The organism is Streptomyces sp. NPDC037288 (assembly GCF_055603265.1).
Genome location: NZ_JBVJVY010000001.1, coordinates 53,576 through 163,986, shown reverse-complemented (window position 1 = coordinate 163,986; position 110,411 = coordinate 53,576). Strand labels below are relative to the sequence as shown.

The 110,411-nt window shown below is 71.5% G+C and carries 109 protein-coding genes and 1 tRNA gene (2 of these 110 running past the window's edge); 50 read left to right on the top strand and 60 right to left on the bottom strand.

Features of this window, described 5'->3' with window-relative positions:
• Window positions 1-505 carry the 3' portion of a DUF4097 family beta strand repeat-containing protein gene (locus ACZ7GZ_RS00840; protein ID WP_471019473.1) on the top strand. 161 nt of this gene lie to the left of the window's left edge, so 505 of the gene's 666 nt are visible here — the last part of the coding sequence; the start codon falls outside the window, past its left edge; the stop codon is at window positions 503-505.
• Between the two features lie 88 nt (window positions 506-593).
• Here the strand turns inward: ACZ7GZ_RS00840 and ACZ7GZ_RS00835 are convergent, their stop codons facing one another.
• From ACZ7GZ_RS00835 to ACZ7GZ_RS00800, 8 genes are all read right to left on the bottom strand, one after another.
• Window positions 594-2,222 carry a pyridoxal phosphate-dependent aminotransferase gene (locus ACZ7GZ_RS00835; protein ID WP_471019470.1) on the bottom strand — a complete coding sequence of 543 codons (1,629 nt, stop codon included), beginning with the start codon at window positions 2,220-2,222 and terminating at the stop codon, window positions 594-596.
• Between the two features lie 80 nt (window positions 2,223-2,302).
• A complete protein-coding gene (locus ACZ7GZ_RS00830) occupies window positions 2,303-3,457 on the bottom strand; it encodes an aldose epimerase family protein (protein ID WP_471019468.1) in 1,155 nt (384 codons plus the stop codon).
• Between the two features lie 55 nt (window positions 3,458-3,512).
• The gene (mmsB, locus tag ACZ7GZ_RS00825) at window positions 3,513-4,757 is read right to left on the bottom strand and encodes a multiple monosaccharide ABC transporter permease (RefSeq protein ID WP_471019467.1); all 1,245 of its coding nucleotides are present in this window, start codon (window positions 4,755-4,757) and stop codon (window positions 3,513-3,515) included.
• Window positions 4,754-6,304, bottom strand: a complete 1,551-nt coding sequence (gene mmsA, locus ACZ7GZ_RS00820) for a multiple monosaccharide ABC transporter ATP-binding protein (protein ID WP_471019464.1) — start codon at window positions 6,302-6,304, stop codon at window positions 4,754-4,756. Before mmsA ends, mmsB begins: the two co-directional genes overlap by 4 nt.
• Before the next feature lie 36 nt (window positions 6,305-6,340).
• The gene (gene chvE, locus ACZ7GZ_RS00815) at window positions 6,341-7,450 is read right to left on the bottom strand and encodes a multiple monosaccharide ABC transporter substrate-binding protein (RefSeq protein ID WP_471019462.1); all 1,110 of its coding nucleotides are present in this window, start codon (window positions 7,448-7,450) and stop codon (window positions 6,341-6,343) included.
• Between the two features lie 37 nt (window positions 7,451-7,487).
• Entirely contained in the window at window positions 7,488-8,456 is a 969-nt protein-coding gene (locus tag ACZ7GZ_RS00810; RefSeq protein WP_471019461.1) for a hypothetical protein, read from the bottom strand.
• A gap of 152 nt (window positions 8,457-8,608) precedes the next feature.
• Entirely contained in the window at window positions 8,609-9,622 is a 1,014-nt protein-coding gene (locus ACZ7GZ_RS00805; protein ID WP_471019460.1) for a zinc-dependent alcohol dehydrogenase, read from the bottom strand.
• Window positions 9,619-10,776: a mandelate racemase/muconate lactonizing enzyme family protein gene (locus tag ACZ7GZ_RS00800; RefSeq protein WP_471019457.1), complete on the bottom strand. Its 1,158-nt coding sequence runs from the start codon at window positions 10,774-10,776 to the stop codon at window positions 9,619-9,621. Before ACZ7GZ_RS00800 ends, ACZ7GZ_RS00805 begins: the two co-directional genes overlap by 4 nt.
• Before the next feature lie 200 nt (window positions 10,777-10,976).
• Here ACZ7GZ_RS00800 and ACZ7GZ_RS00795 point away from each other — a divergent pair, with 200 nt between their 5' ends.
• Window positions 10,977-12,002 (top strand): SCO2400 family protein, encoded by a 1,026-nt coding sequence (locus ACZ7GZ_RS00795; protein WP_471019455.1) that lies wholly within the window; start codon window positions 10,977-10,979, stop codon window positions 12,000-12,002.
• A 187-nt stretch (window positions 12,003-12,189) separates the two neighbouring features.
• Window positions 12,190-13,344 carry a serine hydrolase domain-containing protein gene (locus tag ACZ7GZ_RS00790; RefSeq protein ID WP_471019453.1) on the top strand — a complete coding sequence of 385 codons (1,155 nt, stop codon included), beginning with the start codon at window positions 12,190-12,192 and terminating at the stop codon, window positions 13,342-13,344.
• Window positions 13,345-13,519: 175 nt separating this feature from the next.
• Here ACZ7GZ_RS00790 and ACZ7GZ_RS00785 read toward each other — a convergent pair whose 3' ends face one another.
• Window positions 13,520-13,939 (bottom strand): organic hydroperoxide resistance protein, encoded by a 420-nt coding sequence (locus ACZ7GZ_RS00785; protein WP_471019451.1) that lies wholly within the window; start codon window positions 13,937-13,939, stop codon window positions 13,520-13,522.
• A 98-nt stretch (window positions 13,940-14,037) separates the two neighbouring features.
• Complete coding sequence (locus ACZ7GZ_RS00780) at window positions 14,038-15,036, bottom strand: NADP-dependent oxidoreductase (protein WP_471019449.1); 999 nt, start codon at window positions 15,034-15,036, stop codon at window positions 14,038-14,040.
• Between the two features lie 89 nt (window positions 15,037-15,125).
• Here ACZ7GZ_RS00780 and ACZ7GZ_RS00775 point away from each other — a divergent pair, with 89 nt between their 5' ends.
• From ACZ7GZ_RS00775 to ACZ7GZ_RS00765, 3 genes are read left to right on the top strand one after another with little or no spacing between them, the layout of a single operon-like run.
• Window positions 15,126-15,563: a MarR family winged helix-turn-helix transcriptional regulator gene (locus ACZ7GZ_RS00775; protein ID WP_471019447.1), complete on the top strand. Its 438-nt coding sequence runs from the start codon at window positions 15,126-15,128 to the stop codon at window positions 15,561-15,563.
• Between the two features lie 20 nt (window positions 15,564-15,583).
• Window positions 15,584-16,387: an EI24 domain-containing protein gene (locus ACZ7GZ_RS00770; protein ID WP_471019444.1), complete on the top strand. Its 804-nt coding sequence runs from the start codon at window positions 15,584-15,586 to the stop codon at window positions 16,385-16,387.
• Window positions 16,384-16,998, top strand: a complete 615-nt coding sequence (locus ACZ7GZ_RS00765; protein ID WP_471019442.1) for a LysE family translocator — start codon at window positions 16,384-16,386, stop codon at window positions 16,996-16,998. Before ACZ7GZ_RS00770 ends, ACZ7GZ_RS00765 begins: the two co-directional genes overlap by 4 nt.
• A gap of 16 nt (window positions 16,999-17,014) precedes the next feature.
• Here the strand turns inward: ACZ7GZ_RS00765 and ACZ7GZ_RS00760 are convergent, their stop codons facing one another.
• Window positions 17,015-17,950, bottom strand: coding sequence for a LysR family transcriptional regulator (locus tag ACZ7GZ_RS00760; protein ID WP_471019440.1), 936 nt, complete (start codon window positions 17,948-17,950; stop codon window positions 17,015-17,017).
• Between the two features lie 58 nt (window positions 17,951-18,008).
• Between ACZ7GZ_RS00760 and ACZ7GZ_RS00755 the strand changes: the two genes are divergently transcribed.
• Complete coding sequence (locus tag ACZ7GZ_RS00755; protein ID WP_471019437.1) at window positions 18,009-18,833, top strand: NAD(P)-dependent oxidoreductase; 825 nt, start codon at window positions 18,009-18,011, stop codon at window positions 18,831-18,833.
• Between the two features lie 10 nt (window positions 18,834-18,843).
• Entirely contained in the window at window positions 18,844-19,233 is a 390-nt protein-coding gene (locus tag ACZ7GZ_RS00750; protein WP_471019432.1) for a RidA family protein, read from the top strand.
• Between the two features lie 74 nt (window positions 19,234-19,307).
• Here the strand turns inward: ACZ7GZ_RS00750 and ACZ7GZ_RS00745 are convergent, their stop codons facing one another.
• Window positions 19,308-19,871, bottom strand: coding sequence for a TetR/AcrR family transcriptional regulator (locus ACZ7GZ_RS00745; RefSeq protein ID WP_471019427.1), 564 nt, complete (start codon window positions 19,869-19,871; stop codon window positions 19,308-19,310).
• 123 nt (window positions 19,872-19,994) lie between these two features.
• On the opposite strand from ACZ7GZ_RS00745, the gene ACZ7GZ_RS00740 reads away from it, so the two are divergent.
• A complete protein-coding gene (locus ACZ7GZ_RS00740) occupies window positions 19,995-22,436 on the top strand; it encodes a glycoside hydrolase family 3 protein (RefSeq protein ID WP_471019425.1) in 2,442 nt (813 codons plus the stop codon).
• A gap of 164 nt (window positions 22,437-22,600) precedes the next feature.
• Window positions 22,601-23,287, top strand: a complete 687-nt coding sequence (locus ACZ7GZ_RS00735) for a hypothetical protein (protein WP_471019419.1) — start codon at window positions 22,601-22,603, stop codon at window positions 23,285-23,287.
• Here ACZ7GZ_RS00735 and ACZ7GZ_RS00730 read toward each other — a convergent pair.
• Together ACZ7GZ_RS00730 and ACZ7GZ_RS00725 are read right to left on the bottom strand one after the other, a co-directional pair.
• On the bottom strand, window positions 23,284-24,255 hold the full coding sequence (locus ACZ7GZ_RS00730) for an aldose epimerase family protein (RefSeq protein ID WP_471019414.1): 972 nt from the start codon (window positions 24,253-24,255) through the stop codon (window positions 23,284-23,286). The two genes, ACZ7GZ_RS00735 and ACZ7GZ_RS00730, sit on opposite strands and share 4 nt — an antisense overlap.
• Before the next feature lie 25 nt (window positions 24,256-24,280).
• On the bottom strand, window positions 24,281-25,174 hold the full coding sequence (locus ACZ7GZ_RS00725; protein ID WP_471019411.1) for an SGNH/GDSL hydrolase family protein: 894 nt from the start codon (window positions 25,172-25,174) through the stop codon (window positions 24,281-24,283).
• Window positions 25,175-25,438: 264 nt separating this feature from the next.
• Between ACZ7GZ_RS00725 and ACZ7GZ_RS00720 the strand changes: the two genes are divergently transcribed.
• Window positions 25,439-25,933: a DUF3145 domain-containing protein gene (locus ACZ7GZ_RS00720; RefSeq protein ID WP_471019408.1), complete on the top strand. Its 495-nt coding sequence runs from the start codon at window positions 25,439-25,441 to the stop codon at window positions 25,931-25,933.
• Window positions 25,934-25,995: 62 nt separating this feature from the next.
• Here the strand turns inward: ACZ7GZ_RS00720 and fabF are convergent, their stop codons facing one another.
• From fabF to fasR, 5 genes are all read right to left on the bottom strand, one after another.
• Window positions 25,996-27,267, bottom strand: coding sequence for a beta-ketoacyl-ACP synthase II (gene fabF / locus ACZ7GZ_RS00715; RefSeq protein ID WP_471019405.1), 1,272 nt, complete (start codon window positions 27,265-27,267; stop codon window positions 25,996-25,998).
• Between the two features lie 86 nt (window positions 27,268-27,353).
• Complete coding sequence (locus ACZ7GZ_RS00710) at window positions 27,354-27,602, bottom strand: acyl carrier protein (RefSeq protein ID WP_018545314.1); 249 nt, start codon at window positions 27,600-27,602, stop codon at window positions 27,354-27,356.
• Window positions 27,603-27,683: 81 nt separating this feature from the next.
• Window positions 27,684-28,715: a beta-ketoacyl-ACP synthase 3 gene (locus ACZ7GZ_RS00705; protein WP_471019403.1), complete on the bottom strand. Its 1,032-nt coding sequence runs from the start codon at window positions 28,713-28,715 to the stop codon at window positions 27,684-27,686.
• 11 nt (window positions 28,716-28,726) lie between these two features.
• Window positions 28,727-29,653, bottom strand: a complete 927-nt coding sequence (locus ACZ7GZ_RS00700; RefSeq protein ID WP_471019401.1) for an ACP S-malonyltransferase — start codon at window positions 29,651-29,653, stop codon at window positions 28,727-28,729.
• 89 nt (window positions 29,654-29,742) lie between these two features.
• On the bottom strand, window positions 29,743-30,948 hold the full coding sequence (gene fasR / locus ACZ7GZ_RS00695; protein WP_471019400.1) for a fatty acid biosynthesis transcriptional regulator FasR: 1,206 nt from the start codon (window positions 30,946-30,948) through the stop codon (window positions 29,743-29,745).
• 96 nt (window positions 30,949-31,044) lie between these two features.
• On the opposite strand from fasR, the gene ACZ7GZ_RS00690 reads away from it, so the two are divergent.
• Complete coding sequence (locus tag ACZ7GZ_RS00690; RefSeq protein WP_471020169.1) at window positions 31,045-31,701, top strand: pirin family protein; 657 nt, start codon at window positions 31,045-31,047, stop codon at window positions 31,699-31,701.
• Between the two features lie 21 nt (window positions 31,702-31,722).
• On the opposite strand, the gene ACZ7GZ_RS00685 is transcribed toward ACZ7GZ_RS00690, so the two are convergent.
• Together ACZ7GZ_RS00685 and ACZ7GZ_RS00680 are read right to left on the bottom strand one after the other, a co-directional pair.
• Window positions 31,723-32,541 carry a serine hydrolase domain-containing protein gene (locus ACZ7GZ_RS00685; RefSeq protein WP_471019397.1) on the bottom strand — a complete coding sequence of 273 codons (819 nt, stop codon included), beginning with the start codon at window positions 32,539-32,541 and terminating at the stop codon, window positions 31,723-31,725.
• A gap of 19 nt (window positions 32,542-32,560) precedes the next feature.
• Window positions 32,561-33,034 carry a GNAT family N-acetyltransferase gene (locus ACZ7GZ_RS00680; protein ID WP_471019394.1) on the bottom strand — a complete coding sequence of 158 codons (474 nt, stop codon included), beginning with the start codon at window positions 33,032-33,034 and terminating at the stop codon, window positions 32,561-32,563.
• A 98-nt stretch (window positions 33,035-33,132) separates the two neighbouring features.
• Between ACZ7GZ_RS00680 and ACZ7GZ_RS00675 the strand changes: the two genes are divergently transcribed.
• Complete coding sequence (locus tag ACZ7GZ_RS00675; RefSeq protein WP_471019392.1) at window positions 33,133-33,615, top strand: MerR family transcriptional regulator; 483 nt, start codon at window positions 33,133-33,135, stop codon at window positions 33,613-33,615.
• Window positions 33,616-33,692: 77 nt separating this feature from the next.
• Here the strand turns inward: ACZ7GZ_RS00675 and ACZ7GZ_RS00670 are convergent, their stop codons facing one another.
• The 3 genes from ACZ7GZ_RS00670 to ACZ7GZ_RS00660 form a co-directional block, all read right to left on the bottom strand.
• The gene (locus ACZ7GZ_RS00670) at window positions 33,693-34,538 is read right to left on the bottom strand and encodes a DUF4429 domain-containing protein (protein WP_471019390.1); all 846 of its coding nucleotides are present in this window, start codon (window positions 34,536-34,538) and stop codon (window positions 33,693-33,695) included.
• 66 nt (window positions 34,539-34,604) lie between these two features.
• Window positions 34,605-35,822, bottom strand: a complete 1,218-nt coding sequence (locus ACZ7GZ_RS00665; protein WP_471019388.1) for an alpha/beta hydrolase — start codon at window positions 35,820-35,822, stop codon at window positions 34,605-34,607.
• A gap of 83 nt (window positions 35,823-35,905) precedes the next feature.
• Window positions 35,906-36,541: a TetR family transcriptional regulator gene (locus ACZ7GZ_RS00660; protein ID WP_471019386.1), complete on the bottom strand. Its 636-nt coding sequence runs from the start codon at window positions 36,539-36,541 to the stop codon at window positions 35,906-35,908.
• Window positions 36,542-36,606: 65 nt separating this feature from the next.
• Between ACZ7GZ_RS00660 and ACZ7GZ_RS00655 the strand changes: the two genes are divergently transcribed.
• Entirely contained in the window at window positions 36,607-38,226 is a 1,620-nt protein-coding gene (locus ACZ7GZ_RS00655; protein WP_471019383.1) for an MFS transporter, read from the top strand.
• Window positions 38,227-38,447: 221 nt separating this feature from the next.
• Entirely contained in the window at window positions 38,448-38,747 is a 300-nt protein-coding gene (locus ACZ7GZ_RS00650) for a small hydrophobic protein (RefSeq protein ID WP_471020166.1), read from the top strand.
• 236 nt (window positions 38,748-38,983) lie between these two features.
• On the opposite strand, the gene ACZ7GZ_RS00645 is transcribed toward ACZ7GZ_RS00650, so the two are convergent.
• A complete protein-coding gene (locus ACZ7GZ_RS00645) occupies window positions 38,984-39,727 on the bottom strand; it encodes a potassium channel family protein (protein WP_471019382.1) in 744 nt (247 codons plus the stop codon).
• 89 nt (window positions 39,728-39,816) lie between these two features.
• Window positions 39,817-42,564: a pyruvate dehydrogenase (acetyl-transferring), homodimeric type gene (aceE, locus tag ACZ7GZ_RS00640; RefSeq protein WP_471019379.1), complete on the bottom strand. Its 2,748-nt coding sequence runs from the start codon at window positions 42,562-42,564 to the stop codon at window positions 39,817-39,819.
• A 404-nt stretch (window positions 42,565-42,968) separates the two neighbouring features.
• Here aceE and ACZ7GZ_RS00635 point away from each other — a divergent pair, with 404 nt between their 5' ends.
• From ACZ7GZ_RS00635 to ACZ7GZ_RS00610, 6 genes are all read left to right on the top strand, one after another.
• A complete protein-coding gene (locus ACZ7GZ_RS00635; RefSeq protein ID WP_471019376.1) occupies window positions 42,969-43,406 on the top strand; it encodes a DUF3052 domain-containing protein in 438 nt (145 codons plus the stop codon).
• Window positions 43,407-43,538: 132 nt separating this feature from the next.
• Window positions 43,539-43,997 carry a peroxiredoxin gene (locus ACZ7GZ_RS00630; RefSeq protein WP_471019371.1) on the top strand — a complete coding sequence of 153 codons (459 nt, stop codon included), beginning with the start codon at window positions 43,539-43,541 and terminating at the stop codon, window positions 43,995-43,997.
• Window positions 43,998-44,135: 138 nt separating this feature from the next.
• The gene (locus tag ACZ7GZ_RS00625; RefSeq protein WP_061920108.1) at window positions 44,136-44,711 is read left to right on the top strand and encodes a calcium homeostasis/redox stress adaptation protein; all 576 of its coding nucleotides are present in this window, start codon (window positions 44,136-44,138) and stop codon (window positions 44,709-44,711) included.
• A gap of 95 nt (window positions 44,712-44,806) precedes the next feature.
• Window positions 44,807-45,385 (top strand): TerD family protein, encoded by a 579-nt coding sequence (locus ACZ7GZ_RS00620; protein WP_471019368.1) that lies wholly within the window; start codon window positions 44,807-44,809, stop codon window positions 45,383-45,385.
• A 140-nt stretch (window positions 45,386-45,525) separates the two neighbouring features.
• A complete protein-coding gene (locus ACZ7GZ_RS00615) occupies window positions 45,526-46,665 on the top strand; it encodes a DUF475 domain-containing protein (RefSeq protein ID WP_471019366.1) in 1,140 nt (379 codons plus the stop codon).
• Window positions 46,666-46,754: 89 nt separating this feature from the next.
• A complete protein-coding gene (locus ACZ7GZ_RS00610; protein ID WP_471020164.1) occupies window positions 46,755-47,492 on the top strand; it encodes a TerD family protein in 738 nt (245 codons plus the stop codon).
• Window positions 47,493-47,547: 55 nt separating this feature from the next.
• On the opposite strand, the gene ACZ7GZ_RS00605 is transcribed toward ACZ7GZ_RS00610, so the two are convergent.
• The gene (locus ACZ7GZ_RS00605) at window positions 47,548-48,264 is read right to left on the bottom strand and encodes a TerD family protein (RefSeq protein WP_471019364.1); all 717 of its coding nucleotides are present in this window, start codon (window positions 48,262-48,264) and stop codon (window positions 47,548-47,550) included.
• Between the two features lie 188 nt (window positions 48,265-48,452).
• Between ACZ7GZ_RS00605 and ACZ7GZ_RS00600 the strand changes: the two genes are divergently transcribed.
• The 3 genes from ACZ7GZ_RS00600 to ACZ7GZ_RS00590 are packed head-to-tail and all read left to right on the top strand — an operon-like array spanning window position 48,453 to window position 52,931.
• Window positions 48,453-49,619, top strand: coding sequence for an HpcH/HpaI aldolase/citrate lyase family protein (locus tag ACZ7GZ_RS00600; RefSeq protein ID WP_471019362.1), 1,167 nt, complete (start codon window positions 48,453-48,455; stop codon window positions 49,617-49,619).
• Between the two features lie 25 nt (window positions 49,620-49,644).
• The gene (locus ACZ7GZ_RS00595; protein WP_471019360.1) at window positions 49,645-52,113 is read left to right on the top strand and encodes a phosphoribosyltransferase; all 2,469 of its coding nucleotides are present in this window, start codon (window positions 49,645-49,647) and stop codon (window positions 52,111-52,113) included.
• A complete protein-coding gene (locus tag ACZ7GZ_RS00590; RefSeq protein WP_471019357.1) occupies window positions 52,113-52,931 on the top strand; it encodes an HAD family hydrolase in 819 nt (272 codons plus the stop codon). The genes ACZ7GZ_RS00595 and ACZ7GZ_RS00590 overlap by 1 nt, the downstream gene beginning before the upstream one ends.
• Window positions 52,932-52,981: 50 nt before the next feature.
• Here the strand turns inward: ACZ7GZ_RS00590 and ACZ7GZ_RS00585 are convergent, their stop codons facing one another.
• Complete coding sequence (locus ACZ7GZ_RS00585; RefSeq protein ID WP_471019354.1) at window positions 52,982-53,191, bottom strand: FmdB family zinc ribbon protein; 210 nt, start codon at window positions 53,189-53,191, stop codon at window positions 52,982-52,984.
• 387 nt (window positions 53,192-53,578) lie between these two features.
• On the opposite strand from ACZ7GZ_RS00585, the gene ACZ7GZ_RS00580 reads away from it, so the two are divergent.
• From ACZ7GZ_RS00580 to ACZ7GZ_RS00570, 3 genes are all read left to right on the top strand, one after another.
• Window positions 53,579-55,594, top strand: a complete 2,016-nt coding sequence (locus ACZ7GZ_RS00580) for a transglycosylase domain-containing protein (protein WP_471020161.1) — start codon at window positions 53,579-53,581, stop codon at window positions 55,592-55,594.
• A 49-nt stretch (window positions 55,595-55,643) separates the two neighbouring features.
• A complete protein-coding gene (locus ACZ7GZ_RS00575; RefSeq protein ID WP_471019352.1) occupies window positions 55,644-56,939 on the top strand; it encodes a polysaccharide deacetylase family protein in 1,296 nt (431 codons plus the stop codon).
• Window positions 56,940-57,113: 174 nt separating this feature from the next.
• Window positions 57,114-58,226 (top strand): amidase domain-containing protein, encoded by a 1,113-nt coding sequence (locus ACZ7GZ_RS00570; protein WP_471020158.1) that lies wholly within the window; start codon window positions 57,114-57,116, stop codon window positions 58,224-58,226.
• Between the two features lie 31 nt (window positions 58,227-58,257).
• Here the strand turns inward: ACZ7GZ_RS00570 and ACZ7GZ_RS00565 are convergent, their stop codons facing one another.
• The 3 genes from ACZ7GZ_RS00565 to ACZ7GZ_RS00555 all read right to left on the bottom strand — a co-directional run bounded on the left by ACZ7GZ_RS00565 (window position 58,258) and on the right by ACZ7GZ_RS00555 (window position 61,108).
• Window positions 58,258-58,773, bottom strand: coding sequence for a DUF4383 domain-containing protein (locus ACZ7GZ_RS00565; RefSeq protein WP_471019350.1), 516 nt, complete (start codon window positions 58,771-58,773; stop codon window positions 58,258-58,260).
• Between the two features lie 104 nt (window positions 58,774-58,877).
• On the bottom strand, window positions 58,878-60,263 hold the full coding sequence (locus tag ACZ7GZ_RS00560; RefSeq protein ID WP_471019349.1) for a hypothetical protein: 1,386 nt from the start codon (window positions 60,261-60,263) through the stop codon (window positions 58,878-58,880).
• Between the two features lie 74 nt (window positions 60,264-60,337).
• Entirely contained in the window at window positions 60,338-61,108 is a 771-nt protein-coding gene (locus ACZ7GZ_RS00555; protein ID WP_471019347.1) for a DUF4097 family beta strand repeat-containing protein, read from the bottom strand.
• Between the two features lie 196 nt (window positions 61,109-61,304).
• Here ACZ7GZ_RS00555 and ACZ7GZ_RS00550 point away from each other — a divergent pair.
• Window positions 61,305-61,379 (top strand) — tRNA-Val (locus tag ACZ7GZ_RS00550).
• A 54-nt stretch (window positions 61,380-61,433) separates the two neighbouring features.
• Here ACZ7GZ_RS00550 and ACZ7GZ_RS00545 read toward each other — a convergent pair.
• Together ACZ7GZ_RS00545 and ACZ7GZ_RS00540 are read right to left on the bottom strand one after the other, a co-directional pair.
• A complete protein-coding gene (locus tag ACZ7GZ_RS00545) occupies window positions 61,434-61,775 on the bottom strand; it encodes a hypothetical protein (RefSeq protein ID WP_471019344.1) in 342 nt (113 codons plus the stop codon).
• A gap of 62 nt (window positions 61,776-61,837) precedes the next feature.
• Entirely contained in the window at window positions 61,838-62,746 is a 909-nt protein-coding gene (locus ACZ7GZ_RS00540; protein ID WP_471019343.1) for a ketopantoate reductase family protein, read from the bottom strand.
• 93 nt (window positions 62,747-62,839) lie between these two features.
• Between ACZ7GZ_RS00540 and ACZ7GZ_RS00535 the strand changes: the two genes are divergently transcribed.
• The 3 genes from ACZ7GZ_RS00535 (at window position 62,840) to ACZ7GZ_RS00525 (ending at window position 64,842) form a co-directional block, all read left to right on the top strand.
• Window positions 62,840-63,070 (top strand): DUF2277 domain-containing protein, encoded by a 231-nt coding sequence (locus ACZ7GZ_RS00535; RefSeq protein ID WP_471019341.1) that lies wholly within the window; start codon window positions 62,840-62,842, stop codon window positions 63,068-63,070.
• Between the two features lie 505 nt (window positions 63,071-63,575).
• Window positions 63,576-64,031, top strand: coding sequence for a DoxX family protein (locus ACZ7GZ_RS00530; RefSeq protein WP_471019338.1), 456 nt, complete (start codon window positions 63,576-63,578; stop codon window positions 64,029-64,031).
• Window positions 64,032-64,194: 163 nt separating this feature from the next.
• Complete coding sequence (locus tag ACZ7GZ_RS00525; RefSeq protein ID WP_471019336.1) at window positions 64,195-64,842, top strand: DedA family protein; 648 nt, start codon at window positions 64,195-64,197, stop codon at window positions 64,840-64,842.
• 15 nt (window positions 64,843-64,857) lie between these two features.
• On the opposite strand, the gene ACZ7GZ_RS00520 is transcribed toward ACZ7GZ_RS00525, so the two are convergent.
• Window positions 64,858-65,502, bottom strand: a complete 645-nt coding sequence (locus ACZ7GZ_RS00520; RefSeq protein WP_471019335.1) for an HNH endonuclease family protein — start codon at window positions 65,500-65,502, stop codon at window positions 64,858-64,860.
• A 387-nt stretch (window positions 65,503-65,889) separates the two neighbouring features.
• Here ACZ7GZ_RS00520 and ACZ7GZ_RS00515 point away from each other — a divergent pair, with 387 nt between their 5' ends.
• Together ACZ7GZ_RS00515 and ACZ7GZ_RS00510 are read left to right on the top strand one after the other, a co-directional pair.
• Complete coding sequence (locus ACZ7GZ_RS00515) at window positions 65,890-66,471, top strand: TMEM165/GDT1 family protein (RefSeq protein WP_471019332.1); 582 nt, start codon at window positions 65,890-65,892, stop codon at window positions 66,469-66,471.
• A gap of 215 nt (window positions 66,472-66,686) precedes the next feature.
• On the top strand, window positions 66,687-67,355 hold the full coding sequence (locus ACZ7GZ_RS00510) for an HAD family hydrolase (protein WP_471019330.1): 669 nt from the start codon (window positions 66,687-66,689) through the stop codon (window positions 67,353-67,355).
• Window positions 67,356-68,322: 967 nt separating this feature from the next.
• Here the strand turns inward: ACZ7GZ_RS00510 and ACZ7GZ_RS00505 are convergent.
• Entirely contained in the window at window positions 68,323-69,594 is a 1,272-nt protein-coding gene (locus ACZ7GZ_RS00505) for a peptidoglycan-binding domain-containing protein (protein ID WP_471019329.1), read from the bottom strand.
• 140 nt (window positions 69,595-69,734) lie between these two features.
• On the opposite strand from ACZ7GZ_RS00505, the gene ACZ7GZ_RS00500 reads away from it, so the two are divergent.
• Window positions 69,735-71,774, top strand: coding sequence for a DHA2 family efflux MFS transporter permease subunit (locus ACZ7GZ_RS00500; protein ID WP_471019327.1), 2,040 nt, complete (start codon window positions 69,735-69,737; stop codon window positions 71,772-71,774).
• On the opposite strand, the gene ACZ7GZ_RS00495 is transcribed toward ACZ7GZ_RS00500, so the two are convergent.
• Window positions 71,767-72,273 carry a GNAT family N-acetyltransferase gene (locus tag ACZ7GZ_RS00495; protein ID WP_471019325.1) on the bottom strand — a complete coding sequence of 169 codons (507 nt, stop codon included), beginning with the start codon at window positions 72,271-72,273 and terminating at the stop codon, window positions 71,767-71,769. The two genes, ACZ7GZ_RS00500 and ACZ7GZ_RS00495, sit on opposite strands and share 8 nt — an antisense overlap.
• Window positions 72,274-72,324: 51 nt before the next feature.
• Between ACZ7GZ_RS00495 and ACZ7GZ_RS00490 the strand changes: the two genes are divergently transcribed.
• The 4 genes from ACZ7GZ_RS00490 to ACZ7GZ_RS00475 all read left to right on the top strand — a co-directional run bounded on the left by ACZ7GZ_RS00490 (window position 72,325) and on the right by ACZ7GZ_RS00475 (window position 75,069).
• Window positions 72,325-73,047 (top strand): helix-turn-helix transcriptional regulator, encoded by a 723-nt coding sequence (locus ACZ7GZ_RS00490; protein ID WP_471019322.1) that lies wholly within the window; start codon window positions 72,325-72,327, stop codon window positions 73,045-73,047.
• 50 nt (window positions 73,048-73,097) lie between these two features.
• Window positions 73,098-73,511, top strand: coding sequence for a nuclear transport factor 2 family protein (locus tag ACZ7GZ_RS00485; protein ID WP_471019321.1), 414 nt, complete (start codon window positions 73,098-73,100; stop codon window positions 73,509-73,511).
• A gap of 77 nt (window positions 73,512-73,588) precedes the next feature.
• Window positions 73,589-74,239: a hypothetical protein gene (locus ACZ7GZ_RS00480; protein ID WP_471019319.1), complete on the top strand. Its 651-nt coding sequence runs from the start codon at window positions 73,589-73,591 to the stop codon at window positions 74,237-74,239.
• Between the two features lie 5 nt (window positions 74,240-74,244).
• Window positions 74,245-75,069 (top strand): hypothetical protein, encoded by an 825-nt coding sequence (locus tag ACZ7GZ_RS00475; protein WP_471019317.1) that lies wholly within the window; start codon window positions 74,245-74,247, stop codon window positions 75,067-75,069.
• On the opposite strand, the gene ACZ7GZ_RS00470 is transcribed toward ACZ7GZ_RS00475, so the two are convergent.
• Window positions 75,058-75,495, bottom strand: a complete 438-nt coding sequence (locus tag ACZ7GZ_RS00470; RefSeq protein ID WP_471019316.1) for a DnaJ family domain-containing protein — start codon at window positions 75,493-75,495, stop codon at window positions 75,058-75,060. The genes ACZ7GZ_RS00475 and ACZ7GZ_RS00470 overlap by 12 nt on opposite strands.
• 99 nt (window positions 75,496-75,594) lie before the next feature.
• On the opposite strand from ACZ7GZ_RS00470, the gene ACZ7GZ_RS00465 reads away from it, so the two are divergent.
• The gene (locus ACZ7GZ_RS00465; protein WP_471019314.1) at window positions 75,595-75,987 is read left to right on the top strand and encodes an FHA domain-containing protein; all 393 of its coding nucleotides are present in this window, start codon (window positions 75,595-75,597) and stop codon (window positions 75,985-75,987) included.
• A gap of 18 nt (window positions 75,988-76,005) precedes the next feature.
• On the opposite strand, the gene ACZ7GZ_RS00460 is transcribed toward ACZ7GZ_RS00465, so the two are convergent.
• From ACZ7GZ_RS00460 to ACZ7GZ_RS00445, 4 genes are all read right to left on the bottom strand, one after another.
• Entirely contained in the window at window positions 76,006-76,677 is a 672-nt protein-coding gene (locus ACZ7GZ_RS00460; RefSeq protein WP_471019311.1) for an O-methyltransferase, read from the bottom strand.
• 46 nt (window positions 76,678-76,723) lie between these two features.
• On the bottom strand, window positions 76,724-77,845 hold the full coding sequence (locus ACZ7GZ_RS00455; RefSeq protein WP_471019308.1) for a DUF2330 domain-containing protein: 1,122 nt from the start codon (window positions 77,843-77,845) through the stop codon (window positions 76,724-76,726).
• Between the two features lie 45 nt (window positions 77,846-77,890).
• Window positions 77,891-79,270, bottom strand: coding sequence for a glycine betaine/L-proline transporter ProP (gene proP, locus ACZ7GZ_RS00450; RefSeq protein WP_471019307.1), 1,380 nt, complete (start codon window positions 79,268-79,270; stop codon window positions 77,891-77,893).
• Between the two features lie 358 nt (window positions 79,271-79,628).
• A complete protein-coding gene (locus tag ACZ7GZ_RS00445) occupies window positions 79,629-80,798 on the bottom strand; it encodes a steroid 3-ketoacyl-CoA thiolase (protein ID WP_471019302.1) in 1,170 nt (389 codons plus the stop codon).
• A 205-nt stretch (window positions 80,799-81,003) separates the two neighbouring features.
• Between ACZ7GZ_RS00445 and ACZ7GZ_RS00440 the strand changes: the two genes are divergently transcribed.
• Window positions 81,004-82,239 carry a cytochrome P450 gene (locus ACZ7GZ_RS00440; RefSeq protein WP_471019299.1) on the top strand — a complete coding sequence of 412 codons (1,236 nt, stop codon included), beginning with the start codon at window positions 81,004-81,006 and terminating at the stop codon, window positions 82,237-82,239.
• A gap of 9 nt (window positions 82,240-82,248) precedes the next feature.
• Here ACZ7GZ_RS00440 and ACZ7GZ_RS00435 read toward each other — a convergent pair whose 3' ends face one another.
• The 8 genes from ACZ7GZ_RS00435 to ACZ7GZ_RS00400 all read right to left on the bottom strand — a co-directional run bounded on the left by ACZ7GZ_RS00435 (window position 82,249) and on the right by ACZ7GZ_RS00400 (window position 90,550).
• A complete protein-coding gene (locus tag ACZ7GZ_RS00435; protein WP_471019295.1) occupies window positions 82,249-82,950 on the bottom strand; it encodes a YoaK family protein in 702 nt (233 codons plus the stop codon).
• An 88-nt stretch (window positions 82,951-83,038) separates the two neighbouring features.
• Entirely contained in the window at window positions 83,039-83,452 is a 414-nt protein-coding gene (locus ACZ7GZ_RS00430; RefSeq protein ID WP_471019290.1) for an aggregation-promoting factor C-terminal-like domain-containing protein, read from the bottom strand.
• A gap of 332 nt (window positions 83,453-83,784) precedes the next feature.
• Entirely contained in the window at window positions 83,785-84,621 is an 837-nt protein-coding gene (locus tag ACZ7GZ_RS00425) for an ECF transporter S component (protein WP_471019288.1), read from the bottom strand.
• A complete protein-coding gene (locus tag ACZ7GZ_RS00420; protein ID WP_471019285.1) occupies window positions 84,618-86,354 on the bottom strand; it encodes an ABC transporter ATP-binding protein in 1,737 nt (578 codons plus the stop codon). Before ACZ7GZ_RS00420 ends, ACZ7GZ_RS00425 begins: the two co-directional genes overlap by 4 nt.
• The gene (locus tag ACZ7GZ_RS00415; protein WP_471019282.1) at window positions 86,351-87,523 is read right to left on the bottom strand and encodes a CbiQ family ECF transporter T component; all 1,173 of its coding nucleotides are present in this window, start codon (window positions 87,521-87,523) and stop codon (window positions 86,351-86,353) included. The genes ACZ7GZ_RS00420 and ACZ7GZ_RS00415 overlap by 4 nt, the downstream gene beginning before the upstream one ends.
• Window positions 87,510-88,151, bottom strand: a complete 642-nt coding sequence (locus ACZ7GZ_RS00410) for an SCO2322 family protein (RefSeq protein ID WP_471019279.1) — start codon at window positions 88,149-88,151, stop codon at window positions 87,510-87,512. Before ACZ7GZ_RS00410 ends, ACZ7GZ_RS00415 begins: the two co-directional genes overlap by 14 nt.
• The gene (locus ACZ7GZ_RS00405; RefSeq protein ID WP_471019276.1) at window positions 88,148-89,365 is read right to left on the bottom strand and encodes a prenyltransferase/squalene oxidase repeat-containing protein; all 1,218 of its coding nucleotides are present in this window, start codon (window positions 89,363-89,365) and stop codon (window positions 88,148-88,150) included. The genes ACZ7GZ_RS00410 and ACZ7GZ_RS00405 overlap by 4 nt, the downstream gene beginning before the upstream one ends.
• Before the next feature lie 333 nt (window positions 89,366-89,698).
• A complete protein-coding gene (locus ACZ7GZ_RS00400; RefSeq protein WP_471019274.1) occupies window positions 89,699-90,550 on the bottom strand; it encodes a hypothetical protein in 852 nt (283 codons plus the stop codon).
• 269 nt (window positions 90,551-90,819) lie between these two features.
• Here ACZ7GZ_RS00400 and ACZ7GZ_RS00395 point away from each other — a divergent pair, with 269 nt between their 5' ends.
• A complete protein-coding gene (locus ACZ7GZ_RS00395; RefSeq protein ID WP_471019272.1) occupies window positions 90,820-91,401 on the top strand; it encodes an XRE family transcriptional regulator in 582 nt (193 codons plus the stop codon).
• Window positions 91,402-91,424: 23 nt separating this feature from the next.
• Here ACZ7GZ_RS00395 and ACZ7GZ_RS00390 read toward each other — a convergent pair whose 3' ends face one another.
• Together ACZ7GZ_RS00390 and ACZ7GZ_RS00385 are read right to left on the bottom strand one after the other, a co-directional pair.
• Window positions 91,425-91,874 carry a nuclear transport factor 2 family protein gene (locus tag ACZ7GZ_RS00390; RefSeq protein WP_471019270.1) on the bottom strand — a complete coding sequence of 150 codons (450 nt, stop codon included), beginning with the start codon at window positions 91,872-91,874 and terminating at the stop codon, window positions 91,425-91,427.
• 65 nt (window positions 91,875-91,939) lie between these two features.
• Complete coding sequence (locus ACZ7GZ_RS00385) at window positions 91,940-92,968, bottom strand: MBL fold metallo-hydrolase (protein ID WP_471019268.1); 1,029 nt, start codon at window positions 92,966-92,968, stop codon at window positions 91,940-91,942.
• 130 nt (window positions 92,969-93,098) lie between these two features.
• Here ACZ7GZ_RS00385 and ACZ7GZ_RS00380 point away from each other — a divergent pair, with 130 nt between their 5' ends.
• Entirely contained in the window at window positions 93,099-94,550 is a 1,452-nt protein-coding gene (locus ACZ7GZ_RS00380) for an aldehyde dehydrogenase (RefSeq protein ID WP_471019266.1), read from the top strand.
• Window positions 94,551-94,552: 2 nt separating this feature from the next.
• Window positions 94,553-94,786: a ferredoxin gene (locus ACZ7GZ_RS00375; RefSeq protein ID WP_471019263.1), complete on the top strand. Its 234-nt coding sequence runs from the start codon at window positions 94,553-94,555 to the stop codon at window positions 94,784-94,786.
• A 54-nt stretch (window positions 94,787-94,840) separates the two neighbouring features.
• Here the strand turns inward: ACZ7GZ_RS00375 and ACZ7GZ_RS00370 are convergent, their stop codons facing one another.
• Complete coding sequence (locus ACZ7GZ_RS00370) at window positions 94,841-95,305, bottom strand: hypothetical protein (RefSeq protein ID WP_471019261.1); 465 nt, start codon at window positions 95,303-95,305, stop codon at window positions 94,841-94,843.
• Between the two features lie 228 nt (window positions 95,306-95,533).
• The gene (locus ACZ7GZ_RS00365; RefSeq protein ID WP_471019258.1) at window positions 95,534-96,163 is read right to left on the bottom strand and encodes a TetR family transcriptional regulator; all 630 of its coding nucleotides are present in this window, start codon (window positions 96,161-96,163) and stop codon (window positions 95,534-95,536) included.
• A gap of 232 nt (window positions 96,164-96,395) precedes the next feature.
• On the opposite strand from ACZ7GZ_RS00365, the gene ACZ7GZ_RS00360 reads away from it, so the two are divergent.
• From ACZ7GZ_RS00360 to ACZ7GZ_RS00350, 3 genes are read left to right on the top strand one after another with little or no spacing between them, the layout of a single operon-like run.
• Window positions 96,396-97,916 (top strand): glycosyltransferase family 4 protein, encoded by a 1,521-nt coding sequence (locus ACZ7GZ_RS00360; protein ID WP_471019256.1) that lies wholly within the window; start codon window positions 96,396-96,398, stop codon window positions 97,914-97,916.
• Complete coding sequence (locus ACZ7GZ_RS00355; RefSeq protein ID WP_471019253.1) at window positions 97,910-98,656, top strand: class I SAM-dependent methyltransferase; 747 nt, start codon at window positions 97,910-97,912, stop codon at window positions 98,654-98,656. Before ACZ7GZ_RS00360 ends, ACZ7GZ_RS00355 begins: the two co-directional genes overlap by 7 nt.
• Window positions 98,653-99,723: a prenyltransferase/squalene oxidase repeat-containing protein gene (locus ACZ7GZ_RS00350; protein WP_471019251.1), complete on the top strand. Its 1,071-nt coding sequence runs from the start codon at window positions 98,653-98,655 to the stop codon at window positions 99,721-99,723. Before ACZ7GZ_RS00355 ends, ACZ7GZ_RS00350 begins: the two co-directional genes overlap by 4 nt.
• 24 nt (window positions 99,724-99,747) lie before the next feature.
• Here the strand turns inward: ACZ7GZ_RS00350 and ACZ7GZ_RS00345 are convergent, their stop codons facing one another.
• Window positions 99,748-100,041 carry a hypothetical protein gene (locus ACZ7GZ_RS00345; protein WP_360090458.1) on the bottom strand — a complete coding sequence of 98 codons (294 nt, stop codon included), beginning with the start codon at window positions 100,039-100,041 and terminating at the stop codon, window positions 99,748-99,750.
• Window positions 100,042-100,169: 128 nt separating this feature from the next.
• On the opposite strand from ACZ7GZ_RS00345, the gene ACZ7GZ_RS00340 reads away from it, so the two are divergent.
• Window positions 100,170-100,742: a hypothetical protein gene (locus ACZ7GZ_RS00340; protein ID WP_471019247.1), complete on the top strand. Its 573-nt coding sequence runs from the start codon at window positions 100,170-100,172 to the stop codon at window positions 100,740-100,742.
• On the opposite strand, the gene ACZ7GZ_RS00335 is transcribed toward ACZ7GZ_RS00340, so the two are convergent.
• The 5 genes from ACZ7GZ_RS00335 to ACZ7GZ_RS00315 all read right to left on the bottom strand — a co-directional run bounded on the left by ACZ7GZ_RS00335 (window position 100,739) and on the right by ACZ7GZ_RS00315 (window position 106,255).
• Window positions 100,739-101,749 (bottom strand): LLM class F420-dependent oxidoreductase, encoded by a 1,011-nt coding sequence (locus ACZ7GZ_RS00335; protein ID WP_471019245.1) that lies wholly within the window; start codon window positions 101,747-101,749, stop codon window positions 100,739-100,741. The two genes, ACZ7GZ_RS00340 and ACZ7GZ_RS00335, sit on opposite strands and share 4 nt — an antisense overlap.
• A gap of 110 nt (window positions 101,750-101,859) precedes the next feature.
• A complete protein-coding gene (locus tag ACZ7GZ_RS00330) occupies window positions 101,860-102,654 on the bottom strand; it encodes a hypothetical protein (RefSeq protein WP_471019242.1) in 795 nt (264 codons plus the stop codon).
• Between the two features lie 85 nt (window positions 102,655-102,739).
• Complete coding sequence (locus ACZ7GZ_RS00325; protein WP_471019239.1) at window positions 102,740-103,684, bottom strand: N-acetylmuramoyl-L-alanine amidase; 945 nt, start codon at window positions 103,682-103,684, stop codon at window positions 102,740-102,742.
• Between the two features lie 22 nt (window positions 103,685-103,706).
• The gene (locus ACZ7GZ_RS00320; protein WP_471019237.1) at window positions 103,707-104,360 is read right to left on the bottom strand and encodes a class I SAM-dependent methyltransferase; all 654 of its coding nucleotides are present in this window, start codon (window positions 104,358-104,360) and stop codon (window positions 103,707-103,709) included.
• Window positions 104,361-104,512: 152 nt separating this feature from the next.
• A complete protein-coding gene (locus tag ACZ7GZ_RS00315; protein WP_471019234.1) occupies window positions 104,513-106,255 on the bottom strand; it encodes an MFS transporter in 1,743 nt (580 codons plus the stop codon).
• Window positions 106,256-106,415: 160 nt separating this feature from the next.
• On the opposite strand from ACZ7GZ_RS00315, the gene ACZ7GZ_RS00310 reads away from it, so the two are divergent.
• Both ACZ7GZ_RS00310 and ACZ7GZ_RS00305 read left to right on the top strand, forming a co-directional pair.
• A complete protein-coding gene (locus ACZ7GZ_RS00310; protein WP_471019232.1) occupies window positions 106,416-107,603 on the top strand; it encodes a thiolase C-terminal domain-containing protein in 1,188 nt (395 codons plus the stop codon).
• Between the two features lie 75 nt (window positions 107,604-107,678).
• Window positions 107,679-109,118, top strand: a complete 1,440-nt coding sequence (locus ACZ7GZ_RS00305; protein WP_471019229.1) for an MFS transporter — start codon at window positions 107,679-107,681, stop codon at window positions 109,116-109,118.
• A gap of 67 nt (window positions 109,119-109,185) precedes the next feature.
• Here the strand turns inward: ACZ7GZ_RS00305 and ACZ7GZ_RS00300 are convergent, their stop codons facing one another.
• Window positions 109,186-109,827 (bottom strand): response regulator, encoded by a 642-nt coding sequence (locus ACZ7GZ_RS00300; RefSeq protein ID WP_471019226.1) that lies wholly within the window; start codon window positions 109,825-109,827, stop codon window positions 109,186-109,188.
• Between the two features lie 242 nt (window positions 109,828-110,069).
• Between ACZ7GZ_RS00300 and ACZ7GZ_RS00295 the strand changes: the two genes are divergently transcribed.
• Window positions 110,070-110,411: the 5' portion of an AbfB domain-containing protein gene (locus tag ACZ7GZ_RS00295; RefSeq protein WP_471020155.1), read on the top strand. 327 nt of this gene lie beyond the right edge of the window; the window shows 342 of its 669 coding nt (coding positions 1-342); the start codon lies at window positions 110,070-110,072; its stop codon lies off the right edge, out of view.

Genomic DNA, 110,411 nt, shown 5'->3' with positions numbered 1-110,411 from the left:
CGCCTACGCCGACGGCGTCCTGGAGATCCGCACCGCCGAGCCCAGGAGCCAGGTCTTCGGCCCTTCCGGAGCCCTGGAGATCACCGTCAAGCTGCCCGCCGGCTCCCGCGTCGAGGCCAGGACCGGCAGCTGCGAGCTCCGCGGCGTCGGCCGCCTCGGCGACGTCGTCTTCGAAGGCGCGTACCGCCAGATCAAGGTCGACGAGGCCGCGAGCCTCCGCCTCACCGCGGTCGACGGCGACGTCGAGGTGGGCCGGCTGGGCGGCCCCGCGGAGATCAGCACCGCTCGGGGCGACATCCGGATCACCGAGGCCGTGCGCGGCACGGTCGTGCTCAGCACCCAGTCCGGCGACATCACGGTCGGTGCCGCCGCGGGCGTCTCGGCCACCCTGGACGCGGGCACCTCCTACGGCCGCGTCAGCAACGCCCTCAAGAACGACGGCACCGCCGAACTCGAGATCCGCGCCACCACCTCGCACGGCGACATCACCGCCCGCGGCCTCTGAACGGGCAGAAGCCAGGCCGTTCTCCGGGATCTTCCCGGAGAACCTACGCCGACCGCATCTCCTTCACGGCCGCGTACGACGACGGCGATCAGGCCCCCGCCGCGTTCGGCCAGCTCTGCGCATTGGGCCACCCCGTGGCCGGCGCGGGGGTCAGGCCCGTCGCGGGGGCCGTCATCCCCCGCACCTGGGCCGCGGTGAGCCCACCCCGAGCGGGCACCCCGGGCGGCGTGGGCGCGACAGAGGCAGCCGGCGCAGGCACCGGTGTCGGCTGAGGCGCCGCAGGCATGGGCTGGGCCGGAGCTGCCATCGGCTGAGGCACCGCGGGCAGGGGTGCAGGCACCGGTGCCGGCTGAGGTACTGCGGGCAGGGGCTGGGGCGCCGCCGGCATGGGTTGGGGCGCCGCCGGCATCGGCATCCCGCCGGGCTGCGCGGCGGCGGGGAGCGGCATGCCGGTGCCGGCGGCCGGGGCGGGGCCGGAAGCGGCGGCGGCCTGCGCCAGCGCCGGCATTCCGCGCCCGTTGGTCTCGCTCATCAGCCGGTCCACCGCCGCCGTACCCGAGCTGTAGCTGGTCCCGGTGCCCAGCTCGGGTACGGCGGCTCCCCTCCTGGACCCGTAGAGCACCTGCTCCAGGCCGGACACCAGGCGACGCACGTCGACCTGGGGGCGCACCACGAGTCTCAGGAAGCGGCTGGACGAACCGATCTTGTTGCCGCACTCGCGGACCAGGATCCGGTGCTCGGTGAGCATCCGGTCCCGGACCACCGTGCCCTCGGCTCCGACGGGCAGCCGTACGAAGATGAAGTTCCCTTGGGAGGGGTACACCGTCAGCCCCGGCAGTGCGGAGAGGTGACTGGCCATCTCCAGGCGGTCCCTGCGTACCTGCTGAAGGCTCTGCGCGTACTCGGCGCCGTGCTCCTTCAGCATGAACACCACGTGCTCGGCGAAGGAGTTGAGGTTCCACTTCGGGAGCATCCCCCGCACCTTCCCGGCGAGCGCCGGGTTGGCGACCAGGTAGCCGAAGCGTATGCCGTGCAGGCCGAAGTTCTTGCCGAGGCTGCGCAGCACGATCACGTTGGGGCGGAGCATGGCCTCCTGGACGACGCTGGGCTCGGCCTCCGCGTCGGCGAACTCCAGGAAGGACTCGTCGACCACGATCAGGTCCAGGTCCGCCATCGCGTCCATGAACTGCACCACCGACTGCTTGCGCACATAGCCGCCGTCGGGGTTGTTGGGGTTGCAGATCACCGCCACCCGGGTCCTGCGGGCCCGGATGAACTCGGCGTACTGCGCCAGGTCCAGCGCGAACCCGCTCGCCTCCTGGAGCGGGAACATGTCGACCCGTTTGCCGGTCTCCATCGGCTGGTCGGTCCAGCGGCCGAAGGTGGGCACCGGGACGGCGAGGGACTCGCGCACCAGCAGGTGGTCGATCCAGGTGATCAGTTCCGTGGAGCCGTTGCCCATGGCCACGCACTGCGGCGGCAGCTGGAGCAGGGAGCACAGCTCGCCGGTGATGGTGTCGGCGCCGCTCGGGTAGTACGTGATGATCTCGCGCAACCGGGCCGACAGTTCGTCGTACATGGCCGGAGTCGGGAAGTACGGGTTGCACGGGATGCAGAAGTCCACCGGGCCGGTCCCGTCGCCCTCGCGCGTCAGCGCCGCCATCGAGGGGCTGTGCGCGGTGCCGCCGCTGAACAACGAGGTGACGTTGCCGGCCAAGGGATCCTCCGTTCTGGGTGGCCCGTGCGGGGGAGCACGGGCCGCCCTTCAGTACGGAGGCGGGGGTGGTGCCGTTCAACTCATGCGCTGAACCGGTGGATTGTCGTCGTCCGGTACGCCCGGCCGGGCCGCAGCACGGTGGAGGGGAACGACGGCTCGTTCGGCGAGTCCGGGAAGTGCTGGGTCTCCAGGCACAGTCCGTCGCCCTGCCGGTAGGTGTGCCCGGACGGGCCGACGAGGGTGCCGTCGAGGAAGTTGCCGGAGTAGAACTGCACACCCGGCTGGTCGGTGAAGATCTTCAGGGTGCGGCCGGACCCGGGGTCGCGCAGTGTCGCCACGTGTTCCGGTCGCGCGGTCACCCCCTTGTCGAGCACGAAGTTGTGGTCGTAGCCCTTGGCGGTGACCAGCTGCGGGTGGCCGGTGCGGATGTCCCGGCCGATCGGCTTGGAGTGGGTGAAGTCGAAGGGGCCGCCCTTGACCTCGGCCAGCTCGCCGGTGGGTATCAGACCCGTGTCGGTGGGGGTGAACCGGCTCGCGGCCAGCCAGAGTTCGTGGTCGTGGATGCTGCCGCTGCCCTCGCCCGCGAGGTTGTAGTACGTGTGGTTGGTGAGGTTGACGATCGTCGGCTTGTCGGTGGTCGCCGCGTAGTCGATCCGCCAGTCGCCGTGCCGGTCCAGCGTGAAGGTGACCTTCGTCTTCAGTGTGCCGGGGTAGCCCATCTCGCCGTCGACGCTCGTGTAGTACAGGTGCAGGCCGACGTCGGAGCCGGAGGTGAAGGGCTCGATGTCCCACACCTTGGTGTTGAAGCCCTGCTTGCCGCCGTGCAGGCTGTTCGCGCCGTCGTTGACGGACAGCTGGTACTTCCGGCCGTCCAGGGTGAACCGGCCCTTGGCGATGCGGTTGCCGTAGCGGCCGATGGTGGCGCCGAAGAAGGTGGTCCCGGCGACGTACGCGGCGAGGTTGTCGTAGCCGAGCGAGACGTTCGAGTACCGGCCGTGCCGGTCGGGGATCTCCAGGGACTGGACGATGCCGCCGTAGGAGAGGACCTTCAGCCGGGTGCCGCCGTTCTCCAGCGACCAGCGGTGGACCTTGGTGCCGTCGGCCAGCGTGCCGAAGAGTTCCTTCACCGGCCTACGGCCCGCGGACGCGGCCTGGGCCGTGCCCGAGCCCAGGGTGGTGGCGGCGATGCCCGCCGCGGCTGCTCCAGCGATGACCGTGCGTCTGTTCAGTTCCATGTGCGGCTCCTGCGCGAAGGAGGGCCCCGCCTCGGGCGGCGGGGCCCGATCTGACTTACGAACCGGACTTGCGCTTGTTCCACACGTCGAACCCGACCGCCACCAGCAGGGCCAGGCCCTTGATGACCTGCTGCCAGTCGGTGCCGACGCTGAGGAGGTTCATGCCGTTGTTCAGCACGCCGAGGACGAGACCGCCGATGATGGCGCCGAGGACGGTGCCGACACCGCCGCTCATGGACGCGCCGCCGATGAACGACGAGGCGATCGCCTCCAGCTCGAAGTTGACGCCCGCCTTCGGCGAGGCCGCGTTCAGCCGGGCGGCGACCACCAGACCGGCCAGGGCCGCGAGCACGCCCATGTTCAGGAAGACGTAGAAGGTGACCTTCTTGTCCTTCACACCGGACAGCTTGGCCGCCGGCAGGTTGCCGCCGATCGCGTAGATGTGCCGGCCGAAGACCGCGTTGCGCATGACGTAGCCGTAGCCGACGACCAGCACACCGAGGATGATCAGCACGATCGGGGCACCCTTGTAGCTGGCGAGCAGCAGGGTGAGGACGAGGATCGCCGCCACCAGTGCCGTCAGCTTGAGCAGGAAGAGGCGGGTGGGGACCACGTCCAGGGAGAACTCCTGCTGGCGGCGGCGGTCGCGGAACTCCTGCCGGACCACGGCCGCGATCAGGACGAGCCCGAGCAGCAGGGTGAGGTTGTGGTAGTCGGTGTTCGGGCCGGCCTCGGGCAGGAAGCCGTTGCCGATCTTCTGCAGGCCGTCGGGGAAGGGGCCGAGGGTCTGGCCCTTCAGGAGGATCTCCGTCAGGCCGCGGAAGAGCAGCATGCCGGCGAGCGTGACGATGAACGACGGTATGCCGAGACAGGCGATCAGGAAGCCCTGGACCGAGCCGGCCGCCGCGCCCACCAGCAGGCACAGCACCAGCGCGATCGGCCAGGAGAGTCCGTGTTGCACGGTCAGGACGGCCGCGAAGGCGCCCACGAACGCCGTCAGCGAGCCGACCGACAGGTCGATGTGCCCGGCGATGATCACCAGCATCATGCCGATCGCGAGGATCAGGATGTAGCTGTTCTGCAGCACCAGGTTGGAGACGTTGCGCGGCAGCAGCAGATCGCCGCCGGTCCAGATCTGGAAGAGGACGACGATCAGGCCCAGCGCGATCAGCATGCCGTACTGGCGCATGTTGCGGCGCAGACCGCCGAGCACCAGCTGCACCAGGCCGGCGCCGTCGCCCGGTCCGCCCTTGCCCGGCGGTGCCGCCGCCGGGACCCTGTCGGTGACGTCCGTGCTCATCGCGTTACCTCTTTGTCCTTCGTCATATGGCGCATCAGCACTTCCTGCGTGGCCTCGGCCCGCGGGACCTCACCCGTCAGCCGCCCGGCGGCCATGGTGTAGATGCGGTCGCACATGCCGAGCAGCTCGGGCAGTTCGGAGGAGATGAAGACGACCGCCCTGCCCTGGGCGGCCAGCTGGTCGATGACCGTGTAGATCTCGTACTTGGCGCCCACGTCGATACCGCGCGTGGGCTCGTCCAGGATCAGCACGTCCGGACCCGCGAAGATCCACTTGCTGAGGACGACCTTCTGCTGGTTGCCGCCGGACAGCTTGCCCACCGGCTCGAACACGGTCGGCGCCTTGATGTTCATGGACGTGCGGAAGCCCTCGGCGACCTGCCGCTCCTCGTGCTCGTCCACCACACCCCGCTCGGCGACCTTGTCCAGCGCGGTCAGCGAGATGTTGCGGTTGATGGTGTCGATGAGGTTCAGGCCGTAGCGCTTGCGGTCCTCGGTGACGTACGCGATGCCGTGCCGGACCGCCTCCGCGACGGTCTTGGTACGGATCTCCGTGCCGTCCTTGAGTACCGTGCCGCCCGCGTACCGGCCGTACGCCCGCCCGAAGACGCTCATCGCCAGTTCGGTGCGGCCGGCGCCCATCAGGCCCGCGATGCCGACGATCTCACCGCGCCGCACACTGATCGACACGTCGTCGACGACCTTGCGCTGCTGGTCGACCGGGTGGAACACGGTCCAGCCGCGGATCTCCAGCGCCGGTGCCGCGCCCTCCTCGGGCTGGTGCGGGGTGCGCTCGGGGAAGCGGTGGTCGAGGTCGCGGCCGACCATGCCGGCGATGATCCGCTCCTCGGTGGTCTCCGGCGCCTTCACATCGAGGGTCTCGATGGACCGGCCGTCCCGGATGATCGTCACCGCGTCGGCGACCCTGCGGATCTCGCCCAGTTTGTGGGAGATGATGATCGAGGTGATGCCCTGGTTCTTCAGCTCCAGGATGAGATCGAGGAGTTTGCCGCTGTCCTCGTCGTTCAGGGCCGCCGTCGGCTCGTCGAGGATCAGCAGCTTCACCTTCTTCGACAGCGCCTTGGCGATCTCCACCAGCTGCTGCTTGCCGACGCCGATGTCGGCGACGCGGGTCTCCGGGTGCTCGTGCAGACCGACCCGGCGCAGCAGCTCGGTGGCGTGGCGCAGGGTCTCGCGCCAGTTGATCAGGCCGCCGCGGGCGTGTTCGTTGCCGAGGAAGAGGTTCTCCGCGAGGGACAGTTGCGGCACCAGCGCCAGTTCCTGGTGGATGATGACGATGCCGCGCTGCTCGCTCGCCCGGATGTCCTTGAAGGCGCAGACCTCCCCCTCGAAGAGGATGTCGCCCTCGTAACTGCCGTGCGGGTGGACGCCGGAGAGCACCCTCATGAGGGTGGACTTGCCGGCGCCGTTCTCCCCGCAGACGGCGTGGACCTCGCCCCGCCGGACGGTCAGGGTGACGTCCGACAGCGCCTTGACACCGGGAAAGGTCTTGACGATCGAGCGCATTTCCAGGACGGGTCCCGCCATGGTCGTGCCTTCCAATCCGTAGGGAGTCAGGGCGGGTTACTTCAGCTCGGACTCGGTGTAGTAGCCGCCGTCGACCAGGACCTGCCTGTAGTTGGACTTGTCGACGCTGACCGGCTGGAGCAGGTAGGCCGGGACGACCTTGGTCCCGTTGTCGTAGGTCCTGGTGTCGTTGACCTGCGGTTTCTTGCCCTTCAGGGAGTCGTCGACCATCGTCGCGGCGACCTCGGCGAGTTTGCGCAGGTCCTTGTAGACGGTCTGCCTCTGCTCACCGGCGATGATCGACTTCACCGAGGCGATCTCGGCGTCCTGGCCGGTGATGACCGGCAGCGGCTTGCTGCCCGAGCCGTAGCCGTCCGACTTCAGGGCGGACAGGACTCCGATGGAGATGCCGTCGTAGGGCGAGAGCACCGCGTCGACCCGGTCGCTCCTGTAGGAGCCGGTGAGGATGTCCTCCATGCGCTTCTGCGCGGTGGCGCCGTCCCAGCGCAGGGTGGTGACCTGGGTGAGCTTGGTCTGCCCGGACCTGACCACCAGCTGCTTCCTGTCGATGTACGGCTGCAGCACGCTCATCGCGCCACCGAAGAAGTACCTGGTGTTGTTGTCGTCGTTGGAGCCGGCGAACAGCTCGATGTTGAACGGGCCCTTCCTGCCCTTGCCCAGCCCGAGCTGGTCCACGATGTACCGGCCCTGCAGCCTGCCGACCTTCTCGTTGTCGAACGAGGCGTAGTAGTCGACGTTCTTGGTGCCGAGGATCAGCCGGTCGTAGGAGATGACCGGGATGTGCGCGTCCGCGGCCTCCTGGAGCACGTTCTTCAGCGACTTGTTGTCGATCGCCGCGACGATCAGGCCCTTCACGCCCTGCGTGATGAGGTTCTCGATCTGCGAGACCTGGGTTTCCGGGTCGTCCTCGCCGTAGACGAGCTTGGCCTTGTAGCCCTTGGCCTCCAGGTCCTTGACGACGTTCTTGCCGTCGGAGATCCAGCGCTCGGAGGACTTGGTGGGCATGGCGATGCCGATGGTGGCGCCCTTGACGTCGCCCGTCCTCTCCTTGCTGCCGCCCTCGCCGCTCTGGCCGCAGGCGGTCAGGGTGAGGGCGAGCGAGGCGGCTGCGGCTGTCGCGGCGAGTGCGGCTCTGCGGTTGCGCATGGTGGTCCGTCCTTGTTCTTCTCGTCGTTGAGAGGGGTCACGCGGTGATGGCGAAGCGGTTGAGCGGGCCGGGCAGCCGGGAGCCGAGCGGCGCCATGCCGCCGTCCGCGCCGTGCCGGGCGAGCAGGTCCAGGGCGAGCCGGCCGCGCCGCACCCGCTCCCGGGCGGTGTCCAGGGTCACGTCCCGCAGATGGGTGCCCCACGGGTAGATGCCGGGCGCCCTGGACAGGCCGAACTTCAGGTAGAGCGGGGCGCCGCGCCGGATCAGCTCGGCGACCTCGTACATCCGCACATAGCCGCCCAGGTCGTCGGGGGCCTCGATGTACATGTCCATCGGGGCGCCGGACACCCGGCGGATCTCGGTGAGGTGGTCCAGCGTCAGATCGCTGGGCACGTTGACGGAGTCGGCGCCGAGCCGCTCGTAGACGGCGTACGAGGCCGGGTTGACGGGGCCGATGAGCGCCGAGACCTTCAGCGTGGTGTCGGCCGGGATGATGCCGTTCTCCCGGGCCCGGTGCAGGGTCCACAGCACGCCCTCGTCGGCGACCAGCAGACACTTGACGCCCAACTCCGCCGCCCGTACGGCGTCTTCGACGCATCCGGCGACGGCGTCGTGGCCCCGTGCGCGCGGTCCGGCCCCCCGCGAGTCGGACCGTACGGAGCCGCCGATGTCCCACGTGCCGCGCGGGCCGGTGAACAGGCAGAGTTCGATGTCGCGTGCGGCGGTGGCCTCGACCATCTCGGTGATCTCGGCGTCGGTGAGCATCCACACGCCGCTGCCCTGGCTGATCCGGTGGATCGGCACGTCGAGGCGCGAGGCCTCCTTGAGGACGACCGCCAGCGCTTCGGGACCCTCGCACGAGGGGACCTCGGTGCGCCAGCGACCGCCGCCCGGGAAGCTGTGGGCGGAGGCGTCGGCGGGGTCGAGGGCGGGCGCGTCCAGGCCGAGGGTGGCGAGCACCTGCTCGCCGGGCCTGCGGGCTGCCGGAGCGGAAGCGTCGGTCACAAGCTGTCCTTAGGGTCCAGTGTCCTGCATGTTCGAAATCTCGGACGAGGTTCGCAGGTGTGGGCGGGGAGCGGCCCGGGCGGCTCCGCGAAAAAACGAGGTGGTACGCCGGTCGGGGCGCCGTCAGGTCACGCCCTGGCCGGCGTACGTCTCTAGGGGCGGAGCAGGACCTTGCCCACCTTCGGATCACCGGCCCCGACCAGCTCGATCGCCTGCGGGAAGTCGGTCAGCGGCAGCTCGTGCGTGACCAGCGGCAGCGGGTCCAGCAGCCCGGCGCCGAACACCCGCACGGCGTGCGCCCAGGCGTCCGGCGGCGCCCCGAAGACGCTGAGCACCTCCAGCTGCCGTACGACCAGGTCGGTCGGGTCGAGCCCGTCCGCGCCCGGCGCCGGGATCCCGGTCAGCACCAGCCGTCCACCGCGCCGGAGCAGCGAGGCGGCGGTCCGCGCGGCGGACGCGGACCCGGCGGTCTCGATCACCACGTCGACGTCGTCGGGCAGCTCCTGGTCCTTCAGCCGGAAGTCGGTGGCCCCGAACCGCCGGGACAGTGCCTCCCGGTCGTCGCGTGTGCCCACCACCAGCAGCTCGGCCGGGGAGACCGCCTTCAGGAACTGCACGGCGAACATTCCGAGCGTGCCCGTGCCGACCACCGCGACGCGCTCGCCCGGCCGGGCGCCCGCCCTGAGCGCGGCGGCCGCGATGCAGGCGGCCGGCTCCAGCAGGGCGGCGGCGGTGAGGTCGGCGTGGTCCGGCAGGGCGTGCAGCAGCCGGGCCGGCAGGGTGAGCGTGCCGGCCATGGCACCCGGCTGGGTGAACCCGGTCTCCTCGTACCCGGCCGTGCACAGCGTGGTCTCGCCCGCGTGACAGCGGTCGCACACCTGGCAGTTGCGGAAGCCCTCCCCGACGACCTTGCGGCCGACGAGGGACGCGGGGACGCCCGGCCCCACCTTCGAGACCGTCCCCGACCACTCGTGCCCGGGGGTGAGCGGATACCGCACGTACCCCTCGGGCCGGTTGCCCTGGTACACCTCGCGGTCACTGCCGCAGATGCCCACCGCGTGCACGGCCACGAGCGCCTCACCGGGACCGGGGTCACGAGGAGTGTGGCCCTCGACCCGGTGGGCGCCCGGCGCCTCGACGACGACCTGGGAATCCCGTGAACTCACTTCGTACCCTTCGGCTTGCGCTGCTCCCAGCCCTCGGCCCACAGGTCGAACCGGGCCTGCTGCTGCGGGAACTCGGCGGCGGCGTCGACGTCCAGCTCGACGCCGAGGCCCGGCGCGTTTGACAGGTGGAAGTACCCGTCCACGACCTGCGGCGCCCCTTTGACCACCTTCTTGATCTCCGCGTCCGCGAAGTCGTTGAAGTGCTCAAGGACCTTGAAGTTCGGCGAGGTGAAGCCGACTTGGAGGCTCGCGGCGGTGAGGACGGACCCACCCACGTTGTGCGGGGCGACCAGCATGTAGTGCGTCTCGGCGGTCGCCGCGAGCTTGCGGGTCTCCCAGATGCCGCCGATGTGGCCGACGTCGGGCTGGAGGATGTCCGCAGCCTGGCTGTCGAACAGCTCGCGGAACTCGATCCGGTCGTGGATCCGCTCCCCGGTGGCGACCGGGATGTCCACCTTGGCCGCGACCTTCTCCAGCGCCTTCAGGTTCTCCGGCGGGACCGGCTCCTCCAGCCAGGCCGGCTCGAAGGGGGCCATCTCCTTGGCCAGCCGGACGGCGGTCGCGGGGGAGAAGCGGCCGTGCATCTCCAGCATCAGTTCGGCGTCCGGGCCGATGGCGTCCCGTACGGCCTCGATGAGCGAGACGGCGTACAGGGTCTGCTCGTGGTCCAGCTCGAAGTGCCCGGTGCCGAACGGATCGATCTTCAGCGCCCTGTACCCGCGCTCCATCACCCCCTGGGCGGCCTTGTGATACGCCTCCGGCGTTCGCTCGGTCGTGTACCACCCGTTGGCGTACGCCTTGACCCTGTCGGTCACCTTGCCGCCGAGCAGCTGCCACACCGGCACGCCCAGCGCCTTGCCCTTGATGTCCCAGCAGGCCATCTCGACGACCGCGATGCCGGACATGACGATCTCACCCGCACGGCCGTAGTCGCTGTACTTCATCCGGCGGACGAGGTCCTCGACCGCGAACGGATCCGAGCCGAGAACGTGATTGGCCTCGGCCTCCCGCAAGTAGCCGATCAGCGCGTCGGTGTGACCGAGCATCCGGGTCTCGCCGACTCCCGTGATCCCCTCGTCGGTGTGCACCCGGACGTAGGTCAGGTTGCGCCACGGCGTGCCGACCACGTGCGTGCTGATTCCGGTGATGCGCACGTCAGTTGCCCCTCAGCTGTTCGAGATTTCGTCACACGTTCGAAATGCTGGCGTGACAGTAAGGACGGGGCGGTCGGGGTGTCAATGGGGCGACCGGGTAACGGTTTCGGCAAGCCTTTCGAGAATTATTTCGCTTTCTACGAAACATTCACAGAGGTGCCTAGGAACGTGACCCATGAGGAATCTAGTCTTCCGGCGTCATGGACTACTGTCACCCGTGCCAACGGCACCTCAACGGCGCCCTGGCCTGCCCCGGGTGCGGAGCACCGGCACGCCCCGCCGCGGAAGCGACGGTCGCGTACGCCCACGCGGGCACGGGTGAGGCACCGGGGTACGGCGGTCACGTCCCCGCCCAGGGCGCGTACCCCTCCCCCGAGGGACACGACGCACGCATCCCTTCCCAGAGGCACGCCCCTCTGGAGTACGACCCTCAGGGCTACGAGGCCCAGGAGTACGAGGCCCAGGAGTACGAGTCTCAGGGCTACGAGGCCCAGGGGTACGAGTCTCAGGACTATGACGCCCAGGGGTACGACGCTCACGGGTACGGCGATCCCCGGCAGTACGAGCCGGCGGACACGGAGGAGCCGGAGCCGCACGACGACTCGGACCGCGCGGCCGATCCTCAGGACGACTCCGAGCCCGGTGGCCGGGCCGCCCGGCGCAAGGCCCGGGGCGGCGCCACCGTGAGCCCCGCCGACGCCGACGCCAGCCGCCGTGACCGCAAGGCCGCGGCACACCGCCGACGCCGCCGCCGCGCCCTGCTGGTCACCGCGGGCTTCGTGCTGGCCGCGGGCGGCCTCAGCCTCGCCGAACTCGGCACGGACGCTCCCTTCTCGCCCTTCTCCAGCGGGCGGCCGGGCCCGGCCTCGGACACCGCGGCCGACGGCGGCACGTCCTCCGCCTCGCCCGGCGCCACCGCCGACCCGGCCGCCCGCACCTCCGGCGCGCGGCCCGGCGCGGCCGGCTCCGCCTCACCGGACGCCTCGGCCTCCGCGTCCGCCGCCAAGTCCCCGAAGGGCAAGGACTCCACGTCGCCCGACGCCAAGAACACCGGCACGGTGCGGCCGACCGCCGCGACGGGCTCCGGCGCGACGCACAAGGCCCCGGCGCCCCCGGCCGCGACCGGACCGGCCCCCGCTCCGTCCAGGCCCCCGACGACGTCCGCCCCGTCCCCGACGCCCGCGCCCACCAAGACCTGCACCCGTTTCCTGTGGTGGTGCACCTGATCCCGAGCGCGCGAGTGCGCACCACCCCGCGCCATCCGCCATCCGGGGCATCGGTGACATCCCCAGCCGCTCACGACGGTTGAGTCGAACAGGTACATCGCGCCGTACCGGTCTGGGGAACGTCCCGAGCGCGAACGGGCGTTGTGCGGAGAGGGAGCAGCGAGCAGCGGCTCAGTCGAGGAGAGCGATGACGCAGCAGATCACCGTCCAGGGCACGGTCGCCGAGGGTTTCGAGACGGTGCGTGAGGAGTTCGCCGCCTTCGTCGCGGGCGAACGGGGCGACTACGAGGGCCAGTTGTGCGCGTATGTGCACGGGCGGCGGGTCGTCGACCTGTGGGCGGGCGCGGAGGCGAACTCGCTGTACGGCGTGTTCTCCTCCACCAAGGGCGCGGCGCACCTGGTGGTCGCGCTGCTGGTGCAGGACGGCACGCTGGAGCTGGACCGCAAAGTGACCTACTACTGGCCGGAGTTCGGCGCCGAGGGCAAGGGTGCGGTGACCCTCCGGGACGTGCTGGCGCACCGGGCCGGCCTGGTCGGCATCGACGCCGGGTTCTCCGCCGGGGAGCTGGCCGACGACCGGGCGATGGCCGAACGGCTCGCCGACCAGAAGCCGTTCTGGCGCCCGGGGACGGCCTTCGGCTACCACGCGCTGGTGATCGGCGCGCTCACCGGAGAGGTGGTCCGCCGGGCCACGGGCCGCACCCTCCAGGAGGTGTACGAGGAGCGGGTGCGCGCCCCGTACGGCACGGACTTCTTCCTGGGCCTGCCCGAGTCCGAGGAGCCCCGCTTCCGCTCGGTCCAGCCGATGCTGCCGACCCCCGAACAGCAGGTCCTGCTGGACGCCCAGCCGACCGGCCCGCACACCCTGACCTCGATCGCCTTCAACGCTCACGTCCCGGAGCCGGGCACCCTGGCGGACTACGCCAACTCCCGCCTCGTACGGGCCAAGGGGCCGGCGTCGGCGGGCGGCGTCGCCTCCGCGCGGGGGCTCGCGAAGATGTACGCGGCGGCGATCAGCGAACTGGACGACCGGCCACCGCTGCTCAAGCCCGACACGGTCGCCGAGGTGGGCCAGATCCACTCCGTCGGCTACGACCTGGTGGCCCGCGCCCACAAGTCGTACGGCCTCGGCTTCCAGGCGACCGCCGACACATGGCACCCCGTCCTGGGCTCCGGCGCCTTCGGCCACAGCGGCGCAGGCGGCAGTCAGGCCTTCGCCGACCCGCGCGGCGGAATCGCCTACGGCTACACCCGCCGACGGATGGCGTTTCCGGGCGGAGCGGCACCGGAGAACGACGGGTTGGTACGCGCGGTACACCGGGCGGCGTTGAAGAGCGTCTGACGGTCGCTACTCGAAAAGGGGCAGCGGTCCGACCCTGAGGGCGCGGGGAACTGTGCGACCAGCCACAACGGACCGGCAGCCGGAAACGCACCGCACCCGGCAGACGCTCCCCGCCGAAGAAGAGACCGCACCCCACGTCCAAGGGTGCGGTCTCCGCAGTACGCAACGACGATCGTCAGACCAGCGTCACGGTGATGTTCCCCCGCGTCGCCTTCGAGTAGGGGCACACCTGGTGCGCCTTCTCGACCAGGTCCCGCGCCACCTCGGCGGAGACGTTCGGAATGCTCGCCGAGATCTCCACGATGATCCCGAACCCGTCGTCGTTCTTGCCGATCCCGACCTTGGCGGTGACGGTCGACCCGGAGACGTCGGCCCCCTCCTGCCGGGCGACGACTCCCAGCGCCCCCTGGAAGCACGCGCTGTAACCGGCGGCGAACAGCTGCTCCGGGTTGGTCCCGGATCCGCTGCCGCCCATCTCCTTCGGCGGGTTGACGACGACGTCGAGTCGGCCGTCATCCGTGGCGACCCGGCCGTCACGGCCGTTCTCGGCGGTGGCGACGGCGGTGTACAGGACGTCGGACTGCGTGATGGGCATGCGGTTGTCTTCCTCCTCGGTCCGCCGCGACTCGCGCCCACGATCGACGACGGATTTCGGAATGAAGTTACCGCATGCCGGAAAGCTCAGGCCAGGCCTCAGAGCTTGACGATCATCTTCCCGATGTTGTCGCCGCGCAGGACGCCCAGGAACGCCTCGACGTTGTTCTCGATGCCGTCGACGACCGTCTCGCGGTACTTGAGCTGCCCCGAGGCGACCCACGGCCCGACCTCGCGAACGAACTGCTGCTGCAGGTCGTAGTGGTCACCGACCAGGAAGCCCTCGATACGGCCCCGGGTCTGGATGAGGCGGGCGAGGTTCCTCGGCCCCGGCGCCGGCTCGGTGTTGTTGTAGACGGAGATCATGCCGCAGACCGCGATCCGGCCGCCCTGGTTCAGAGAACCGATCGCCGCCTCCAGGTGGTCCCCGCCGACGTTGTCGAAGTACACGTCGATGCCGTCGGGCGCGGCCTCGCGCAGCTGGTCGGCGACCGGGCCGCTCTTGTAGTTGAACGCCGCGTCGAAGCCGTACTCCTCGACCAGCAGCTTGACCTTCTCGTCGGACCCGGCCGAGCCGATGACCCGCGAGGCGCCCATGAGCTTGGCGAGCTGGCCCACCTGGCTGCCGACGGCGCCCGCCGCGCCGGAGACGAAGACGACGTCGCCTTCCTTGAAGGAGGCGGTGCGCAGCAGGCCGGCGTAGGCGGTCAGGCCGGTCATGCCGAGGACGCCGAGGTACGTCGAGAGGGGCGCGGCCTCGGGGTCGACCTTCACCGCGTTCCCGGCGTCCACGACCGCGTACTCGCGCCAGCCGAAGAAGTGCAGGACGTGGTCGCCGGCCTCGATGCCCTCGGCGTGGGAGGTGATCACCTCGCCGACCGCCCCGCCCTGCATGACCTTGCCCAGCTCGAAGGGGGCGACGTACGACTTGGCCGCCGACATCCGGCCCCGCATGTACGGGTCCACGGAGAGGAACTTGTTCCGTACCAGTACCTGGCCCTCGCCCGGGACCGGGACCGGGGTCTCGACGAGCGCGAAGTCGTCGGGCTTCGGCCAGCCGACGGGACGGCTGAGCAGGTGCCACTCGCGGTTGATCATCACAGCGCCTTTCCGGATTACTTCAGTACCTGAAACAACCATGCGCTTCAATATTTCAGAATGTCAAGTAAGCGGGTATTCTGGCGGGTATGGCCACACCACCGAAGACCCACCGCCCCGACGCCCTGACGATGGAGGTCGTCGAACTCATCGGGGACGTCGTGGCCCGCTTCTACGCGGACTACGAGGAGGCGGCGGGCGAGCACGCCCTGACCGGACCGCAGGCCCGGCTCCTCAGTCTGCTGTCGGTGGAGCCGCTGCCGATGCGGAAGCTGGCGCACAAGCTGAAGTGCGAGCCGTCGAACGTCACGGGCATAGTGGACCGCCTGGAGTCCCGTGGCCTGGTGGAGCGCCGCCCCGACCCGGCCGACCGCCGGGTGAAGGTGGCCGCCGCCACCGATGACGGCCTGCGCGTCGCCCGCGACCTGCGCGAAGGCCTCCACTTCGCCCGCGAACCCCTCGCCGGCCTCTCCGTGGACGAACGCCGCTCCCTGCGCGACCTGCTGCGCCGCATGCTGGCCGGCTGAGAGTCGGTAGAGTTCCCGCCATGCGCGATCTTGGGGCGGGGTTCGGTCATCTGCTGAAGGGGCAGCGCTGGATGGCCCGGCACGGCCGCCAGTACGGCTTCGGGCTGTTGCCCGGACTGGTCACCCTGGTCCTCTACACGGCCGCGCTGGTCGCGCTCGCCGTGTGGGGCGAGGACGCGGTCGCCTGGGCGACCCCGTTCGCGGACGGCTGGTCCAGCCCCTGGCAGGGCCTGTTCCGCGGCTTTCTGACGGCCGTCGTGTTCGCCCTCGGCCTGCTGCTGGCCGTGCTGACGTTCACCGCCGTCACCCTGCTGATCGGCCAGCCCTTCTACGAGAACCTGTCGGAGAGGGTCGACGCCGACGTCTCGCCCGACGGCACCGCCCCGCGGTCGGACCTGCCGCTCTGGCGCGAACTGTGGATCTCCGCCCGCGACAGCCTGCGCGTCCTGGTGCGGGCCGCGCTGTGGGGCGTGCTGCTCTTCGCCCTCGGCTTCCTGCCGTTCGTCGGACAGACCGCCGTCCCCGTGCTCGGCTTCTTCGTCACCGGCTTCTTCCTCACCGAGGAACTGGCCGCCGTGGCCCTCCAGCGCCGGGGCGTCGACCTGCGCGCCCGGCTCGCCCTGCTCCGCTCCCGCAAGACCCTGGTCTGGGGCTTCGGCACGCCCCTCGGCCTGGCCTTTCTGGTCCCGTTCGTCGCGGTGTTCCTGATGCCGGGCGCGGTCGCGGGCGCCACGCTGCTCGCCCGTGACCTGCTGGGCGAGGAGAACGCCGACGACGGCTCCGCTCCCGACGGGGAGCCCGACATGGAGGACGTCACCCCGTGACCCAGATACTCGCCGTCGCCGTCATCACGGTCCTCGCGGTCCTCGCACCCGGCGCCGACTTCGCGATGATCGTCCGCAACAGCTATCTGTACGGCCGCCGCACCGGCCTGCTCGCCGCCGCGGGCGTCGCCGCCGGCGTCCTGGTCCACGTCACCTACACCCTGCTCGGCGTCGGCCTGCTGATCGCCTCCTCCACCGCCCTGTTCACGGTGATCAAGCTGATCGGCGCGGCCTACCTGGTCTACGTCGGCATCCGCACCTACCGCACCCGCGGCGAGCTGAAGATCGACCTGGACGACCGGCGCGAGCTGACCCCGTTCGCCGCGCTGCGCACCGGCTTCCTCACCAACGTGCTCAACCCGAAGACGACCCTCTTCGTCGTCTCCACCTTCGCCCAGGTCGTCAGCCCGGACACCCCGCTGTACCAGCAGGCGGGTTACGGCCTGTTCATGTCGCTCGCCCACCTGCTGTGGTTCGGCGTGGTCGCCGCGTTCTTCTCGCAGGCCCGGATGCGGACCCTGATGCTGCGCGGCCAGAAGATCCTCAACAAGGTCATCGGCTCGGTCCTGGCCGGCCTCGGCATCAGCCTCGCGCTCGCGCCGTCGCACTGAGCGGCACGCCTCCGGCTCAGCCCGGGATCCGCTGCGCCGCCTCCCCGAGCGCCGCCACGAAGGCCCGTGCCGCCGCCGTCAGCGACCGTCCCCGCACCGTCGCCGCGTACACGGCCCGCGGCGGGGCGTCCTCGGCGTGCACCGGCAGCAGGGCGACGTCCGGGCGCACGGACGCGGCGGCCAGCGCCGGGACCAGGGTCACGCCCAGGCCTGCGGCGACGTAGCCCTGCTTGGCGGTCCACTCGGCGACGACGTGGGCGACGCGCGGCCGGAATCCCTGTCGTACGGCCGCGTCGAGGAGGGTGCCCTCGGGCCGGGCGCTGCCGGCGATCCAGTCGGCGTCGGCGAGCCGGGCCAGCCGCACCGGCTCGTCGGCCGTGGCGAGCGGATGGCCGGCGGGGACGGCGACGTACAGGGTCTCGTCGAGGAGGTGGTGCAGCGCGTACGCCTCCAGCGGGGCGCGGCCCGTCGCCGAGACCACCGCGAGGTCGAGCCGGCCGGCCGTCAGACGGTCCAGCAGGGCGGGGGAGAGGCCCTCCTCGCGCGTGACGCGCACCCGGGGATGGCGGGCCCGGAACGCGGCCAGCGCGTGCGGGACGAGCGTCGCGTCGGCGGTGGCGAACGCGCCGAACCGCAGTCGGCCGCCCGCTGCCGTGCGCAGCTCGGCCAGCTCGCGTGTGGCGCCCCGCAGCGACTCGGACACGGCCTCGGCGTACGGGACCAGGGTCCGGCCGGCCTCGGTGAGCCGCACACCCCGCGGCAGCCGGTCGAAGAGCGGACCGCCGCCGAGGGCGGACTCCAGCGCGGAGATCTGCCGGGACACCGCGGACTGGGTCCAGCCCAGCGCCCGCGCGGCCACGGTGAACGAACCGTGCCGAGCGACCTCCAGGAACACCCGCAGCCACACGGTGGACAGGTCGGGCGGCTCGGGCTCGGTATGCGAAGTCGGCATGGCAGTGATGCTAGACATTCGCTTGTCGCATTACGAGGCCGGGCCTAGCGTCGACGGCATGGAGAAGACGGAGAAGATCGCTTTTGTGGGACTCGGCGGCATGGGTGCCCCGATGGCCCGTCGGCTGCTCCTGGCCGGTCACCCGCTGACCGTCTGGAACCGCACCCCGGCCCGCGCCCAGCCGCTCGTGGCCGAGGGCGCCGCGCTCGCCGGGTCACCCGCCGAGGCCGTGCGGGACGCCGACGTCGTGATCACCATGCTCGCCGGACCGGAGGCGCTCACCGCCGTCGCGGACGCCGTCGTACCGGAGCTGCGGCCGGGCACCACCTGGATCGAGATGTCCACGGTCGGACCGGACGCCGTGCGGCAGCTGGCCGGGCGGCTGGAGGACGGGGTCACCCTGGTCGACGCGCCGGTCACGGGTAGCACGGACCGGGCCGCCGAGGGCACGCTCGGCATCCTCGCCGGCGGGGACGCGGCTGCCGTGGGGCACGTCCTCGCCCACCTCGGCACGGTCACCCCCACCGGCGCCCTCGGCTCGGGCGCGGCCCTCAAACTCGTCGTCAACACCGCGGTGATCGGCGGCGTCGGCGTCGTCGCCGAGGCGCTGCGGCTCGCCGCCGCGCTGGGCCTGGACGGGGACACCGCCCGCGATGCCCTGAGGACGGGCCCTCTCGGCGGTGCGGTGGAGCGTGCCTTCGCCGACGGGGCGCTGTTCGCCACCGACCTGGCCGTCAAGGACCTCCGGATCGCCACGCGCGCCGCCCGGCTACCGGTCACCGCAGCGGTGTCCGAAGGTCTCAGGCGGGCCGCCGAGGACGATCCGGCCCTGTCCCGGGCCGACCTCGCGCGGACGGCCACCCACATCATCCGTACCAGCTGAAGGAGTCCCCGTGCAGATCACCCTGGACAGCCCCGCCGACGCCCCCGGGCCCGCCAACGCCTACTACTCCCAGGTGGCCCGCGTCGAACACGCCGACGGCGGCGCGTTGTTGTTCCTCTCGGGCCAGATCGCCGAGGGCGCCACCCTGGCGGAGCAGACGCGGGGGGTCTTCGAGTCGATCGCGGCGCTGCTCAAGGCGCACGGCGCGAGTCTCGCGGACGTCATCAACATCCGTACGTACCTGACCGACATCACCGGACTCGACGAATACGGCACCGTGCGACGGCAGTTCCTCACGGGGACCCCACCGACGAGCATGACCTTCGAAGTGCCGCGCCTGTTCCGACCGGAGGCGCAGGTGGAGATCGAGGTGGTGGCAGCGGTTCGGGGCGGTAACTGACGGTTGTGCGGTCGCGGGTCGGCGGTGGGCTGATCAGGCGGTTCCCCGCGCCTCTTCGGGCGCTCCAGACGCCTTCAGTCCACCGGCTCGCCCAACAGCCGTAGGAAATCCCGGAACGCCCCCGGCATGTCCACCGACTCCGGGTCCAGCAGCCACTGGTACTGCAGCCCGTCCATCACGGCGGCCAGCAGCGGAGCCGTCCGCTCCGGTGTGAGGCCGTTCGGCAGGCTGTCGCCGTACTCGGCGCGCAACACCGCCGCCATGGAGTCCCGTACCCGCGCGTACCGCTCGGTGAAGTACCCCCGGGCCGGATGGTCCTCCGTCACGCTCTCGCCGAGCAGCGCCGAGAAGGTCTGGATGATCGCCGGCCGCATCGCGTTGTACTCCACCAGCGAGGCCAGCAGATCCACCCGCCACTGGGTGTCGGGCACCGCGTCCCACCGGTCCCGCTCCTGCAGCACGGCCACCAGCAGGGCGTCCTTGGTCGGGAAGTAGTGCAGCAGCCCCTGCTGGGTGAGACCGACGCGCTCGGCGACCGCGGCCAGGCTCGCGCCCCGGTAACCGCGCTCGGCGATCACCTCCAACGCCGCCCCGACGATCTCGGCGCGCCGCTCCTCGCTCCTGACCCTCGCGTTCATGAGGCTCACCGTACGGCATCCACAGCGGCGGAATATAACGACAGGATTACGAAACCTACCGCTCTACAGGTGCCGGATGCACGATGGAGGCCCCTGCACGGACGTCGACGAGGAGACATCGCGATGGCGGGATCCCGGCACACCCCGGCAGACACGGCCCGCGAGGCGGTCGTCGAGGCCGCTCTCGGCAAGCTCGGCCTCGACGCCAAGGCACGGCTGCTGGCCGGCCAGGACATGTGGACCCTGCCCGCGCTGCCGGAGATCGGACTGGAGTCCCTGGTGGTGTCCGACGGTCCGATCGGCGTGCGCGGCGTGCGCTGGACCGCCGACGACCCCTCCGTCGCCCTGCCCTCGCCCACCGCGCTCGCCGCCACCTGGGACCCCGCACTCGCCCGCCGGGCGGGTGTGCTGCTCGCCCAGGAGGCCCGCCGCAAGGGCGTCCACGTCCTCCTCGCCCCCACGGTCAACCTGCACCGCTCCCCGCTCGGTGGCCGGCACTTCGAGTGCTACAGCGAGGACCCGTATCTCACCGGCGTGATCGGCAGCGGTTATGTCAGCGGCGTCCAGTCCGGCGGAGTCGGTACCACCGTCAAGCACTTCGTCGCCAACGACGCCGAGACCGACCGCTTCACCGTGAACAACGTCGTCCCCGAACGCGCCCTGCGCGAGCTGTACCTCGCCCCGTTCGAGGCCATCGTCGAGAACGCCCACCCGTGGGGCATCATGACCGCCTACAACACGGTCAACGGCACGACGATGACCGAGCACCGTCACCTGGTCAACGAAGTCCTGCGCGGCGAATGGGGCTTCGACGGCGTCAACGTCTCCGACTGGATGGCCGCCCGGGACACCGTCGGCGCCATCGAGGGCGGCTTGGACGTGGCCATGCCCGGGCCGCGGACCGTCTACGGCGAAGCCCTCGCCCGGGCCGTCCGGGACGGCAGGGTCGCCGAGGCCGCCGTCGACGCCGCCGTACGCCGTGTCCTGCGGCTCGCCGCCCGCGTCGGCATCCTCGACGGTGCCGAACCCGTCGTGGCCGAACCGCCCGCGCCCGTCGACGGCGAGGCTCTCGCACGCGAGATCGCCCGCCGCTCCTTCGTCCTCGCCCGCAACGAGAACGCCGCCCTGCCCCTGAAGCCGAACGGCACGGTGGCCCTGATCGGTGCCGCCGCCCGGGACGCCCGGGTCCTCGGCGGCGGCTCGGCCACCGTCTTCCCGGCCCGGATCGTCTCCCCGCTCGAGGGCCTCACCGCCGCACTACCCGAGGGCACCCTCACCTACGCCGTCGGCGCCGACCCGGCCACCGAACTCGCCGTCGCCGACCAGGGATTCCGGCTCAGCGCCGACTGCCGTGACACCGACGGCCGGGTCATCGGCACCCGCTCCGCCCCGAACGGCCAGATCCAGTGGGCGGGGTCCGACCTCCCCGAGGGCGTCACCCACGACACCCTGCACACCGTCGAGCTCACCGGTACCTTCACCCCCCGCGTGAGCGGCCCGCACACCTTCGGCATCAAGGGCACGGGCCCCTTCACGCTCACCGTCGACGGGACGACGTACTACGACGACGTCCAGCGCTCCGACAAGGACGACCCCTTCGAGACCTTCTTCGGCGCCCCCGTCCCCCGTGCCCAGGCCGAGCTCACCGCGGGCGAGCCGGTCGACGTCTCCCTCACCCACCTCGTCCAGCTCCCCGAGGACGTCCCCGTGAAGGTCGTCGCCTTCGCGCTCACCCACGCCGAGCCCCGGCGCGACCCCGGCGAACTGATCGCCGAGGCCGTCGAGGCGGCCCGGAACGCCGACACGGCCGTCGTCATGGTCGCCACCACCGACCGGGTCGAGTCCGAGGGCTTCGACCGCACGGACCTGAGGCTCCCCGGCCACCAGGACGACCTGGTCCGCGCGGTCGCCGCCGCCAACCCGAACACGGTCGTGGTCGTCAACTCCGGCTCCCCGGTCGAACTGCCCTGGCGCGACGAGGTCGCCGCCGTCCTGCTCAGCTGGTTCCCCGGCCAGGAGGGCGGCGCCGCCCTCGCCGACGTCCTCACCGGCACCCACGAGCCCGGCGGCCGGCTGCCCACCACCTGGGGTTCCCTCGCCGACGCCCCGGTCACCCAGGTCGTCCCCACCGACGGTGAACTGCCGTACAGCGAGGGCCTGTTCATCGGCTACCGCGCCTGGGAGAAGTCCGGCCGCACCCCGGCCTACCCGTTCGGCCACGGCCTCGGCTACACCGACTGGAGCTACGAGTCCCTGGGCGTCGACGGCACCACCGCGCGCATCCGGCTGCGCAACACGGGCGAGCGCCCCGGCCGGGAGGTCGTCCAGGTCTACGTTTCCCCGGCCGGTCCCGGCCCCGAGCGTCCGGCCCGGCAGCTGGCCGGCTTCGCCTCCGTCGAGGCCGGTCCCGGCGAGAGCGTCGAGGTGACCGTCGCCGTGCCGCGCCGCGCCTTCGAGGTCTGGGACGAGGAGGCGAAGGCGTGGGCGGTTGTGAAGGGGTTGTACGAGATCGCCGTCGGACGCTCGATCGCGGACCGCAGGCTCGCCGCACCGATTAACGTCTGATCCGGGACAAGTCCCCCCGCGAGCAGCCGTACCCGCCGCAGGGGTACCCGCCGCAACAGCCCTACCCGCCGCAGGGACACCCGCCGCAGCCGTACCCGCCTCAACAGCCGTATCCGCCACAGCAGTCCGCTCAACCGCCCGCCCAGCACGTCGGCGAGGGCCGGATGCGGCTGGACCCGAACCTCACGCCCGCCCAGCGTGATCTGGCGCTGAAGATCCAGGCCAGGTCCAAGCCGATGGCCTACGGCATGGTCCTCGGCATCCCGCTCACCTTCGGCGGTGTCCACTACGGCATCACGCAGAAGCCCCTCGGCTTCGTCGCGGCGCTCGCCGGACTGGGCCTGCTGGCCTTCGGCGTCTTCTCGCTGCTGCAGATGCAGGCCCTCAAGCGGCAGCTGCGGCTCGTCACGGCCGACGCCTGGCGCTCCCCGGCCGCGCACCTGCCCGGGGCCCGCAAGGCCGCCACACAGGCCGCCTATGTCAACGGCCTGCTGGTCCTGCTGTCCCTCGCCGCGACCGGCTATCTGCTCTACAAGGGCGTCGGCTGGGGCGCGTACGGCAACTCGCTCGGCTTCGGCGCGCTGTCACTGGGCGCGGCCTTGCCGCTCGGGATGGCGCTGGGCGCCGCGAGCACCATCCCGCAGCTGCTCCAGGTGATTCCGGCCGGGGCGAAGGTGGGGCGGAGCCTGTACTCGATCCTCTTCGTGCTGGCTACGACGGTGACGGGGGAGGGGATCAAGGGCCTGGACTTCCGCGGGATCGCCATCGGCGGCTCCACGCTGCTGATCTGCGGCGGGGCGATGTCCCTGCTGGGCAAGGCGGCCAGGCGGATGCGGGGCGAGACCGCCTAGCGGACCCCGAACCCGTACACCGTCTCCGAGCGGAAGACCTCGCCCGGCCGCAGCACCGTGCTCGGAAACGCAGGCCGGTTCGGGGAGTCCGGGAAGTGCTGGGTCTCCAGAGCGATCCCCCCGCCCGGTGTGAAGGGCTCGGCCAGGTGGTCGGCGGTGTAGAGCTGGAGGCCCGGTTCGGTCGTGGCGATGGTCAGGGTGCGGCCGGAGGCGGGGTCGTGCAGTTCGGCGACCTGCTCCGGGGCGCCGGTCACGCCCTTGTCCAGGGCGAAGTTGTGGTCGTAGCCCGAGCCGACCTCGCGGGGGTCGCGGAAGTCGAAGCGGGAGCCCGCCACGTCCGCCAGGACACCCGTGGGGATCAGGTCCGCGTCGACGGGGGTGAAACGGGAGGCGTCGAGCCGCAGTTCGTGTCCGCCCGCGGGGCCCGAGCCCGCCAGGTTGAAGTAGCTGTGGTTGGTGAGGTTGAGGACGGTCGGGGCGTCGGTGACCGCCTCGTAGGCGATCCGGAGCGCGCCAAAGGCGTCCAGCGTGTACGTCGCCGACACCTCGACCCGGCCCGGGAAGCCCTCCTCCCCGTGCGGGCTCACCCGGTGCAGCCGCACCCCGTGCTCGACCGGCTCGGCGTCCCACACCCGCTTGTCGAAGCCGCGCGCGCCGCCGTGCAGGCAGTTCGGGCCGTTGTTCGGCTCCAGGGCGTGGACGGCACCGTCCAGCGTGAAGCGGGCGTGCGCGATCCGGTTGGCGTACCGGCCGATCAGGGCACCGAAGTGCGGCTCCGGGTGGGCGAGGTAGCCGTCCAGGCCGGTGAAGCCCAGCACCACGTCCGCCGTCCGGCCCTCCCGGTCCGGCACTCGTACCGACCGCACGATCCCGCCGTACGTCAGGACCTCCACCCGTGTCCCGGCGCGCTCCAGCGTCCAGCGGTGGACCTCCGTGCCGTCGGAAAGTGTGCCGAAGAGTTCACTCATGTGGAAAACCCTAGGTGATCGTCTCCTAGGCAACGGGACGGGGCGCGATGATCGTCCGGTAGGCGATCGCCGCGAGCCGCGCCTGGCCGTCTCTGCTGGGGTGGAACCAGTCCCAGTGACTGAGCTGGTCGGTGTCGAAGCGGTAGTCGTAGACCGCGTTGTTGTCGAAGCGGCAGCGGCGGTCCTTGGCGCAGACCTCCTCCAGCACCTTGTTGTACTCCACCACCCGCCGCTGCACCTGGTCCCGGCGCAGCGTGGCCGCGCTGGTCAGGTCGTCCGCGTCGGACAGCATCGACGGGCAGATGCCGAGCTTCCACACCTGCTTGCCCAGCGGATCGGCCCGGCCCTCGGACCACAGCCGCTTCAGGTTCGGCACGCTCGCCACGTACACCTGCGTCTTCGGCCGCGCCGCCCGCAGGGTGTGCAGCGCCTCCTCGAAATCCGCACGGAAGTCGGCCACCGGGGTCATCGCCGACGCCGACGCACGGCAGGCGTCGTTCGCGCCCACCATCACCGTCACCAACTCCGGGCCGCGGGCCGCCGCCTGGGCCATCTGTCCGGGCAGGTCCGCCATGCGGGCGCCGGTCTCGGCGTAGTTCCAGCTGCGCTCCGCCGCGCCCGTGACCCCGAGCAGGCGCACCGCCAGGCTGTCGACCTTCGCGTCGCTGCCGGTCGCCCACGACACCTCGGGGCAGTCCGACAGCACCGTGCACGCGTCGAAGCCGCGGGTGATGGAGTCGCCGACCGCGGCGATCGAGTCCGGGCTGCGGTTCCACACCGGCGCGGGCCTGGCGGCGCGTGCCTTGGTGCTCTCCGGCGAGGGCGAACTGCCGCCCCCGGCGTCGCATCCGGCGGCGCCCAGCACGGCGGCCGCCACGACGGCGGCAGCGGCCCGCCCGCGGCTGCTTCGCTTCCGCATCCCCTGGGATCCCCTCGTCGTCGAATCCGGTGCTTCCGGTGCTTCTTTCCATAACAACGTGCGAGGGTTCCCGACCTGGCACCTTGGAACGGACCACCCCCGTACAAGCGTCCCCCTGGGTGAATGGCGGAGGTTTCCTGGCACCGGGACCGACGGTACGTCACACTCCTTGCACCGCCGCAGGGTAGCCTCGCCATCAACGCGGCCGTCGTGCCACTGCCGCCAGCCAGTCCGCAAGATGTCCCGCTCTGCCCGGAGGTTCCGGTGACGACACGTGGAGTTCTGTACGTGCACTCCGCGCCGCGCGCGCTGTGCCCGCACGTCGAGTGGGCCATCGCCGGGGTGCTCGGCACGCGCGTCAACCTCGACTGGATCCGGCAGCCCGCGGCCCCCGGCACCTGGCGCTCGGAGTTCTCCTGGCAGGGCGAGGCGGGCACGGCCTCCAAGCTGGCCTCGGCGCTGCGCGGCTGGCACCTGCTCCGCTTCGAGGTCACCGCGGAGCCCTGTCCGAACGCCGAGGGCGAGCGCTACAGCTGCACTCCCGACCTCGGCATCTTCCACGCCGTCACCGGCATCCACGGTGACATCCTCATCCCCGAGGACCGCCTCCGCGCGGCGCTGACCCGGTCCCAGCGCGGGGAGACGGACCTGGAGGCGGAGATCGCCAAGCTCCTCGGAAAGCCCTGGGACGACGAACTGGAGCCCTTCCGGTACGCCGGCGAAGGCGCCCCGGTCCGCTGGCTGCACCAGGTGGTGTGAGTTCCTTCGGCTGCGCATGAGAAAGGGCCCCTGCCGCTCGGCAGGGGCCCTCACTCACGTTCTCAGACGGTCCTGAACGCCAGGACCACGTTGTGGCCGCCGAAGCCGAACGAGTCGTTCAGCGCGGCGATACGGCCCTCGACCGGAAGCTTACGGGCCTCCCCGCGGACGACATCCGCGTTGGCCTCCGCCTCGGGGTCGATGTTCTCGACGTTGATCGTCGGCGGCGCCAGCCGGTTGTACAGCGCGAGTACGGTCGCGACCGACTCCACGCCGCCCGCGCCACCGAGCAGATGCCCGGTCATCGACTTGGTCGCGGAGACCGCCATGTGGTCCGCGTCGTCGCCGAACACCTTCCGCAGCGCCTTCAGCTCGGCGATGTCACCGGCCGGCGTCGAGGTGGCGTGCGCGTTGACGTGCACGATCTCGGCCGGGTCCAGGTCGGTGTTGTCCAGCAGGTTCTGCAGCGCGTGCGAGATGCCGCGGCCCTCGGGCTCCGGCTGCACGATGTCGTGGCTGTCGGCGGAGACGCCCTGCCCGACGGCCTCCGCGTAGACGCGCGCCCCGCGCTTCGCGGCATGCTCGGCGGACTCCAGGACGATCACGCCGGCGCCCTCGCCGAGGACGAAGCCGTCGCGGTCGACGTCGTAGGGACGCGAGGCACCCTGCGGGTCCTCGTTGTTCTTGGACATCGCCATCATGTTGCCGAACGCGGCGATCGGCAGCGGGTGGATGGCCGCCTCCGTACCGCCGGCGACGACGACGTCGGCGCGGCCGGTGCGGATCATCTCGATGGCGTAGCCGATGGCCTCGGCGCCCGAGGCGCACGCGGAGACCGGCGTGTGCACGCCCGCACGGGCGCCCACGAGCAGGCCCACGTTGGCCGAGGGGCCGTTCGGCATCAGCATGGGGACGGTGTGCGGGGAGACGCGGCGGACGCCCTTCTCCTTGAGCACGTCGTACTGGTCGAGCAGCGTGGTCACGCCGCCGATGCCGGAGGCGATGACCGCGCCCAGCCGGTCGGGGTCGATGGAGCCGTCCTCGCCGGCCTTGCCGGTGAAGCCGGCGTCCTTCCAGGCCTCCTGAGCCGCGATCAGCGCGAACTGCGCCGAGCGGTCCAGCTTGCGGGCCTGCGGCCGGGGGATGACCTCGGTGGGCTCAACGGCTACCGGAGCCGCGATCTTGACGGCCTGATCGGCCGCCCAGTCCTGCTCCAGGGGCTTGATGCCGGACTTGCCGGCGACCAGACCCTCCCAGGTCGAGGCTGCGTCGCCACCCAGCGGTGTGGTTGCGCCGATACCGGTGACGACCACGGTGCGATTGGTCGGGCTCACGGGAATTCTTTCTCCAACAGATGCGGGATTCTACGGCGCCACCGCCGGGTGGCGGGGCCTTGCAGCCTTCAGGACCGAGGGGTGGCTCAGGCCTGGTGCTTGAGGATGTAGTCGGTCGCGTCACCGACGGTCTTGAGGTTCTTGACGTCCTCGTCCGGGATCTTCACGTCGAAGCGCTCCTCGGCGGCGACGACGACCTCGACCATGGACAGCGAGTCGACGTCCAGGTCGTCGGTGAAGGACTTGTCCAGCTGGACGTCCTCGGTGGGGATCCCGGCGATCTCGTTCACGATCTCGGCGAGACCGGCGACGATCTCTTCCTGAGTGGCGGCCATGTCAGGCGCTCCTTCTTCGATGTTCCAGACGGTTTGTGGCAATTGCTGCCGTGCCCGATCACGCGATCCGGCACGGAGTGCCTAGGGGAGGGTAACGACCGTGGCGGCGTAGACGAGACCCGCCCCGAATCCGATGACGAGCGCGGTGTCGCCGCTCTTCGCCTCCCCGGTCGCCAGAAGCCGCTCCATCGCGAGCGGAATCGAGGCGGCCGAGGTGTTGCCGGTGGTGCGGATGTCCCGGGCGACCGTGACATGCTCCGGCAGTTTGAGGGTCTTCACCATCGAGTCGATGATCCGCACGTTGGCCTGGTGCGGGATGAAGACGTCCAGCTCTTCCGGGCTGATCCCGGCCGCGTCCAGCGCCTGCTGGGCGACCTTCGCCATCTCGTACACGGCCCAGCGGAAGACCGCCTGGCCCTCCTGCGTGATGGCGGGGAACTTGACGTCGCCCTTGCTGTCGAGGGGCAGCGCGGAGACGTCACCGATGGCGAACCGGTCCCAGGGGACGGTCTGCTTGATCGTCTCGGCCTTGTCGCCCTCGGAGCCCCACACGGTGGGGCCGATCGCCGGCTCCTGCGAGGGGCCGACGACGACGGCGCCGGCGCCGTCGCCGAACAGGAAGGCCGTGGCCCGGTCCTCCAGGTCGGTCAGATCACTGAGCCGCTCCACGCCGATGACGAGCACGTACTCGGCGGAACCTTCCACCACCATGCCCTTGGCGAGGGTCAGGCCGTAGCCGAAGCCCGCGCAGCCCGCCGAGATGTCGAAGGCGGCGGCCTTGTCGGTGCCCAGCTTGTCGGCGATCTCGGTGGCGACGGCCGGCGTCTGGCTGAAGTGCGAGACGGTCGAGACGACCACGGCACCGATCCGCTCGGCGCCGATGCCGGCGTCCGCGAGCGCCTTGCCGGAGGCCTCGATCGCCATCGCGGCCACCGTCTCCTCGGGACCGGCCCAGTGCCGGGTCTCGATGCCGGAGCGCGAGCGGATCCACTCGTCGGAGGAGTCGATCTTCTCGAGGATCACCTCGTTGGGCACCACCCGGGTCGGCCGGTAGCCGCCGACACCGAGGATGCGCGCATACGGGGCGCCCTTGCTGGGCTTGATCTTCGCCATGTACGGGCTCCTTAGGCGCCGGCGTGCTCGGAGACGAGCGCGCGGGCGGCGTCGAGATCGTCGGGGGTCTTCAGGGCCAGCGTCGTGACGCCGGGCAGCGCCCGCTTGGCCAGGCCGGTCAGGGTGCCGCCCGGGCACACCTCGATGAGCGCGGTGACGCCCAGCTCCTTGAAGGTCTCCATGCACAGGTCCCAGCGCACGGGGTTGGCGACCTGGCCGACCAGCCGGTCCAGCACCTCGGCGCCGGTGGCGACGGTCCGTCCGTCCTTGTTGGAGACGTAGGGGACCTTGGGGTCGGCGGGCGTCAGCTCCGCGGCGGCCTTGGCCAGCGTCTCGACGGCGGGAGCCATGTGGCGGGTGTGGAAGGCGCCGGCGACCTTCAGCGCGACGACCTTGCGGACCCCCTCGGGCTTGTCCTCGTTCAGCGCGGCCAGCTGCTCCAGGGTGCCCGCGGCGACGATCTGGCCCGCGCCGTTGATGTTCGCCGGGGTCAGACCCAGCTTCTCCAGGTGGGCGAGAGAGACCTCGGGGTCGCCGCCGAGCAGCGCAGACATGCCGGTCTCGGTGATCGCGGCGGCGTCGGCCATCGCCAGACCCCGCTTGCGGACCAGACCGAGCGCCGCGGTGTCGTCCAGCACACCCGCGAAGGCGGCGGCGGTGATCTCACCGACGCTGTGACCGGCGACGGCGCCCGGGGCGACCTCGGAAATGTCACCGAGTGCCGCGGCGGACAGGAGGCCGGCGGCGACCAGCAGCGGCTGGGCCACCGCGGTGTCACGGATGGCGTCGGCGTCGGCCTGGGTGCCGTAGTGGACCAGGTCCAGTCCGATGGCGTCCGACCACGCGGCGACGCGGTCCGCGGCGCCGGGGAGATCGAGCCAGGGGGTCAGGAAGCCGGGCGTCTGGGCGCCCTGGCCGGGAGCGACGAGTACGAGCACTCTCACACTCTCTCTTGGGGACGGCCACGGCCGCCCGTGGGGACAGGGACGAAGAACACGAAGGGCTTTTGTGGGCCCCCGACAAAACCCTATGCCTGGGTATCGCCGTCGGCCAGACGCCCGAGGATCAGCGCGATCCGCAGTGTGAAGGCGGATCGTACATCCGAAGGCGACCAACCGGTGACGTCTGTCACACGTCGGAGCCGGTAGCGCACGGTGTTCGGGTGAACGAAGAGCATCCGGGCCGCGCCTTCCAGGCTGCTCGCCTGCTCCAGATAGACACTCAGTGTTTCCAGCAGCGCCGAGCCCGCTTCCTCCAGCGGTCTGTAGATCTCCTCCACCAACTGCTCGCGGGCGCTCGGATCGCCCGCGATCGCGCGCTCCGGCAGCAGATCGTCCGCCAGCACCGGCCGCGGCGCGTCCTGCCAGGCAGAACACGCCTTCAGGCCCGCGGCGGCGGCCTGCGCGGACCGCGTGCCGGCCAGCAGGTCGGGTACGACGGGCCCCGCGACCACCGGTCCGGCGGCGAAGGGACCGATCAGCGACTTGGCCACGGCGAGCGGGTTGCTGCTTCCCCCGGCGATGACGACGAGCCGATCCCCGAGCACCCCGGTGAGCACCTGGAGCTTGGCATGGCGAGCGGCTCGCCGAATGGCCTCGACGGTCAGCTCACTGTCCCCGTCGGGCGCGGTCCCGAGCACGACACACACATGCTCCGGAGAGTTCCACCCGAGCGCGGCGGCCCGGCTGACGGCACCTTCGTCCGCCTCCCCGCTCAGCACCGCGTTGACGACCAGCGACTCCAGCCGCGCGTCCCAGGCACCGCGTGCCTCGGCGGCCTGGGCGTAGACCTGCGCGGTGGCGAAGGCGATCTCCCGCGCGTACACGAGCAGAGCCTCGCGCAGCACGCTCTCGTCCCCCGGAGCCGCCACCTCGTCGATGGCGCTCTCCATGACCTCGATGGTGGTCCGCACCATCTCCACGGTCTGGCGCAGCGTGATGGCCCGGGTCAGCTCGCGCGGGGCGGTGCCGAAGACATCGGTGGAGATCGCCTGCGGGGTGTCCGGGTGCCGGAACCACTCGGTGAAGGCCGCGATGCCCGCCTGGGCGACCAGCCCGATCCAGGAACGGTTCTCCGGGGGCATGGCCCGGTACCACGGCAGGGTCTCGTCCATCCGCGCGATGGCCTGCGCGGCGAGAGACCCGGAGGACTTCTCCAGCCGCTTGAGGGTGGCGGCGTGCGGGTGGATGTCGTGTACGCGGGGACCGCTGCGGTGGGATTCGGGTTCGGGCACGGGGACAAGACTGCCTTATCCGGACGCGGACGTGTTTCGCCGGGTCAGGGGTGAGCGGCGTGCGCGGTTTCGCGCGGGGCTACCGTGGTGCGCGTGATGGACGTACGGCGCGCCGGTGAGCGCTACCGCGGCGGGGAGGCGGAGGCCGGCATCGAGTCGTGGCACGCCTTCTCCTTCGGGCCGCACTACGACCCCGGCAACCTGCGCTTCGGCGCGCTGATCGCCTGCAACGAGGAGCGTCTCGCACCCGGCGCCGGCTTCGGCGAACACCCGCACAGCCACACCGAGATCGTCACGTGGGTCGTGGAGGGCGAGCTGACCCACCGCGACTCCACCGGCCGCGAGACGAAGGTCCGCCCCGGTGACGTGCAGCGGCTCAGCTCCGCCGCGGGCGTCCGGCACGTCGAGCGCAACGACGGAACGGCGCCCCTGACCTTCGTGCAGATGTGGCTGGCCCCACTGGAGCCGGGCGGCGAGCCGTCGTACGAGATCGTCCCCGGCATCGCCGACTCCACCCCGTACGCCGTTGCCGAGGCCGGAGCCCTGCTCCATGTACGGCGGCTGATGGCGGGGGACCGGACGGCGATCCCGGACGCGCCGTACGTGCACGTCCACCTGGTGCGCGGGGAGGTCACCCTGGCAGGGGAGACCCTGGGTCCGGGCGACTCGGCTCGCATCACCGACGCGCAGGACCTGGAAGCGGAGTGCCTGACGGCGGCGGAACTGCTGGTCTGGGAGATGACGGCTGGGTGAGCGCGTGTGACGCGTGCGCCATCACACCGACTCGGCGAGCACCGCGTCCGTGAGCGCCGGCCACGCCTCGATCGCCCAGGGCCCGAACGCCCGGTCCGCCAGCGCGGCACACGCCAGCCCCGCGTCCGGGTCGATCCACAGGAACGTACCGGCCTGCCCGAAGTGCCCGAAGGTGCGCGGCGACGAGGAACTTCCCGTCCAGTGCGGTGACTTGCCGTCGCGGATCTCGAAGCCCAGCCCCCAGTCGTTCGGGTTCTGGTGCCCGTACCCCGGCAGCACCCCCTTCGTGCCCGGGTACTGCACGCTCATCGCCTCCGCGACCGTGCGCACGTCCAGCAGGCGCGGCGCCTGGACCTCGGCCGCGAAGCGCAGCAGGTCCTCGACCGTCGACACCCCGTCCTTCGCCGGGGAACCCCCCAGCGAGGTCGACGTCATCCCCAGCGGCTCCAGCACCGCCTGCCGCAGATACTCCGCGAACGGAATGTCCGTCGCCTTGGCGATGTGGTCGCCGAGCTGCTCGAACCCGGCGTTGGAGTAGAGGCGGCGCTCACCGGGAGGCGCCGTCACCTTGTGCTCGTCGAAGGCCAGCCCGGACGTGTGCGCGAGCAGGTGCCGGACGGTCGCCCCGGGCGGCCCGGCGGGCTCGTCCAGCTCGATCGCGCCCTCCTCGTACGCGACGAGCGCCGCGTAGGCCGCCAGCGGCTTGGTGACCGAGGCGAGCGGAAACCGGTGTCCGACGGGGCCGTGCGTCCCGAGGACGGTCCCGTCGGCTCGTACGACGCCCGCCGCGGCGGTGGGGACGGGCCAGTTCTCGATCGACGCCAAGCTGTTCAACGACATGGTGCCGAGCCTATGCGGCTCACAGCAGCAGCCGCATCGACGGGTCCGGATCCCGGGTGAAGCCGAGCGAGGCGTACAGCGGCTCGGCTTCCGGGGAGGCGTTCAGCAGCACATGGCCCGCGCCCCGCTCCCGGAACCAGCCCAGCAGCTCCTCCATACAGACGCGCGCGTACCCGCGCCGCCGGGCGTCCGGGTCGGTCGCGACGCTGAAGACGTGTCCGACCCGCCCGTGCGGATTACCGGCCCTCCCGATGCGGTACTCCAGGGTCCCGGCCGCCAGCGCGGCCAGCCCCGGCCGGTCCGGACGGTCCACGACGAAGGCCGCGAAGTCCCCGCCGGCCTCGGCGAGCCGCGCCCGCAGCGTCGGCAGCGACTCGGCATGCCACTGTGTCGGCCCGGAACCTCCCGCGCTCCACAGTGAGTCGATCATGACCTGGCGCAGGCGCAGCACTTCGGTGGCGTCCTCGGGCAGGGCCCGGCGTGCAAGACTCATGGGCCGCACGCTAGCCAGGCGTCCCGGCCCGCGTCCTGTGGATTTTCTTACCGGATCCGCTTGCTTGGAGTGCACTCCAAGGCCATAGCGTGGGCGCCATGACGGTGATGCAGACCACGCCAGCGGACACCGCACGCACGGCCCCCGCCGACATCTGCTCCGCCCCGCCCAGACGCCATCCCCGGCCCGACGGCCAGGACCGCTACACGATCAGCGAGGTCGTCGCGTTCACCGGCCTGACCGCGCACACCCTGCGCTGGTACGAGCGGATCGGCCTGATGCCGCACGTCGACCGCTCACACACCGGGCAGCGGCGCTACGACAACCGGGACCTGGACTGGCTGGACTTCGTGACGAAGCTGCGGCTGACCGGCATGCCGGTGGCGGACATGGTCCGGTACGCGGAGCTGGTCCGGGAGGGCGAGAGCACCTACCCGGAGCGGCGGGAGCTGCTGGAGTCGACCCGCCACGACGTCCTGAACAGGATCGCCGAACTGCGGGACACACTCGCCGTGCTCGACCACAAGATCAGCTTCTATGCGATGGAGGGGACCCCGCGCTCGAGGCCGAAGGAAGCGTAAGTACCGCGCGGGGCGCGGGAAACCGCGCGAGCGACCCGATACCACCGCGCCCGCCCACGCACGGCACCCGGCAGACGCTAGAGCTCGGCCAGCAGCTCGGCCTTCTTGGAGGAGAACTCCTCGTCGGTGACCAGCCCCGCTTGGTGCAACTCCCCGAGATGCCGGATCCGTTCGGCGATGTCCGCGGGGTCGCGCCGGGACGGGGCCGGTACCACCGGTACCGGCCCCCGGGTGCGTACGGCCGCCAGCACCGCCGCGGCGAACGGCAACGACTCGTGCACCGGCCCGTACCCGAGGCCGAACACCACCGCCGCCGGGTCCTGATCGGGCTGCGCGGACGGGCCCGAGCCGGCACGCCGTACCAGCCGCAGATGCCCCTCGAACACCTCCGGCGACCGCCACTCCACCCCGCTCAGGTCGGCGACCGCGAAGCTCTGGTCGCCGGCCTTCCACTTCGCCGACGACGCCCCCGTCCACGACCAGCGGAACTGCACGGACGTCCCGTCGAAGGACGCCTTGCCGTCGTACGCCTTGAACTGCAGCGGTGCCTCGGGCGCGGCCACCAGATGGCGGTCGGCGGGCCCGGACTCGGTCAGCAGACCTTTCAGTTCGTCCGCGTAGTACTCGGCGAGGGCCTCCCGCTCGGCCGACAGCACCAGCCGGTACGGATCGGATCCCTCCTTCAGCTGCCCGTCGGCCGCCTCCAGCAGCGGATCGGCGCCGGGACGGGGCACCAGCCGCAGTACGACGGTGCCGCGCTTGCCCGGGGTGAGGGTCACGCCCTCGACCGCGGACAGCGGGACGCGCCGTTCCCCGAGCGCCTGCAACAGCTTCGGTGTTCGAATCCCCCGTTCGTAACGGATGAGCACGGAGTCGGACTCGAACTCCCAGACGGCATGAAAACCCGCCAGTACGTCACCCATGCGGCTCATCGTATGCGGCACGTGCTCCTCCGTCGCCACCTGCGCAGACCGCACTTCCTGCTGTTTCTACGCGCGTCCGGCCGTGGTAGTGCCGGGCGCACCGGCCTGGCACAGCTCGTTCTCGCGGGCGCACGTCACCGCGTCGTACGCCCCGACGCCCACGGCGGCGAGGTTGCGCAGGCTGTCCGTGCCCGGCTGGAAATAACCGGCGTGCCCCTGGGCGTCCCGGGCGGACAGCACACGCGCGCCGAACGCCGGGGACACCGGATCGGCGCCGTGCCCGAGCCCGCCGAGCTCCAGATACGGCACGTCCTGGATCCAGTCGGTGGCGTCCCGCATGGCCCACACCCGGGCCCCGGTGTCCAGGTGGGAGGCGCTGGGGACCCGCATACCGGGGCTCGCGGCCACCGCTATGTCGGTCACCCGGCGGGGCAGGGCGTGCGCGCCGACCCCGCAGACCACCGAGCCGTAGCTGTGGCAGATCATCGCCACCGGGGCGCGGCCGGGCAGGCCGCCCGCCAGGGCGTCCAGCCGTACGGCGCCCTCCGCGGCGCGCAGTCCGGTGGCCGCGTCCATGCCAAGCCCGTCAGGGGCGGTGTAGTCGGCCCAGGCGATCACGGCCGTACGCGTCGTGGGGCTCTGCGCGCGCTCCGCCGCGTACAGGGCCTTGGCCATGCCGACCGGGGCCGTGTACGGGCTGTACGTCTTCTCGAAGGTGAGCAGATCGGTGTCGACGCCGGGAACGACGACCGAGATCCGCTGCGCCTCGTCCAGGTTCCCGAACACCTCGGCGACGCGGCCCGAGCCCTCCGGGTCGAAGGCCAGGATCTGCCGGCCGGGGGCCAGCAGGGACTCGTAGCGGTGCATACGACTGCCCGCGTCCTGCTGTCCGGCCGTGCTGAGCCGGCTGTCGTGCATGCGTTTCCGCTCGACCTTGCGCTGCTGCTCCAGCGCGATGCGGTTGGCGCCGTAGCGCAAGGTGGCGGGGGCGCCGTTCATGTTGCCGACCGCGAGCGGGTAGCGGTGGGCGAGGCGGTCCTGGTCCCCGGGGGAGAGGGAGGCGAAGAAACGGCTGAGCCGGGCCGGTGCGGACTGGGGGTCCGGCAGGTGCAGGCCGTGGATGCTGCCGTGCTCCCACTGGGCGAGCGAGGCCTGCAGTGCGGTCGACTCCCGGTGACTGCGCAGGGCGGTCCAGCCGGTGGTCGCGAGCATCACGAACACCACGGCCAGCGCCAGCAGGGCGCGCCAGACGTTCAGTGGCGGGGAGGTGTCGAAGGAAGTCACTGGGAGGACACACTAGGAGAACGAGAGGGTCTCGGGGTAACCGAGTGACTGGGATCACGTTTCGTGGATCATCGAACACCCTGTCAACGATCTTTTGTGGCACGCCAGTTTCCGGTGAGCGCCGAACCCACCTGATCGAGGTGGGACGCGGTGAGTTGACGCATCGCCGCCAGGCTGAAGTCGTCGCCCGTGCACCAGTGCCGTTCCGTGACCCTTATCACCCCGCCGAACACGGCCACGGCCAGCCGCGGTCGGGGGTCGGCGTCCACGTCCACACCCTCGCGCTCGGCGAGCAGACGCGCGATGGTCTCCTCCGTCGCCGCCGAGCGGCGCAGATGGGCGGCGAGGAGCGCGGGCGTCGACTCGATCGTCCGGTACATGCGCAGATACAGCTCGACCGGCACGGCCGACTCGACGGTCTCGCGGATCGCGTCCCAGCCCTCCAGGACCGCCTGCCGCAGGGCCTCCATCGGCGCCTCGTGCGCGGGCCGCGCCCGTACGGCCGCCACGAAGTGCTCCTCGGTCATTTCCTGCACCGCGAAGGCCACGTCCTCCTTGCCGGCGAAGTAACGGAAGAAGGTGCGCTGGGAGACGTCGACGGCCTCGGTGATCTCGTCGACGGTCGTCTGCTCGTACCCCCGTGTGGTGAACAGCTCCAGAGCGGCCCGCAGCAGTGCGTCCCGGGTGCGCTGCTTCTTGCGTTCGCGCAGTGTTTCCATGGTGTCAGTTACTGACTCATGCAAAGGTCTGTCAATCGTCAGAGGCTGTCACTAGCCTCGAACGCATGACTGGTCAGACCACCATCGGCGCGACGGGGCCGGGGGACGCAGGCTCGGCAGCCCCGCTGGAGCCGGCTCCGGCCGCGGGGCTGCGCGGCCATCCCTGGCTCACCCTCATCACCGTCGCCGTGGGCGTCATGATGGTGGCCCTCGACGGCACCATCGTGGCGATCGCCAACCCGTCGATCCAGGACGACCTGCACGCCACCTTCGCCGACGTGCAGTGGATCACCAACGGCTACTTCCTCGCCCTCGCGGTCTCCCTGATCACCGCGGGCAAGCTCGGTGACCGCTTCGGCCACCGGCAGACCTTCCTCGTCGGCGTGACCGGCTTCGCCGCCGCCTCCGGCGCCATCGGCCTGTCCCACAGCATCGCCGCCGTCGTGGCCTTCCGTGTCTTCCAGGGCCTGTTCGGCGCGCTGCTGATGCCGGCCGCGCTCGGCCTGCTGCGGGCCACCTTCCCGGCCGAGCGGCTCAACATGGCCATCGGCATCTGGGGCATGGTGATCGGCGCGTCCACCGCGGGCGGCCCGATCCTCGGCGGCGTCCTCGTCGAGCACGTCAACTGGCAGTCGGTGTTCTTCATCAACGTCCCCGTCGGCGCGCTCGCCCTGCTCCTGGGCCTGCTGATCCTGCTCGACCACCGTGCGCGGAACGCCCCGCGCTCCTTCGACGTCCTCGGCATCGCCCTGCTCTCCGGCGCGATGTTCTGCCTGGTCTGGGCGCTCATCAAGGCCCCGACATGGGGCTGGGGCGACGGCAGGACGTGGGTGTTCGTCATCGCGTCCGTGGCCCTGTTCGCCGCCTTCTCCTTCTGGGAGACGAGGGTCGGCGAACCCCTCGTCCCGCTGGGCCTGTTCCGCTCGATACCGCTGTCGGCCGGTGTCGTCCTGATGGTCCTCATGGCCATCGCGTTCATGGGCGGCCTTTTCTTCGTCACCTTCTACTTGCAGAACGTGCACGGGATGAGCCCGATCAATGCCGGCCTGCACCTGCTGCCGCTCACCGGCATGATGATCGTCGGCTCCCCGCTGGCCGGCGCCGCGATCACCAAGCTCGGCCCGCGCGTCCCGCTGGCGGGCGGCATGGCCGCGACCGCCATCGCCATGTACGGCATGTCGACCCTCGAGGCCGACACCGGCAGCGGGGTGATGTCCGTCTGGTTCGCGCTGCTCGGCCTCGGCCTCGCGCCGGTGATGGTCGGCGCCACCGAGGTCATCGTCGGCAACGCCCCCATGGAGCTGTCCGGCGTCGCGGGTGGCCTCCAGCAGGCGGCCATGCAGATCGGCGGCAGCCTCGGTACGGCCGTGCTGGGCGCCGTGATGGCCTCCAAGGTCGACAGCGATCTGCCGGGCAACTGGACGGGGGCGGGGCTGCCGCGGCTGACCCCGGACCAGGTGGACAAGGCCTCCGAAGCGGTCCAGGTCGGCGTCGCCCCGGTGCCGAAGGGCGTTCCGGCGCCGATCGCCGCGAGGATCACCGAAGTCGCGCACCACACCTTCATCTCCGGCATGAGCCTCGCCTCCCTGGTCGCGGCCGGCGTGGCGGCGGTCGCCGTCCTCGTCGCGCTGCTCACCAAGCGGGGCGCGAACGCCGAGGCGGGCGCGGGCGTGGGCCACATCTGAGGTCTGGGCGCAGTTTCGCCTATCAGGGTGACTCCGCTAAAGATTCCTCGCCCCGGGTACGCGCCGCAGGTCACAGTGGGTCAAGCCCTCCGCAGTGCCTGGGAGGACCACCGGGCTGCGGCGCGCGCCGCGGAGGGGGCGGCGCGCGCAGGTCTGCCCGCGCGGAACCGGGGTACCCGCACGTCGAAGCCGAACTGTCCATGAACCTCAGGGAGTTGATGATGGCGGGCTTCGGAACGCGCGGGTACCCCCGGTCACGTGGCCGGACGTGGCAACGGACCGGGCCGGACCGTGCGACGCTCGGGGTCATCGGCACGATCTGTGCCGTGGCGGGCTTCTTCGCGCTGGGCATCGTGCTGGGACCGGTGGCGATGTTCTGCGGCTGGCAGGCGATGGGCCGCAAGTGGTCCAACGACCGCGACATCCCGGCCCTGGTGGCCCTGATCCTGGGCGCGATCGACACACTGCTGGCCGTCTTCGCCCTGGCGGGCGCGGCCACGTGGGGCCACGGGCTCCTCTAGCCGACGGCCCCTGGCCGCGGCTGCGCGGCCGTCGCCGCGGGTGGGTGCGTCGCGGCCGGTCGCGCCCACCCGCGGCGGAGCCGCATATCGATGCGGAGCCGCATACCGATAGGGCCCCGCGCCTGGGAGTTGCCGTCGCCGCCCGCCCCGCGCCTGGGAGTTGCCGTCGGCGCCCGCTCGGCGGGCGCCGCCTGCGCGCGACCCGGCCCCCGCCCAGCCGCAGCACCGGGCCCCCGCTAACTTCGCTGCTGCTCCCGCTCGTGCACCAACCGAGCCACCTCGGCGCGCAGCAACCGCACCTCCTCGGCCAGATCGGCGATGGCTCGCGTCTGCCGCCGCTCCTCCACATCGTCCTTCTCGAACCGCGCGATGAACCACGCCGCGATGTTCGCGGTGACGACACCGAGCAGCGCGATCCCGGACAGCATCAGCCCGACGGCGATCATCCGCCCCAGCCCGGTCGTCGGCGCGTGATCCCCGTACCCCACGGTCGTCATCGTCGTGAACGACCACCACACCGCGTCACCCAGCGTCCGGATGTTCCCGTTCGGTGAGTCCCGCTCGACGGACAGCACCGCCAGCGACCCGAACATCAGCAGCCCGACCACCGACCCGGCGACGTACGTCGTGAGCCGGATCTGGGAGGCCATCCGCGCCCGCCGCCCCACCAGCAGCAGCGTCGACACCATCCGCAGCAACCGCAGCGGCTGCAGCAGCGGCAGCACCACCGCGCACAGGTCTATCCAGTGCGTACGGACGAACTCCCGGCGCCGCGGGGTGATCAGCAGCCGTATCAGGTAGTCCACCGCGAACGCGGCCCACACCACCCACTCCGTGGCGGTACAGACGACCGTCAGGGACCGGCTCGCGGGATTGGCCACGATCGGTACGGCATAGGCGACGGCGAACGCCACGGCCAGCGCCAGCAGCGGCCGCTGGGTGAGCCGTTCCCAACGCACCTGAGCCGACTGATCGTTCATGCCCGCAATGGTAAAGAAAAAGCAACGAGGGTGGTGCCGCGCCACGGCACCACCCTCGCTCGGTCGGTCAGCGCCGAGCGGCGGGGAGGCTACGCGTCGCCACCCGCAACCCCCGGATCCGCCGCCGACACATCCAGCAGCCGGTACCGGTCGATGGCCTGCTTCAGCGCCGAGCGGTCGATCTTGCCCTCGCGGGCCAGCTCGGTCAGCACCGCGACGACGATCGACTGGGCGTCGATGCGGAAGAAGCGGCGGGCCGCACCCCGGGTGTCGGCGAAGCCGAAGCCGTCCGCGCCGAGCGACTGGTACGTGCCCGGCACCCACCGCGCGATCTGGTCCGGAACCGACCGCATCCAGTCGGACACGGCCACGAACGGCCCCTCGGCGCCACCGAGCTTCCGCGTCACGTACGGCACCCGCTGCTCCTCCTCCGGATGCAGCAGGTTGTGCTCCTCGCACTCCACCGCCTCGCGGCGCAGCTCGTTCCAGGAGGTCGCGGACCACACGTCCGCCTTGACGTTCCAGTCCTCGGCGAGGATCCGCTGCGCCTCCAGGGCCCAGGGGACCGCCACGCCGGACGCCATGATCTGCGCCGGGATCGAGCCGTTCGCGGCCTCACTGAGCTTGTGGACGCCCTTGAGGATGCCCTCGACGTCCACGTTCGCCGGCTCGGCCGGGTGCTGGATGGGCTCGTTGTAGACGGTCAGGTAGTAGAAGACGTCCTCGCCGTGGGGGTGGTCCGCGTCGGCGCCGTACATGCGGCGCAGGCCGTCCTGCACGATGTGCGCGATCTCGTAGGCGTACGCCGGGTCGTAGGCCACGCACGCCGGGTTGGTCGAGGCGAGCAGCTGCGAGTGGCCGTCCGCGTGCTGCAGGCCCTCACCGGTCAGCGTCGTACGGCCGGCGGTCGCACCCAGCACGAATCCGCGTGCCAGCTGGTCGGCCATCTGCCAGAACTGGTCACCCGTGCGCTGGAAACCGAACATCGAGTAGAAGACGTACACCGGGATCAGCGGCTCGCCGTGCGTGGCGTAGGCCGAGCCCGCCGCGATCAGGGAGGCCGTACAGCCCGCCTCGGAGATGCCGTCGTGCAGCATCTGGCCGGTCGGCGACTCCTTGTAGGCGAGGAGCAGGTCCCGGTCGACCGCCTCGTACTGCTGACCGAGCGGGTTGTAGATCTTCGCACTCGGGAAGAAGGAGTCCATGCCGAACGTGCGGTACTCGTCCGGCGCGATCAGTACGAACCGCTTGCCGATCTCCTTGTCCCGCATGAGGTCCTTCAGGAGCCGGACGAACGCCATGGTCGTGGCGATGGACTGCTGGCCCGTGCCCTTCTTCACCGTCGCGTACGCCTTGTCGTCCGGCAGCGCGAGCGGCTCGGAGCGCACGACGCGCGTCGGGACGTACCCGCCGCAGGCCTTGCGCATGTCGTGCATGTACTGGATCTCTTCGGTGTTGCGGCCCGGGTGGTAGTACGGCGGCAGCCCGGACTCCAGCTCCTTGTCGGAGATCGGCAGGTGCAGCCGGTCCCGGAAGCGCTTGAGGTCGTCGACCGTCAGCTTCTTCATCTGGTGTGTGGCGTTGCGGCCCTCGAAGTTCGGCCCCAGCGTCCAGCCCTTGACCGTCTTGGCCAGGATGACCGTCGGCTGGCCCTTGTGCTCCAGGGCCGCCTTGTACGCCGCGTAGATCTTCCGGTGGTCGTGACCGCCGCGGCCCAGCATCAGGATCTGGTGGTCGGTCATGTTCTCGACCATCGAGCGCAGCCGGACGTCGTCGCCGAAGAAGTGCTCGCGGATGTACGCGCCGGACTCGGTCGCGTAGGTCTGGAACTGGCCGTCCGGGGTCGTGTTCATCTTGTTGACCAGGACGCCGTCGCGGTCCTGCGCGAGCAGCGGGTCCCAGGAGCGGTCCCAGATCAGCTTGATCACGTTCCAGCCGGCGCCCCGGAAGATCGACTCCAGTTCCTGGATGATCTTGCCGTTGCCGCGCACCGGGCCGTCCAGCCGCTGCAGGTTGCAGTTGACGACGAAGGTCAGGTTGTCCAGGCCCTCGCGGGCGGCGATGGACAGCTGGCCGAGCGACTCCGGCTCGTCCATCTCGCCGTCGCCGAGGAACGCCCACACGTGCGACCTGGAGGTGTCGGCGATGCCCCGCGCCTGCATGTAGCGGTTCATCCGCGCCTGGTAGATCGCGCCGAGCGGGCCGAGGCCCATGGAGACCGTCGGGAACTCCCAGAAGTCCGGCATCGAGCGCGGGTGCGGGTAGCTGGACAGGCCGTTCGGGTACTTCGACTTCTCCTGGCGGAAGCCGTCCAGCTGGTCCTGGGTGAGCCGGTCGAGCAGGTACGCGCGCGCGTAGATGCCCGGGGAGGCGTGGCCCTGGAAGAAGACCTGGTCGCCGCCGTCGCCCTCGTCCTTGCCGCGGAAGAAGTGGTTGAAGCCGACGTCGTACAGCGAGGCCGAGGAGGCGAAGGTGGCGATGTGGCCGCCGACGCCGATGCCGGGGCGCTGGGCGCGCGAGACCATCACGGCCGCGTTCCAGCGGGTCGCGTTGAGGATCCTGCGCTCGATCTCCTCGTTGCCCGGGAAGAAGGGCTCCGCCTTGGTCGGGATCGTGTTGACGTAGTCCGTGCTGCGCATCTCGGGCACGGCCACGCGCCGCTCGCGGGCCCGTTCGATCAGCCGGAGCATGAGGTAGCGGGCCCTCTCCCGGCCGCGCTCGTCCACGGCGGCGTCGAGCGAGTCGAGCCACTCCTGCGTCTCTTCGGGATCGAAGTCAGGAACCTGACTCGGAAGGCCGCCAATGATGATCGGATTGCGATCGGATCCGGAAGCCACGCTGTTCCTTACCTGTCAGAGGGCCAGTTTTCTACAGCTGCCTACACCGTTCCCCATCGTGTACCTCGGGGCGGCGTACGTCATCTCCTCGGTGCCCGTCGGTCTCCTCCCCGGTCAAAACGCAACGATACGCCCGGGGTGTGACACCCTTGGCAAAGCTGTTCGAGGGTCGTATCGCAGAATGATTCCGAATGGTGCAAACCGGGCACATCGGTGTGATGTGGGTCTCGTGGAATCGGGATACGGTGCCAGGAGTTGCGACGACACGGCCGGGATCGTCACCGTTTCGGCGGTCCAAACGGCCGGGTACTTGCGCGATCCGTCCCGCCCGTGTGGACTACGGCCAATGCTTCGCGCACGCGCGTGGCTGAGATATTCACCAAGACATGATCAGGAGGCAACCCGTGAGCGCGACCGCGGACCACGCGGAGGAGCGGACGAACCCTGCCGGCAGGCTGGGGTTCCAGCCCGGGCAGGTGGTCCAGGAGATCGGCTACGACGACGACGTCGACCAGGAGCTCCGCGAGGCCATCGAGGAAGCCGTCGAAGGCGACCTGATGGACGAGGAATACGACGACGTGGCCGACGCCGTTGTGCTGTGGTTCCGTGATGACGACGGTGACCTGACGGATGCGCTGGTGGATGCCACCACGTACATCGAAGAGGGCGGCACGATCCTGCTCCTCACGCCGAAGACCGGCCGTTCGGGGTACGTGGAGCCGAGCGACATCCAGGACGCCGCCACGACGGCCGGCCTGACGGCCTCGAAGAGCGTCAGTGTGGGCAAGGACTGGAGCGGCTCGCGGCTGGCGACGCCGAAGGCGGCCAAGTCCAAGAGGTGATCTCCTCCGTCCACCGGACGGGCTGGTTTTCGCCCCAGCCCGTCCGGAAGGCCCCGGTGATCGCTGCGTAGGGTGGAGCCGAGCGTTTTGCTGTGCGCTCACCCGAACAGCCCACCGAAGGGATGCACGACGATGGCGATCCAGGTCGGCGACAAGGCGCCCGACTTCGAGCTCAAGGACAACCACGGCCGCACCGTGAAGCTCTCGGACTTCCGCGGCGAGAAGAACGTGGTCCTCCTCTTCTACCCCTTCGCCTTCACCGGTGTGTGCACCGGTGAGCTGTGCGAGCTGCGCGACAACCTGCCGAAGTTCTCGGACCGCGAGACGCAGGTGCTCGCCGTCTCCAACGACTCCATCCACACCCTGCGCGTCTTCGCCGAGCAGGAGGGCCTGGAGTACCCGCTGGTCAGCGACTTCTGGCCGCACGGCAACGTCTCGCGCGCGTACGGCGTCTTCGACGAGGACAAGGGGTGCGCCGTCCGGGGCACCTTCATCATCGACAAGGAGGGCGTCGTGCGGTGGACCGTGGTCAACGGCCTGCCGGACGCGCGCGACCTGAACGCCTACGTGAAGGCGCTCGACACCCTGTAGGCCGGCCGTGGCCGACACCTGTGATTCTCCGGGTCCAGGGTCTGCGGGGTGCGGGAACCCGTCACTAGGATCGGCACGTTGATCCCATATCCGAAGCACGACGGGGCTCCCCGCCCCTGGACACCACATGGAGGACCCGTGGGAGTCAGCCTCAGCAAGGGCGGCAACGTATCGCTGACGAAGGAGGCCCCGGGCCTGACCGCCGTCATCGTCGGTCTGGGCTGGGACGTGCGTACCACGACCGGCACCGACTTCGACCTCGACGCCAGCGCGCTGCTGCTGAACAACTCCGGCAAGGTCGCGAGCGACCAGCACTTCGTCTTCTTCAACAACCTCAAGAGCCCCGACGGCTCGGTCGAGCACACCGGTGACAACATCACCGGTGAGGGTGAGGGCGACGACGAACAGATCAAGATCAATCTGGCCGGCGTCCCGGCCGACATCGAGAAGATCGTCTTCCCCGTGTCGATCTACGACGCCGAGAACCGCCAGCAGTCCTTCGGCCAGGTTCGCAACGCCTTCATCCGCGTCGTGAACCAGGCGGGCGAGCAGGAGATCGCCCGCTACGACCTGAGCGAGGACGCCTCCACCGAGACCGCCATGGTCTTCGGCGAGCTGTACCGGCACGGCGCGGAGTGGAAGTTCCGCGCCATCGGCCAGGGCTACGCCTCCGGTCTGCGCGGCATCGCCCAGGACTTCGGCGTCAACGTCTGACGCGTAACGGCCCTGACACCGGCGCCGCACCGTTTACGTGCGGCGCCGGACGCGCAGGACAACCAGGGAAGCACCACAAGGGGAGGACCAGCATCATGGGCGTCACGCTCGCCAAGGGAGGCAATGTCTCCCTCTCCAAGGCCGCACCGAACCTCACCAACGTCATGATCGGGCTCGGCTGGGACGCGCGTTCCACCACCGGCGCCCCCTTCGACCTCGACGCCAGCGCCCTGCTGTGCGGCGCCGGGAACCGCGTGCTGGGCGACGAGTGGTTCGTCTTCTACAACCAGCTCAAGAGCCCGGACGGCTCGGTCGAGCACACCGGTGACAACCTCACCGGTGAGGGCGAGGGTGACGACGAGTCGGTCCTGGTGGACCTCGCCAAGGTTCCCGCGCACTGCGAGAAGATCGTCTTCCCGGTCTCCATCCACATGGCGGACGAGCGCGGCCAGACCTTCGGCCAGGTCTCCAACGCCTTCATCCGGGTCGTGAACCAGGCCGACGGCCAGGAGCTGGCGCGCTACGACCTCAGTGAGGACGCCTCCACCGAGACCGCCATGATCTTCGGCGAGCTGTACCGCTACCAGGGCGAATGGAAGTTCCGGGCCGTGGGTCAGGGCTATGCCTCGGGCCTGCGCGGCATCGCCCTCGACTTCGGGGTGAACGTTTCGTAGCGCGGCTTGCCCCGCACGGTACCGCCGGTAGGGTGCACCTCTACACTCGGGAGTCAACGTTTAGCAAAGCCGAGTACGGCGCGGGGGAGCCCCTCCCTCAGACTCGTCTGGGGGGACCCCCAGACACGATTGGGTAGCCAGTGCTTCTGAAAACCTTCGGCTGGTCGTTCGCGGTCACCGCGCTCGGCCTGGTCGCCGCGGTCTTCTACGGGGGGTGGGAGGCCTTCGGCGTGGTCGCGATCCTCGCCGTCCTCGAGATCTCGCTGTCGTTCGACAACGCGGTGGTCAACGCCGGCATCCTGAAGAAGATGAGCGCCTTCTGGCAGAAGATCTTCCTCACCGTCGGCGTTCTCATCGCGGTCTTCGGCATGCGGCTGGTCTTCCCCGTCGTCATCGTGGCGATCACGGCCAAGAAGAGCCCGTTCGACGCGGTCAACCTGGCCTTCACCGACAAGGACCGCTACCAGCAGCTGGTGACCGACGCCCACCCGGCGATCGCCGCCTTCGGCGGCATGTTCCTGCTGATGATCTTCCTCGACTTCATCTTCGAGGACCGGGACATCCAGTGGCTGCGCTGGATCGAGCGGCCCCTGGCCAAGCTCGGCAAGGTCGACATGCTGGCGGTCTGTATCGCCCTGATCGTCCTGCTGATCACCTCCTTCACCTTCGCCACCCACGCCCACCAGCACGGCGGCGCCCACGTCGACAAGGCCCAGACGGTCCTGATCGCCGGCATCGCCGGCCTGATCACCTACATGATCGTCGGCGGTCTGTCGGGCTACTTCGAGGACCGGCTGGAGGAAGAGGAGGAGCGCGAGCACGAGGAGGAGGAAGAGGCCGCCCGCACCGGCAAGCCGAAGTCGGCGGTGCTGCTGGCCGGCCAGGCCGCGTTCTTCATGTTCCTCTACCTGGAGGTCCTGGACGCGTCCTTCTCCTTCGACGGCGTGATCGGCGCCTTCGCCATCACCAACGACATCGTGATGATGGCTCTCGGCCTCGGCATCGGCGCGATGTACGTCCGCTCCCTCACGGTCTACCTGGTCCGCCAGGGCACCCTCGACGACTACGTCTACCTGGAGCACGGCGCCCACTACGCCATCGGCGCCCTGGCGGTGATCCTCATGGTCACCATCCAGTACGAGATCAACGAGGTGATCACCGGCCTCGTCGGTGTCGTCCTGATCGCCTGGTCCTTCTGGTCCTCCGTCCGCCGCAACCGCGCGCTGGCTGCCGCGGGGGAGGGCACCGGCGAGAAGGCGGAAGTCTCCTCCGGGGTGTGACACCCCGGCCGGTGAGGAACGCTCTGAGCGGGGCGGCCGACGCGGTCGGCCGCCCTGACGGCGTTCACAAGAATGACCTGGGGGCGGGAATGGGTTTCTTCGACGGGCTGCGCGGCGCCAGCGCCGCCGACTTCGACTCGGGCAGTGCCTCGACCAACGCCATCGAACTCACCAGGCGGCACCAGGCGGTGTCCCTCACCAAGCAGGGCGCGGCCACCGGCCATCTGCGCGTCAACCTCACCTGGCGGATGCGCACCTCCGACTTCGACGGGGTCCAGCGCACCGGCCTCCTCAGGCACCCCTTCAAGGCCCTCAGGCCCCCCGAGGTCCTCGGTCACGGCCAGAGCATGGTCAACGTCGACCTCGACCTGGGCTGCCTCTACGAACTGACCGACGGCACGAAGGGTGTCGTCCAGCCGCTGGGCGGCTACCTAGGGGACGTCAACGCACCGCCGTACATCAAGCTCAGCGGAGACGACCGGTTCGGCTCGGCGTCCGGCGAGACGATGTACGTCAACCTCGACCACCGCGACGCCATCAAACGCCTGCTGGTCTTCGTCTACATCTACGACCAGACGCCGGCCTTCGACCGTACCCACGCCATCGTCACGCTGTACCCCAGCAACGGCCCCCGCATCGAGATAGGCCTCGACGAACGCCACCCCCAGGCCCGCTCGTGCGCGGTCGTCATGATCGAGAACGTGAAGGGGGAGCTGGTCGTCCGCCGCGAGGTGAAGTTCGTGTACGGCTTCCAGGGGGAGCTGGACCGGCTCTACGGGTGGGGGCTGCAGTGGGGCAGGGGCTACAAATCCAAGGCCGACCGCTGAGGCGCCGCGGGCTGGTGCGCCCCTGAGGGGTGCGGGGAACCGCGCGAGAGACCACTCACCGCCCGATGAACTGCGGCCCCTGCGGAGGCAACCGGAAGTCCGGATCCACCGGCCCCACCGGCACGGGAACCGGCTGAGGCTGGGGGTACCCGTACGCCGGCTGCCCCGACGTCGGCTGGGGATACCCGTACGCCGGCGGCTGCTGCGGAACCGCCGGGGGCACCGGCTCCCCCTCGTCCACCGAGATACCGAAGTCCGTGGCCAGCCCCTTCAGCCCGTTCGAGTAGCCCTCTCCCAGGGCGCGGAACTTCCAGCCCTCCCCGCGCCGGTACAGCTCCCCGCAGATCAGGGCCGTCTCCGCGCCCGTCTCCGGCTTGATCTCGAACCGGGCCAGGGGCTCCCCGCCGGCGACCGCGGCGTCGTACAGCATGATGCACAGCGCCGGCACCCGGTCGAAGGTGACCCCGTCCGCCGACGCGACCAGCAGGATCCGGCCGACGTCCGGCTCGACGCCGGGCAGATCCGTCTGGATCGTGTCGGTCAGTCCCTCGGCGATGCGCTTCTTGCCCAGCCGCCACACCTTCCCGGAAGGGTGCCGGGGCTGGTTGTAGAAGACGAAGTCCTCGTCGGAGCGCACCCGGCCGTCAGGGCCCAGCAGCAGTGCCGAGGCGTCCACGTCCGGGACCCCCTGCCCGGGAGTCCAGCGCAGTACCGCGCGGACCGTGTCGGCTTCCAGCGGGACGTTCGACCCCTTCAGCATCGCGTGCGTCATGCGGTCATCCTGCCTTCTCGGTCCTGGCCACGACAATGCGGGGGGTGGTCTCCCAGAGCGCCGCCGACATGGGCGAGTTACCGGAAATTCATGCCCGCAGGGAACCCCTGACATGGATCCCTACGTACTATTACCGGCCACCCTTTACCGAATACTCAGACTCGGCTCGCACCCCTGAGGGGAGTCATATGCGTCATTTCGGGCACATCGCCCCCGAGGTGCGGCAGCGCCTCTTCCACCGGGAGCCGTGCGCGTTCAGCGCCGACTCGCCGGCCCGGCTGCTCGCCGCCGCCCTCGGCGCCACCCTGTACAGCCCGGCCACCCGGCCGCGGCTCGCCGACGACATCGTCAAGCAGGCCGGGAACGGCGTGGTCTCGATGGTGCTGTGCCTGGAGGACTCGATCGACGACGCGGACGTCGTGGCCGGCGAGGAGAACCTCGTCCGGCAGTTCGCCGACCTGACCGCCCGGCCCGGAACCGAGCCGCCGCTCCTCTTCATCCGGGTCCGCACCCCCGAGCAGATCCCCGATCTCGCCCGGCGCCTCGGCCCGTCCGTGCGGCTGCTGTCCGGATTCGTGCTGCCCAAGTTCACCGAGGAGCGCGGCATCCCCTTCCTGGAGGCCCTGACGGCCGCCGAGGCCGGCACCGGGCGCCGGCTGTTCGCCATGCCCGTCCTGGAGTCCCCGGAGCTGCTCTACCGCGAGTCCCGCGTGGACACCCTGGAGGGCATCTTCCGCGCGGTCGACAAGTTCCGCGAACGGGTGCTGGCGCTGCGCCTCGGCGTGACCGACTTCTGCTCCTCCTACGGCCTGCGCCGCGCCCCGGACATGACCGCCTACGACGTCCAGATCGTCGCCTCCGTGATCGCCGACGTCGTGAACATGCTGGCCCGGGCCGACGGCACCGGGTTCACCGTGACCGGGCCCGTGTGGGAGTACTTCCGGGTCTCCGAGCGCATGTTCAAGCCGCAGCTGAGGCAGAGCCCCTTCCTGGAGGTGCAGGCCGTCGAGCTGCGCGAGAAGCTGATCGAGCACGCCATGGACGGTCTGCTGCGGGAGATCTCCCTCGACCAGGCCAACGGCCTGCTCGGCAAGACCTGCATCCACCCCTCCCACGTGCTGCCCGTCCACGCGCTGTCCGTGGTCAGCCACGAGGAGTACAGCGACGCCCAGGACATCCTGCGGCCGGAACGCGGCGGCGGAGGTGTACTTCGGTCGGCCTACACGAACAAGATGAACGAGGTGAAGCCGCACCGCGCCTGGGCCGAGCGGACCCTGCTGCGCGCCGAGGCCTTCGGCGTGGCCCACGAGGACGTCGGCTTCGTGGAGCTGCTCGCCGCCGGGATACCCGGCTGAACCTTCCATCACGTCCAAGGAACGCATGAATCACGCAGTGAACGACGGTATCTGGTCCGGCAGCTGGGTCGCGGAGCGGCTCGGGGTCGAACTCGTGGGGGACGACGGCCTGCAGGCCCTGCTGGGGCTCGCGCTGCGCCGTAATCCCAAGCGGGCCCATCTGCTGGTCTCCAACGTGCTCGGCAAGCACGTACCGCAGTCGCCGTCCGTGGTCTACGCGTACGGCTACCGCCTGGGCCGACGGGTCGCCGAGCTGCTGGGCGAGGCGGAGGGGGGTGCCGCTGTCGTCCTCGGCTATGCGGAGACCGCGACGGGGCTGGGCCACGCCGTGGCCGACGGCCTCGGTACGGCGCCGTATCTGCACTCCACGCGGCGGCCGGTGGCCGGGGTCGCCCGGGCGGGCGGCTTCGAGGAGTCCCACTCGCACGCCACGTCTCATCTCCTGCTGCCCGAAGACGCCGGTCTGCTGGCCGGTGACGGTCCGCTGGTGCTCGTCGACGACGAGTTCTCGACCGGTAACACCGTGCTGAACACCATCCGCGACCTGCATGAACGGTATCCGCGACGGCGGTATGTGGTGGTGGCGCTGGTGGATATGCGCTCGGCTGAGGACGCGGATCGGCTGGAGCGGTTCGCCGGTGAGACCGGGGCGCGGGTGGATCTTGTCGCCGCCGCGTCCGGGACGGTGCGGCTGCCGTCGGACGTCCTGGAGAAGGGGCAGGAACTGGTGGCTCACCATGAGTCCGCCGGGGGCGGGTCGTCGGTGGCCGGTCGCGCAGTTCCTCCCGCCCCTGTGGGGGCGCGCCAGCCGAGCCGGATAGAACTCCACTGGCCTCACCGCCTCCCCGACGGCGGGCGGCACGGCTTCACGCCCGCCCACCGGGCCCGCCTGGACGCCGCGCTGCCCGCGATGGCCGGTCGAATACGCGACGCCCTGCCCCCCGGCGCCCGCCGGATCCTGGTCCTCGGCTTCGAGGAGCTGATGTACGCCCCCCTGCGTCTCGCCTGCGAGCTGGAGCGGGTCATGGCGGCCGAGGTGCGCTTCTCCACCACCACCCGCTCGCCCGTCCTCGCGCTGGACGACCCCGGCTACGCGATCCGCACCCGGCTGGTCTTCGCCGCCCATGACGACCCGGCCGACGGGCCCGGTGAGCGCTACGCCTACAACGTCGCGGGCGGCGGCTTCGATGCCGTCGTCGCCGTGGTCGACTCCGTCGCCGACACCCCCGCGCTGCACGCGCCCGACGGCCTGCTGGCGCGGCTCGCCGCCCATACCCCGCACGTCCTGCTCGCGGTCGTCCCGTCGTACGTACCGCCCGCTCCCGAAAGGCCGGCCATGCTGCCCGAGCCCCTCCGCGGCCCCGCATTCTCCTCGTACCCGCCCGACGAGGTCGGCTGGCTGCTGCAGGACCTCTCCGACGTCACGCTGGAGGCGCCGACCGAGGAGCGCGAGGAGGCCATCCAGAGCGGCGGCGCGCACTACGCCGAGTCCCTGCCCGTGGAGTACCAGCCCAGCGAGCAGTACCAGGAGCTGTTCCACACCGCCCTCGACGCCTCCGCCGCCCGGCTCGCCCAGGCGGTCGGCGTGGTGACCGAGGCCGTCGTCGCCGAGCGGTCGCCCCGCCCGGTGCTGGTGTCCCTGGCCCGCGCGGGCACCCCGGTCGGCATCCTCATGCGCCGCTGGGCCCGGTTCCGGCACGGCCTCGACCTCCCGCACTACGCCGTGTCGATCGTGCGCGGCCGGGGCATCGACGCCAACGCGCTGCGCTGGCTGGCCGACCGGCACGACCCACGTGACGTCGTGTTCGTCGACGGCTGGACCGGCAAGGGCGCCATCACCCGGGAACTCGCGCAGGCGGTCGGGGAGTTCGAGGAGAAGGAGGGCGTCACCGGCTTCGACCCGGAGATCGCCGTACTCGCCGACCCGGGCTCCTGCGTGCGCACCTACGGCACCCGCGAGGACTTCCTCATCCCCTCCGCCTGCCTCAACTCCACCGTCTCCGGCCTGATCTCGCGTACGGTCCTGCGCGCCGACCTGGTCGGCCCGGACGACTTCCACGGCGCGAAGTTCTACCGCGAACTCGCCGGCGCCGATGTCTCGGTGGCCTTCCTCGACGCCGTCTCCGCCCGCTTCCCCGAGGTCGCCGACCCCGTCGACACCGCGGTCAAGGAGCTGATGGCCGAGGACCGCACCCCGACCTGGGCCGGCTGGCGGGCCGTCGAGCGGATCAGCGAGGAGTACGGCATCCACGACGTGAACCTCGTCAAGCCCGGCGTCGGCGAGACCACCCGGGTGCTGCTGCGCCGGGTGCCGTGGAAGATCCTCGCCCGGGAAGGGGCCGGGGCCGACCTCGACCATGTCCGCCTGCTCGCCGAGCAGAGAGGCGTACCCGTCGAGGAGGTCGGTGATCTGCCGTACACCTGCGTCGGCCTGATCCACCCCCGGTACACGCGCGGCGCCACGGGTGCCGACGGCAAGGCGGTGAACGCCTGATGCCGGTGCTGGTGGCGAGCGACCTCGACCGTACGCTGATCTATTCCTCGGCGGCCCTCGCGCTGACCATGCCCGACGCGCGGGCGCCCCGGCTGCTGTGTGTGGAGGTCCACGAGGCAAGGCCGCTGTCGTACATGACCGAGACGGCGGCCCAGCTGCTGACCGACCTCGGCGACACGGCCGTCTTCGTGCCGACCACGACCCGGACGCGCAAGCAGTATCAGCGGATCAACCTGCCCGGGCCGCCCCCCAAGTACGCGATCTGCGCCAACGGCGGCCATCTGCTGGTCGACGGGATGACGGACACCGACTGGCACGCGGGCGTGCAGGCCCGTCTCGCCGACGAGTGCGCGCCGCTGGACGAGGTGCGCGAGCACCTGCTGAGGGCGGCCGACCCCGTCTGGGTGCGCAAGCACCGGGTCGCCGAGGACCTGTTCGCCTATCTCGTCGTCGAGCGCGAGCTGCTGCCCGAGGACTGGGTGAAGGAGCTGGCGGTGTGGGCCGAGAACCGCGGCTGGACCGTCTCGCTCCAGGGCCGCAAGATCTACGCCGTTCCCCAGCCGCTCACCAAGAGCGCGGCGGTACGGGAGGTCGCCCGGCGCACCGGCGCGGACCTCACGCTGGCCGCCGGGGACTCCCTCCTCGACGCCGACCTGCTCCTGGCCGCCGACCGGGGCTGGCGCCCCGGCCACGGCGAACTGGCCGACACGGGCTGGACGGCACCGCAGATCGCGGCACTGCCGGAGCGGGGCGTGCTGGCGGGGGAGCGGATCGCCCGGGAGTTCTTGAAGGCGACCCGCACGGCAGCGCCGCGATAGGGGCGCGGGGCTGTATCGATACGCGGCTCGGCCGCGTGGGGCGGGGGCGACTACCCGCAGCAGCCCCCGCCGCAACAACCGCCGCCCCCGCCCCCCGCAGGGGCCTGCGTGGCCGTACCGCCCACGGCTACGGTCGACAACAGCTTCACCGTGTCGTCATGCCCGGCAGGGCAAGGCGTGGGGGCGGCGGACTCCGCCATCGGACGGCTCAGTTCGAACGTGTCGCCGCAGGTACGGCACCGGTACTCATAGCGAGGCATGGGCCCAGGGTAGCCGCCGGGATTCCGGGCGTCGTTTCTCAATGTTGCATGAGTGTTGCGAGAAACCCCGCCCCTTGAACGGGGGATTCGAAAACTTCGTTGATAACTTGTGAAGCGTTGCGAGGGTGCTCAGCTCACCGCGCGAGCAAGACCGAGTGCGGAGGGGAGACGCACGTGACCGATGCGTCGCAGGGGGACGGCGTTCCCAAGGCGGGAGGCCGTGACGACGAGCCGCCCGCCGCGGACGTGACCCTGCATCTGAGGGTGGAGGCTCTCAGGGCGGACGAGACCATGCAGCTGCGTGCGCCGGAGCCGCCGGAGCCGCTCGCCGCCGGCGGCCGGGCCGAGCGCCGGCGCAGTGCGCGTCCCGCCGCGCGGGAGCGCGCCGTGGCCGCGACCCGGCGTCTGCTCGGGCCGCTCACCCCCTACGCCCGCAGGCTGGTCCCGTACGCCCGCCGGCTCGCCCGCTACGCGCGCCGTCTGAAGCCCCTGTACCCCCGCCCCGGCCGGACCGGCTGGCGCCGCTGGATGCCGTCCTGGCGCCAGTGGCTCGGCGCCACGGTGTCTTCCCTCGGCCTGCTGAGCCTCTTCCTCGTCACGGCGTACGCGATGACCGACATACCGACCGACCTGAACACGTACGCCACGCAGCAGGACAACGTCTACTTCTGGTCGGACGGCACCCCGATGGCCCGCACGGGCTGGGTGCAGCGGCAGGCGATGCCCCTGAAGGACATACCCCAGGACGTCCGCTGGGCGGTGCTGGCGGCGGAGAACGAGAGCTTCTACTCGGATCCGGGCATATCCGTCAAAGGCCTGACGCGGGCGCTGTACCGCACGGTGGGCAAGGGGGACACCGAGGGCGGATCCACCATCACCCAGCAGTACGTCAAAAACGTCTACCTCACCCAGAATCAGACCCTCAGCCGCAAGTTCACCGAGGCGATGATCGCCCTCAAGCTCGACAACAAGATGAGCAAGGACCAGATCCTGGAGGGCTACCTCAACACCAGCTGGTTCGGCCGTGGCAGCTACGGCATCCAGCGCGCCGCCCAGGCCTACTACGGCAAGGACGTCAGCAAGCTCAACGCCTCCGAGGCGGCCATGCTCGCCGGACTCCTCAAGGGCGCGGGCCTGTACGACCCGACGCTCGGCAAGGCCAACCACAAGCGGGCCGTGGAGCGCTGGAAGTGGATCCTGGACCGCATGGTCAAGATCCACCGGCTGTCGCCGCAGGAACGCGCCACGTACCGGACCTTCCCCGAGCCGCTGAAGAGCAACCCGCTGTACAGCACCGGTGCGCAGAGCGACTACCTGGTGGAGCTGGCGTCGCAGTACGCCAAGAAGTCCGGGCACCTGACCGACAAGCAGTTCGACCTCGGCGGCTACCAGATCTACACGACCTTCGACCGCAAGCGGGAGCAGGCGCTCACCGACGCCGTCACCAAGGCCCGCAAGCAGTCGGCGAAGGACCACCCGGACGCGGCGAAGACCGCGCACTACGGCGCCGCATCGGTCGCCGCCGACGGCCGGATCGTCGCGGTCTACGGCGGCCCGGACCACCGTACGCAGGGCTACAACGAGTCCAACGCGGCCACCGTCCCCGCGGGCAGCGCGTTCCTGCCGTTCGTCTACGCCGCCGGGCTCGAACACGGCGTCCACAAGACGCGCGGCGGACCGGCCACCCCGGTCGGCCCCGACACGCTCTACAACGGCGACGACGGCATTCCCGTGACCACCCCCGAGGGCCCCTACTGGGACCGCGGCGGCAAGAAGGTCGCCGCACACAACGACGGCGGCACGTCCTACGGGCAGATCACCCTGCGCCAGGCGCTCGCCCGGTCGGTCAACACCCCCTTCATGCAGCTCGGCATGGACACCGGCCTGGACAACGTCCGCCAGACCGCCGTGGCGTCCGGACTGCTGTCCTCCACCATCGGCCCCCAGGTACCCGCCCTGTCGCTCGGCAACTCCACGCCCAGTGCCATCCGCATGGCGAGCGGATACGCCACGTTCGCGGCCGGCGGCACGCACACGGAGCCGTACTCGGTGCGCCGGATCACCCGCAACGGCGCCCCGGTCGCCTTCGACACCCCGCGCCCCCGGCGTGCGGTCGGCGCCCAGGTGGCCCAGGAGGTGGACGAGGCGCTCGCCGACTCGCTCCGCACCGCCCATCCGGCCACGGCCGTCACCAGCCCGGGGGCGTCCGGGAAGGCCGGTACCGACGACAAGGACACCGCCGCCTGGTACGCCGGCACGGCCGACTCCGTGTCGACAGCGGTCGTCGTCTACCGCATGGACCTGGCGAAGTCCCTGCAGCCGCTGCCCCTCAAGGGGCTGGCGGGCACATCGGCGGACGACGTCCCGTACGCCCTCTGGTCGGCCGCCACGGGTGTCGGCTGACTCCGGACCCGACAGACCACCCTCGCCCCTCTCGGAAATTGAGCCGCGCATGTCTCGCAAGAAGTCACCGACGGGCCGGCGCCGCGCCCCCGGCCGTCGCCTGGCCCCCGCCGCCGCCCGCCCGCAGGTCCTGACGCTCGCCTTCCTCCTGGTCGTGGCCTCCGTGGTGGCCGGCTTCCTGGCGCTGACCCGGCCGGACGACACCGAGCCGACCGCCTCGGCCGGCAAGAAGGCCAGGGCGGTCGCCCCGAAGCCCAGCCCGACGCCCACCTGGGACGGCAAGACCCACATCCTCGGTGACGGCTCGACCTCCTACACCGGCCCGCAGAAGGGGCAGTTGAAGCCGGTGCCGCTCAAGCCCGGCGAAAAGCCGCCCCAGTTCGTCGTCTTCTCCTGGGACGGCGCGCTGGAGGGCGACGACCATCTCTTCTCGCACTACCGGGAGATGGCCGAGCAGTACAACGCCCACATGACGTTCTTCCTCACCGGCATCTACCTGCTGCCCAAGAGCAAGAAGTCCCTCTACCACGGCCCGATGCACGCGCCCGGCGACGCCGCCATCGACTACGCCACCGACGAGCACATCCGCACCACGCTGGAGCAGCTCCGCCTGGCCTACCAGCAGGGCAACGAGATAGGCACCCACTTCAACGGCCACTTCTGCGGCAAGAAGGGCGGCGGCGACTGGTCCGTCGCCCAGTGGAAGAGCGAGATCGACCAGTTCTACCAGTTCGTGGAGAACTGGAAGACCAACACCGGCTACAAGGACGTTCCCGCGCTGCCCTTCGACTTCAAGAAGGAGGTCACCGGCGGGCGCGCACCCTGCCTGGAGGGCCAGCCGAACCTCCTCAAGGCCATCAAGGGCTATGGCTGGCGCTACGACGCGAGCTCCCCGGGCGACTTCCAGATATGGCCCACGAAGAAGAACGGCATCTGGGACTTCCCGCTGGAGATGCTCCCGTACGAGAACGGCAGGTTCCAGGGCCTGTCGATGGACTTCAACTTCCTCTACAACCAGTCCCGGGGCGAGACGAACGGTGATCCGTCGAAGTACGCCCAGTGGCAGCAGATGACCGTCGACTCCTACATGGCCGGCTTCAACCGCGTCTACTACGGCAGCCGGGCCCCGCTGTTCGTCGGTGACCACTTCGAGGACTGGAACGGCGGCATCTACATGAAGGCCATCGACCAGATCATCCCGAAGATCTGCACCAAAAAGGGCGTCAAGTGCGTGTCCTTCAAGGAACTGTCCGACTGGCTCGACGTACAAAAGCCGCAGACCCTGGCCGCCCTGCGCAGCCTCGACCCCGCCCAGTCGCCGGACTGGTCGCAGGTCGTCAAGTGACCGGTGCGCCACGCCGGTTCCACTTGTGCAACTCCCTTCACATCCACCACACCAGGCATGCAAAGATGCTCCATCCCGGTAGGTGTACCGGCGAAAAGGGGAACACCATTGAAATCTAGAAGACTGAGCCGCAAGCGGCGCCGCGCGACCATAGTCACGGCTGCGGCTGCCTCGGTGGTCGCAGGCGTGGCCCTGGTGCCGAACTGGAGCGCGGGGGCCGCGGTCACCAACGACCCGACGGTGGACGCGGCCACCAAGGCGACCTTCCAACGGCTGGCCGACGCGGTCTTCACCGACCGCACCCAGGCCCTGGTGGACGGGGCCGGCAGCGCCGGGACGCATCACACGTCCGGCTTCTCCGGGTCCGTCCGCCTGTCGGGCGGGCAGAACCGTGAGCAGAGCTCCGCCCTCGGCGAGCTGCGCGCCCGCCGGACCCGCCTCGCCAAGCTGGGCGAGAAGTACAGCGCGGGCAGCACGCAGGTCACGCTCGACGCCACGCAGGTCAACGGCCGGCGCGCCAAGGTCGCCGTCACCGAGACCACGACCCTGACCTACCACAAGCCCGCGGCCAAGGGCCCGAAGACCACGGGGTTCCAGGCCCATCACGAGCTGACCTTCAAGGCCGATCGCGACGGGGACTGGCAGCTGACCGGCATCCGCGACACCGACGACGGCTACCTCGCCGTGAACCAGGTCGCCACGCCGTCCGTCGCCAAGGTGAGGACGACCGCCGACGACGGTCCGCCCGACGCGCCCCGCGCGTCCACCAGCTGGCCCGCTGCGGCCAACGCGAAGAACCTCACCGGCGGCGCCTACGACTACAAGGCCATGGTGGCGTACGCGACGAAGTACTGGTCCCACTACAACCCGGACTACCCGAACTACAACGGGGAGGCCGACGGCGGTGACTGCACCAACTTCGTCAGCCAGTCCCTGAAGGCGGGCGGCTGGAAGCACGTCCCCGGCTACACGAACGACTTCCACAAGTGGTTCGGCAACGCCGACATCCAGTCGGACTCGTTCGTCGGCGTGAACGAGTTCTCCTGGTTCGCCCTGTCCTCCAAGCGCGTCACCCCGCTCGCCAACGTCTACCAGGCGAACCTCGGTGACGTGATCCAGATGGACTTCAACCGGGACGGGTCCAAGGACCACTCGATGATCGTCACCTACCGCGACCGCTACGGCGTGCCGTACGTGACGTACCACTCGACGAACACCTACAACAGGTCGGTGGCCAGCCTGGTGGCGTCGTACCCGAACGCGTACTACTACGCCTACCGCACCTGATTCGATCCGGTCGGTGCCGGCGCGGGACGGCTCAGTCCGTCCCGCGCTCGTCGGGGTGGCGGGCCCGGTAGTACGGGTTGTCGTGCGGCAGGGTCGAGCCGACCCGGCCGTACATGCCGAAGGTCATCAGCAGCAGGCCCACGATGAAGCTGAAGAACACGTTCTGGATCTTGAACGCCAGGAAGTTGTAGCTGCTGTCGAGCAGGCCGAGGGTCAGGAAGCCGGCCAGCAGGAACAGCACCCCGAACACCATGTTCAGCGTGGACGCCACGTTCCCGCCGATCACCATGCCCGCGAGCAGGATGGCCCCGACGACGATCGACAGCACGCTCAGCGTGCCGTTGCTGTTCAGCCCGGCGACGCTGTTGCCACCGGTGTCGAAGAAACCGATGTGGTTGATCAGACCCAGGATGCCGAACGCGACGAGGAACGCGCCGATCAGGCCCGCGCCGATCCGGTAGACCGTGTTCAGCCTGTGGTCGACGGGCAGATGCTCGTCGAACCGGATCCGCCGTCGCGGCTTCGTGTGCACTGCGTGTGTGGCCATGTCCGCCTCCCTCGGGCGCTAGCGGAGGCCATCCGTCCATCCAATATCCGCCCGCATCGCGGCGCCCTGCAACCGACGGGACAGCAACCCCACGGGGCTGGTCCTCAGTGTCCGCGCTCCTCACGGATCTGCGCCACCACCCGCGCCGCGACCTGCCGGACGGCCTCCGTCTCGGTCAGGAAGTGCCAATAGTCGGGGTGCCGCCCCTCCAGGGAACCGATCGCCCGCTCCAGCCGCCCCACCGCCTCGTCCAGCGGCCCCGCGTGCCGCGGATCCGGGGTCGCCCGGCCGGTCATCGCCAGCCGCTGGGCGTCCCTGATCGCGAACCGGGTCCGCTCGATCTCGGCCTGCGGATCCTTCTGCGCCTCGTTCAGGCGCCGCAGCCGCTCACCCGCGGCCGACACGGCCTCGTCGGTGGCGTTCAGGAGGGCTCGTACCGTCGACAGCAGCGAGGTGGCGTCCGGCCAGCGCTGGGCGTCCCGCGCCTCCTGCGCGTCGCGGAGCTTCAGCTCGGCCTGCCGTACGTTCTGCGCGGCCTGTTCGGGCACCTGCTGCAGGTCCTGCCAGCAGGCGGCCGCGAACCGGCGCCGCAGCTCGCTCAGCACCGGGTCCACCTGCCCGGCCCGGGTGGTCAGTGCCTGGGCCCGGGTGCGCAGGCTGACCAGCCGGTGATCGATCTCGGCCGCCTTCTCCGGCAGTCGCTCGGCCTCGGCCCGGATCGCCCCGGCCTCCCGCTGCACCCGCTCGGCACGCTCCAGGGTCTGCTGCAGCCCGTGCTGCCCGGCGCCCTGGTTCAGCCTGGTCAGCTCGGGGGAGAGGGCGGCGAGCCGCCCCGCCAGGTCATCGGCCCGCAGCCCCTGTTCCCGTACGGCGTCCAGGGCGTTGCTCGCGCCCAGCAGCGCCTGCCGGGCCCGCTCCACGGCGGGCGCCAGCCGGGCCAGCTGGGTTTCGGCCGTGCCGAGCAGCGGCCCGAGCGACGTGCCGAAACGGTCCAGCTCCTGTTTGACCCGGACCAGCTCGTCCCTGGCGGAGGTCAGCTCGGCACGCGCCCGGGAGGCCGCCGAGGCCTCCAGGTCGTCCCGGTCGAGGTCATGGGCGTCGACGGCCTGGATGTAGCGCTGGCTGACCTCGTCGATCCGCTGCCCGAGCGCCGCGAAGTCGGTGGCGGCACGGCGGGCGGCGGGGGAGTCGTCCACGGCCGTGATCGTCTCGATGGAGATCCTCAGGTCCCGCTGGGCGGTGTCCAGTTCGTAGAACGCGGTCGCCGCGGCGTCCTTCGCGGCCTGCGCCTCGGCCCGCTGGGTCTCCGCCCGGCCGCCGAACCAGCGCCGGGTGCCGCCGCCGGCGAACGCGGCGGGCAGGGCGAGCGCGGCCAGCACCGGCAGGCTCATCAGGGTGAGGGTGTCGCGCAGAGCCGTGGACCCGGGCCGGGTCCGAACGGCCGACGGCGGGTACGACCGCGTCGCTGACGTGCCCGGTGTCGCCGTCACATCCCTCTCCCGTGCCGTGTCTCGCCGTGGGTGCTGTCATTCTCGCACCCGTCGCAGACGAAGACACGGGCCGGTCAGTTCGGGTTCCGCACCGTGACCTTCCCGTTCGAGGAGTTTGCGGTCACGCGGTGCGGGCTCCGGTCGCGCTGCGACACCCCCACCGACACCGCCCCGTTGTCCGACTCGGCCGTCACGTGGTACTCGGAGCGGGGCAGGGTGACCGTCACCTCTCCGTTGTCGCTGTGGGCGTTCACCACGTCGGGTACGGCACCGAGTTCGAGGTCCACCGCGCCGTTGCTGTCCTCGGCCCGCACCCGGCGCGAGGTGACCTCCGCCCGGACCGCGCCGTTGTCGGTCTGCAGGTCCAGCGGCCCCGACGAATGCGTGACGTGCACGTCACCGTTGCTCGTACGGATGCCGAGCGCGGCCGTGAACCCGCTCGCCCGCACGCTCCCGTTCCCCTCGACGGCCTTCACCGCGAGATCGGACGGCACCTCGACGCGGTAGCGGGCCGAGCAGTCGGCGAACAGCCCGGAGCAGTGCTCCCGCAGTACCAGCCGGTCGCCGTCGAGCGACCAGGTGAGCTTCGGCCCGCTGCCGACGGCCACCGACCCCTGGAACCACCGGGTGACCTCGACCACGCCCGTCTTGTTCCCCCGCGCTGCGACCAGCTCGATCGCCGCGCTGTCGGCGTCGACGGTGAGCGTGCGCCCGGGCAGCGCGAAGGATTGGTGGTCCGGGTGCTTGTCGTCACCCGCCGAGGCACCACAGGCACTGAGCCCGGCGACGAGCACACCGGTGCCCAGAGCTATGACGGCAGCACGGACGGAAACGGAATGAGCCATGACGAGTTCTCCCCCTGGACGGTCTGGGACGACCGTAAATGATCTAGGCGAGGACCGTGATCCGGCCAGCTCCCCGACCGGGGGTGGGGTTAACCCCCGTACCGACCCCGCCGTGACCCGGCGTTACGGGTTTGCCGTGCACCGGTCCGGGCAAGGTAGGCTGTCGACTCGTCCTGGGCGCACGGTCAGGGCGTAGGGGTGCGTAGCTCAGGGGTAGAGCGCCTGCCTTACAAGCAGGATGTCGGCGGTTCGAAACCGTCCGCGCCCACCAGCAGCAAAGCCCCCGGCCGTGTGGCCGGGGGCTTTGGCGTTCCGGAAGGCGTTGTCATTCCTCCCCGCCCGGCTGCTCGTGGGCGTGCTTGAGCTGGGTGCGGGCGTCCACGCGGTCCGCCGCCGCGACCTCGGCCCAGAAACGGTGCGTGCTGACGAACACCGCGAGTTCGTGTTCGCGGCGGCGCAGCTTCTCCACCTCGGCCTGCTCGTCCGCCGTCCAGCCGGGGGAGGCGGGCCGCTCCATCCTGCGCCAGCCGTTGTCGTCACTGAAGCCGTCCATCGGCTCCACCGACCACGGCAGGCGCTTGAGCAGGGCCGACAGCTCGGCCCGGACCTGATGCAGCTCCTCCTGACCGGCGCGGAGGTCACTGGGGAATTCATAGGTCTTAGCCACGTGGCAATGCTACGCCTGTTCGATTTTGGGGGGCGAGCTCGTTCCTGAGGTTCGGGGGAGGTTCAGCCGAACGAGTGGCCGGCCGCCCGCAGCTCGCTCACCAGGCGGGCCGTCACCGGAGCCGGTACGCCGTGCCGGCCGGCCGCCCGCAGCAGGGCCCCGCCGATGGCGTCGAGTTCGAGCGGCCGGCCCGCCTCGGCATCGCGCTGCATGGACGACTTGGCGCCGGGCGGGAAGGCGTCGTACCGCGCCAGGGCCTGGGCCGGGTCGGCGGGGGCGCCGCAGGCGCGGCTGACCGCGGTGGTCTCGGCGACCAGGCACTCCAGTTCCGCGCGGTACCGGGTGCGGGCCTCGCCGAGCGGGAGGCCGTACCGGGTGGTGAGCAGCGCGAAGGGGGCGAGGAACGCCATCTTGGCCCACAGGGCCGTCGTCTCGTCCTCGGTCACGCGCGTGGCCGTCCCGGCCGCGGTGAGATCGGCGGCGAGGGTGTCCAGACGGGCGTGGGGCACGCCGTCCCCGGCGAGGTCGATCTCCGTGAACGGGCTGCCGTGTTCGATCACACCCGGGGCGACACGGGTGGACTCCACGCGGATCACCGCCGGGCCGACCCGGTCTGGGCGGTAGCGGGCGCGCAGCCGCGCGGGGTGTTCGACGCCGTTCAGGAGCGGTACGACGAGGGCGTCGCCGAGGGCGGCGGGCGGCACCCGGACGAGCGCGGCGTCGAGCGCGGTGTGCTTGACGGCGATCAGGCAGGCGTCCACCGGTTCGCGCAGTTCGGTGTCCGCCTCGACGCGGGCGGTGAAGCCGCCGAACTGGGAGCTGCGGACGGTGATTCCACTACGGCGCAGGGTCTCGGCCGTACGGTCCCGGGCCAGGCAGATGACGCGGTGGCCGGAGCGGGAGAGCAGGGCGGCGAGGAGGCCGCCGGTGCCGCCGGGGCCGAGCACGGCCACGGTGTTCTTGGTCGCCATGAGGCTGTTCCTTTCGAGGGTCGGCCCCGGGTGTCGGTGGCCGCCTTGCCCGCGATCATCGCAGGGGCGTGCTCTGTGCGTGAGACTGGGGACATGTGCCGGAGTATCAAGACGCTGCGTCCGCCCGTCCTGCCCGGTGAGGCCACGGACGAGGACATCCACGCCGCCGCACTGCAGTACGTGCGGAAGGTCTCGGGCTTCCGGGCCCCCGCCGCGCACAACCGCGAGGCCTTCGACCGCGCGGTGGCCGCGGTGGCCGAGGCCACGGCCGAGTTGCTCGGCGGGCTCGAGGTGCGAGGGCGGTCGGTCAGGAGCGCGGGGTAGCACGGGGCCGTGTGAGGTCTCTCATAGGGGGGTGCGCCGGCAGCGGGGTGCCTCTTCGGCGCCCGATCCGCGGTGCGCGGACGGCGAGTTGCTCGCCGGACGGCCCGCGACCGCGGGCGGCCGGTCGCCTGCGGGGCGCATCCGGTCCACCGGCCCGCCCGGTGCGCCTGTCACCTGGCTGCCCGTCAAAATCCCGCCCGCTCCAGGCGGTCGGCCCTGCGCGTTGTCCGCGGAGGGGGTGTCGGGCGACCTGGCGCGGGGGAGGTGGTGCAGGTGTGGATTCGGTCATGTGGGCGGACGCCGGTGCGGTCGCGCGGGCTGCCCTGCGTGCGCCCTTTCCCGGCAGGGCGCCGCGAGCTGAGCCGTACCCATGGCCAAATGTTGAACTTGCAAGCATTGCTTAGGTGCCCCTAACCTGTGGCTCCATTCGGTACCGCCGCCCCCACGGCCGGCCACCCACACGTCCCCGGCCGGCCCGACCGACACCGAAGAGGAGAACCCCCTCATGACCGCACGTCTCAACTCCGCTCAGCCCTATGTCCTCGGGCTCTTCCGCATCGTCGTGGGCCTGCTCTTCGCCGTGCACGGCGCCGCCTCGCTCTTCGGCGTCCTGGGCGGCGCCGTGGGCACCCATGGCGGCACCATCCCGTCCGGCACCTGGCCCGGCTGGTACGCGGCCGTGATCCAGCTGGTCGCCGGCGGCCTGGTGCTCCTCGGCCTCGGCACCCGCGGTGCCGCGCTGATCGCCTCCGGCTCGATGGCGTACGCCTACTTCGACGTCCACCAGCAGGCCGCGCTGTGGCCCATCCAGAACGGTGGCGAGCTGTCGGTCCTGTTCTGCTGGGCGTTCCTCATGCTGGTCTTCACCGGCTCCGGCGCCTTCGGCCTCGACCGGCTGGTCGGCCGCCGAACGGCCGAGGGCGGCAGGTCCGCCACGGAGCAGACCCCGATAGCGGCCTGACCCGCGCCGCCCCCGACCGCCACGAGGGCCGCGCACGGCGCCCTTCCCCGCCCCAAGGGGAAGGGCGCCGCCCCGCGTCCGGCCGGGGCCGGCCACGGCTTTCCGCGCATGATCCCCGTTTCACCCCCGGGGCCCCTCCTGTCACACCCCCGGCGTACGCTGTATGGCTGTCAACGGGGGAGCAACGGGAGTAGTCGTGTTCGAGAGTGTGGGGGCGCTGGTCACCGGGCCATGGATCTATGCCGCGGTGGTCGTGTCCGTGCTGCTCGACGTGTTCGTGCCGGTGCTGCCGAGCGGCGTGCTCGTCATCACGGCGGGTACGGCGGCGGCGGCGGGCTCGGGCGCGGCGGCCGGCCGGGTCCCGCACGACGTGCCGGACCTGCTGGCCCTGATCCTCTCCGCGGCGACCGCCTCGGTCCTCGGCGATCTGGTGGCCTACCGCCTGGCCTGGCGGGGCGGTGAGCGGCTGGACCGGGCGATCGCCCGGTCCCGGCGGCTGACCACCGCGCAGGAACGTCTCGGCGACGCCCTGGCCCGGGGCGGCGGCGCGCTGGTCGTGCTCGCCCGCTTCGCCCCCGCCGGCCGCTCGGTCGTCTCCTTCTGCGCGGGCGCCGCCCACCGCCGCGCCCGCGACTTCGTCCCCTGGTCCGCCCTGGCCGGCCTCTCCTGGGCCGCGTACAGCGTCGCCCTCGGCTACTACGGCGCCCAGTGGCTCGGTGCGACCTGGCTCGCCACGGGTGTCTCGTTCGCGGCCCTCTTCGCCGCGGGCGCGGCAGCGGGATACCTCATGCGCCGCCGCCCCGTTTCCTGAGGCGCCGCCCGGAGGTCAGCAGTTCGCCAGGTCCTTCGTCAGGGCCGTCTTCTCGGCGGAGTCGACCGAGAGGTTGTAGTAGTACTTCACCTGGACCCAGGCGCGGACGTAGGTGCAGACGTAGGCGGACCGGGACGGGATCCAGGTGGACGGGTCCTGGTCGCCCTTGGCCTGGTTCACGTTGTCGGTGACGGCGAGGAGCTGGGGGCGGGTGACGTCGTTGGCGAAGGCCTGCCGCTGGGCAGTGGTCCACTTGCTCGCCCCGGAGTCCCAGGCCTCGGCGAGCGGGACGAGGTGGTCGATGTCGACGTCGGAAGGGGAGGTCCAGGTCGCGCCGTCGTACGGCGAGTACCAGCTGCCGCCGGTGGCCCTGCAGTCGGAGTCGGTGACGACGTTCGTGCCGTCCCGCTTGAGGATCCACTCGCGGGTGTTGCAGGTGCCGGAGATGGTGATCCAGAGCGGGAACTTGTCGCGGCTGTAGCCGGTGCGGTTCTCGGTGGCGACCGTGAGCTGGGAGAGGTAGCCGCGGGCGGTCGCGGCGCTGACCGGCGTGGGGAGGGCGGCGGAGGCGCTCGGTGAGTCGAGCAGGGCGGCGGAGGCCATGAGGCCGGTGAGAGCGGCGAGTATGCTCAGCCGTCGACGCGCGTAGAACCTGGACATGCGGGAACTTCCTTGTGGGGTAGGGGTGTTGGGCGCGGGCGAGGGAATGCTTGCGAGCCCGTGTTGCCGTGGGGTGAGCGCTCGGTTAGAAGCTAATGACGTGTACATGACACGGCAAGGCTTGGGCGCGGTTCCGGGTCGAACCTTCACATCCCGTACGATGGGGGGCGCAGAAGGGGAGTAGCTCTTCGCCGGACCGTCGACATACTGCTCAGCCAGGCTGAGCCGGCGCCCGGAGGCGGACCTCGAGCAGGCCGCCAGCGAGACCTTCGGCAAGCAGTGCAGGTCCGTGTCCCGTGACGCGGACGCCGAGTGCGCTGCCGTGCCGAGGTGTCATCGCAGGACGTACCGCACTCTCGGTGGGCAGCCCCGACCGATTGAGGAATCTTGATCAGCATCACCGTGACGGCGCTCGTCTTCGGCGTCATCTTCCTCGCCGAACTGCCGGACAAGACCGCGCTCGCCGGCCTCGTCCTCGGCACCCGCTACCGCGCGAGCTACGTCTTCGCGGGTGTCGCCGCCGCATTCCTCGTGCACGTCGTGCTGGCCGTCGCGGCCGGCAGCGTGCTGACCCTGCTGCCCCAGCGGCTCGTGCACGCCGTCACCGGCATCCTCTTCCTCGGCGGTGCCGCGATGCTGCTGCTGAAGAGGGACGGGGGCGAGGAGGAGATCAAGAAGCCCGCCGACCAGTCCTTCTGGAAGGTCGCGGGTACGGGCTTCATGCTCATCCTGGTCGCCGAGTTCGGCGATCTCACCCAGATCATGACCGCCAACCTCGCCGCCCGCTACGACGACCCCGTCTCCGTCGGTCTCGGCGCGGTGCTCGGTCTGTGGGCCGTCGCCGGGCTCGGCATCGTCGGCGGAAAGGCCCTGATGAAGAGGGTGCCGCTGCGGCTGATCACGCGGATCGCGGCGCTGCTGATGCTCGCGCTCGGGGCGTGGAGCCTGTACGAGGCGGTGGCGGGCTGAGCCCGGTCGGCGGGGGCTGGACGGCCGGTGGATCCATGCGGGAGGCCGGTGAACCCTTCCGGGGTGGTGGCGGACCCGCCCCAGGTTTTGTACCGTAGAGGAACAAAGTGGCTCCCGCCCGTTTACCCTGACCGGCGGGCGGGGCCGCCTTGTCCCTGCCCCGGGGCTCTGTCCCTTCGGGGTCCTTTCCTCTTTGGAGCTTCCTGGAGCTGCCGATGACGGCCACCGTCACGTCCACCGTGCTCACCGCCCGCGCCCTCCTGCTCGACATGGACGGCACCCTCGTCAACTCGGACGCCGTCGTCGAGCGCATCTGGCGGCGCTGGGCCGAGCGGCACGGGCTGGACGGCGACGAGGTGATGAAGGTCGTCCACGGGCGGCAGGGGCACGCCTCCATGGCGGTACTGCTGCCCGACCGGCCCGTGCAGGAGAACCTCGCCGACAACGCCCGCATGCTCGCGGAGGAGACCGCCGACACCGACGGCGTGGTCGAGATCCCCGGCGCGAGCGCCTTCCTCGCCTCCCTCCGCGGTCTTCCGCACGCCCTGGTGACCTCCGCCGACGTCCCGCTGTCCACCGCCCGCATGCGTGCGGCCGGGCTGCCGCTGCCGGGGGTCCGCGTCACCGCCGAGTCGGTCGGAGCGAGCAAGCCCGACCCCGAGGGCTTCCTGAAGGGCGCGGCCGAGCTGGGCGTGGATCCGGCCGACTGTGTGGTCTTCGAGGACTCGGGGGCGGGTATCGAGGCGGGGCGCTCCGCGGGTATGACGGTGGTGGGCGTCGGGCCCCGGGCCGGTGTCCACGCTCCGGACGTCACCGTGCCCGACCTCACGCGGGTGCGGGTCGAGGCGACGGGGGGCGGGGGGATTCGGCTGCACGTCGGCTGAGGGCTGTTCGGCCGGGTGCCGGCTGAGGGGATCATTCGGCGGGGTGTCCCCTGAGGGTGCGATTCGGCTGCACGTCGGCTGAGGGCCGTTCGGCGGGGTGTCGGCCCGAGGGGGTCATTGGGGGGTGTCCCCTGAGGGGTGATTCGGCTGCGCGTCGGCTGAGGGGGCATTCGGCTGGGTGTCGGCGGGGAGCAGGGCTGCGCATCGGCTGACGGGGGCGGCTGCTCATTCGGCTGACGTGGCGATTGGCCGGGCGCCGGCTGATGTCGTGTTCCGGCTGGGCGTCGGGCCGGGCGCTGCCGTAGGAGGTTCGCCCCCGCCGCCCCTACCCTTCCCGTCCTCCAGGGGCTCCGCCCCTTCGACCCCGCCAAGGGGCTCCGCCCCCGGACCCCCGATCGGCCTGGACTCCGCTCGGACGGTCCTCCCATAGGCCCGGTCCTTCGGTCGGCCCGGTCCTTCGGTCAGCCCGGATCCCCGGTCGGCCTGGGTCTTCGCTTGGCCCGGATCCCCGGTCGGCCTGGGTCTCCCCTCGGACCGGTCCTCCCATAGGCCCGGTCCTTCGGTCGGCCCGGATCCCCGGTCGGCCTGGGGCTCCGCTCGACCCGGATCCTCGCTCGGCTTGGACTCCACCCGCCCGGATCCCCGGTCGGCCTGGGCTTTCGCTTGGCCCGGGTCCCCGCTTGGCCTGGGCCTCCCACCGCCCGGATCCCCGGTCGGCCTGGGTCTCCGCTCGGCCCGGATCCTCGCTCGGCCTGGGCCTCCCACCGCCCGGATCCCCGGTCGGCCTGGGCTTTCGCTTGGCCCGGATCCCCCGTCGGCCTGGGTCTCCCACCGCCCGGATCCCCGGTCGGCCCGGTCCTTCGGTCGGCCCGGATCCCCGGTCGGCCTGGGCCTCCGCTCGGCCCGGATCCTCGCTCGGCCTGGGTCTCCCACCGCCCGGATCCCCGGTCTGGTCCGGGGGCTGTTCTCATGTGGCGGGTGGGCTGGTTGAGTTGGAGGGGCTGGATGTCTCCGCCTCCAGGCTCTTTCGGGTGGCCGGGCCGTACACGCCCGGGGTGTCGCCTTGGATGCCGCGGGCCAGTTGATAGGTGCGCACGGCGTCCTCCACCGCGCTGGTGAAGACCCCGGTCATCCGGTCGGTGTAGAGACCCAACTGCCGCAGCCTCTGCTGGAGTTCGGCCACCTCCGGGCCGTGGTCGCCGCGTTGCAGCACCGGGGTGACCGCGGGCGTGGGCCGTGGGGTGGCGGCGGCCGTCATGGGTGCGGTGGGTGAGGCCGGGTGGGACGTCTCGGCGGAGGCGGACGGTGTCGGTGAGGGCGGCGGTGTGGCCGACGGGCTCGGACGGCTCGCCGACGCGGAGGGCGACGGAGCGGGCGGGCGGGGGACGGCGGGGGAGGAGGGCGCCGTCGGTGACGACGGGCCCGGTGTGCTCACGTCCGGGACACTCTCCCTGACCTCCTGGGCGGCTTGGTCCCGGGACGGTGTGTGGTACGAGAACAGCCCGCTCGCGAACCCGGCCACCGCCACGACGGCCACGCTCGCCCCCGCGACGGACGCCAGGACGTGACGACGCGACCGCCGCCGCTCCGTCCCGGCGACCAGCGGCTCCGCCGCACCGGGCCGGTCCCTCCCACCAGCGCCGCCCGGGCCACCGGTCCCACCGGTCCGGTCGGTGCCGCCTTGCCCTCTGGTGCCCCCGGTGCCGTCTGTCCCGCCGGCGTCGTCGGCATCGCTGCCGTGGTGCTCCCAGCCAGTCCCGGCCGCGCCGTTGCCGGACCCCGCCCGGCCGGTCCCGCCGGTCCCGTGTGTCCTGCTTGCCCCGCCGGCCCCATGGACGTGCCGGTCCCCGCCAGGCCCGGCAGCCCCGGTGCCGTCGCCGTCCCGCCCGGTCCAGCCCGCCCCGCTTGCCCCGGCGTCCTCGAACCTGCGCAGGTCGGCCATGCCCGGGCCCGGTGTGGGCCGTAGGGGCGGGGTGGGCTCGGCCACCGGTACCGGTTGTGTCTCCGCGTCGGGTGACGCGGTGGGCGTGGCCGGTATCGAGTGCGTCCCTTCGACCTCCACGTACGGTCGTATCCGCAGCGGGTCGAAGTCCTCCGCCGCCGCCGCCTCGGCCGAGCGCGTCTCGCGCAGGGTTGCGGCGGCGCGCTCGGTGCAGTCGCAGGACGGGCTGTGGTCCGGTTCCCTCGGCGCCCCGCACTCCGGGCAGGTATGGCCCCCGGGACCTTCGGAATCAGTCATGTGTTCGTCCCTCCCCTCACGAACTTCCGAGACTATGCGCACCTTCTCCACATCCGTCGTCGGAAACGCGGGACTCAACAGGCCATAAACGGTGACACCGACCACGATGGAAGGTGCACTCGAGCCCCCGGGAGGTCTCCATGGCCCTGGACACGCACGGCGCGGAGAAGGAGACGCAGGCCGCCGAGCACGTCTCCGGCAATGTGTTCGTCTCGATCGGCGCCCTGCTCCTCGGGCTGCTGCTCGCCGCGCTCGACCAGACGATCGTGTCGACCGCGCTGCCGACCATCGTGAGCGACCTCGGCGGTCTGGAGCATCTGTCCTGGGTCGTCACCGCCTACTTGCTGGCCTCGACCGCCGCGACCCCGCTGTGGGGCAAGCTCGGCGACCAGTACGGGCGCAAACGGCTCTTCCAGACCGCGATCGTCATCTTCCTCGTCGGCTCCGCGCTGTGCGGTATGGCGCAGAACATGCCCCAGCTGATCGGCTTCCGTGCGCTGCAGGGACTGGGCGGCGGCGGGCTGATGGTGCTGTCCATGGCGATCGTCGGCGACATCGTGCCGCCCCGTGAACGCGGGCGCTACCAGGGGCTGTTCGGGGCCGTGTTCGGGGCGGCCAGTGTCCTCGGCCCGCTGCTCGGCGGGCTGTTCACCGAGCATCTGAGCTGGCGCTGGGTGTTCTACGTCAATCTGCCCGTCGGTGTGGTCGCGCTCGCCGTGATCGCCACCGCCCTGCAGATCCCGCGCCGCACCGCCCGCCACGTCATCGACTACCTGGGCACGGGTCTCATCGCCTCCGTCGCCACCTGCCTCGTCCTGGTCGCCTCCCTGGGCGGTACGACCTGGGCCTGGGGGTCGGCGCAGATCATCGGGCTCGCCGTGCTGGGCGTGCTGCTGGCCGTGGCGTTCGTCGCCGTCGAGCGCCGGGCCGCCGAACCGGTCCTGCCGATGAAGCTGTTCGGCATCCGCACCTTCACCCTCGCCGCCGTCATCAGCTTCATCGTCGGCTTCGCCATGTTCGGCGCGATGACCTATCTGCCGACCTTCCTGCAGGTCGTGCACGGCATCTCGCCGACCCTGTCCGGCGTGCACATGCTGCCCATCGTGGCCGGCCTGCTGCTGTCCTCCACGATCTCCGGGCAGATCGTCAGCCGCACCGGCCGCTGGAAGGTCTTCCCGCTCGCCGGCACCGCCGTCACCGCCATCGGCCTGCTCCTGCTGCACCGGCTCGACGAGCACAGCTCCACCGCCCGGATGAGCGTCTACTTCTTCGTCTTCGGGCTGGGCCTCGGCCTGGTGATGCAGGTGCTCGTCCTCATCGTGCAGAACGCCGTGTCGTACGAGGACCTCGGCGTCGCCACCTCCGGCGCGACCTTCTTCCGCTCCATCGGTGCCTCCTTCGGCGTGGCCATCTTCGGCACGGTCTTCGCCGGCCGCCTCGGCGACAAACTCGCCGCCGCCTTCCGGGGCGTGAGCCTGCCGCCCGGCGCCTCCGCGAACGCCCTCAAGTCCGACCCGCGCGGCATCGCCGCCCTGCCGGCCGCCCTGCGCCCGGCGGCCCTGCACGCGTACGCGTCCGCCATCACCGACGTCTTCCTCTACGCCGCCCCCGTCGCCGTCCTCGGCTTCGTGCTGGCCTGGTTCCTGAAGGAGGACCGGTTGCGCGGCTCGGTCACCGCACCGGACGTCTCCGAGACCATCCCGCCCAACCCGGTCGAGCGGTCCTCCTACGACGAGTGCTGCCGGGCCCTGTCCCTGCTCGGCACCCGCGAGGGCCGCCGCGAGGTCTACCAGAAGATCACCGAACGCGCCGGGTACGACCTGCTGCCCGCCGCCAGCTGGCTGCTGCTGCGCGTGCGCAAGTACGGCTCCGTCGAGCCGGGCGTGCTCGCCGAGCGCAGCCCCGTCCCGCTGGAGGCCGTCCTCGCCGCCGCCCGCCAGGTCGAGGAACGGCACCTCGCCGAACGCCGGGGTCTGGACCTGTATCTGACCGGGTCCGGCCGCGAGGTCGCCGAACGGCTCGCCAAGGCCCGTGAGGAGTCCCTCGCCGAACTCCTCGGCGACTGGTGGCAGCCCGGCCGCTCGACCGACCTGACGCAGCTCGTCAGGGAACTCACCGGCGAACTGTGCGGCACCGACCGTGAACGCCCGCACAAGGCGGCCGGTGCGAGGGTCACCTGACCGCCAGCTCCTTGCGGAACCAGTGCTCGGCGTAGACGTCGTCGTTGTGCGGGCCGGTCTCCGTGTAGCCGAGACGGGCGTACAGGGCGCGGGCCTCGACCAGGTCGCCGCGGGTGTCGAGGACCAGCCGGCGGGCGCCGAGGGCGCGGGCGGCCTGCTCGGCGGCGGCCACCAGCAACGGGGCCCCGCCCCTGCCCCGCAGGTGCTCGTACACGAACACCCGGGTCAGTTCCGCCGTGTCCGGCTCCAGCAGCCGTACCCCCGCCGAACCGGCAGGCTCGCCGCCGTACCGCCCGACGAGCAACTGCCCGGTGGGCGGCGCGAGTTCGGCCCCGCTCGCGGCGGCGATCTCCCGTTCCAGCTCGTCCGGACCGGTGCGGCGGCCCTCGTGCAGCAGGTACCAGCGGTCGCTGACCTCCGTGTAGTACGCCCGCCACAGCCTGGCCGCGACCGGCGAGTCGTACGGTTCCGGGGTGATCCTCCACGTCATGCCGGACATTGTCGGCGGCCGGGGCCGCCCTGCCGGGCGTATTTCCGGAGACTGTCTGCCGTGAACCGCACCGACCGCCTCTACGCCCTCGTCGAGGAGCTGCGCGCCGCCGCTCCCCGCCCCCGCAGCGCCCGCGCACTCGCCCGGCGCTTCGAGGTCAGCGTCCGTACGATCGAGCGCGACCTGGCCGCGTTGCAGCAGTCCGGGCTGCCCATCCACGCCGAACCGGGCCGCAGCGGCGGCTACGTCCTGGACCGCGACCGCACCCTGCCGCCGCTGACCATCACCCCGGCCGAGGCGACCGCCCTCGCCGTCGGGCTGCACGCCCTCGCCGGCACGCCGTTCGCGGCGGACGCGCGCAGCGCGCTGCACAAGGTGCTGGCCGTGCTGCCGGAGCGGGAGCGGCGGGCGGCGGCCGAGCTGACCGGGCGGGTACGGCTGCTGGTCCCGGCAGCCCGACCGGTGCCGCGCCCCGGACCGGCCGTGCCGGCCGCGCTGCGGGAGGCGCTGACGGCGGGCCGGGTGCTGCGCCTGGAGTACGCGGACGCCGCGGGCCGGGTGACCGCCCGGGACGTGGAGCCGCTCGGCTTCCTCGGTGGAGCGGAGCACTGGTATCTGGCCGGCTGGTGCCGGCTGCGGGACGCGCCGCGCGGCTTCCGCCTGGACCGGGTGCGGGCGGCGACGGCCCTGGACGAGCGGGCCCCGCACCGCGCCGTCGACCTGGCCGCCCTCGACACGCTCGGCTCCGACGTCGTACCGCTCGACGCGGCGACCGTGATGTGACGGCAATCACCGACAGGGGGCTGTCGCCGGCGGGGCGGAGGCTGGTCCCCATGACAACGACTTCTGACGCCGGCCACCGCATGCCGACCACCGCGACAGGTACCGCCCTCTTCGACCGCTGGACCGCCCTGTGGAACGGCGACTTCGGCGACCCGGAGGCCTTCCTCGACCCCGGCTTCCGCGTCCGCTTCGGCAACGACCCCGCGAACGCGGCCACCGACGAGGTGCGGGGCCCGGCGGGGATCGTCGCGTACGTCCGGACCTTCCGCGAGCAGAAACCCGGATGGCGGTTCGCCGTCGACGGGACCCCGCTGGTGGACACCGGTCTGGGCCGGGTCGCCTGCTGCTGGTACGTCACCCCGGCGGAGGGCGCCCAGAAGAGCGGGATCGACCTGCTGGAGGTGGTGGACGGGCGGATCGCGACGGTGTGGTCGGTGACCGGACTGCGCCGCTTCGGCGACTGAACGCCGTTTGTGGCTCCCCTTCCGGGTGACCCGGAGGGGGAGCCGGCCAGTGGGGCCGGCCCGATCGGAAGGCAACCATGTCCACTGGCATGATCGTGTTGATCGTGATCGTGGCGGTCGTGGTCGTCGGCGCGGCCGCCCTCCCGATCCTGCGCGGCCGGGGCCGGCGCGGCGGTCCCGCCCTCAGGCGGCGCTTCGGGCCCGAGTACGAGCGCGCCGTGGCCCTGCACGACGGTGACGCCCAGGCCGCCGAACGGGAACTGGCCGAGCGCGTCGAACGCCACGGCGACCTGCGGGAACGGCCACTGGACCCGGCCGGGCGCGAGCAGTACGCGGCCCGCTGGACAGCCGTGCAGGAACACTTCGTCGACTCGCCGCGGCAGGCGGTGGCCGAGGCCGACCGGCTGCTCGCGGAACTCGCCGTCGCGCGCGGCTACCCGGACGGCGGGCACTACGAGGAGCAGCTCGCCGCGCTGTCCGTGCACCACGCCGATCACGTCGACGGCTACCGGCAGGTGCATCGGGTGGCCCGGTCCGGGGCGAGCAGCGCGGTGACCGAGACGGGCTCCGGGACGGAGGAGATGCGCTCGGCACTCGTCGGCGCCCGCGCCCTCTTCGACGACCTGACCCACCCCGCCCGGGAAACGGGCCGTCACCGCGTGACCCACGCCGGCACCCGCTCCCACACCCCGTGGGCCCTCGACAAGGGCCGTCCGAAGGAGAGTTGACCGTCATGTCGGACAGGACGAGAGACCCCGGAGACGAGCCCCCCACCGGCCGCTTCACCCGGCCACCGGACGAGGACTGGACCCCGGAGGACGACACTGCACGGCGCCACCGCACACCGCGGGAGCCCCTGCCGGAGGAACGACTGCCCGGCGAGCCGCCCGGCTCGACCGGCCCCGGCAGGGAGGGGCTGACAGCCGACGACCGCACCCCCGAGGACACACCCCCGCACCCCCCGGGCCCGGCGGGCACCAGGCGCGAGTCCGGGTCTGAGGCCGGATCCGAGGGCCTGCGGCCCGGCACGGAGGACCTGGCGTCCGGCGCGGGTGACGACGAGTCGGCAACGCGCGGTGGGATGCCGGACGAGGGGGGCATGCCGGACGACGGGCTGGGAGTTCCGTTCTCCGGTGAGGTGGGTGCGCGTGAGGCACGATCGACCGAGGCGCCGGCGTCGGACACCTGGCCGGCGGCACCGGGCGGCACGCCGGAATCCGCCGGCCGCTCCGGCGGTGTCGGCGAGGTGGCTCCCGGGCCCTCCGGGGCCGGGGCCCCTCTTCTGGCGCACGAGGAGACCGATCGCTGGGACCAGCGGATGCGCCAGCTGGCCGCAGGGTTCGTGGACGAGCCACGAGGTGCGGTCGAGGAGGCCGATCGGGCGCTGGGGGAGATCGTGGCGCGCTTCGACCAGGCCGTGGACCGGCGGCGGCGTACGCTGCGCCGCTCCTGGGAGGCCTCCGAGGACCGTGGCCCGGGCTCCGAGACCGACACCGAGCAGCTCAGGCTGGCCCTGCGCGACTACCGGGAGCTGGCCGGGCGCCTGCTACACCTGTGACGGCCCCGGCACCTCGCCCTTGGCGGCGGCCCTGAGCCGCCGCCACTCCCGTACGACCTCCTCGACGTCGTACGGCTTCTTACCCAGCGCAGGACCGGGCGGCGGCTTGAACATCATGTCCTTGATCTTGACGTTGACGTCCTCGATCAGCTTCCGGGCGATCCGCTCGGAGGGCGCCGCGTAGGCCGCCGCGAGCGTGTCCTCGGCCTCCTTGCGCAGGGCGAGGGCGGGCGGCAGCACGGACAGTCCCTCGCGCGCCATCTTCCGCTTGATCCACCACAGTTCGTCGTAGGCGGAGTCGAGACCGGCGGGCAGCGGCTGTCCCGTCCCCGGCAGCCGCTCGAACTCACCGCGCTCCTGCGCGTCGCGGATCTCCTTGTCGACCCAGGACGCGAACGGCACACCCGGTGGCTTTCGCTCGGTCATGACCCCATTGTGCCGGACGCGGCCAGGCTGGGCGTTCTATCATGCGGCGTCGGTATGCCGATCCGGCCGCCGCGCAAGGACGTCACAGGGGGAACGCGCGTGCTCGAACTGACCATGGCCACCGTCTCCGGGGCCGATGCCGGTGCCACGGCCGGCATGACGATGGCCGACGCGCCCAGCGAACCGGGCGCCGTCCTGCGGGTCGGCCGGGACGCGTCCGTGTGCCGGCTGGTCACCCCCGAGGACTGGCTGTTCGTCTCCCGTGTGCACCTGGAGTTCCGGTGCGTCCCGGACGGCGGCTGGCAGGTGAGCTGGCTGCGCGGCTCCCAGGCCGATCCCTCCGCCGAAGTGCGGCTGGTGGTCGGTGAGTACGCGCAGTCCGTCGGCTACGGCTCGTCCGTACGGCTGCCGCGCGGCGGGTCCGGTGAGATCGTCGTCCAGGACCGCACCGCGCCGCGCAGTGTCAACGTCGGCTTCTACCACGAGGTGTGAGCCGCACCCGGAGACCGCTCAGTCCAGTACCCGGGCCAGCGCGAAGCCGTCGTAGCCCTTGCTGCCGACCGTCTGGATCGCCGTACCGCTCAGCCGCGGATGCGAGGCGATCAGCTCGATCGCGGCACGCGTGCCCAGGATGTCCGGCTCGGTGCTGCCCGTGTCGACGACCCGGCCGCCACGCACCACGTTGTCCACGACGATCAGGCTGCCGGTGCGGGTCAGCCGCAGCGCCCACTCCACGTAGTGCGCGTTGTTGGCCTTGTCGGCGTCGATGAACACCAGGTCGAACGGGGCCGGGTTCTCGTCGGCGAGCTTGGGCAGCGACTCCAGGGCCGGGCCCACCCGCACCTCCGCGATCCGGTCCAGGCCGGCCCGGGCGATGTTGCGGACGGCCACCTCCGCGTGCCTGGCGTTGTACTCCAGCGAGATGAGTCTGCCGTCCTCGGGCAGTGCGCGGGCCAGCCAGATGGTGCTGTAACCGCCGAGGGTGCCGATCTCCAGGATCTGCCGTGCGCCCTGGACCAGGGCGAGCAGCTGGAGGAACTTGCCCTGTGCCGCCGTCACGGCGATCTGCGGCAGCCCGGCGGCGTCGTTCTCCCGCAGGGCCGCCCGCAGCGCCTCGTCGTCGGGTGCCAGGTGACTGGTGAAGTACGCGTCGACGTCGTCCCAGAGCTGGGAGTCGCTCATGCTCCTGCTGCCTTTCCCGAGTGTCTGCCCTTCCCCCCGCATGGTCTCAGCCGACGGGCGCCGACGGGGTGATCGGCGGCGGAGGCTGCACGGGCGGCGGCGGAATCACCGGCCGCCGCGAGCGCCGTACGACGACCAGGGCGACGGTGGAGCCGGTCAGCAGCAGAACGCCGCCGACCGTGAGCAGCCAGGCCGGGATCCCGGCGATCTCGCGCAGCCGGTCGTCGTAGATCACCTGCTGGACCGGGGTGTCGGCGGCGGCCCGGCGCAGCTCGTGGTCGCCGGAGATGCGGGCGGGCTCGGGGAACCACTGGGTGAGCGCGGTCAGATACGGCGTCCCGGCGGCCAGCCTGCCCAGGCCGCTGTCGTCGTGGGTGCGGAGACGGCCGGCGAAGACCACGCTGGGCTGGAGCCCGCCGATCGCCGAGCGCGTCCGCATGCGGTGCGCGGCGAGGACGTACAGACCGAGGGACTGCGGGCGGCTCGCCAGGCGGGACAGCCGCATCGGGTAGACCGGGACGTCCGCGGTGAAGGCGAGGTGGATCGGGTCCAGCGCGCCGTGCAGCGCGGTGCCGGCCGCGTCCGGGGCGAGCCGGACGGCCACGTACTCCCAGTGCCGGTCGACGTACGGCTGCAGGGCCCTCTTCAGCCGGTCGGGCAGGGAGAAGCCGTGGGTGTGCAGCCAGTCGCCGAGCGCCGCCGGGTCGGTGGCGGTCAGCCGCGCCACGTCGAAGGGGCCGAGCCGCTGCCGGTCGACCACGCCGACGGCACTGCCGGGCCGGGCTGCGCCGTCGCCGTAGCTGTCGTGACCGTCGAAGGGCCAGTCGCCGTTCTCCGGCCAGAAGTGGTACCGGGTGCGGTGGACCGGCTGGATGGCCCTGGCCAACTGGTCGAAGAGGGCGGGGTCGCCGAGGCGGACGGTGGCGCGGTGCGGGACGGGCATGATCCAGGCGGCGTGTCGCGCGTCGCCGTTCACCGTCAGCCGCATCACGATCTGCTCCTGGCGGCCGTCCCAGCGCAGGACGGACTCCTCGTCGGCGACCGAGATCCGTGCCGACGGGTCCGGCACCATCGCTCCGCACCCGCAGGCGTAGGCCGGGGCGATGAGCCAGGTCAGCTGGATGCCGAGGAGGGTGAGGAGGAGGGTGAGGATGCGGGCGCGTTTCACAAGGGCAACAGACGTGCCGGCCGTGTGATCGGTTCCGGTGAGGTACTACCGCTGCTCAACCGACGGCGCCGAACCGGGCAACGGCCGCCCAGCGCACTCGGACATCCGCCACACCGCAAATCCGCCCACGACAGCCGCGGCCATCATGTAGTACGCGGGCATCATCATGTTCCCCGTCGCCCCGATCAGCGCGGTCACGACCAGCGGAGTCGTCCCGCCGAACAGGGACACGGACACGTTGAACCCGATGGACAGGGACCCGTACCGCACCCGCGTCGGGAAGAGAGCGGGCAGCGCGGCCGGCATGGCCGCCGTGAAGCAGACCAGCAGCAGACCCAGCGCGCCCATGCCCAGCCCGACGGCGAGCAGGCTGCCCTGGCGGATCAGCAGCACGGCCGGGACGGACAGGAACAGGAAGCCCGCGCAGCCCGCCGCGATCACCGGCCGGCGGCCGACCCGGTCCGTCAGCGCGCCCGCGAAGGGCTGGACGATCATCATCAGGGCCATCACGCCCAGCACGACGAGCAGGCCGTGCGTCTCGTCGTACTTCAGCTCACTGGTGAGGTAGCTCGGCATGTACGACAGCAGCATGTAGTCGGTGACGTTGAAGACCAGCACCAGGCCCATGCACAGCAGCAGCGCCTTCCACTGGCCCGCGACCATCTCGCGCAGCGGCACCTTCGGCCGGGCGGCCTCGGCCTTCTCCACCTCCGCCGCGAACGCCGGGGTCTCCTCCAGCCGCATCCGCAGGTACAGGCCGATGAGGCCCATCGGGCCGGCGACCAGGAACGGGATCCGCCAGCCCCAGGAGAGCAGGTCCTCGGTGGACAGCAGCGCGGTCATCACGGTGACCAGACCCGCACCGCCGATGTAACCGGCCAGCGTGCCGAACTCCAGCCAGCTGCCGAAGAACCCGCGCTTCTTGTCCGGGGCGTACTCGGCGATGAAGGTCGACGCGCCCGCGTACTCACCGCCCGTGGAGAAGCCCTGCACCAGCCGGGCGGCCAGGAGCAGCAGCGGGGCGCCCACGCCGATCGACGCGTACGACGGGATCAGGCCGATCGCGAACGTGCCCACCGCCATCATGATCATCGTGAGGGCGAGGACCTTCTGACGGCCCACGCGGTCGCCCAGCGGGCCGAAGACCATGCCTCCGAGCGGCCGGACCAGGAAGGCCGCCGCGAAGGCGCCGAACGTCGACAGCAGCTGCGCGGTCGGGTTGCCGGACGGGAAGAAGGCCTTGCCCAGCGTGACCGCGATGTAGCTGTAGACACCGAAGTCGAACCACTCCATCGCGTTGCCGAGCGCGGCGGCCTTCACGGCGCGCTTGACGAGCGCGGGGTCGGTGACGGTGACGTCGCGGGCCTGGGTGGCCCGCCGGGTCTTCACGGACAGGGACGGGGAGACGGCTGTGGCGGTCGCCAAAACGGGGCTCGCCTACCTTTCGACGGGGACAGGGGCGCGGACCGTACGGCGACGCTGCCGGGAAACGGGCCGAAAAGCGACCATAGGCGGCGTTCGGCACCTTACGCCGCGTACGTGAGTAGCTGCATACTGCAGCTAAATGGCGCGTACGCAGGTACGTCGGCCCGCTCGGGGCGAGGCATTCCGGGCTCTCACTGTGATCCTTCTCGCGCCCCGGGCGGGCAACCGGCCCCGCACTCGAACCAGACCGTCTTCCCGTCGCCGCCGGCCGCCGGCCGGCTTCCGGCGTGGTTCCGGCAGGTGGCGGAGTGGGAGGTGCGGGCCGTCGAGATCTTTTCCCTCCCGAACCGGACGTCGGCTACAGCCGCTGAATGATCGTCCCGGTCGCCAGCCCACCGCCCGCGCACATGGTGATCAGCGCGAACTCCTTGTCCGCGCGCTCCAGTTCGTGCAGGGCGGTGGTGATCAGACGGGCGCCTGTCGCCCCCACCGGGTGACCCAGCGCGATCGCACCGCCGTTGACGTTGACCTTGTCCAGGTCCTGTTCGAAGACCTGGGCCCAGCTCAACACCACGGACGCGAAAGCCTCGTTGATCTCGACCAGGTCGATGTCCTTCAGCGACATCCCCGCCTTGCCCAGCACCGCGCGCGTGGCGTCGATCGGCCCGTCCAGGTGGAAGTGCGGGTCGGCGCCGACCAGCGCCTGGGCGACGATCCGTGCCCTCGGTTTCAACTTCAGCGCCCGCGCCATCCGCTTCGACGCCCACATGAGGGCAGCCGCGCCGTCCGAGATCTGCGACGAGTTGCCCGCCGTGTGGACCGCCGTGGGCATCACCGGCTTCAGGCCGGCCAGGGCCTCCGGAGACGTGTCCCGCAGGCCCTCGTCCTTGTCGACCAGCCGCCACATGCCCTGACCGGCGTACTGCTCCTCCTCGGTCGTCGGCACCTGCACGGCGAACGTCTCCCGCTTGAATCGTTCCTCCGCCCAGGCCAGCGCCGCCCGCTCCTGCGACAGCAGCCCCAGGGCGTCGACGTTCTCCCGCGTCAGGCCCCGGTGCCGGGCGATCCGTTCAGCCGCCTCGAACTGGTTGGGCAGGTCGACGTTCCACTCGTCGGGGAAGGGCTTGCCCGGACCGTGCTTCGACCCCGAGCCCAGCGGGACCCGGCTCATCGCCTCGACCCCGCAGCTGATCCCGACGTCGATCACGCCGGCCGCGACCATGTTGGCCACCATGTGCGAGGCCTGCTGGGAGGAGCCGCACTGGCAGTCGACCGTCGTGGCCGCCGTCTCGTACGGGAGCCCCATGGTCAGCCAGGCCGTGCGCGCGGGGTTCATGGACTGTTCGCCGGCGTGGGTCACCGTGCCGCCGACGATCTGCTCGACCGCGTCGGCGGGGATGCCGGTGCGGCCGAGGAGTTCTCGGTAGGTCTCGCCCAGGAGGTAGGCGGGGTGCAGGTTGGCTAGCGCGCCGCCGCGCTTGCCGATGGGGGTGCGTACGGCTTCGACGATCACGGGTTCGGCGGCCATGGGTGCGGGTCCTCTCCGAGAGGGCTCTCCTCCAGAACTAGTACGCGTTCTAGTTCCGTTCAGCAGTCTGCTGACGTGATGTCCATCACCGCAAGGGTCTTGCAGTGGATTGAGGGGGCCGTACCTCTTGCCAGTTGTAGAACCCGTTATTACGTTCACGGCAAGTCGCTGATGGACCGTCAGAACCTATCGACGGGAGCCGCCGATGCACTGCCCCGCGCTGCCCGACGGGTTCGACTTCACCGATCCCGATCTGCTGCACCACCGCGTGCCCCTGCCCGAGTTCGCCGAGCTGCGCCGCGCCGAGCCGGTCCGCTGGATCCCGCAGCCGCACGGCATCGCCGGCTTCGCCGACGCCGGCTACTGGGCCGTCACCCGGCACGCCGACGTCAAGCACGTCTCCACGCACCCGGAACTCTTCTCCTCCACCGTCAACACCGCGATCATCCGCTTCAACGAGCACATCCGGCGCGACGCGATCGACGCCCAGCGGCTGATCCTGCTCAACATGGATCCTCCGGAACATACGCGGGTGCGGCAGATCGTGCAGCGCGGCTTCACGCCACGTTCCATCCGTGCCCTGGAGCAGCGGCTCCGCGCGCGTGCGCAGGCCATCGTCTCGGCCGCCCGCGCCCGTACCGGGTCCTTCGACTTCGTCACCGAGGTCGCCTGCGAGCTGCCCCTTCAGGCCATCGCCGAGCTGATCGGCGTACCCCAGGAGGACCGGTCCAAGATCTTCGACTGGTCCAACAAGATGATCGCCTACGACGATCCCGAGTACGCCATCACCGAGGAGGTCGGCGCCCAGTCGGCCGCCGAGATCATCGCCTACGCGATGAACATGGCCGCCGAGCGGAAGCAGTGCCCGGCCCAGGACATCGTCACGACCCTCGTCGCGGCGGAGGACGAGGGCAACCTGAACTCCGACGAGTTCGGCTTCTTCGTGCTGATGCTGGCGGTGGCCGGCAACGAGACGACCCGGAACGCCATCACGCACGGGATGCACGGCTTCCTCACCCACCCCGGCCAGTGGGACCTCTTCAAGCGCGACCGCCCGGCCACCACGGCCGAGGAGATCGTGCGCTGGGCGACCCCGGTCAACGCCTTCCAGCGGACGGCCACCCAGGACACGGAACTGGGCGGGGTCCGGATCAGGGAGGGCGATCGCGTCGGGCTCTTCTACGCCTCCGCCAACCACGACCCCGAGGTCTTCACCGAGCCCGACGTCTTCGACATCACCCGCGACCCCAACCCGCACCTCGGCTTCGGCGGTGGCGGCCCGCACTACTGCCTCGGCAAGTCCCTCGCGGTCCTGGAGATCGACCTGATCTTCAACGCGATCGCCGACGCGATGCCGGGCCTGCGGCTCGTCGACGCCCCGCGCCGGCTGCGTTCGGCCTGGATCAACGGCGTCAAGGAACTCCAGGTCACCACCGGCTGAGCAAAGGCCTCACTCCCTGCCGGACGCCGCCACCGCCAGCACGCCCGACGCCCCCGCCGCGATCAGCAGCGGGACGCCCAGGCCGTGATGGAGGACCAGCCATGCGCCCAGGCAGGCGCCGGCGAGCATCGCGATCACCGCGGCCGTGCGGCGCGGCGAGCGGTGCGCGGTGGCGTCACCGAGGCGGGACTCGGCGGCCAGGCCGGTCAGGGTCATGGTCAGGACGGTGGTGGTGGTCAGGCCGGCGACGCCCAGTTTGCGGACGGTCGCGTTGCGCAGGCCCATCGCGAACGCCGTCAGGGCGATCAGGGCGTAGCGGGTGCCGGTGCTGTCGGGCCAGGCGAAGGCCACCACCGCCGAGGCGCCGACCAGGACCGCCTCCGCGGCCAGCGTCAGGCGGGTCCACCGGCGCCGGGAGCCGGCTGCGGCGCGGGCCGCCAGCCGGCCGCCCGTCACCGCGCCGAGCAGGAAGCAGGCCAGTGAGGTGGACGTGTGCGGGACGGAGAAGCCGGGCGCGCCGGCCGCCGCGAAGCCCAGGACGACCACGTTGCCGGTCATGTTGGCCGTGAAGACCCGGCCCACGCCCAGATAGCTGACGGCGTCGATCAGACCGCTCACCACGGTCAGGACCAGCAGTACGATCACCAGCCGCACCCCACGCGCCTCGGGATCGCACGTCTCCGCCGCCGATGCCTCCTCCGCTGCGCTCACCGCTCCAGTTGACCACGCGGAGGTGAGGGAACGCCGAAGGCGGCGGCCCGGGATCGGGCCGCCGCCTTCAGAGGCTTCGGGTGTCGGCTCAGTACCAGCCGTTGGCCTGCCAGAAGCTCCAGGCCTTGGCCGGGCTGCCGTAGCGGGAGTTCATGTAGTCCAGGCCCCACTTGATCTGGGTGGCCGGGTTGGTCTTCCAGTCGGCGCCGGCCGAGGACATCTTCGAAGCCGGCAGGGCCTGGACCAGGCCGTAGGCGCCGGAGGAGCTGTTGGTGGCGGAGGGGTTCCAGCCACTCTCGTGCTCGACGATCTTGCTGAACGCGTTGAACTGCGCGGCGTCCGGGATCATCTTGTGCGCGATCGCCTGGGCGGAGGAGGCCGAGTTCGGGGCGGCCTGGGCGGGCGCCGCGGACAGTGCCATACCGGCGGTGGCGGCGGCCACGGCGGCGGCGGTGAGGGCCCTCTTCGGGGAAGCGATGCGGCGGATGAAGGAGACGGACACGGAGAACCTCTTGCGTCGGGGACAGGGGATCGCCCGCATGGGATGGACCACGCACTGTGGCCGCATGCGTCGGCGCCGCGGCCCTGAGGGCTCGTGGCGCCTGGCGACGTCATCCAGACAAGCAGGCCCGAAGTCGGTCCGCAATGACCCCTTTTACTAGTTGTGGCCGGATTGACGGGAATCGCCTGCTCTGTGGCGTGGCTCTCAGTGCGCAGGTCAGAGGGGGTGCGTGAAGGGGCGTATCGGGCATTCGGGACTACGGCCCCGAATCGTAGGTGACCTGCGTCATGTGGGGTGCTTCACCGCCTCGCTCACCACCCGGATACGGCGCCTCACCCACCGTCCTCGTCGAATGTGACCGCGGTCTCGAAGGCGGCCCGCCGGGTGGCCCGGCGCAGCGCGCGCAGCACGGCCGGCCCGAGGGCGAGGGTCAGCGCCACCGTGCAGACGGCCCGGCCCAGGTCCCAGCCGAGCGAGGTGGCCAGGCAGTAGGCGAGGAAACGGGCCAGGTTGGCGGCGACGGAGGCGTGCGCGTCGAAGGAGATGCTCGAGGCGGAGGCGCCCATGAACGGCCAGCCCGCCAGATTCATGACCGTGCCGTAGGCGAAGGCGGCGAGGAAGCCGTAGCCGGCCAGCAGCAGCAGTTCGCCGCGCCCCCGCAGCCGCACCGCCCCCGGCAGCAGTCCCGCACCCATCGTGAACCAGCCCATCGACAGCATCTGGAACGGCAGCCACGGCCCGACCCCGCCCGTGAGCAGGGCGGACGCGAACATCGTCACCGAGCCCAGCGTGAAGCCGAAACCGGGGCCCAGCACCCGCCCGCTGAGCACCATCAGGAAGAACATCGGCTCGATCCCGGCCGTCCCCGCGCCGATCGGGCGCAGCGCGGCCCCGGTCGCGGCCAGCACGCCCAGCATGGCCACGGCCTTCGGCCCGAGATCCGACTCGGAGATCGTCGCCGCCACGACCGCGACCAGCAGTACCAGCAGGCCCGCGAAGAGCCAGGGCGCGTCCTGGGCGTGGGCGCTCAGCTGCGAGGTGGGCGGAGCCAGGAAGGGCCAGCAGAAGGCGACCATGCCGACCGCGCTGACCAGCGCCAGCGCGGCGAGCGAGCGGGGGCCGAGCCGGACGGCGTGCAGCCGCGCGGCACCCGGCCGTGCGGCGCTCATCCGAGGGCCTCCCGTACCTGGGCCACGGTGAGCCACTGCTGCGGTGCGAGGATCTTCGTCACCTGCGGCGCGAAGGACGGCGAGGAGACGACGATCTGCGCCGTCGGCCCGTCGGCGATCACCTCGCCCTCGGCCAGCAGCACCACCCGGTGCGCGATCTCGGCCGCCAGCTCCACGTCATGCGTGGCCAGCACGATCGCGTGCCCCTCGGCGGCGAGTCCGCGCAGCACGCCCGCCAGGCGGGCCTTGGCCGCGTAGTCCAGGCCGCGCGTCGGCTCGTCGAGCAGCAGCAGGGGTGGCCGGGCGGTCAGTACGACGGCGAGGGCGAGCGCGAGGCACTGGCCCTCGGACAGGTCGCGGGGGTGTGTGCCGTCCGTGATCCCCGGCAGTAGCTCGGAGACCAGGGCTCGACAGGTGCCGGGCTCGGCCCCGGCGTCCCGGTCGGCCGCCGCGCACTCGTCGGCGACCGTGTCCGCGTAGAGGAGGTCCCGCGGCTCCTGGGGGACGAGGCCGACGCGGTGGAGGAGGTCGCGGGGGGTGGTGCGGTGGGGGGTGACTCCGCCGACGGCGACGGTTCCGGTGGTGGGAGTCACGAGTCCGACGAGGGAGCTGAGCAGGGTGGACTTCCCGGCGCCGTTGCGGCCCATGAGGGCGATCGTCTCGCCGGGGGCGACGGTGAGGCCGACGTGCCGGAGGGCGTCCGTGCGGTCGCGGCGGACGGAGAGGGAGCGGACTTCGGCGACGTGGGGGTGCGGGGCTTTCGGGGCGGGGGAGCTGCGGCGGCGGAAGAGGTGCCGGTTTCCGCGGCGGGAAGCGCCCCGAAGGGGCGCGGGGCCGTAGCGATATGCGGCTCCGCCGCGGGGCGCGGCCGGCCCCGGGGTGCCCGCAGCCGTCGCGCGAGTGCCACCCGCTGGGGAGGCCGCCAAGCGTTCTCTCAGGTCACCGGCGCGGCGGCGGGCGTCTCTCACCGTGAGGGGAAGCGGAGACCAGCCTGCCAGCCGCCCCAGGTCCACCACCGGAGGAAACACAGGGGACACGGCCATCACCTCGGCCGGGGTGCCGACGGCCGGCGCTTCGCCGGGGCCGGGCAGCAGGACGACCCGGTCGGCGTACTGGATCACGCGTTCCAGGCGGTGCTCGGCCATCAGGACCGTCGTGCCCAGGTCGTGCACCAGGCGCTGGAGCACCGCCAGGACCTCTTCCGCGGCGGCGGGGTCCAGTGCCGAGGTCGGCTCGTCCAGGACCAGCACCCGGGGGTGCGGGGTGAGGACCGAGCCGATCGCGACCCGCTGCCGCTGCCCGCCGGAGAGGGTGGCGATGGGGCGGTCGCGCAGTGCGGCGAGGCCCAGCAGGTCGAGGGTCTCCTCCACCCGGCGCCGCATCACCTCCGGGGCGAGCCCCAGCGACTCCATGCCGTAGGCGAGTTCGTCCTCCACGGTGTCGGTCACGAAGTGGGCGAGCGGATCCTGCCCCACCGTGCCGACCACGTCGGCCAGTTCGCGCGGTTTGTGGGTACGGGTGTCCCGGCCGGCCACCGTGACGCGGCCGCGCAGGGTGCCGCCGGTGAAGTGCGGCACCAGACCGCTCACCGCGCCGAGCACGGTCGACTTGCCCACCCCGGACGGGCCCACGAGCAGCACCAGTTCGCCTTCCGGCACCTCGAAGTCGACGCGCCGGACGGTGGGTTCGGCCGCACCGTCGTACGTCACGCTGACATCCTCGAAGCGGATCACGACGGCTCCTTGGGGGCCTGGGGTACGACGAAGGCGGGGAGCAGGGCGAGGAGGACCGCCGCGGCGGGCCACAGGGGAAGGGCGGGGGCGATCAGCGGGACGACACCGGGGTGCAGGGATTCCGGGTCGCGGGTCGAGGCGAGCGTGAGCAGCGCGGCCACGGCGACGCCGGAGCCGGCGACCAGCCAGGCCCGCGCGTCCCACGGATCCGGGCGGTACCGGGTGCGCAGGGAACGCCGGCCGCCGAGCCGCAGACCCGTGAGCGCGGCGGCGACACCGGCGAGCAGCAGCGGGATGCCGTACGTGCCGCCCTCCGCGGTGAGCAGCCCGTACGTGCCGGCGCACACGCCGAGCAGGCCGCCGAGGGTGAGCGCGGCCGTCGTACGGCGGACACGGGCGGGGACCTCGACGGCACGGCCGTAGCCGCGGGCCTCCATCGCGGCGGCGAGCGCGACCGAGCGTTCCAACGCGCCCTCCAGGACCGGCAGTCCGACCTGCAGCAGACCGCGCAGGCCCCGGTCCGGACGGCCACGCAGGCGGCGGGCGGCGCGCAGGCGCCGGACGTCGGCGACGAGGTGCGGGGCGAAGGTGAGGGCGACGACCACGGCGACGCCCGTCTCGTACAGCGCGCCGGGCAGGGATTTCAGCAGCCGGGTGGGACTGGCGAGCGCGTTCGCCGCGCCGACGCAGATCAGGAGGGTGGCCAGCTTCAGCCCGTCGTAGGCGGCGAAGACGAGCGCCTCGGCGGTGACCCTTCCGCCCAGGCGGATGCCCTGTGCCCAGTGGGGCAGCGGGACCTCGGGGAGGGTGAGGAGGGTGTGGGTGCCGGGGATCGGGGAGCCGAGTGCCACCGAGAACAGAAGGCGGATGAGGAGGACGGCGAGGGCGAGCCGGGCGAAGGCGGTGTAGGCGTGGGAGGTGGCGGCGGGGGTGCGGTGCGTTGCCACGACGTAGGCGGAGGCGGATATGAGGAGGGCGAGCAGGAGGGGGTTGGTGGTGCGGGTGGCGGCGGTACCGAGGCTCAACGACCAGAGCCACCAGGCGCCGGGGTGCACAGTGGCAGGACTGCCCGCGGCCCGCGCCCCGTATGGGGCGCGGGCCGTATCGATCTGCGGCTTTGCCGCGTGGGCGCGACCAGTCACGGACGGCCCGCGGTCAACCGGAGGCATTGCGCCGCCGCCGGGACTGCCACACCGCCGCGCCTGCCAGCAGGGCGACGACACCCGCGCCGATCGGCAGACCCAGTGAGGGGCCGCCTTCCGAACCGCGGCTCTTTGCCGTTGCCTTCCGGCCGGAGGCCACCTGCTCCCCGCACCCCCTCTTCGGATAGCCGGCGATCGCACACAACAGCGCGTTGGTGTCGTACCGGAGCGGCTTGGCCACCGCGGCCAGCGCGTCCGCCGTCGTCGCGTCGGCGGACACCCGCGCGCACGCCGTGCGACGCGCCGGCGGTGTCTCGCCGGACGGCGCGTCCGCGGCGGTGCCGAAGTCGAGGACCAGGGCCACCCGTTTCGTACCGGACGCGGCGGGCGTCCCCGCACAGATCGTGCCGAAGTCCGCCGCACCCCGGGGCCGGCTCGCGTCCGCCGAGTCCGCGCTCACCGCGAAACGGAAGCCCGCCACGGCACCGTCGTCGGGACGGAGGGTCGACGGGCCCTGCGTGGCGTACGTCCAGTGTCCGCCCGTCCGCTCCCAGAAGGACCAGTAGCGGTAGCCCGCGGCGTGCGCCTGCCCGGCCCCTGCCAGCAGGACGAGCGCGGCGCCCAGCAGGCTCGCGGCGCGGCGGACCGCGGTCACGGCTGCTGCTTCTTCCGGCCGCTGAGCAGGAAGCCGACGCCGATGCCCGCGACGAGGCAGACGCCGACGAACCACCAGACACCCGAGCCCGAACCGTCGTCGGACCTCTCGGACTTCTCGGTCCCGTGTGCGGCGGAGTCCATGCTCGGCGCCGGGCCCAGCCTGTTCAGGGAGCGGACCAGGCTCGTGCCGCCGAAGTCACCCGGTTGCGCGCCGACCGCGTGCGCGGCGAGGATCAGCTGGGCGTAGGCGGCGGGGCCGCCCTGCTTCGCCCAGTTGAGAGCGTTCTTCTCCAGCCAGGTGTACGACTGCATCGCCTGCGTCAGCCGCCCGTCCGCGGCGAGCGCGACCACCGTGTCCGCCGTGTTGCCGTAGTCCGGCTGGTCCGTGGTACCGGGCAGCGTGGACGTCAGGTGCCCCCTCTTCGCGACGAGCGACGCGAGATGCGCGCCCGCGTTGTCCGCGACCCGCGCCGGGGTGAGGTGCTTGCCGGTGACGCACGCGCTGTCGCCGGGCGTCTTGCCGGCCCTGGTGACGAACCCCTTGCCGAGCGCACCGAGCACGCCCGCCGCCGTCGCGTCCGCGTTGGCGAACAGCTTGCCCTTCTTGTCCGGCTGGAAGGCCAGCCCGCCGCCGCCGGTCTGACTGCAGGGGACGGACCAGCCGGCCAGCAGGTCGTAGGGCGACTTGCCGGACTTGCGTATGTCCGCCGGGTCCGTGCCGACCGCGGTCAGCGCGCCGATGACGACGGAGGTGGAGTTCGTGTCGCTGGCCCCGCCCGGAAGGTAGCCCCAGCCGCCGTCCTTGTTCTGCACCGACTTCAGCCAGGTCATCGCCTTGCCGACGGTGTCGTCGTGCCCGCCGGCCGCCTTCAGCGCCTGGACCGCGGCGGCCGTGCTGTTGGTGTCCACCATGACCTTGCCGTCGCACGCCTTGGCGGGGGTGGCGCGGAAGGCGGCGAAGGCGCCGCTCGCGCACTGCTGGCCCGCGAGCCAGTCCACGGCCTCCGCGGCCGGCCGGTAGCCGAGGGTCCGCTGGGCGATCAGCGTCAACGACTGGCGCCATACCCCGTCGTTGGTCGGGTCGGAGGTGCCGTACAGCCCTGACGGGATCGCCACCTTCGGAGACGGGGACGGGCCGGCGGCCGTGGCGGGCGCGGCGGCGGCCAGCACGCCTACGGCGGCGAGAGCCGCGGCACTGCGGCGGACGTTCATGGTCGGCGACTGCCTCTCCCTGCGGGGAGCCGGGCAGCGCACGGGTGGGCCCCGGGCGGCTCGGCTCCGTAAACCTCGACGGTGCCGTGCGCGGCGGGCGGCCGACGCACGCAAGCCGGTCAACGTGCCGCAGGGGGCGTTCCGGCTCACCATCCTCGGGATGGTTGACGGATGGGGCTGCCCCCGAGCTCCAGCGAAGTCGAGAGCTTGAGGGAGGGTCAGCGCCGGAATTGCACCGGCTTCCCCCCGTACGGGTGTGATGACGACCCCGCCACCTTACCGGGAGCCCTCAGAGCCCTGAGGAGTGGCTGTGCGACAGCGCCCCGAATCCCGCTACGCCGCATCCAGTGCCCGCTCACACTCCAGGGCGTCCGCGCCCTCGACGACCCAGTACTCCCGCGAAGCCCGCCGGCAGGCGCCGTCGGCGAAGCGGATCGCCGCCGCCCGCTGCCGCGTAGGTGTCACGTCGGGCACCGCCCCGCACGCGAGCGCCAGTGCCGCCGCCACCAGATCCACCCCCGTCGCCCGTTCCACGAGCCAGGGAATCAGGTCACCGGGCAGGTGCGGCGAGACACCGGTCACCCTCGGTCCACGCTCGGGCAGCCGCAGGCCCACGTGCGCGACGGCGTGCCTGAGGCCGAGTGTCCGCACCGTACGTTCCACGGTCCGCCGTACGAACCGGTTGTGCAGCAGCGGGTCATGAGCGTGGACGGAATGCCCCAGCGAGGTCGTACGGGTCAGCGCGGTGATGCGGACCTCGTCGTCCAGGACGACGGTCTCGGCGGACATCAGTGGCCCCTCGGTGTCCTCCGGCCCCGCGGGCACCACCCGGTTCCGGAGCAGCAGCGCCCGTAGCGCCGGCGGATCGGCGCAGACGGCGGCCGTCTCGTACGGCAGGCCCGGCAGGCCGAGCCGTCCGGTGATCCGCGCGGCCACGGCCAGGTGCCCCCTGTTCCAGCTCAGCACGCCGGCGACCGGGTGGCGGGCGGCGTACCGCGCCACCGTCTCCGCGGTCTCCGCCTCATGCGCCGGGTCGGCCACGAGGTGACCGGACAGGAACGGCCGCGCCCAGCCGGGCGCAGAGGTGTCGACCAGCACCACCGGGCGTACGGCGGCGATCCGTGCCAGCGGGTACCCGCCGTGTGCGGCCCGGCCGGCCCCCAGCAGAAGGACGGGCTGCAGCATCGGCGCACCACCTTCACGGGAGGAGCGGGACAGAGACACCCCGGATGCCGCTCCCCCATAGACGGCACCCGGGGCGGGTCTGGATGGCACCCGGGCGGGTGGAATCTTGCTCTCTGTGTCGTGATCCTCACCCGCCGCGCCCTCAACTGTCAACGATTACTGCCATCTTCGGCAGGAAGCCTTGTCGCGTCTGGTCGGCGAACGAGTGACCGGGTAGCCTCGCCGTCAGCCCAGCCACCGAACGGACGACACGCCCAGGGGGGACCTCGGTGAGTGACGCCTACGCCTCGCTGGCCGCTGTCCTGGACCGGCTCGGTGAGTTGACCGGCCGGCCCGGCCGGCTGCCGGAAGTCCTCGACGTGGCCGATCTGTCCCATCGCACGGGCATCCCCGTGGGGGTCGTCGTCGAACTGCTCGCCGGCGGGCGGGCACCGGAGACCTGTCTGGCCGGGCGGGTGCGCCAGCGGCTGGACTTCATCCGCGAGACCCGGCGCCGGCCCGACGGCAAGCGGTACTCGCTGGACGAGCTGGCGAGGATCGCCGGAACCAGCCGGCAGTGGCTGAGCGAATGGCGCAAGAGCGGGATGCCGGGCCTGCAGCACACCGACCGGCTGCGCCGCTTCTTCGGCCTGCCCGCCGGCTTCTTCACCGCCGACGAACCGGAGGCGCTGCAGGAGGCGTTGCGGCCCGTGCTGCAGAGTCTGGAGGCCGAGACCGACCCGCTGGTGCGGCTGCGCGAGAGCGGACTCGTCCGGCTCGCCGCCCGCGCCCCGCAGATGAATGCCCGGCAGCTCGCCACGCTCGCCGACCTCGCCGAGATGATCATCACGGCGGAGCGCGGACTCGGCTGAACCGGGCCGGGCCCCACCGGCCCTCAGCCGGCCTTCGGGGTGTCGCCGCCGAAGGGCAGGTGCAGCGTGCGGGAGGCGATCAGCCAGCTGCCGCCGGTCCGGCGGAAGGTGTCCTCGTAGTGCCCCACCTGGACGGGCGGTCCGGCGGGGACCATGCCGCCCGCGTATCCGTCGACGCGGTACGTCGAGAAGTACGACACGGCGGTGGCCGTGGTCCGGCCCGTCACCGTGACCAGGACGTTGGACATCAGGCGGCGCGAGAGCCGGTCGGCGGGACGGGAGCCGAAGTACGCCCGCAGCGCCTCCCGGCCCTCGATCCGGCGCCCGTCCCCCGGCGGGGGCCACTGCCAGCTGCCGTCCTCGGTGAACAGCTCGGCCACGGAGGCCGGTTCACCGAGGTCGAGCCGGTGGACGAAGTCGATGATCAGGCGCTCGCAGGAGTGCTGGGCGACGAGACTGCGCAAGGGGTCCATGGGCCTGTCTAACAGGGACGCCCCACGGGACGCGACCGGATTGCACCGCGAGGTGCTTCACCGGATCACGCCGCGAGGTACGCCACCGGCTCGCTCCCCGCCACCGGCTCCGCGCGGCCCTGCTTCACCAGGCGGCGCAGATGGGACTCGGCCTCCGAGACCGCGATGTTCCGGGAGCCGTAGGGGATCTCGGCCCAGGGGCGGTTCCACTCCATGCGCTCGGCGAGCTGCCAGGGTGTGAGGGGCTCGGCGAGCAGGGCGAGCAGGCCGGCCAGGCGCTCTTCGTGGTGGTCGAGCAACTCCCGTACCCGGCCAGGCGCGTCGGTGAAGGCGTGCTGGTGTGCGGGCAGGACCTCGGCGGGGGCGAGCCGGCCGACCCGCTCCAGGGAGTCGAGGTAGTCGCCGAGGGGGTCCGTCACGGTCGCGTCGTCGGGATCCTCGTACAGGCCGATGTGCGGGGTGATCCCGGGCAGCAGGTGGTCGCCGCTGAACAGCCTTCCGCGGCCGGGCAGTCGGGAGGGGTGCTCCTCCTCCAGGTGCAGACAGACGTGGCCGGGGGTGTGGCCCGGGGTCCAGATCGCGCGCAGCCTGCGGCCGGGCAGGTCGAGGAGTTCGCCGGGGACGATCTCCCGGTCCGGCAGGGCGGGGGAGAGGCCGGGCAGGGTCCGGGGGGCGCCTGGGGTGCGCAGCGGTGCAAGGTGTTCCTCCGGGGCGCCGGCCGCCGCGAGTTTGGCGCTCATGTACGTGAACCACCGCTCGGGGCGGGCCTCCCGGGTGCGCCGTACGACCGCGGTGTCGGCGGCGTGCATCGCCACCCACGCGCCCGAGGCCTCGCGCACCCGGCCGGACAGGCCGTGGTGGTCGGGGTGGTGGTGGGTGATCACCACGCCGTGGATCTCGCCGGCCGAGGTGCCGCAGGCGCGCAGGCCCTCCGCCAGCGCGGCCCAGGAGCCCGGGTCGTCCCACCCGCTGTCGACCAGCACCGGGCCGCGGTCGGTGTCCACGACGTACACCAGCGTGTGGCCGAGGGGGTTGTCCGGGATGGGAACGGCCACGGACCGTACGCCCCCGCCGTGCTCCAGTGTGCGCACCATCAGCCCTCCACCCCTCCGCCCCTCCGCCCCTCCGCCCCTCCGGCCCACGGCCATTGCCCATGGTAACTAGAACTGGTATCAGTTCTGAAACAGCGTCAGAAACATGCGGTGCGGCGGGAGGCGGCAGGCCATGACCGAGCTCGTGGAACACGGACGTCTGTTCATCGGCGGGGAGTTGACCGATCCGCTGGGCAAGGACGTCATCGAGGTGATCTCGCCGCACACCGAGGAGGTCATCGGCCGGGTGCCGCACGCCTCGCGGCAGGACGTGGACCGGGCCGTGGCCGTCGCGCGCCGCGCCTTCGACGAGGGGCCGTGGCCGCGGGCGACGCTGGAGGAGCGGATCGAGGTCGTCACCCGGATCAAGGACGCCATCGCCGCCCGGCACGAGGAGATCGCCCGGGTGATCTCCGCGCAGAACGGCTCCCCGTACTCCTGGAGCGTCCTCGCCCAGGCGCTCGGCGCGATGATGGTGTGGGACGCGGCGATCAGGGTCGCGCGGGACTTCACGTACGAGGAGCGCAGGGACGGTGTCCTCGGCCCGATCCTCGTCCGCCGCGAACCGGTCGGTGTCGTCGCCGCCGTGGTCCCCTGGAACGTCCCGCAGTTCGTCGCCGCCGCCAAGCTCGCCCCCGCGCTGCTGGCCGGCTGCACGGTCGTACTCAAGCCGTCCCCCGAATCGCCGCTGGACGCCTATCTGCTCGGTGAGATCGCCCGCGAGGCCGGCGTGCCCGAGGGTGTGCTCTCCATCCTCCCCGCCGACCGGGAGGTCAGCGAGTACCTGGTCGGGCACCCCGGCATCGACAAGGTCTCCTTCACCGGCTCGGTCGCGGCCGGCAAGCGGGTGATGGAGGTCGCCGCCCGCAACCTCACCCGGGTCACGCTGGAGCTGGGCGGAAAGTCGGCGGCGGTCGTCCTGCCGGACGCGGACGTCGGGGCGGCGGTGTCGGGGATCGTCCCGGCGGCCTGGATGAACAACGGGCAGGCCTGCGTGGCCCAGACCCGCATCCTCCTCCCGCGCACCCGCTACGACGAGTTCGCCGACGCCTTCGTCCAGGCCGCGAGCGCCCTGAAGGTCGGCGACCCGCTGGACCCGGCGACCCAGGTCGGCCCGCTGGTCGCGCAGCGCCAGCAGCGCCGGAACCTCGACTACATCCGCATCGGCCAGGAGGAGGGCGCCAAGATCCTCACCGGCGGTGGCCGGCCGGCGGGTCTGGAGCGGGGCTGGTACGTCGAACCGACCCTCTTCGGCGACGTCGACAACAACATGCGCATCGCCCGCGAGGAGATCTTCGGCCCGGTCATCTGCCTGCTGCCGTACGACGACGAACCCGAGGCCGTGAAGATCGCGAACGACTCCGACTACGGTCTGTCCGGCAGCGTGTGGACGGCCGACGTCGAGCACGGCGTCGAGGTCGCCCGGCAGGTGCGCACCGGCACCTACTCGGTCAACACCTTCAGCCTGGACATGCTCGGCCCGTTCGGCGGCTACAAGAACTCCGGGCTGGGCCGGGAGTTCGGCCCCGAGGGCTTCGGCGCGTACCTCGAACACAAGATGATCCACCTGCCGGCGGGGGCGTGAGCATGGGTGACCGCTGGCACGTCGAGGTCGACCGGTCGCTGTGCATCGGCTCGGCCCAGTGCCTCCACCACGCCCCGCAGGCCTTCCGCCTCGACTCCGCCCGCCAGTCCCATCCGGTGGAGCCGGACACCGACGCCGGCGAGCCGATCCTGGAGGCGGCGGAGAGCTGCCCGGTGGAGGCGATCGTGATCACGCTGGTCGGGGGCGGGGAGCCGGTGTTCCCACCCGAGGACTAGGACCTGGCCGACAGGTGGGTGACAGCCGGGCTGCCGATCGCCGTGCGCCGCGTATCAGGCGTGCACCGACAGGCCGGGCGAGCACAGGGCGCCCGAGGAGTTCGTCATGCACAGGTTGATGTAGAGCTTGGTGCCCTCGGCGACGTTCTTGGTCTTCTGGACACGGTTGCCGAATCCGCGGGTGCTGATCTTGATGCCTACGGACGCCTCGCCGCGCGTGCCGAGGCCGTCGTTCATGAAGTCGGAAACGTAGAGAGTGTCGCCCTTGGGGTACATGTCGCCGCCGGGGTCGGCCTGCCAGTGGGCCTCGGCGACGACGTTTCCCCAGCGGTCCTTGGCCCAGATGGTGCCGTCACCGAACCCGCCGTAGCGAGATCCGAAGGTGACGTGGGGAAGCCCGGCCGCGGCCTTCGGGGCAAGCGGCCTGTCGGAGTCGGCGGCGGCGGGTGCGGCGAAGACCGCGGCGGCGACGAATGCGGCGCCTGCCGCAGCGGCGGTACGCGTGAGGATGGAGATCACGGCTGGCTGTCCCCCGTGTCAGGTGGCGAGGTCGTGGTGACGCGAACAGCTGCCGGCCGGCGGGCCGGGGAGGCCTTCCAGCCGAACGGTGAACGCCCTTTCAGGATGCCGGGACGCGGCCGGTACGTCGTCAGCGCAGAGTGCACAGCCGAGTTGGCAATGAGTTCACTCGTGCACCCGGAGGGCCTGGTACCGGTGGGCGGGCTGTCTCCTCCCGTCGCAGCCGCGTCAGCGGGAGGCGCCCGGCTCCGTCAGGTCGATCAGGCGGCACACCGTCTCGATGTCGATCTTCACCTGGGCGATGGACGCGCGGCCCGAGAGCCAGGTGATCAGGGCCGAGTGCCAGGTGTGCTCGATCACCCGGACCGCCGAGAGCTGCTCGGGCGTGGGGTCGTCCAGGCCCATCGCGTCCAGGATGATCAGGGTGGTCTGGCGGGAGACCTGGTCGACCTCCGGCGAGACGCTGCGGTCGGCGAAGGTCAGCGCGCGGACCATCGCGTCGGCCAGGTGCGGCTCGCGCTGGAGCGCGCGGAAGGCGCGCATCAGGGTCTCCGCCACCCGCCCGGCGGCCGTTTCACCCGTCGGCGGCTTCTTGCGCAGCGTGCCGTGCATGTGCTCCAGCTGGTCCTGCATGGTGGCGACCAGCAGGTGCACCTTGGAGGGGAAGTAGCGGTAGAGCGTGCCCAGGGCGACCTGGGAGGACTCGGCGACCTCACGCATCTGTACGGCGTCGAACCCGCCCCGGCTGGCCAGTTGGGCGCTCGCGTGCAGGATCCGGCGGCGGCGGGCCTCCTGGCGCTCCGTGAGCGACGAGGAGGGCCGGACCGTACCGGCTTCCACCTTGGATTCCGCAGGCATGTCCGCAGGCATGGGTCCCGTTCCGTGACAGTCGGTGAAGGCGTCTGTGGGGCACGTGATCAGTCGGCATGGCAGGGCGGCGCGCCGTGGCGTGAATCACCTGATCCACTGCTCACAGCACTCCTACCTGCCGGTAGATTCAGAGCCTCTTGAACGATCAAGTCTGAAACTTGTTCTAGATTAGCGTCCCGTCGTAGTCTCGCGGGACAGTGCAGGCAGAAGGGGGCACGGAGTGACCGCTGAGGCCCGGGATGCGGGTGCCCAGGAGGAGCCCGCAGCCGACGGCGAGCGACCGCTCGACATCGCGCTCCTCACCTATAAAGGGAACCCGTTCTGCGGCGGCCAGGGCGTCTACGTCCGCCATCTCTCGCGCGAGCTGGCCCGGCTCGGCCACCGCGTCGAGGTCATCGGCTCCCAGCCGTACCCCGTCCTCGACGAGGGCGCGGACCACGCCGGACGGCTCACCCTCACCGAACTGCCCAGCCTCGACCTCTACCGCCAGCCCGACCCCTTCCGCACCCCCGGGCGCGACGAGTACCGGGACTGGATCGACGCCCTGGAAGTCGCGACGATGTGGACCGGCGGCTTCCCCGAGCCGCTGACCTTCTCGCTGCGCGCCCGCCGCCATCTGCGCGCCCGGCGCGGCGCGTTCGACGTCGTCCACGACAACCAGACCCTCGGTTACGGCCTGCTCGGCGACATCGGCGCGCCCCTGGTCACCACGATCCACCACCCCATCACCGTCGACCGGCAGCTGGAGCTGGACGCGGCGGAGGGCTGGCAGCGGCGGTACTCGGTCCGGCGCTGGTACGCCTTCACCCGGATGCAGAAGCGCGTCTCGCGCCGGCTGCCCTCGGTCCTCACCGTCTCCGGCAGCTCCCGGCAGGAGATCGTGGACCACCTCGGCGTACGCGACGACCGCGTCCACGTCGTCCATATCGGTGCCGACACCGGTCTGTTCGCGCCGAATCCGGCCGTACCCGAGGTGCCGGGCCGGATCGTCACCACCTCCAGCGCCGATGTCCCGCTCAAGGGGCTGGTGTTCCTGGTGGAGGCGCTGGCCAAGGTGCGCACCGAGCACCCCGCGGCCCATCTCGTCGTCGTCGGCAAGCGCCCGGCCGAGGGCCCGGTCGCGGCGGCCGTCGAGCGGTACGGCCTCGAAGACGCCGTCGAGTTCGTCAAGGGCATCTCCGACGCCGAACTGGTCGACCTGATCCGCTCGGCCGAGGTCGCCTGCGTGCCCTCGCTGTACGAGGGTTTCTCGCTGCCCGCCGCCGAGGCCATGGCCACCGGCACCCCGCTGGTCGCCACGACCGGCGGCGCGATCCCCGAGGTCGCCGGCCGTGACGGCGAGACCTGCCTGGCCGTACCGCCCGGCGACGCGGGGGCGCTGGCCACCGGGCTCGGCCGGCTGCTGGGGGACCGTGAGCTGCGGGCGCGGCTCGGTGCGGCGGGCCGGGAGCGGGTGCTGCGGCACTTCACCTGGGCCCGCGCGGCAGAGGGAACCGTGGCCCACTACCGCGAGGCCATCGCCCGCTCAGCGGGCCCCGGCCGCTCCGCGGCGGACGGCAGCCGCTCCGTGGCACCGATATCCGGCCGTTCCGCGGCACCGATACCCGGCCGCTCCGCGGCCTCACCGAGTGTTGCTTCCGCGGCCTCGGCGAGTGCTGCTTACGCGGCCTCGACGAAGGTTGCTTCCGCGACCTCGACGAGTGACACCGGCGTCTACCCCGAAAGCAGGGCCACGTGCTGACCGTCGACTTCTCCCGGTTCCCGCTCGCCCCCGGCGACCGAGTCCTGGACCTCGGCTGCGGGGCCGGCCGGCACGCCTTCGAGTGCTACCGGCGCGGCGCCCAGGTCGTGGCCCTCGACCAGAACGGCGAGGAGATCCGCGAGGTCGCCAAGTGGTTCGCCGCGATGAAGGAGGCCGGGGAGGCACCGGAGGGCGCCACCGCCACGGCCATGGAGGGCGACGCGCTGGCCCTGCCCTTCCCGGACGACTCCTTCGACGTCGTCATCATCTCCGAGGTGATGGAGCACATCCCCGACGACAAGGGCGTGCTCGCCGAGATGGTCCGTGTGCTCAGGCCGGGCGGCCGGATCGCCATCACGGTGCCGCGCTACGGCCCGGAGAAGGTCTGCTGGGCGCTGTCCGACGCCTACCACGAGGTCGAGGGCGGCCACATCCGCATCTACAAGGCCGACGAGCTGGTCGGAAAGATCCGCGAGGCCGGCCTGAAGCCGTACGGCAGCCATCACGCGCACGCCCTGCACTCGCCGTACTGGTGGCTGAAGTGCGCGTTCGGCGTCGACAACGACAAGGCGCTGCCGGTGCGGGCGTACCACAAGCTGCTGGTCTGGGACATCATGAAGAAGCCGCTCGCCACGCGGGTCGCCGAGCAGGCCCTGAACCCGCTGATCGGCAAGAGCTTCGTGGTCTACGCGACCAAGCCGCACCTGCCGCGGCTGTCCGACGAGGTGGCCGCCAAGTGACCACCCCCCGGACGGAACACCTCGTCCTGCCCGGGGTCCTCACCGCCGGGCAGGCCGCCGCGACCGTCGCCGGCATCCTCGCCGTACAGCGGGAGGACGGGGCGATCCCGTGGTTCCGCGGGCACCACCTGGACCCGTGGGACCACACCGAGGCCGCGATGGCCCTGGACGCGGCCGGCGAACACGAGGCCGCCGAGCGGGCCTACGACTGGCTGGCCCGGCACCAGAACGAGGACGGCTCCTGGTACGCCGCCTACGCCGACGGCGCCCACGACGACGTCACCGACCGCGCCCGCGAGTCCAACTTCGTCGCCTACATAGCCGTAGGCGTCTGGCACCACTACCTGTCCACCGGTGACGACACCTTCCTGGACCGCATGTGGCCGACCGTCTACGCGGCCATGGAGTGGGTGCTCGGACTCCAGCAGCCCGGCGGCCAGATCGGCTGGCGCCGCGAGGACGACGGCACGCCCACCGCGGACGCCCTGCTCACCGGCAGCTCCTCGATCCACCACGCGCTGCGCTGCGCGCTCGCCATCGCCGAACAGCGTGAAGAGCCGCAGCCGGACTGGGAGCTGGCGGTGGGAGGACTGCGCCACGCGATCCGCCGCCACCCGGAGCGCTTCCTGGACAAGGACCGCTACTCGATGGACTGGTACTACCCGGTCCTCGGCGGCGCGCTGACCGGCGAGGAGGCCAAGGCCCGCATCGAGGAGTCCTGGGACCGGTTCGTCGTCCCCGGCGTCGGCGTGCGCTGCGTCGTGCCCAACCCCTGGGTCACCGGCGGCGAGTCCAGCGAACTCGCCCTGGCCCTGTGGGCGGTGGGGGAGTCCGACCGCGCCCTGGCGATCCTGCAGTCCATCCAGCATCTGCGCGACCCCGAGAGCGGCCTGTACTGGACGGGCTACGTCTTCGAGGACGACGCGGTCTGGCCCCTTGAACTCACCACCTGGACGGCCGGCTCCCTGCTCCTCGCCGTCGCCGCTCTGGGCGGCCACGAGGCCACGTGTGCGGTCTTCGGCGGTGAACACCTGCCGACCGGCCTGGACGCCGACTGCTGCCCTTAGACGACGCCGAGCCGGGGCCCGGTGTCAGTGCCGGTGCATGCGGTTGGCGACGGCGTGGCCCACGAACAGGTACACGACCGCCGCCAGGCCGTAGCCGGCGACCACCCGGGCCCAGGCCTCGTTGAACGTGAACAGGTCGTGCGACCAGCCCGCCAGCCATGCGGCGGCGTCGTGGACGAACTGGACCAGGCTGTTGGCCCGGTTCGCGTCCAGCAGGTACATCAGGATCCACAGGCCGAGGATCAGGGCCATGATGTCGGCGACGACCGCGATGACCGTCCCGGCCTGATTCGCACCGTTGCGATATCGAGGGGACATACCTTCCGGATTGCCGGGCGACGGCCGGTGAAACCCGGACGGCCGCCGCCGAGTGGCGGAACGGACCGTCACGGGTGAGGCTTCCGGAGAAGCAGATCGCTCGGGGAGGACACGTCCGGAGGACTTCCGTGCCCGTACCGATACGGCGCTTCTGCGTCGCGCTCACCCTGTGCTGCGCCCTGCTGGCCGGCTCCACCGCCTGCGGCAGCGGCGAGAAGACCAGTACGAAGGATGCCACGGCGGTCCAGGCCGTCCCGGCCGTCGGCACCCCCACTCCGACCACCTCCGCGGAACGGCGCAGGTTCGCCAAGACGCGCTTCGTGATCGACGCCGGTCTCGCGGCGGGTGCCACCTACCAGTGGATCGTGAAGCCCTGGAAGGCCGGCACGTTCAAGAAGGGCGCCAAGGGCCGCAAGACGGCCCTGGTGAAGGCGGGTCTCGCCGGCGCTTTCGCCTACAACCGGCTCAAGGCGGCCCAGAAGAACGCCCAGGGCGACCCGACGCTCGCCAAGGCCCTGGCACCCCTCACCGCGGGTATCGCCGCCCTCAGGACCCTGCCGTCCAAACTGCGCGGCGGTGACACCGGCGCGGCGTCCTCCTTCGACGACGTCGTCAACAAGGTGAAGAGCGCGGGCGCGAGCGCCGGCGCCCCGGTCAAGGACCAGGTGCCGTCGACCGCTCAGCTTGTCAGGGGCAGTTAGGAGTTCAGTTCCGCGAGCACCCTGAGGGTGTGCGGGTCCGGTGACAGTGCCAGCAGGTCCGTCACCGGACCCCCGCGCCACAACTCCAGCCGCTCGGCGATGCGTTCCCGCGGGCCGACCAGCGAGATCTCGTCGGCGAAGGCATCCGGTACGGCCAACACCGCCTCCTCCCGCCGCCCCGCGAGGAACAGCTCCTGGATCCGCCGCGCCTCCTCCTCGTACCCCATGCGCGCCATGAGGTCGGCGTGGAAGTTGCGGGAGGCGTGTCCCATCCCGCCGATGTAGAAGCCGAGCATGGCCTTCACGGGCAGCAGCCCCTCGGTGACGTCGTCGCACACCTTCACCCGGGCCAGCGGAGCCACCATGAACCCCTCCGGCACCTTCCGCACCACGTCCCCGTACACCTCGGGCCGGCTCGGCGACCAGTACAGCGGCAGCCAGCCGTCGGCGATCCGGACCGTCTGCGCCACGTTCTTCGGCCCCTCGGCGCCGAGCAGGACGGGCAGGTCCGGCCGGAGCGGATGGGTGATCGGCTTCAGCGGCTTGCCGAGCCCCGTGCCGTCCGGACCCCGGTAGGGCAGCGGATGGAACCGCCCGTCCACCTCCACCGGCGCCTCGCGCCGCAGCACCTGCCGTACGACGTCCACGTACTCCCGGGTCGCGGCCAGCGGCGACTTCGGGAACGGGCGGCCGTACCACCCCTCCACCACCTGCGGCCCGGACAGGCCGAGCCCGAGCATCATCCGCCCGCCGGAGAGGTGGTCCAGGGTGAGCGCGTGCATCGCGGTGGTGGCCGGCGACCGTGCGGCCATCTGGGCAACCGCCGTACCCAGCCTGATCGTCGACGTCCGCGCGGCGATCCAGGTGAGCGGAGTGAAGACGTCCGACCCCCAGGACTCCGCCGTCCACACGGAGCCGTAGCCGAGCCGTTCCGCCTCCCGGGCGAGCGGCACATGACGGGCGTCCGGACCGCGTCCCCAGTACCCGAGTGCGAGACCCAGCCGCATACGCCTGCCTCCTGACGATCCGTCAGTTCACCGGTCGGGAGCCGACTGTACGACAACGGCCCCTGGCCCGGAAGGGCGAGGGGCCGTCGCTGCGGCGGGGTGCGGGCGGATCAGCCGCGCTGGATGCCGGAGGTGTCCTGGAGCACGCCACGGCGGCCGTCCTGGGTCTGCGCGACCAGTGCGGCACCGCGCTGCTCGACGGCCAGGTACCAGGTGCCCGGCGCCAGTTCGGCGATCGGGTTCGGCGAGCCGTCCTCCGGGAACAGCGGACGGGCGACCGGAACGGCGAACCAGAACGGCGAGAAGTCCGCCGCCGGGGCCGGCTGCGCCGCCGCCGGAGCGCCCTGCGCGGCCGGCGGCTGCTGCCCGAACGGCTGGCCCGGCTGCGGCTGGCCGCCGTACGGCTGCGCCGGGGCGCCCGGGTAGCCATAACCACCCTGCGGCTGAGCGCCGTAGGGCTGCGGGGCGACCGGCTGAGGAGCCGGGAGCAGGGCGGCCTGGAGGGCGGGGACCAGGGGGGTGGCGATGGCGGCGCCCGCGAGAACCAGAGCGGCGAAGAAACCGAGGATGAGGCCCGCGCCGGCGTCCGCACCCTCCGGGAGGTCGATGAGTGTCCACAACAGCGACCAGGCGGCCAGGACCGGGAACGCGGTGCCGATCTGGGCGAGGTCGAGGCCGAGCACCTTGCGCTGCTGCGGCAGACAACGGTTGACGACGATGAGGACGGCACCGATGACCGCACCCATGTAGATGCCCAGGCCCGTGCCCAGGCTTTCCCACGCGTTCCCGCTGGCTGAGGCGCCGAAAATGGAGTAGCTCTGGAAGGTGAGGAAAGACGCGATGAACAGCACCACCGCTGCTCCGATCACCACGCCGTCGCCTCTAGTGAGGGAGCGGATATTCACTTCAAAGGTCCTTCGTAAGTCGTCTCGTCGTCGGTAGACACTACCGTCCGCAAGATCCGCCTGTCCGGCCGGTTGCGCCCGCCGGTCAGGACGCGCGCAGGAAACTCACGATTCCCTCAGAGATCCCTTGCGCAGCCTTCTGCCGCCAGGCCCCGCTGGTCAGCAGTGCCGCGTCCTTGCTATCGCGCATGTTGCCGCACTCGATGAACACCTTCGGAACCGTTGACAGATTGAGACCGCCCAGGTCCGTACGTGTGACGAGACCGGTACCTTCGCCGACGTAGTTGGACGGCGGCTCACCGGTGTCGCGCAGGAAGGTGCCGGCGACGCGGGTACCGAGGTCGTGCGAGGAGTCGACGATCGGGCGGGTGTCGGCGGCACCGGCGTGCACCGACCCCGGCAGGATCACATGGAAGCCGCGGTCGCCTTCGGCGGCGCCGTCGGCATGGATGGAGATGGCCGCATCCGCGTGCGCGGTGTTGCCGATCCGGGCCCGCTCGTCCACACAGGGCCCCCAGGCCGGGCTGTCGCCGTCATGGGTCAGTTTCACCGTGGCGCCCTGCTGCTCCAGCAGCGTGCGCAGCCGGTGGGCGACGTCGAGGGTGAACTCGGCCTCGGTGTAACCGTCGTTGGTGGACGTCCCGGTGGTGTCGCACTCCTTCCAGTTCGTGCCGATGTCCACCTGGCGGTTGATCTCGGCCGTGTGCTGGAAGTTGCCCGGGTTGTGCCCGGGGTCGACGAGGACGACCTTGCCCTTCAACGAGCCGGCCGCGGGCGCCGCCCCCGAGGTCCGCTTGCCGCCGTCCGCAGGAGAAGCGGACCGGGCCGACGGTGAGGAGGGCGCCGGGGACGACACGGCGGAGCCGCCGCGGGCTCCCGGGGCCGGGGAGGCTCCGCCGCCGCCCACCGCCTCGTACACCACCCACCCGAGCAGCGCGCCGGGCACCAGTACGGCGAGCGCCACGGTCAAGGGCCCGCGCCGGGACCGGCGGGGCTGCGGGGGATCGAACTCCGGGCCTAGGTACGACACGTGTGCGACTCTAACCGGGGCCTCAGATCTCCGCGCGCGTTCGCCGCAGGACACGCAGGGAGCCCGCCGCCGTGACCTCCGTGAACGCCCCCGACTCAAGGGCCCGCAGATACACCCGGTAGGGCGCCTGCCCGGTGAACTCGTCCTCGGGGTGCGGGAACACGTCGTGGATGACGAGGAAGCCCCCTTCGGCCACATGGGGTGCCCAGCCCGCGTAGTCGGCGGTGGCGTGCTCGTCCGTGTGGCCGCCGTCGATGAACACGAAACCGAGCGGCGAGTTCCAGATCGCCGCGATCTGCGGGGAGCGCCCGACGACGGCGACCACGTGCTCCTCCAGGCCCGCCCTGAACAGCGTCCGGCGGAAGGCCGGCAGCGTGTCCATCAGCCCGATCTCCGGGTCGACCGTCTCCGGGTCGTGGTAGTCCCAGCCCGGCTGCTGCTCCTCGCTGCCCCGGTGGTGGTCGACGGTCAGCGCCGTGACCCCGGCCGCGCGGGCCGCGTCGGCGAGCAGCACGGTGGACCGTCCGCAGTACGTGCCCACCTCCAGCAGCGGCAGCCCCAGCCGCCCCGCCTCCACGGCAGCCGCGTACAGGGCCAGCCCCTCGTCCACGGGCATGAACCCCTTGGCCGCCTCGAAAGCGGCCAGAACATCGGGCTTGGGGGCGGGGACGGGCATGGGGCGCCTTCCGGTCGTACGGCTGTTCAGGGGCCCATGCTGCCGCACCCCCTGTCACTCATCGACAGGGGGTGCGTTCCGTAAGGGGCGCGGGGAACTGCGCGACAGGCCACGGCGACGGGAGAGCCGCCGTCCGGCAGAACCCCCGAGCGCTAGGCGCTCACCGTCTCCCCGGGCAACGAAAGGTCCAGATCGACAGCCCGCTCCTCCCCGGAATGCGTGGCGGAAGAGGCGAGCGGCCCATGGCCGAAGGCCTTCGCGGCGAGCACATACGCCCCCTGGGCCGGCACGGCGAGCGCATACGTCCCGTCCTCACCGGACACCGTCGCCCCCGCCTGCCGCCCCCGCCGGTCGATCAGAGTCACCTTGGCCCGGGCGACCGGGGCGCCATCGGCACCGAGAATCCGCCCCCGGAACCCCCGCAGCACCTCCTCGGCCTGCTCCAGCACAGCGTCCTCCTGGCTGCTGGCCCGAAGCCGGGGCTGCTGAGCCGGGCGCGCAGCCTTCGGCAGGAACAGCGCCAGCAGCAGCCCCACCGCCACCGCGGCGGTGGCGATCAGGAAGGACACCCGGAACCCGTGCATGGTCGGAATCGCGATACCGCCCACGTGGTCCGCCGTGTTGGCCAGCACCATGCCGATGACGGCACTGGACACGGACGTGCCGATGGACCGCATCAACGTGTTGAGGCCGTTCGCCGCGCCGGTCTCCGAGGCCGGCACCGCGCCGACGATCAGCGCGGGCAGCGAGGAGTAGGCGAGGCCGATGCCGGCGCCGAGGACCACGGACGTGACGATCGTCTGCCAGGCCGCGTCCATCAGGCCGAGGCCGCCGCCGTAGCCGAGCGCGATGATCAGCAGACCGATGATGAGGGTGGTCTTCGGGCCGTACCTGGCGGACAGGCGGGCGTACAGCGGCGCCGTGAACATCATCGTCAGGCCCAGCGGGGCGACGCACAGGCCGGCGACGACCATGGACTGGCCGAGGCCGTAGCCGGTGGCCTTCGGCAGCTGGAGGAGCTGGGGCAGGACCAGCGAGACGACGTAGAACGCCACGCCGACCATGATCGACGCGAGGTTGGTGAAGAGGACGGCCGGGCGCGCGGTGGTGCGCAGGTCGACCAGGGGCGCCGTCACGCGCAGCTCGTACAGGCCCCACAGGGCGAGGACCACGACCGACGCGGCGAACAGGCCGAGCGTCGTCCCCGACGACCAGCCCCAGTCACTGCCCTTGGTGATGGGCAGCAGGAGCAGCACCAGGCCGGTCGACAGGCCCAGCGCGCCCAGCAGGTCGAAGGAACCGGCCGCCCGCATCGGGGACTCGGGTACGACCAGGAGGGTCAGGACGATGGACAGCGCGCCGAGGCCCGCGGCGCCGTAGAACAGGGCGTGCCAGTTCGCGTGCTGCGCGACCAGGGCCGCGGCGGGCAGCGCGAGGCCGCCGCCGACGCCGATCGAGGAACTCATCAGGGCCATGGCCGAGCCGAGCTTCTCGCGCGGCAGCATGTCGCGCATCAGGCCGATGCCGAGCGGGATCGCGCCCATCGCGAAGCCCTGCAGGGTACGGCCGACGATCATGGTGAGCAGCTGGCTGGTGAGCGCGCTGACCAGGGCGCCGACCACCATCACGGCGAGGCTGAGTATCAGCATCCGCCGCTTGCCGTAGAGGTCGCCGAGCCGGCCCATGATCGGGGTGGCGACGGCGCCGGACAGCAGGGTCGAGGTCAGCACCCAGGTGGCGTTGGAGGGGGCGGTGTCCAGCAGCTGCGGCAGGTCCTTGATGACCGGCACGAGCAGGGTCTGCATCACCGCGACGACGATGCCCGCGAAGGCGAGCACCGGGACCACGGCGCCGCTCGCCCTCCGGGGCGGCTGGTCGGTCGTCGTGTGGGTCATTGAGTGAGGCCTCCCGTGTACATAAGTGCTCGGTAAACCTCGTATGCACAGGCAACTATTCCGTTGCTTCGGGCCTCTAATGAATCCTTGACCAGCTCATGGGTAACTGACGTGCCGTCATCCATGGTGCACTGGTGGAACAAGTTCTAGTCTGCGCGCCATGAAGGCCTATGTAGCCGGGGTCGGGATGACCAGGTTCGAGAAGCCCGAGACCCGTCAGTGGCAGTACTGGGACATGGTGCGCGAGGCCGGGAGCGCGGCGCTGGCGGATGCGGGAGTCGTGTACGAGGACGTGGAACAGGTTCCCGTCGGCTACTGCTTCCAGCCCTCCACCGCCGGCCAGCGCGCCGCCTACGAACTCGGCCTGACCGGCATCCCCGTCTACAACGTCAACAACAACTGCGCGACCGGGGCGACCGCCCTGATGCTCGCCCGTCAGCTCGTCGAAGGGGGCGCCGCCGACTGCGTCCTGGCGCTGGGCTTCGAGAAGATGAGGAAGGGCGCGCTGGGCGGGGGAGCCGACGGCGGGGACTTCGCGACCTCCCCGGTCGCCCGGCACTACGGCGTCATGGCCGCCCGCCACGGCTTCGAGACGACCCCGCCCACCGCGCAGATCTTCGGCGACGCGGCCCGCGAGCACATGGAGCGGTACGGCACGACCGGGGCACAGCTCGCCGCGGTCGCCGCCAAGAACCACCGGCACTCCGCGCACAACCCCTACGCCCAGTTCCGGGCCGTGTACGACGTCGCCGCCGTCCTCGCCTCCCGTACCGTCCACCGGCCGCTGACCAGACTCCAGTGCTCGCCGACCTCGGACGGCGCGGCGGCGGCCGTGGTGGTGTCCGGGCGGTTCGCCTCGCGGCGCGGGCTCACCGGTCTCGTGGAGATCGCCGGACAGGCCATGACCACGGACACCGGGGAGTCCTTCGCCTCCGGATCCTGCATCGACGTCGTCGGGCAGCCCATGTCCCGGGACGCGGCCCGGCAGGCGTACGAGCGCGCCGAGCTCGGCATCGAGGACGTGGACGTGATCGAGCTGCACGACTGCTTCTCGGTCAACGAACTGCTGACGTACGAGGCGCTCGGCATGTGCGCCCCCGGGGAGTCCGGGAAGCTGGTCGAATCGGGCGCGACGACGTACGGCGGCCGGTGGGTGGTGAACCCGTCGGGCGGGCTGATCTCCAAGGGGCACCCGCTGGGCGCGACCGGGCTGGCCCAGACGGCCGAGCTGGTGTGGCAGCTGCGCGGTGAGGCGGGAGAGCGGCAGGTGGCGGACGCGCGGGTGGCACTCGCGCACAACATCGGGCTGGGCGGGGCGGCGGTGGTGACGGTCCTGCACGCGGTCTAGGCCGTACGACCTACTACCGGTGGTCGTTTTGGTGGTCCGAAATGCCGATGCAAGGACCGTAACCGGGTTGAGAGCATGACACCCATGCTGGAAGCCCCCGACACCACAGCCCTCATATCCCGCCGTACGACCGCGCCCACCTGGCTGGTGGTGGCGCTCGCCTGTGCCGGACAGTTCCTGGTCGTCCTCGACGTGTCGGTGGTGAACGTCGCCCTGCCGTCCATGCGCGGCGGCCTCGGCCTGACCCCGTCGGGCCTGCAGTGGGTGGTGAACGCGTACGCCATCGCCTTCGCCGGGTTCATGCTGCTCGGCGGCCGGGCCGGTGACCTGTACGGGCGCAAGCGCATGTTCCTCGTCGGCCTCGGCCTGTTCACGCTGGCCTCGCTGGGCGGCGGCCTGGCCCAGGAGGGCTGGCAGCTGCTGCTGGCGCGGGCCGTGCAGGGGCTGGGCGCGGCGGTGCTGGCCCCCTCGACGCTGACGCTGCTGACCTCCGCGGTGCCGGAGGGGGCGGCGCGGGCGCGCGCGATCGCCACCTGGACCGCGGTCGGCGCCGGGGGCGGGGCCGCGGGCGGGCTGGTCGGCGGGGTGCTCGTGGACCTGCTGTCCTGGCGCTGGGTGCTGCTGATCAACGTGCCGGTGGGTGCGCTCGTGCTGGCCGGCTCGGTGCGCTGGCTCACCGAGAGCCGGGCCGGGGACGGGCGGCGCCTGGACCTGCCGGGCGCGCTGCTGGTGACGGCGGGCCTCGCGACCCTGGCCTACGGCATCTCGCAGACGGAGGCGGAGGGCTGGACGGCCGCCGCCACGTTGCTGCCGCTGCTCGCCGGGCTGCTGCTGATCGGCCTGTTCCTGCTGGTCGAGGCGCGTACCAAGGCCCCGCTGATGCCGCTCGGACTGCTGCGGCTGCGCTCCGTCGCCTCGGCGAACGCGGCGATGTTCTTCTCCGGCTCGGCCATGTTCTGCATGTGGTACTTCATGACGCTCTACGCCCAGAACGTCCTCGGCTACTCGCCGCTCGCGGCCGGTGTCGCCCTCGTGCCCAGCTCGCTGTCCGTGGTCGTCGGCTCCAAGCTGGCGCCGCGCCTGATGCGGGCGGCGGGCGCGCGGACCGTGGCGGCGCTGGGCACGCTCGTGGCCGCGACGGGCTTCGGCTGGCAGTCGACGATGAGCGCGCACGGGGCGTACGCCACCGCGATCATGATCCCGGGGATCCTGATGATGCTCGGCGCGGGTATGGCGGCAACCCCGCTCGCCTCCCTCGCCACGTCGGGGGCGGCGCCGGGCGAGGCCGGGGTGGTGTCGGGGCTGGTCAACACCTCGCGCACGATGGGCGGCTCGCTCGGGCTGGCCGTGATGTCGACCGTCGCCGCGGCGGGCACGGGCAGCGGCCGTGGTCCCGAGGCGCTGACGGACGGCTACGCGCTGGCCTTCCGGGCCAGTACGGCGGTGCTGCTGGGCGGGGCGGTGCTGATGCTGCTGTGGCTGCCGCGAAAAATCTCCGCGACTTCCTCCCGGTGAGGCGATGGTCCGGGCGGCCCGTGCACTCCTTTTGACATCAAGGGGGTACGAGGCCCGGGAGAGCCGGTCACAGCCATCCCTGTCGCCGGGCCTCCCGCACCGCCTCCGCCCGGTTGCGGGTGCCGGTCTTGCCGATCGCCGAGGACAGGTAGTTGCGGACGGTGGACTCGGACAGATGCAGTGTGCCGGCGATGTCGGCGACCGTCGCCCCGTCCGCCGACGCCTTCAGCACGTCGCACTCGCGGGCCGTCAGCGGACTCGGTCCGGCGCTGAGGGCGGCGGCGGCCAGCGCCGGATCGACGACGGTCTCCCCGGTGAGCACGCGCCGGATCGCCGCGGCCAGTTCCTCCACGGGGCCGTCCTTGACGAGGAACCCGGCCGCCCCCGCCTCCATGGCCCGGCGCAGATAGCCGGGCCGGCCGAAGGTGGTGAGGATCAGCACCCGGCAGTCGGGCGCCTGCTCCCGCAGCTCGGCCGCCGCGTCCAGCCCGCTGGTGCCCGGCAGTTCGATGTCCAGCAGGGCCACGTCCGGCCGGTGGGCGAGCACGGCGTCGACGATGCCGCCGCCCGAGCCCAGCTGGGACACCACCTCGATGTCCTCCTCCATACCGAGCAGCAGAGCGAGCGCACCACGCATCATGCCCTGGTCCTCGGCGAGCAGCACCCGAATGGACTTGCCGGTCCGGTGCTCCCGGGGCATCTCGTTCATGGGCCCAGGTTACGGCTGTGGCCCTCTCCACCCACCGCCGCGCCCGGCACGTTGGCCTCGGCCGCATGCCCTGGCCGCCCTGCCCGGCGAGGAGTGCGCGGTCGGGAACGGCTCACCGGATGCGCCGCCGGTTCGGTGATTAAAGACTTGGCATGGTCGGCTGCGGCGGGGGTTGACGGTCTGCAGGCGTGCTCAAACAATCGCCCCTGCATTTCCAGGAATCCGCGTAATTCCACCGTCGAATCACGAGCGGATACTCGCCGATGCACCAGGAGGGTGCGATCGTCCTCGGTACCGGCGGCGACAACAGCAACGGCTCCATCGGCTCCTTCTTCGAGGGCGTCATGACCTCCGGCATCCCGACCGACGCCGCCGACAACGCCGTCCAGGCCGACATCGTCTCCGTCGGCTACGGCGGCCCGGCCGGCGGCGCCGGCACCCTGAACCCCGGCTCGGAGATCTCGTTGCGCGCCACCACCTCCTGCTGCACCAGCGACTACGTCCGCCACCAGGACAACTCCGGTGTCCTCTCCCCGATCACGTCGAGCAGTTCCAGCCTGGACAAGAACGACGCGACCTGGATC

What these genes read in the sequence shown, in the direction of transcription:
- ACZ7GZ_RS00830 (WP_471019468.1), bottom strand. Translation starts at nt 3,457, where the DNA reads ATGGAACTGAACAGACGCACGGTCATCGCTGGAGCAGCCGCGGCGGGC.
- mmsB (WP_471019467.1), bottom strand. Translation starts at nt 4,757, where the DNA reads ATGAGCACGGACGTCACCGACAGGGTCCCGGCGGCGGCACCGCCGGGC.
- mmsA (WP_471019464.1), bottom strand. Translation starts at nt 6,304, where the DNA reads ATGGCGGGACCCGTCCTGGAAATGCGCTCGATCGTCAAGACCTTTCCC.
- chvE (WP_471019462.1), bottom strand. Translation starts at nt 7,450, where the DNA reads ATGCGCAACCGCAGAGCCGCACTCGCCGCGACAGCCGCAGCCGCCTCG.
- ACZ7GZ_RS00795 (WP_471019455.1), top strand. Translation starts at nt 10,977, where the DNA reads ATGGACTACTGTCACCCGTGCCAACGGCACCTCAACGGCGCCCTGGCC.
- ACZ7GZ_RS00790 (WP_471019453.1), top strand. Translation starts at nt 12,190, where the DNA reads ATGACGCAGCAGATCACCGTCCAGGGCACGGTCGCCGAGGGTTTCGAG.
- ACZ7GZ_RS00785 (WP_471019451.1), bottom strand. Translation starts at nt 13,939, where the DNA reads ATGCCCATCACGCAGTCCGACGTCCTGTACACCGCCGTCGCCACCGCC.
- ACZ7GZ_RS00780 (WP_471019449.1), bottom strand. Translation starts at nt 15,036, where the DNA reads ATGATCAACCGCGAGTGGCACCTGCTCAGCCGTCCCGTCGGCTGGCCG.
- ACZ7GZ_RS00775 (WP_471019447.1), top strand. Translation starts at nt 15,126, where the DNA reads ATGGCCACACCACCGAAGACCCACCGCCCCGACGCCCTGACGATGGAG.
- ACZ7GZ_RS00770 (WP_471019444.1), top strand. Translation starts at nt 15,584, where the DNA reads ATGCGCGATCTTGGGGCGGGGTTCGGTCATCTGCTGAAGGGGCAGCGC.
- ACZ7GZ_RS00760 (WP_471019440.1), bottom strand. Translation starts at nt 17,950, where the DNA reads ATGCCGACTTCGCATACCGAGCCCGAGCCGCCCGACCTGTCCACCGTG.
- ACZ7GZ_RS00755 (WP_471019437.1), top strand. Translation starts at nt 18,009, where the DNA reads ATGGAGAAGACGGAGAAGATCGCTTTTGTGGGACTCGGCGGCATGGGT.
- ACZ7GZ_RS00745 (WP_471019427.1), bottom strand. Translation starts at nt 19,871, where the DNA reads ATGAACGCGAGGGTCAGGAGCGAGGAGCGGCGCGCCGAGATCGTCGGG.
- ACZ7GZ_RS00740 (WP_471019425.1), top strand. Translation starts at nt 19,995, where the DNA reads ATGGCGGGATCCCGGCACACCCCGGCAGACACGGCCCGCGAGGCGGTC.
- ACZ7GZ_RS00735 (WP_471019419.1), top strand. Translation starts at nt 22,601, where the DNA reads ATGCGGCTGGACCCGAACCTCACGCCCGCCCAGCGTGATCTGGCGCTG.
- ACZ7GZ_RS00730 (WP_471019414.1), bottom strand. Translation starts at nt 24,255, where the DNA reads ATGAGTGAACTCTTCGGCACACTTTCCGACGGCACGGAGGTCCACCGC.
- ACZ7GZ_RS00725 (WP_471019411.1), bottom strand. Translation starts at nt 25,174, where the DNA reads ATGCGGAAGCGAAGCAGCCGCGGGCGGGCCGCTGCCGCCGTCGTGGCG.
- ACZ7GZ_RS00710 (WP_018545314.1), bottom strand. Translation starts at nt 27,602, where the DNA reads ATGGCCGCCACTCAGGAAGAGATCGTCGCCGGTCTCGCCGAGATCGTG.
- ACZ7GZ_RS00705 (WP_471019403.1), bottom strand. Translation starts at nt 28,715, where the DNA reads ATGGCGAAGATCAAGCCCAGCAAGGGCGCCCCGTATGCGCGCATCCTC.
- ACZ7GZ_RS00690 (WP_471020169.1), top strand. Translation starts at nt 31,045, where the DNA reads ATGGACGTACGGCGCGCCGGTGAGCGCTACCGCGGCGGGGAGGCGGAG.
- ACZ7GZ_RS00685 (WP_471019397.1), bottom strand. Translation starts at nt 32,541, where the DNA reads ATGTCGTTGAACAGCTTGGCGTCGATCGAGAACTGGCCCGTCCCCACC.
- ACZ7GZ_RS00680 (WP_471019394.1), bottom strand. Translation starts at nt 33,034, where the DNA reads ATGAGTCTTGCACGCCGGGCCCTGCCCGAGGACGCCACCGAAGTGCTG.
- ACZ7GZ_RS00675 (WP_471019392.1), top strand. Translation starts at nt 33,133, where the DNA reads ATGACGGTGATGCAGACCACGCCAGCGGACACCGCACGCACGGCCCCC.
- ACZ7GZ_RS00670 (WP_471019390.1), bottom strand. Translation starts at nt 34,538, where the DNA reads ATGGGTGACGTACTGGCGGGTTTTCATGCCGTCTGGGAGTTCGAGTCC.
- ACZ7GZ_RS00660 (WP_471019386.1), bottom strand. Translation starts at nt 36,541, where the DNA reads ATGGAAACACTGCGCGAACGCAAGAAGCAGCGCACCCGGGACGCACTG.
- ACZ7GZ_RS00655 (WP_471019383.1), top strand. Translation starts at nt 36,607, where the DNA reads ATGACTGGTCAGACCACCATCGGCGCGACGGGGCCGGGGGACGCAGGC.
- ACZ7GZ_RS00650 (WP_471020166.1), top strand. Translation starts at nt 38,448, where the DNA reads ATGGCGGGCTTCGGAACGCGCGGGTACCCCCGGTCACGTGGCCGGACG.
- ACZ7GZ_RS00645 (WP_471019382.1), bottom strand. Translation starts at nt 39,727, where the DNA reads ATGAACGATCAGTCGGCTCAGGTGCGTTGGGAACGGCTCACCCAGCGG.
- ACZ7GZ_RS00630 (WP_471019371.1), top strand. Translation starts at nt 43,539, where the DNA reads ATGGCGATCCAGGTCGGCGACAAGGCGCCCGACTTCGAGCTCAAGGAC.
- ACZ7GZ_RS00620 (WP_471019368.1), top strand. Translation starts at nt 44,807, where the DNA reads ATGGGCGTCACGCTCGCCAAGGGAGGCAATGTCTCCCTCTCCAAGGCC.
- ACZ7GZ_RS00610 (WP_471020164.1), top strand. Translation starts at nt 46,755, where the DNA reads ATGGGTTTCTTCGACGGGCTGCGCGGCGCCAGCGCCGCCGACTTCGAC.
- ACZ7GZ_RS00605 (WP_471019364.1), bottom strand. Translation starts at nt 48,264, where the DNA reads ATGACGCACGCGATGCTGAAGGGGTCGAACGTCCCGCTGGAAGCCGAC.
- ACZ7GZ_RS00600 (WP_471019362.1), top strand. Translation starts at nt 48,453, where the DNA reads ATGCGTCATTTCGGGCACATCGCCCCCGAGGTGCGGCAGCGCCTCTTC.
- ACZ7GZ_RS00595 (WP_471019360.1), top strand. Translation starts at nt 49,645, where the DNA reads ATGAATCACGCAGTGAACGACGGTATCTGGTCCGGCAGCTGGGTCGCG.
- ACZ7GZ_RS00590 (WP_471019357.1), top strand. Translation starts at nt 52,113, where the DNA reads ATGCCGGTGCTGGTGGCGAGCGACCTCGACCGTACGCTGATCTATTCC.
- ACZ7GZ_RS00585 (WP_471019354.1), bottom strand. Translation starts at nt 53,191, where the DNA reads ATGCCTCGCTATGAGTACCGGTGCCGTACCTGCGGCGACACGTTCGAA.
- ACZ7GZ_RS00575 (WP_471019352.1), top strand. Translation starts at nt 55,644, where the DNA reads ATGTCTCGCAAGAAGTCACCGACGGGCCGGCGCCGCGCCCCCGGCCGT.
- ACZ7GZ_RS00565 (WP_471019350.1), bottom strand. Translation starts at nt 58,773, where the DNA reads ATGGCCACACACGCAGTGCACACGAAGCCGCGACGGCGGATCCGGTTC.
- ACZ7GZ_RS00555 (WP_471019347.1), bottom strand. Translation starts at nt 61,108, where the DNA reads ATGGCTCATTCCGTTTCCGTCCGTGCTGCCGTCATAGCTCTGGGCACC.
- ACZ7GZ_RS00540 (WP_471019343.1), bottom strand. Translation starts at nt 62,746, where the DNA reads ATGGCGACCAAGAACACCGTGGCCGTGCTCGGCCCCGGCGGCACCGGC.
- ACZ7GZ_RS00535 (WP_471019341.1), top strand. Translation starts at nt 62,840, where the DNA reads ATGTGCCGGAGTATCAAGACGCTGCGTCCGCCCGTCCTGCCCGGTGAG.
- ACZ7GZ_RS00530 (WP_471019338.1), top strand. Translation starts at nt 63,576, where the DNA reads ATGACCGCACGTCTCAACTCCGCTCAGCCCTATGTCCTCGGGCTCTTC.
- ACZ7GZ_RS00525 (WP_471019336.1), top strand. Translation starts at nt 64,195, where the DNA reads ATGGCTGTCAACGGGGGAGCAACGGGAGTAGTCGTGTTCGAGAGTGTG.
- ACZ7GZ_RS00520 (WP_471019335.1), bottom strand. Translation starts at nt 65,502, where the DNA reads ATGTCCAGGTTCTACGCGCGTCGACGGCTGAGCATACTCGCCGCTCTC.
- ACZ7GZ_RS00510 (WP_471019330.1), top strand. Translation starts at nt 66,687, where the DNA reads ATGACGGCCACCGTCACGTCCACCGTGCTCACCGCCCGCGCCCTCCTG.
- ACZ7GZ_RS00505 (WP_471019329.1), bottom strand. Translation starts at nt 69,594, where the DNA reads ATGACTGATTCCGAAGGTCCCGGGGGCCATACCTGCCCGGAGTGCGGG.
- ACZ7GZ_RS00500 (WP_471019327.1), top strand. Translation starts at nt 69,735, where the DNA reads ATGGCCCTGGACACGCACGGCGCGGAGAAGGAGACGCAGGCCGCCGAG.
- ACZ7GZ_RS00495 (WP_471019325.1), bottom strand. Translation starts at nt 72,273, where the DNA reads ATGTCCGGCATGACGTGGAGGATCACCCCGGAACCGTACGACTCGCCG.
- ACZ7GZ_RS00485 (WP_471019321.1), top strand. Translation starts at nt 73,098, where the DNA reads ATGACAACGACTTCTGACGCCGGCCACCGCATGCCGACCACCGCGACA.
- ACZ7GZ_RS00480 (WP_471019319.1), top strand. Translation starts at nt 73,589, where the DNA reads ATGTCCACTGGCATGATCGTGTTGATCGTGATCGTGGCGGTCGTGGTC.
- ACZ7GZ_RS00475 (WP_471019317.1), top strand. Translation starts at nt 74,245, where the DNA reads ATGTCGGACAGGACGAGAGACCCCGGAGACGAGCCCCCCACCGGCCGC.
- ACZ7GZ_RS00470 (WP_471019316.1), bottom strand. Translation starts at nt 75,495, where the DNA reads ATGACCGAGCGAAAGCCACCGGGTGTGCCGTTCGCGTCCTGGGTCGAC.
- ACZ7GZ_RS00460 (WP_471019311.1), bottom strand. Translation starts at nt 76,677, where the DNA reads ATGAGCGACTCCCAGCTCTGGGACGACGTCGACGCGTACTTCACCAGT.
- ACZ7GZ_RS00445 (WP_471019302.1), bottom strand. Translation starts at nt 80,798, where the DNA reads ATGGCCGCCGAACCCGTGATCGTCGAAGCCGTACGCACCCCCATCGGC.
- ACZ7GZ_RS00440 (WP_471019299.1), top strand. Translation starts at nt 81,004, where the DNA reads ATGCACTGCCCCGCGCTGCCCGACGGGTTCGACTTCACCGATCCCGAT.
- ACZ7GZ_RS00425 (WP_471019288.1), bottom strand. Translation starts at nt 84,621, where the DNA reads ATGAGCGCCGCACGGCCGGGTGCCGCGCGGCTGCACGCCGTCCGGCTC.
- ACZ7GZ_RS00415 (WP_471019282.1), bottom strand. Translation starts at nt 87,523, where the DNA reads ATGCCTCCGGTTGACCGCGGGCCGTCCGTGACTGGTCGCGCCCACGCG.
- ACZ7GZ_RS00405 (WP_471019276.1), bottom strand. Translation starts at nt 89,365, where the DNA reads ATGAACGTCCGCCGCAGTGCCGCGGCTCTCGCCGCCGTAGGCGTGCTG.
- ACZ7GZ_RS00400 (WP_471019274.1), bottom strand. Translation starts at nt 90,550, where the DNA reads ATGCTGCAGCCCGTCCTTCTGCTGGGGGCCGGCCGGGCCGCACACGGC.
- ACZ7GZ_RS00390 (WP_471019270.1), bottom strand. Translation starts at nt 91,874, where the DNA reads ATGGACCCCTTGCGCAGTCTCGTCGCCCAGCACTCCTGCGAGCGCCTG.
- ACZ7GZ_RS00385 (WP_471019268.1), bottom strand. Translation starts at nt 92,968, where the DNA reads ATGGTGCGCACACTGGAGCACGGCGGGGGCGTACGGTCCGTGGCCGTT.
- ACZ7GZ_RS00380 (WP_471019266.1), top strand. Translation starts at nt 93,099, where the DNA reads ATGACCGAGCTCGTGGAACACGGACGTCTGTTCATCGGCGGGGAGTTG.
- ACZ7GZ_RS00375 (WP_471019263.1), top strand. Translation starts at nt 94,553, where the DNA reads ATGGGTGACCGCTGGCACGTCGAGGTCGACCGGTCGCTGTGCATCGGC.
- ACZ7GZ_RS00365 (WP_471019258.1), bottom strand. Translation starts at nt 96,163, where the DNA reads ATGCCTGCGGAATCCAAGGTGGAAGCCGGTACGGTCCGGCCCTCCTCG.
- ACZ7GZ_RS00345 (WP_360090458.1), bottom strand. Translation starts at nt 100,041, where the DNA reads ATGTCCCCTCGATATCGCAACGGTGCGAATCAGGCCGGGACGGTCATC.
- ACZ7GZ_RS00335 (WP_471019245.1), bottom strand. Translation starts at nt 101,749, where the DNA reads ATGCGGCTGGGTCTCGCACTCGGGTACTGGGGACGCGGTCCGGACGCC.
- ACZ7GZ_RS00320 (WP_471019237.1), bottom strand. Translation starts at nt 104,360, where the DNA reads ATGCCCGTCCCCGCCCCCAAGCCCGATGTTCTGGCCGCTTTCGAGGCG.
- ACZ7GZ_RS00315 (WP_471019234.1), bottom strand. Translation starts at nt 106,255, where the DNA reads ATGACCCACACGACGACCGACCAGCCGCCCCGGAGGGCGAGCGGCGCC.
- ACZ7GZ_RS00310 (WP_471019232.1), top strand. Translation starts at nt 106,416, where the DNA reads ATGAAGGCCTATGTAGCCGGGGTCGGGATGACCAGGTTCGAGAAGCCC.
- ACZ7GZ_RS00305 (WP_471019229.1), top strand. Translation starts at nt 107,679, where the DNA reads ATGACACCCATGCTGGAAGCCCCCGACACCACAGCCCTCATATCCCGC.
- ACZ7GZ_RS00300 (WP_471019226.1), bottom strand. Translation starts at nt 109,827, where the DNA reads ATGAACGAGATGCCCCGGGAGCACCGGACCGGCAAGTCCATTCGGGTG.